Source organism: Olleya aquimaris (genome assembly GCF_003259525.1).
Taxonomy (GTDB): Bacteria; Bacteroidota; Bacteroidia; order Flavobacteriales; family Flavobacteriaceae; genus Olleya; species Olleya aquimaris.
Window position 1 is genome coordinate 748 of record NZ_QLLO01000003.1, and the last position, 115343, is coordinate 116090.

The following is a 115343-nucleotide window of genomic DNA, read 5'->3' on the forward strand; positions in this document are numbered from 1 at the left end:
TGAGTTAGTATCATCACAATCAAAACATTGGGTAACACCATCTCCATCAGCATCTACCACAGTCTCATCTATATTACCATCACAGTTATTATCGATACCATCACAAGGTATATCTATAGCTCCAGGATTAATAGTTGCATCATTATCATTACAGTCGACACATTCATCAAATCCATCACCATCAGCATCCACTCTAGTTTCATCTATATTTCCATCACAATTGTTGTCTATATTATCACAGGGTAATTCTATTGCACCTGGATTTATAGCTGCATTAAAATCATCACAATCTACACATTCGTCATATCCATCTCCATCTGCATCTTTTCTATTTTCATCAATTCCACCATTACAATTATTATCAATTCCATCACAAGGTAGCTCTACAGCTCCTGGATTAACATTTGCATTTGTATCATCACAATCGGTATTATCTAAAACGTAACCGTTTGGTTGATTAACAGAAAAAGTTGTGTTATTAGGATCTCCATAACCATCTCCATCTGTATCAGCATACCAAGTCATACCTCTTTCTACTCTAATATTGGCTTTAAAATTATTCCCAAAATTACTTACATAATAAGTATAACTCCCTCCAGGATAAGTAATATAGGCTGAGCTAAACACTTCAAAAATGTAAAAACCGTTAGGCAAACCTTGGATAATGTCTATATTTTGGTTATTTATTAACCAAAGCGTATCATTTCCACCTATATAAGAATCGTTTGGACCATTTACATTTAATGAAATCTCATTAAACGCAGGAGGCGAAGGATCGTCTTGCAAATACACTCTGTAGTGTAATTTTACATCTTGTACTTCATCTCCATTAGTTTGGAAAGTTTTGTTTTCAAATCCTTTTAAAACAAGGCTCTCAGAATTACTAAAAATTAGAAAGAGTTTGTTTTGAAAATTGGGTGTTGAAGAATCTGAATTATTTAATAGTTTGTAAAATGAATTACCTGTATTGTCCTCATCGACAATCACATAACTACTAAAAATACCAGAATTTTGTGCCTGAATTTTTGTTGACATGAGACAACAAAAGGCCACGACAAACACTTGAAAAATGGTTGATTTTTTCATAATTGGTTGGTTTGATTAATAAAAAATTATTGACTATAACAAGAGGTAGGCATAAATAACTACTTAATAGCGCATAGTTATTTTATGTTTTTTAAATAAATAATAGAATGGTTACTTAAATGTATGAAAAAGAATTGAATAAAGTTGAATTAATTAATATCTTTTCTATGAAACGAAAATAACATCGATTATCTATTTGAGATTTAAAGCCTTATCAATATGTTAAGCGGTATTATATTTTTAACTTAATTAAGTAATATTGATTTTTTATTGCAAAAGTGAAATTCCTCCTAAAATTTTCAAAAAAAGAATAGATTTCCAATTCATTTTAATTATCTTTAAGAGAACATAAATATGAAAAGACTATGGATATCAATTTTGAATACGACAATGTAAAAGCAAGTACAGATTTAGAACAATTTACTTCAGAAAAAGTACAGAAATTAGCTAATAAATATGAATTTATTGTACGTGCTGATGTTTTTTTTAAGGTAGAACAAACTGGAAATAACACCGGGAAAATCGCTGGTATCCGTTTAAGCGCACCTGGTCCTAGATTGTTTGCAGAAGATAATAATGAATCTTTACACAAAAGCGTTAGTGAAGTTGTTAATCAATTAGAACGACAGTTAGCAAAGCGTAAAGGCAAAATGAAAACGCATTAGCTATTTTTAATACCATGATATACTAAAAAACGACTCATAATTGAGTCGTTTTTTTTATTTTGAATGGAAATATTACCAAGGATTATAAATAATATTAAACAGTAATCTGTTTCATCTTAATTCCTAGAGTAGTTTCTACTTTTTTAAGTTCATTATATTCATTAGGTAAAATTAGTGCAATAGACTCTCCTTTTTTTCCTGCTCTAGCAGTACGACCACTTCTATGTGTGTAGTACTCTATATGTTCTGGTAATTGATGATGAATCACAAATGCTAAATCACTAACATCAATACCTCTTGCTGAAACATCTGTAGAGATTAATAATTGTAAGGTTGTGTTTTTAAAAGCACGCATCACTTTGTCGCGTTCTTTTTGTTGCATATCGCCTTCTAAAGCACCAACATTAAATCCTTCTTGTTCTAATTGATGCTTTAATGCTTGAGCACCAGCTTTTGTACGCGTAAAAATAATCCCTCTATCGTCTTCTCTAGCTTCTAAAAGCTGCATCAATGCGTGCGCTTTATTGTGTAAAGTAGTTTCTACGTAGTAGTGAGAAATGTTAGAATTAACAATACTACTTCTGTCAATTTCAAGTCTAATGGCTTGATCAGAAATGTAACGTTTAACAATATCTTTTAAATCGTCTGACATTGTAGCACTAAACAACCAAGTGTTTTTCTTGCCAGTAACAGCTTTTAAAATAGTAGTTAGATCGTTTTTAAAGCCCATACTTAGCATTTCGTCTGCTTCATCTAAAACAATGGTTTTAACGTCAGATAAGTTAACAGCACCACGATTCATTAAATCGACTAATCGTCCAGGAGTGGCAATTATAATATGCGTAGTTCTAGCTACATTTTTAAGCTGGATATCAATCTTTTCACCACCATAAACACCTTCTAAAAATATTTTAGAATTGTTATACTTGGTATATTTAAACAGTTGCTTTTTTATTTGCTGAACCAATTCGCGTGTTGGTGCAATAATTAATGCTTGAACAGCATTATTTTTAGGATTAATTTTGTGTAGTAAAGGTAATCCAAAAGCAGCAGTTTTACCAGTTCCTGTTTGAGCTAACCCAACAAAATCTGTTGAGGCATTTAACAACATAGGTATAGCTTGTGCTTGAATTTCAGTAGGTGTTTTTATACCTATTTCTTTCAGTGATTTAACGTAGTTTTTATCTAGACCTAGTTCTTTAAAAGTCATGTTTAAGTATTAAGTAATTAGTAAATAGTATTTAGTAGTAAGTTGTTAGTGCAACTGTCAGTTTGAGTAAATACTGCAAGTTGCTGCTGAAAACTTAATACTAAACTTTAATCTTCAGGAGGAAATCCATTAATATCCTCAAAAATCTCATCGAAATTAGCGCGCAAATAGGCGTTTAACTTTTTACGGTAATCGTCCTTAAGCCATTCGACAAAATTGAAAGTACTTTTACTAATACACTTTGTGTAGCGACTAATTCTATAATCTATATCGTCACCTAATAATTTTGCTAATGCTAAAGCGTCCCAAAGGTCTTCGCTATTTTCTGTACAAATATGGGCATGATGTTTTATAGAGCGTTCTAAAACCACTTTAGAGCTCTCACCTGCTCTAATACTATCAATATAACATTTTTTAATATCAAAATAGACTTGCTCAGACTTTTTAAACTGCTCACGCAAATCGTCTGGCATTTCATATCTAAAGTTATTTTCAAGCTCTTCATCACTTAAAATACCATCTAAATAATAGTTAGGAGAACGGAAAATTTTATGCCAATCTAAATCACTTCCCCATGGTCCAAATCGGTGAAGGTTATTTCCTAAATCAACAACTGTAAACGTGTTTTTGTTTTTTAATATACGCGATCCGCGTCCAATCATTTGGTAGTATAAAGTCAATGATTTTGTAGCTCTGTTAAGCATAATACAATCTACAGTAGGCTCATCAAAACCTGTTGTTAAAATACTAACTGAGGTTAATATAGCATCAGGTGTTTCTTTAAACCATTTTAAAATAGCTTTACGCTCTTTTTTTGTATTGTTATTATCCAAATGCGCTACTGGGTAACCTGCACGTCTAAACGTGTCATATACATGTAACGATGTATTAATACCATTATTAAATATTAGCGTTTTTTTACCTTTACAGCGTTCTTCGTAAGCTTGAATTAGCTTAGTTAACATGTCAGTATTGGTATATAAATCTTCAGAAGACTTTACAGTATAATCACCATTAGCACCTACTACTAATGAGGTTAATCCAACATTGTAGCTAAATATCTCTGCACGTGCTAAAAACTCATTTTCTATTAACGATTGGATGGTTTCTCCAACAATTAATTCGTTATAATTATCCTTCATTGGAAGGTTAATATTACTACTTAAAGGCGTTGCGGTTACACCAAGTATAAAAGACTTTTCAAAAAACTTAAAAAGTTTTGTAAAACTATTGTAATGTGCTTCATCAATAATAACTAACCCAATATCAGAAATATCTAACTTATCATCATTTAAACGGTTATTAAGTGTTTCAACCATTGCCACAAAGCAATTATAATCGCCTTGATCACTTAAGTCTGCTTTACTATCAACAATCTTATTTGTCACACCAAACTCAGACAACATGTTAGACGTTTGTTTACACAACTCTATACGATGTGTCATAACTAGCACTTGCTTTTTGTGATGCTTTAAATATTGTCTAACTATTTCAGAAAATATTACTGTTTTTCCTCCACCAGTTGGTAGTTGATATAACAAATGATAATCTTCAGGCGCTTCTTCAAAACATTTAAAAATCTTATCAATTGCTCCTTTTTGGTAGCTATAAAGACTTTTTCCTTCTGTGCGCTCTTGTAATTCTAGGGTTTTAACAGACATTAACTAATTGTAATTTTAAAAATTTTGAGATGTGCAAAAATACAACGAATTAAAGGGTTATGACGAATAATCTTAAAAAAATATTTTAATCCTTATTTTTACATTATAATATGACTAAAAAAACAGAAGATTTTCAAGCCCAATTTAGAGGGTTTTACAACACACCACATCTCTTTCAATCTCCTGTGTTTGGGATGAACCCTTTTACAGAATTATTAGACCACCCCTTTACTTTTAATAATGCAATCAAACCAAACACTAGACTTGGATTACGTGTCGAGCAGTTTGTTTTTGAAGAATTAAAGCAATTTAAAAATATTAAGCTATTAGCAGAAAATATTCAAATTCAAGAAACGGTTAATCATACTATTGGTGAGTTGGATTGTTTGTTCTTGGACGATGGACAACCAACACATTTAGAAATTCAGTTTAAGTATTATTTATTTGATGCATCTTTGGGCAACTCTGAGGTTGACTGTTTAATTGGCCCTATGCGAAAAGACTCGTTATTAGAAAAATTAAATAAACTAAAAACAAAACAGCTACCATTACTCTATGCTGATGCTACACAACCACTATTAGATCGTTTACAGCTTAAAGCCGAAAACTTTAAACAACAACTTTACTTTAAAGCACAAATCTTTGTGCCTTTTGGTGAAACCATAGAGTTTAAATCATTAAATAACGCCTGTGTTTATGGGTTTTATTTTAAATATCACCAATTAGACCTATTTAAAGACTGTAAATTTTATATCCCTAAAAAAATAGATTGGTTATTGGATTTGGACACCAATGTTAATTGGTCCACTTTTAAACAAATACAACCACAATTAGCTGTTTTTGAAACTGAAAACTATTCACCTTTATTATGGTTAAAATTTAAAAATGGAGAAATGTCAAAGTGTTTTGTTGTGGCTTGGTAATTTGACTATGTCGTTTATTTCAACTAATTTTAAACAAATCAATCAAAACATCATTCTTTATGAAAACTAAAATTTTAGGATTAGCCATTATTACACTTCTTTTTGCTTGTAAAAAAGAAGATAAAATTGCTCAAAAAGAAGTCAAGCAATACACTATTGAACAGTTTATGGATAATGAAGCTGTTGGTGGTGGAAGCTTTTCACCAGATAATAGTAATTTATTAATATCAAGTAATCGTTCGGGTATTTATAATGTTTATACAGTCCCTGTAACAGGTGGAGAAATGACACCAATTACTCAATCAGACAGTACGTCTTATTTTGCTAATGCTTATTTTCCAAAAGATAACAGAATGCTGATTAGTGCAGATGGTAATGGTGATGAAATCGATCATTTATTTGTAAGAGAAACAGATGGAAGCATTAAGGATATTACTCCTGTAGATGGAGCTAAAGCCAATTTTTACGGTTGGTCTAAAGACGATAATTATTTGTATTATGGCTCTAATAAAAGAGATCCAAGGTTTTTTGATGTTTATAAAATGTCTACAGAAGATTATTCTTCAGAGATGCTATATCAAAATAATGATGGTATGGATTTTAGTGGTATGTCTGAAGACGAAAACTATTTTGCGCTTTCAAAAACTGTTAATACCAATGATAGTGACTTGTTTATTTACAAAGTCAACACTAAAGAAACCATTAAAATTAATGATAATTTAAGTGCTAATTCGGCACAGGACTTTTCAAAAGACAACACTACATTTTATTATACTACAGATGATGGCTCAGAATTTTCGTATTTAATGTCCTATAATCTAAACACGAAAGAGAAAACCAAAGAAATTGAAAAATCTTGGGATATAATGGGAAGCGGTTTAACCTCCAACGGAATGTACATGGTAGTCTATGTTAATGAAGATGGTAAAAACGCTATTGAAGTACTAGACACTAAAACTATGAAACCTATAGATTTGCCTGATTTTGAAAACAAAAGTATAACTAGTGTAGGCTTTAGCGATGACGAACAATGGATGCGAATGTATGTTGGTGGTTCCAATACGCCTTCAGATTTATACACTTACAATTTAAAAACAAAAAAACAGCATAAACTAACCCATGTTTTGAATAATGAAATTGATGTTGAAGATTTAGTTACTGCAAAGGTGGTACGCTATAAATCGTTTGATGGTGTAGAGGTTCCTGCAATTTACTATTTGCCAAAGCAAGCTTCAGTAGACAACAAAGTACCAGCAATGGTTTGGGTACATGGTGGTCCAGGAGGTCAAACACGTCAAAACTTTAGTTCATTAATACAGTATGTTGTTAATAATGGTTATGCAGTTTTAGCAGTAAATAATCGTGGTAGTAGTGGTTACGGTAAGACCTTTTACAAAATGGATGACAAAAACCATGGTGAAAAAGATTTACAAGATTGTATTGAGGGTAAAAACTGGTTAGCAAATCAAGCAGAAATTGATGGTAATAAAATTGGTATTATTGGTGGTTCTTATGGTGGTTATATGACTATGGCTGCATTAACCTATGCTCCAGAAGAATTTGATGTTGGTGTAAACATATTTGGAGTTACCAATTGGATGCGTACTTTAAAAAGTATTCCTCCGTATTGGGAATCGTTTAGAGAGGCGTTATATAAAGAAATAGGCGACCCTTATTCTGCAGATTCTACGCGTTTAAAGCGTATTTCGCCATTATTTCATACTGATAAAGTAACAAAGCCATTAATTGTTTTACAAGGTGCTAAAGACCCTAGAGTGTTGCAAGTAGAATCTGATGAAATTGTTGCAGGTGTTAGAAAAAACAATGTGCCAGTAGAATATGTTTTATTTGAAGATGAAGGACATGGTTTTGTTAAAAAAGAAAATCAAATTGAAGCTTATAGCAGAATAGTTAAGTTTTTAGACGAATATCTTAAGAAAGAAAAAATGCCTGTAGATGGCGACATTCCTAAAACTAAAATACCTGCTGAAGAATAATTAATGTAATATCTAATTGATAATTATAGTTAATAACTCCTAACAAATCCCTTTCCAAAAGGTAACTAATTTACTTATTTTGCACGTCTAAATTTGTATTAACTAGTGAAAGTCTGTATTGCCGAAAAACCATCTGTAGCAAGAGAAATTGCGCAAGTCTTAGGAGCTAAAACCAAACGTGATGGCTACTTTGAAGGCAATGGGTATGCAGTTACTTATACTTTTGGTCACCTGTGTACTCTAAAAGAGCCAAACGATTATAAACCGTATTGGAAAAGTTGGGATTTAAACAACTTGCCCATGCTTCCTGAAAAATTTGAGACTAAAGTCAACAAAGATTCTGGAATCCAAAAACAATTTAAAATTGTTAAAAGCTTATTTGACCAAGCAGAAGTGGTTATAAACTGTGGTGATGCTGGTCAAGAAGGAGAATTAATACAACGTTGGGTGTTGGATCAAGCCAACTATAAAGGTGAAGTGAAGCGTTTGTGGATTAGCTCTTTAACCACAGAAGCGATTAAAGAAGGCTTTGAAAAACTAGAATCTAGTTCTAAATATGATAATTTATATTACGCAGGATTTTCAAGAGCTATTGGCGATTGGTTGTTAGGGATGAATGCCACACGTTTATATACCGTAAAACATGGTGGATACAAACAAGTATTAAGTGTTGGTCGTGTACAAACGCCTACTCTTGCAATGGTGGTTAACCGTTGGAAAGAGATTGAAAACTTCAAGCCTCAACCCTATTGGGAGTTGCAAACAATGTATCGAGATACCTTATTTAGCTACGAAGAGGGTCGTTTTTTAAATATGGAAGATGGCGAAAAACTTGCAAACATTGTAAAAGCACACGATTTTGAAATTGTATCCATCACCAAAAAGAAAGGGAACGAATATGCTCCAAAACTGTTTGATTTAACTGGGTTGCAAGTCTATTGTAATACTAAATTTGGGTTTTCTGCAGACGAAACTTTAAAGATCGTACAGAAACTTTATGAAATGAAAGTGGTGACTTATCCTAGAGTAGATACCACATTTTTACCTAACGATATTTATCCTAAAGTACCTGGAATACTTAAAAACTTGACAAATTACAGTACGCTAATTCAACCTCTTTTAAGTAAGAAGATTAAAAAATCTAAGAAAGTGTTTGATGACGCTAAAGTTACAGATCACCATGCTATAATACCAACTGGTGTGCAAAGTAATTTGCAGTATAACCAACAACAAGTTTATGACATAATTACAAGACGTTTTATAGCAGTGTTTTATAACGATTGTAAAGTGGCAAACACCACAGTTATTGGAAAAGCAGAAAGCGTTAATTTTAAGACTACTGGAAAAGAAATATTAGAAAAAGGTTGGCGTGTTGTATTTGAAACTTCGACTGCGCTCAGTGGGACAACTACAACTAAAAGTAAAGAACCAGGTTTGTTACCCACTTTTATTAAAGGTGAAAAAGGTCCGCACGAACCCTCGTTTTTAGAAAAACAAACCAAACCACCCAATCAGTTTACAGAAGCCTCACTCCTACGTGCTATGGAAACTGCAGGAAAGCAAGTGGATGACGACGAGCTACGAGATTTAATGAAAGAAAACGGTATTGGTCGTCCCTCTACACGTGCAAATATTATTGAAACCTTGTTTAGACGCAAGTATATTAAACGTAATAAAAAACAGGTATTACCAACCGTTACTGGTATTCAGCTAATAGATATTATTAAAAATGATTTATTAAAATCTGCCGAGTTAACTGGACTTTGGGAAAAACAATTAAAGGATATTGAAAAAGGCGACTATTCCGCATCAGCGTTTATAAAAAACATGAAGCAAATGGTAGATCAACTGGTCTACGAAGTACGAAGTGAAACAGTAGAAGCTAAAATTAGTTACACTAATAATAAAACTGAAAAAGGCTCAAAAACTAAAACCAAAACTTCTAAAAAAGGAATTGTTGGAAAAGCCTGTCCTAAATGTAAAAACGGACAAATTTTAAAAGGAAAAAAAGCCTATGGTTGTAGTTTGTATGGTAAATCTTGCGACTTTGTGCTTCCTTTTAGTTTTGCAAATAAGTCAATTTCAGAAAACCAATACAAACGTTTAATAGAAAAAGGGTCTACTGTAAATCTTAAGGGATTTAAGGCGGAAGGAACATCTGTTGAAGGCTTATTACGATTTGATGACCATTTTAAATTAAAATTAGAGCCAAAGCAAACGGTTTCCGCTAAAGCGAAAACTGATACTAATGAGAAAAAGTGTCCGAAATGCAATAAAGGAACCATCATAAAAGGAAAAACAGCTTACGGTTGTAGCAATTATAAAATGGGTTGTGATTTTAGATTTGATTTTGAAGCTATCAGACAAAAAGCCAATGGACAACAATTAACTAAAGAGTTGGTGTATTCCATATTAAATGGAAACTAATTAAATGTTACACTTAGTACAGTCTAAGTGTTATTAAAAAATCTATTCTTTTGGAAACCCAAAAACACAAACATTTTAAAATTTATAAACCTTACGGAATGCTCAGTCAATTCTCGAGCAATGCTGCCAAAGAACAAAACAAACGTTTTTTAGCAGAATTAGGGAGCTTTCCTGATGGGATAATGCCAATAGGTCGTTTGGATGAGAAAAGTGAAGGTCTGCTCCTACTAACTACAGATGGAAAATTAAGTGACCATGTCAACCAATCCGGAATTGAGAAGGAATACTATGCGTTAGTAGATGGTGATATTTCCGCGAAAGCGATACAACAATTAAGCGATGGTGTGGACATTGGTTTTAATGGTAAAAAGTACAGGACCAAGCCCTGCAAAGTTTTTAAATTAGAATCAATACCAGATTTACCAACACGATCCAAAAAAATTAGAGATGCAAGACATGGACCAACCACTTGGATATCCATTACTTTAACCGAAGGAAAATTTAGACAAGTCCGTAAAATGACTAGTGCTGTTAATTGTCCAACCTTAAGATTGGTACGTGTTAGGGTTGGAAATATTAATATTAATGATTTACATGTTGGTGCTGTTTTATCCCTAGAAAATCCAAACCAAATACTTTAACGTATCTTTAATTTTTTAAGTAATAGGAATGATTAAAATTCGTGTTACTTTTGTTTAAAATTAGAGTATACATGATAAAATACGCACACTATTTTTACAATCAATTTAGAGATTTAGGATTAAGTAGAGATACTTCAAAATATTTAAACATGCTAGTTTTATTAATCATAACTATTATAGTTATAGCATTAATAGACTTAGGTTTAAGAAAGATTTTACGTGTTGTTTCTGCAAAAATTGCAACTAGAACAAAGTCTAATTTTGACGATTTACTTATTACTAATCGTGTACCAAGAAATGTAGCACATATACCTGCTTTATATTTTGCATTATATAGTATTCCTATTGTTTTTAAAGATTTTAAAAACTTGCATACTTTTTTTGAAAAAAGTATTCAAATAGCAGGAATTATATTAGGATTATGGATAGTTAGAAGCTTATTAAACACATTAAAAAATTATTTTAAAACTTTACCGCGTTTAAGAGATAAACCAATAGATAGTTACATTCAGGTGTTTATGATATTTGCTTGGATTTTAGGTGCTTTTCTGGCAATAGCAGTAGTTGTTGGAGGTGCTTCTATTTGGGAGTTTATAACTGGTTTTGGTGCAGCAACAGCAATTATCTTGTTAATTTTTAAAGACACTATTTTAGGCTTTGTAGCTAGTATACAAGTGTCTATTAACGATATGGTGCGAATTGGTGACTGGATTACCTTTGACAAATATGGTGCAGATGGAGATGTAATAGAGATTAATTTAGCAACCGTAAAAGTGCAAAACTGGGATAATACCATTACTACAATCCCAACTTATGCGTTGATTTCCGATTCGTTTAAAAACTGGAGAGGAATGACAAATTCTGATGGACGACGTATCAAACGACACATGCTTATTAAACAAACTTCTATTAAATATTTAACAACAGAGGATATTGAGCGATTAAAAAAGATTGAAATTATTTCAACCTATTTAACCACTATGCAAGACAAAATAACTCAATATAACACGACACATAATGTTGATAAATCGTTATTGGTTAATGGTCGTAATATGACTAATATTGGTGTGTTTAGAAAATTTATCCAAACTTATTTAGAGCAACATTCTGCAATAAACAAAGACATGTTGTTAATGGCTAGACAATTACAGCCAACCTCTCAAGGAATTCCGTTAGAAGTATATTGCTTTAGTAAGGACAAACGTTGGGAAAACTACGAGTATGTGATGAGTGATTTATTTGACCACTTTTTAGCTGCAGTTCCTTATTTTGAATTAGAGTTATTCGAGCTACCAACAGATACTGTTTTCAAGCAATCTTAAGTTAGAAAAAAACGATTATGTTAATGTATAGTTAATTTGATTACAATTATGATAGTATTACTGTTATATTTGCAATTAAATTTTATAATATGCATACTTTACTATCAAATTTAAAGATTAATATAAACGAAAAAATATTTCTGAAAGACCCAGAATCCTCAGATTTAGGAAAACGTATTATTGAAAATAGCATTCTATTAATAGATGATATTGGTTTTGATGCTTTTACTTTTAAGAAATTAGGTGCCAAAATAGGTTCTAATGAGAGTAGTATATATCGTTATTTTGAGAGTAAGCATAAGTTACTTATCTACTTAACTTCATGGTATTGGAGTTGGTTAGAATATCAGCTGGTATTTGCTACAAACAGCATAGCAGACCCAAAAGAAAAAATTGAAAAAGCGATTACTATTTTTACTCAAACTGCAACAATAGACTCTAATTTTACTCATATTGATGAAGTTGTTTTAAAACGAATTGTAATTAACGAGTATTCCAAATCTTATTTAACTAAAGAAGTAGATAAAGAAAATAAGGATGGCTATTTTTTAATTTACAAACGATTAGTAACTCGTTTACATGACATGATATTATCAGTAGATAATACCTATAAATTTCCTTTTAGTTTAGCCAGCACAGTCATTGATGGTGCATTGCATCAACACTTCTTAAAGGATCATTTTACAACTATTTCAGATTTAAAAAAATCAGATACTCCAATAAGTTATTTTAAAGATTTGGTTTTTAAAGCCTTAAACATTTCTAACCATGAGTAAAAAAATACTAACTACTTGGCAGCGTTTTGTTGGGCTACTACAGTTAGACAAAAAGGACGTTAAACAGGTGTTTTTCTATGCAATTTTTGCTGGTATAGTTAACTTATCCTTGCCTCTTGGGATTCAAGCTATAATTAATTTATTACAAGCTGCACAAATTAGCACGTCTTGGATTGTGTTAGTTGTATTAGTTACCATAGGTGTGGTTTTTGTTGGAATATTACAACTCATGCAAATCAGAATTATAGAAAACATTCAACAAAAAATATTTACTAGAGCTTCTTTTGAGTTTGCCTATCGTTTTCCTAAAATGAAAATGGATGAATTAAGAGGCTATTATCCACCAGAATTAGCCAATCGTTTTTTTGACACCATTAACGTACAAAAGGGAATTGCCAAGGTTTTAATAGACTTTCCAGCTGCTATTCTTCAAATTATTTTTGGATTAATATTATTATCATTTTATCATCCCTTTTTTATTATTTATGGTGCGTTGCTGTTAATTCTTATTTATATTGTATTCAAATTTACTGCAGAAAAAGGCTTAAATACTAGTATTGATGAGTCAAATCATAAGTATAAAGTAGCTCATTGGTTACAAGAGATAGCTAGATCTATAGTTAGTTTTAAATTATCAGGTAAAACAAGCTTAGCGCTAAATAAAAATGATAAACAAGTTACTGACTATTTAGAAGCTAGAGAAAGTCATTTTAAGATACTAATCTTACAATTTATTCAACTTATCGGTTTTAAAGTTTTAGTAACTGCTGGATTATTAATTATTGGTGGTGCTTTGGTATTAAATCAACAAATGAATATTGGTCAGTTTGTTGCTGCAGAGATTATTATCCTATTAGTTATTAATTCTGTAGAAAAGCTCATTTTGGGTTTAGAAACGTTTTATGATGTTTTAACTTCTATTGAAAAACTTGGTGTTGTGGTAGACAAAGAGTTAGAACCACAAGGTGGAGAAATATTAGATGTTAACACAACTGATTTTAGAGTAGAATTAGAAAATATTACGTTAGCGGTAAAAGGTAAAGAAACACCTGTTTTAAAAAATGTTTCATTTAAAATAAATCCAAAAGACAGAATCTTAATTCAAGGTCACAGTGGTTCTGGTAAAACCAGTTTATTAAAGCTAATTGCTGGTGTAATAAGTCCTACAACTGGTAGTGTTTATGTTAACGATAAATCACTGACCAGTATAAATATAAACAGTTACAGATCAAATATAGGGCAAACGTTAGTAGAGGAAAGTCCTTTTGAAGGTACTTTGCTTCAAAATTTAACATTTGGAGACCCTTCAATTACCATTAAGCAAATTGATTGGGCTATTAAAAATGTTGGTTTAAAGGACTTTGTAAAGCAATTACCTAATGGGTTAGAAACCATGCTATATCCAGAAGGTAAAGGGACTTCTTTTACTGTTATTAAAAAAATTATGCTGGCTAGATGTATTATTAAACAACCTAAATTATTGATATTAAAAGAACCTTTAGACCAGTTTGAGCCAAAAGACACTCAACATATTATTGACTTTTTAAGTCAACCAGATCATCCTTGGGCATTAATTGTAGTTAGCCAGAATAATCTATGGAAAACCAAGATTAATAAAGTAATCACTTTAAGTAACGGTCAAATAATTAACACAAAATAGCATGTTAAATATTTCAACAAATAGCGTCAATAAAAATGTAGATATAAGTCACTTTAACTCGGTTAAAAAAGCCTTTAATAAAAAACATTACAAGCATTTTAATCGGTTTTTAGTAACCTTTGGTATCATAGGAATTATAATATTGTTTTTACCATGGACACAAAATATAACTTCTAATGGGTTGGTAACCACTTTAACACCAGATCAACGTCCTCAAACCATACAATCTCCTATTCCTGGACGTATTGAAAAATGGTATGTCAAAGAAGGAGACTTTGTTAAAAAAGGTGATACTATATTATTTATTTCTGAAATAAAAAATGAATATTTTGACCCAAATCTAGTTCAAAGAACAGGAGAGCAAATAAAAGCCAAAACATCTTCTGTACAATCGTATGCTAGTAAAGTTAAAGCTCTAGACAATCAAATTTCAGCATTATTAAATGAAAGAAAATTAAAACTACAACAAGCAGAAAATAAAGTGCTACAATCTAAACTAAAAGTAAAAAGTGACAGTATAGATTTTGAAGCAGCAAAAACTAATTTAGGAATAGCCGAAAAACAATTTAATCGTACGCAACAATTGCAGTCTGAAGGATTAAAAGCTATTACAGATGTTGAAGAAAAACGCTTAAAACTTCAGGAAACTCAGGCTAAACTAATTTCTCAAGAAAATAAATATTTAGCTGCTAAAAATGAAGTTATAAATGCTAAAGTCGAGTTAAACCGAATTAATGCTGAATATACTGACAAAATATCTAAAGCCCAAAGTGACAAGTTTACAGCGCAATCCAGTGGATTTGATGCAGAAGCACAAGTGACTAAGCTTGAAAATGATTTTACTAATTACTCCATGCGTAATGACATGTATTACATTAAAGCACCTCAAGATGGTTACATAAATAAAGCTATAAAAGGTGGTATTGGTGAAACGTTTAAAGAAGGTGAACAATTAGTTGGAATTATGCCTGCAAAATATGATGTAGCTATCGAAACTTTTGTAGATCCCATAGATTTACCATTAGTACATCTTGGTGAAGAGTTTAGAGTACAATTTGATGGTTGGCCAGCAATAATATTTAGTGGTTGGCCTAACGTATCTTACGGTACATATGGTGCAAAAGTTGTAGCTATTGAGCGCTTTATTAGCCCAAATGGTAAATTCAGAATTTTATTAGCACCAATAGAAAATGATTACGAGTGGCCAGAAGCAGTACGCGTCGGCTCTGGAGCCAAAACAATTGGTTTATTAGAAGATGTTCCTATTTGGTTTGAATTGTGGCGAAAACTTAATGGCTTCCCTCCTAACTACTACGTACCTGAGGGTGCAAAAACAGCTAATGTAGAAAAGAAATAAGATGAAAAGAATAAGTGTACTTTTACTAATTTTATTACCTGCAATTGCAAATGCTCAAACCATAGATAGCTTAAGTTACACAGAGTATTTAGGCTATGTTAAGCAGTTTCATCCTATTGCAAAACAAGCAGATTTAAGATTAGAAACTGGACAAGCTAATTTAATGAAAGCACGTGGTGGCTTTGATCCAAAAATAGATGTGGATTTTAATGAAAAAGATTTTAAAAACAAAGAGTATTACGAACGGTTAAATGCAACATTTAAAGTCCCAACCTGGTATGGAATAGAGCTTAAAGCTAATTTTGAAGAAAATTCTGGATTGTTTTTAAATCCGGAAAACAATGTGCCACAAGATGGATTGTTTAGTGCTGGTGTAGGATTTTCATTAGGTCAAGGTTTGTTAATTAATCAAAGAATGGCTGCCTTAAAAAAGGCAAAGTTTTTTAGAGAACAAACAAAAGCTGAGCGTGAATTATTAATTAACGACGTTTTATATAACGCTTCTTTAGCTTATTTTGATTGGCTTCAAGCTTATAATGAGACTAAAATTTACGAACGCTTTTTAAATAATGCTAAAATTAGGTTTAATGGTGTGCGTTCTAGTGTATTAGCTGGAGATAAAGCAGGTATAGATAGTTTAGAAGCTGGTATAATAGTAAAGACCAGAACTTTAGAGTTAGAACAAGCCAAAGTAAAATTAGTTAAAGCTAGACTTGAAGCTTCAAATTTTGTATGGTTAGATAAAACACCAGTTGATATTAGTGAAACAGTTAAGCCATTATTAGTTTTAGAGGATGAAATTGATTTGGCTTTATCACTAAATGAGGCTATAAATTTTAATATTAATAGTCACCCTAAGTTATTAGCTTTAGGTAGTAAAATAGATGGTTTAGATGTAGATAGACAATTATATGCTAATAAGCTATTACCAGTTGTAGATGCCCAATATAATTTTTTAACAGAAACACCCGAATTAGCTAATACTTTTAATGCTTCAGCTTATAAGGCGACTGTTAATGTTACTTTTCCTTTATTTTTAAGAAAAGAACGTGGTGATTTAAAACTTTCAAAATTAAAAATTCAAGATGCTCAATTTGACTTTTCAGACACTCAACTTCAAATAAAAAATAAAGTGGATGCTATAAATAGAGAATTAACGTCTTTTGAAGTTCAGAATATGTTAATTGAAAATATAGTAGCGGATTATGATACCCTGCTAAAAGCAGAAGAGCGTAAATTTAGTTTTGGAGAAAGCTCAGTGTTCTTAATTAATAGTAGAGAAAATAAGTTAATAGAGTCTCAAGTAAAAGCCATACAATTACAAAATAAGTTTTTTGCAACCAAAGCAAAGTTATTTAATAGTTTAGGTATTGTCCCAAACTAAAATTACTCATCATTCTTAGGATTTGGGTCAGCTTCAGATTTATCTTCTTCTTGAGATTTAAGTCTTAGTCCAGAATCTTTTTCTTTTATAATTACAATAGATGCTTTTACACCTGTTGCTAAATTCCACTGGTTTGAAGTGATAACATTCCCTTCTTCATCTAAAACTTGAAACTCTGCTGTATTAGGACCAGAAGTACCTTGGTTTAAAGCCTGAAAATCTATTTTGTTTATACCTTCATCTAAACTTAATAATATACCACCAAATCCACTTCTAAGGGTTACACTTGGCACCATAATATCATCATTTAATAAAACTCTAATAACATCTCCATCTGGATATTGATGATCTCTGTATATAATATTAACTGCTTTGGCTTTAGTTTTATATTCACCTAAAAACTGATTGACTAAGCTTCCGTTATTAGATTTCTCATTATCTTCTTTAAACTTTAATTGCTTTTTTAATTGCTTGTTAAACAATTCTGCAGGATTCCTAAAATTATTGTCTTCTTCAATCATAGAAAACTCCTTTTTAGGTTTAACAGTGGTTTTAACTTCTTTAGGTGCTATAACTTCATCTTCCTTAGTGTCATCTGGTTTTACTTCTTCAGCTTCAATGGAAGGTTCTGTAATTAACTCTGGGTCATCTTTTGGATCTTCACTTTCAATTGCTGGTATAGCTATAGACCGATTCTCACTATCTATTTGAGCAAAAGAGGATAATGAAACTGTAAAAAGCAATAAAAAAGAAATATAAAATTTCATGTGTTTATTTTTATACATGCCGAAAATAAAACAAAAACCATACCTAAATGCTAAAATTTTATTAATCTCTTCAAATTTACAACATTTGTTCGTGAAGTACCACTACTACTCTATTTTTCATCTTCTTAAATAATTATAAGTGTTAAAAATATATTAAATATGTACTTTGTTATACATAGTACTGTAACAATTTAGACAGGTTGTCGTCTTTTAAGTATAAACCAATAATTATCAATCAATTAAAACTTAAAATTATGAGAACTTTAAACAACAATCAATTAACAGGAACATTAAAAGGTACAAAAAGTCAAACGTGGAATTCTAAAAGACGCTACAGATAAAAGCTTAGCAAATCAAGTATTTATCAATCAAAACAATCAATGGTTATGAAAGCAATAATTAATTATTTAAAAAAATCCAACCGGTTTACCAACGAGCATGAATTTGCTAACAGAGAAGTTTTTAGATGTAGTAATACTAAAGACGGACTTTGGAAAGGTGTGACACGTTACGCACACTAAATATTGCAAATACTGTAATTAAAAAAGCCTGAAAACATTAGTTTTCAGGCTTTTTTTTATTAAACATTATGTTACGAAATTTTAATTGTTTTAGGAGGTTTTTTCTTTGCCTCTTCTCGTTTTGGTAAATGCACTTCTAAAATTCCATCGTGGTATTTGGCATTTATTTTTTCTGTCTCAACTGTTTCTGGTAAAGTAAACGTTCTTTTAAATGAAGAGTAACCAAATTCTCTTCTAGTAAAATTTTGATGTTCTTCTTCATTTTGGTTTTGCGTTTCTGCTGAAATAGTTAATACTTTTTCATCTAAATTAATATCAAAATCAGATTTTTTTAAACCAGGTACAGCCATTTCAACAATAAACTCATCATTAGAATTTTTAATATTGACTGCTGGTAATGTCATACCTGTATTAAAATTTGACATAAATTCGTTTCCTAAATTTCTTGAGAATAAATCATCCATCCAGGACGACAAACTTGTAAATGTGTTTAATTTAGAATCTTTGGAGTTATCTACTCCAGAATTAGTTGGAATTAAATTACTCATGATTTTAAAATTTTAAGTTAAACATTATTTTATGTGTATAATGCAAAATGAATACCAACTTAAAAAAACTGAATATTTTTCAGGAAATATGACATTTTTTCACAACTAGACTACTAGAAGTCAAGTAGTTTAAGTAATTCTCCCTCAAATTTATCGCGAGATAAATATTGATCTTCTAGCTGATTAATAAACGGAATTGGCGTGTCTAAACTAGCTACACGTTTAACAGGTGCATCTAAATACTGAAAGCAATGCTCCATAATTAATGCAGAAATATCGCTAGCAATGCCACCAAACAGCGAATCTTCTTGCAGTATGATAGCTTTTCCTGTTTTTTTAACAGATGCAAAAATAGTTTCTGTGTCTAAAGGTTGTAATGTTCTTAAATCGATGACTTCTGCACTAATATTAGGGTGTTTCTCTAAAGTTGCTAAAGCCCAATGTACTGCTGCTCCATAGGCAATAACAGTAATGTCAGATCCGGTTTTTAATGTAGCAGCTTGACCAAATGGAATGGTAAAATAGTCTGTTGGTACGTCTTGTCTAATACTTCTATACAGGGCTTTATGCTCAAAAAACAAAACAGGGTTTGGGTCGTTTATTGCTGTAGCTAATAATCCTTTAGCATCATAGGGAAATGCTGGATAAACTACTTTTAAACCTGGTGTTTTAGTAAACCAAGCTTCGTTTGTTTGGCTATGAAACGGTCCTGCTGCAACTCCTGCTCCACATGGCATTCTAAGTACCACATCCGCATTTTGGTTCCAGCGGTAATGTGATTTTGCTAAATAATTAACTACAGGATTAAAACCTGAAGTGATAAAGTCACTAAACTGAAGCTCTACAACACTTTTTATTCCTGAAATACTTAAGCCCATTGCGGTTTCAATAATAGCAGATTCGCAGATTGGTGTATTACGTACTCGTTCTTTTCCAAATTGATCAACAAAACCATCAGTGATTTTAAAAACGCCTCCATATTCTGCAACATCTTGACCCATAATTACCAGATCTTCATGGCGTTGCATGGATTGTTTTAAACCTTCAGAAATAGCATCTATCAAACGCAACTCTTTTGTTTCGTTGTTTGGCTTAACTTCTTGATATACAAATTCTTGATACACATCGTTTAACTCGTTAGTTTCAGATGGAGTAATATCTATTTCCGCGTAAGCGATATCTAAATGCTCATTAATTTCGTGTACTATAGCTTCTTTAATTTGGAGTTCTTCTTCTTCAGTTAAAAGACCTTCATTTTTTAAAAATTCCTGATAATTTTCAATAGGGTCTTTTTTAGCCCAAGTGTCCATTAATTCTTGCGGTACATATTTTGTACCACTTGCCTCCTCATGACCACGCATTCTAAAGGTTTTAAATTCAATTAAAACTGGACGCGGATTTTTACGCATATTATCAGTAATTTCTAATAGTTTAGTGTAAACTTCCAATATGTTATTTCCGTCAATAATATGGCTTTCCATGCCATAACCTAAAGCACGATCTGCTAAATCCTTACAATTATATTGCTCTGAGGTTGGTGTAGATAATCCGTAGCCATTATTTTCTATACAAAACAGCACAGGGAGTTGCCAGACGGACGCTACATTTAAGGCTTCGTGTATATCTCCTTCACTAGTTCCACCCTCACCTGTAAATACTGCAGTTACTTGATTGTTGTTATTAAGTTTTGAGGCTAATGCTATACCATCTGCCACTCCAAATTGTGGTCCTAAATGGCTAATCATACCTACTATTTTATACTCTTGGGTTCCAAAATGAAAACTTCTATCACGTCCTTTAGTAAATCCATTAGCTTTTCCTTGCCACTGCGAAAACAAACGATGTAATGGTATTTGTCTGGTAGTAAATACACCAAGATTTCTGTGCATAGGCAAGATGTACTCCTCATCCAACATAACAGAGGTCACACCTACAGATATTGCTTCTTGACCAATACCAGAAAACCATTTACTTACTTTACCTTGACGCAATAAAATAAGCATTTTCTCTTCTATTAATCTAGGTTTAAGCATGCGCTTGTATAAGTCTAAAAGAATAGTATTATCTAGGGATTTTTTATCAAAAGTCATATAAGTGGACGTCTTTATAAAATGGGTTTGTCAAATATAGAATTTTTGCTGAAACAAAAATGAGCGCTTTATTAAAAATATGCGTGTCATTTTTCCAATGTTTTCGCTACATTTGTATATATAAGAATTATAAAATTTTAAAGATGAATAGCATACCTAGCGTTAATTTGAAGGATTTTACCTCTGGAGATCCTGTTAGAAAACAAAAATTTGTTGATGAAATAGGAAAAGCCTATGAAGAAATAGGATTTGTGGCCTTAAAAGGTCATTTTTTAGACGACACCCTTGTTGACGATTTATATAAAGAAATTAAAAACTTTTTTGCATTACCACTAGAAACCAAACGTAAATACGAAATCCCTGAAATAGCTGGACAACGTGGTTATGTGTCTTTTGGAAAAGAAAGCGCAAAAGGTAAGAAAGAAGGTGATTTAAAAGAGTTTTGGCACTTTGGTCAATATGTAGAAGATGATCCAGAACGCGCAAAAGAATATCCTGAAAATGTCATAGTTGAAGAGTTGCCTGCATTTAATGAAGTTGGTAAAAAAACTTATCAAACATTAGAAAAAACAGCAAAATATGTTTTGCGTGCTTTAGCTTTACATTTAGGATTAGAAGAAACGTATTTTGATCATTACATCCATAACGGAAATTCAATTTTACGTCCTATCCACTACCCTCCAATTACACAAGAACCTGATAATGCTGTTCGTGCTGCTGCACATGGTGATATTAACTTAATCACCTTGTTAATGGGAGCTCAAGGACGTGGATTGCAAGTACAAAACCATAAAGGTGAATGGATTGATGCTATTGCAGAACCAGATGAATTAATGATTAATGTTGGTGACATGTTATCACGTCATACTAATAACAAACTTAAATCAACAATTCACAGAGTAATAAATCCACCAAGAGAACTTTGGGGAACGTCACGTTATTCAATTCCTTTTTTCATGCATCCAATTAGTGAAATGAAATTAGATGTATTAGATAGTTGTATTGATGAAAATAATCCGAAACAGTTTGATGATATTACTGCTGGAGAGTTTTTAGACGAGCGTTTAAGAGAACTTGGTTTGAAAAAATAGTTAATAGTTTATAGTCTCAGTCACAGTTATTATTGGTTGTGTGCTGAGGCTAAAAAACTGTAACTGTAAACTAAATACAATGGATTTACAAGACCAACTTAAAAACCTGTTTCCAGAACATGTTCCTGAAGATATTGAAGATACCTCAGAAAACAGCGAAAATAGCATTTGGTTACAAGATGATCCCATTATCTGTAAGTACGAAAAACGTAAAGGTAAACCCATTACCATTTTAGAGGGTTACACAGGTGCTACAGAAGACTTTAAACAGCTAGCCAAAGAATTGAAACAACAATTAAGTGTTGGCGGAAGTTATAAAGATGATAAGATTATTATTCAAGGTGATTATCGTGATAAAATCATGGCAATACTTAAAGACAAGGGATTTAACGTAAAACGAGTTGGAGGCTAATCAAATGAGTCATCAAATACTTCATATCACCAATGGTTCTAGTTTAACCAATTATCTTAATTCACTACATATTGAAGGCGATAAGTTGACTTGGCATGATATGTTATGTGAAGGTCCTACTATTAAGGAGATGGATAATCCTAAGTTTTTTAAAATCAGAAAAAAGTTTTTAGAAAAAGCTTATGACGTAGAATATGATGTAGATACTATTAAAAACGAGTTTAATAAATTAAACGACGTCACTAGTTATTCCGAAATTGTGTTGTGGTTTGAATACGATTTGTTTTGCCATATCAATTTAGTAGCAGCCATCAGTTTAATTAAACAAAAAGGGATTAATTTACCCTTATACCTTGTATGTAGTGGTCGTGTTGAAGGAGAAAAAGAACTAAAAGGGTTACCTCAATTAACAGAAGCACAGCTAAGACAACATTACCAAGACAAAGTTAAACTTAATATTGACGATATTGCTACAGCCCAAAAAGCTTGGCGAATTTATTGCGAATCGGATCATAATTTATTTAAAGAGTTAATTACTAGACCATCCAGTTTTAAATATTTAAGCAATTGTCTTAAAGCACATTTAAGACGATTTCCAGATACTAGAAGTGGCTTAAACACTCTAGAATACAATACTCTAAAGTTAATTAAAGAACATGATGTGAAATCTAGACATCATTTATTAGGTTATTGCTTGCATTATCAAGGCTATTATGGTTTTGGAGACTTACAATTACAACGTATGATTGATAGATTAGAGTTGTTTTATAATGAAACTGAAGACACTTTAACCTTAAACCGAAATGGTTATTTAGCATTAGAGCATCAGAAAAACTTCTTTAAATTAATAGATACAAATTTTCAATTTGGAGGTATTAATAAATCAGACTTTCAATACGATAAAAAAGAAAATAAATTAATAGAAACCATTTAAATGGCTATAAAAGAATCAGAACTTATATTAAATCCAGATGGTAGTGTGTACCATCTAAACTTAAAACCAGAACATATTGCTGACACAATTATAACTGTAGGAGACCCAGATCGTGTGTCTAATGTTACTCAGTATTTTGATTCGGTAGATTTTAAAACACATAAAAGAGAATTTCATACCCAAACAGGAACCTTTAAGGGTAAGAAAATCACAGTTATTTCAACAGGAATTGGAACAGATAACATCGATATTGTATTTAATGAATTAGATGCATTAATAAATATTGATTTAAGCACTAGAACGATAAATAAGACTTTAAAATCTTTAGATATAATTAGAATAGGTACTTCAGGATCTATTCAAAAAAATATACCTATTGATGCCTTTTTAATTAGTGAAAAAGCTGTTGGATTTGATAGTTTACTTCATTTTTATGATAGCAAGTCTATACAAGATTTTAATACATCAGAAGCCTTAGTAAAACATACACAATGGTTTAGTTCTAAATCAAAACCATATGTTGTAGATGCAGATAGGACGCTAGTTTCTAAAATGCAATCTAATAAAACGGTTACAGGGTTTACAGCAACAAACGTAGGTTTTTATGGACCACAAGGACGTATATTACGTTTACCTATTCAGGATAACGACTTAAATGACAAACTTGCATCCTTTGACTATGCCAATCAACCCATTACTAATTTAGAAATGGAAACTGCTGGTATTTATGGGTTGTCAAAGCTTTTAGGACATCGCGCAGTATCTATGAATGCAATAATTGCTAACAGAGCTACAGGCGAATTTAGTAAAAACCCTAAACAGATTGTTGACGACTTAATCCAATACACTCTGAACAAAATAGTAGAATAGCATGAAGCAGATTAATATTGGTGGTGTACCAGAACATTTCAATTTAGCTTGGTATTTAGGTTTAAAAAATGGCGAATACAAAGAGGAAGGTATTAACTTACGTTGGAAAGACTATTTTGGAGGCACAGGTGCTATGTGTAAAGGGTTGCGTAATGGAGATATCGATATGGCTGTTATTTTAACAGAAGGTATTGTTAAAGATATTATTGCAGGTAATAAATCTAAAATTGTTCAAATATTTGTTGAAACTCCTCTAATTTGGGGAATACACGTCGCAGCAAAATCTTCTTACCAAACCATTAACGACTTAAAAGGAACCAAAGCAGCTATTAGTAGATATGGTTCTGGATCTCATTTAATGGCTTATATTAATGCTGAAAATAATGGTTGGGATATTAAAAAAGATTTAGTTTTTGAAGTTATTAAAAACTTAGATGGTGCTGTAGAAGGTTTGACCGAAGGAAAAGCCGATTATTTCATGTGGGAAAAGTTTACCACAAAGCCTTTAGTTGATAATGGTACGTTTAGACGTGTTGGTAATTGTCCTTCCGCTTGGCCTTGCTTTGTAATTGCTGTAAGAGAAGAATTTTTAAAAACCAATAAAGAGGATGTAAAAACTATTTTAAACATAGTTAATAGCACTACTGCTGAGTTTAAAGATATTCCAAGTATAGATCGTATGATTGCAAATCGTTACGAGCAAGAAATTGAAGATGTACAAGAGTGGTTAAGTTTAACAGAATGGTCGCAAGAAAACATCTCTAAACAAACCATAAAAAAAGTGCAAGACGAGTTGTTTGCACTTAATATTATACCAGAAAAATGGGAGTATAAAGATTTGGTTTTTGATTTGTAAACAAACTCCTCTTTCTTCCAAATTTTGCAAATTTGAATTTCATTCTCCTCTTTAACCAAAGAGGAGAGCACTAAAAATCAAATGTCTTACTAAACTTTTAAAATTTAACTAAAATCAACCTCGCAAATGCTCCTCTCTTTAGCTAAAGAGAGGTGGGTTTTTCGAAGAAAAAGTCGGAGAGTTTGACCTAAAACACATAGTTGTTTTAATTAGTAACTACCAATCAACCCCTTTCAACCCATTGTCCTCCAATAATTTATTAGTTTGACTAAAATGCCTATTCCCAAACCAATACCCACGATTTGCGCTTAAAGGCGAAGGATGTCCAGATTCCAAAATATGATGTTTAGTGCCATCAATCAACTTTGCTTTTTTCTTAGCAAATCCTCCCCAAAGTAAAAACACAACATTGTCTTTTTGTTCACTTATTGTTTTAATAACAGAATCAGTAAAGGTTTCCCAACCTTTTTTTTGATGACTACCAGCTTCATGAGCTCTAACGGTTAATGTCGCATTTAATAAAAATACACCTTGTGTTGCCCAACGCTCTAAATTTCCGCTTGACGGATAAGATATGCCTAAATCGGTTTCTATCTCTTTAAAAATATTAATTAAAGATGGTGGGTGTGCAACTCCATCATTTACACTAAAACACAACCCATTGGCTTGGTCGTAGTTATGATAAGGATCTTGACCAATAATGACCACTTTTAAATCGTCTAATGGACATTTTTCAAAAGCATTAAAAATTAAATGTTCTGGCGGAAAGTATTGGTGTTGTTTGTATTCTGAGGTAACAAATTGCCTAAGACTTTTAAAATAAGGTGTATCAATTTCAGCTTGTAAATGGGTTTTCCAGCTGTTATTGATATTGATGTTCATAAGTTATCCAATTATTTAAAAGAGTACTTAGCCAAGTGTTTTCTGGTATAAAAATAATACTATCTTTAAGAAATCAAATCCATTAATTTAATAAATGACCATCCTAAATTCGACTTCTAAAGATATTGAAGCCATTTTTAAGCTGTACAAAATAGCTTCCAATTATCAAAAAGCAAAGAAAACAGTAGTGGTTTGGCCAGATTTTGAACGCCAATTAGTAGAATCCGAAATCAATGAAAACAGGCAATACAAGCTTATTATTGACAATCAAATTGCATGTGTTTGGGCAATTACTTTTAAAGATGAACAAATTTGGGAAGGCAGCCAAAATGACAATGCTGTTTACATCCATCGTATTGCAACCAATCCTGACTTTAGAGGACAAAATTTTGTGTCGATAATTGTTGATTGGGCTAAACAATATGCTTTAAAAAATAAAATAGATTACATACGTTTAGACACTTTGGGTAATAATACTAAGTTAATCGATTACTATCAACAATCTGGTTTTGATTTTCTTGGCTTTTTTAATTTAAAGAACACTAAAGGCTTGCCAGACCATTACCATAACGAAACTGCTTGTTTATTTCAAATTAAACTAAACTAATCATGAAAAACCTAAAATTCCCTTCGGCACAAACCATTTTATTAATTATTGCTGGTTTAGTCACCCTACTTACCTGGTTAATTCCTGCTGGAAAATATGACACCTTAGGTTACGATAAAGAAGCGAATAGCTTCACTAGAATTGGAATGGATAACACAGAAACGCTTTCTGCAACCCAAGAGTCTTTAGATGCCTTAGCTATCAATATTCCTCTAGAAAAATTCACCAATGGAGACATTTACAAACCCATTAATATTCCAAATACGTACAAGCAACTGGAAGCCAAACCACAGGGTTTTTTTGATTTTGTAAAATCGCCAGTAAAAGGAATCATTGAAGCAGCAGATATTATTTTTCTAGTCTTAATTATAGGTGGATTAATAGGAGTTATTAATAGTACAGGTGCTTTTGATGCAGGTATTAGTTGGTTGGCAGATGTGCTAAAAGGACGTGAATTCATTTTAATTATACTAGTCACCACCTTAGTTGCTGCAGGTGGAACCACCTTTGGTTTTGCAGAAGAAACCATTGCCTTTTTCCCTATTCTTATTCCAGTGTTTTTAGCAGCAAAATATGATGCTATGGTTGGCATAGCTTGTATCTTTTTGGGCAGTTCTATTGGTACCATGTGCTCGACTATTAATCCGTTTAGTACTATTATTGCTAGTGATGCAGCAGGTATTAGTTGGACTACTGGTGTTTGGGGTCGTTTTTTCATGCTAGTAGCTTGCACTACTATAGCTATTATTTATATTATAAGATATGGTAAACGCGTTCAAAACGATCCAACCAAATCTGTAATTTACGACCAACAACAGCAAATAGTAGCTTTATTCACGCAATCAACAACCAAAATTGTAACATTCACAACGCGTTTACGCTTATCGCTATTTGTATTTACACTCTGTTTTATTGTGATGATTTATGGTGTAGTTTCACTAGAATGGTGGTTTGTAGAAATGACAGCAACCTTTTTAGTTGGAGCTATACTTATAGGTGTTATCGCAAACATAAAAGAATCTGACTTTATTGACACCTTTGTTAAAGGTGCTGGAGATTTATTAGGTGTTGCCTTAATAATTGGAATTGCACGAGGTGTAACCGTTATTATGGCAGACGGTTTAATTAGTGATACGCTACTCTATTACGCAAGTTCTGTAACCGAAGGGATGAATAAAGGTCTATTTGCAACGGTTATGACTACCCTTTACGCAGGACTCTCCTTTTTTATACCAAGTAGTTCTGGTATGGCTGTATTAACCATGCCAATTATGTCGCCTTTAGCAGATAGCGTTGGTGTTGGTAGAGAGATTGTAGTTAATGCCTATCAATATGGAATGGGATTATTCTACTTTATCAATCCAACAGGTTTAATTTTAGCATCATTAGCAGTCGTAAAAGTTGGGTTTAACAAATGGTTAAAATTTGTCATGCCATTATTTATTATTTTAATTGTTTTTACATTGGTAGTGATGACAGTTTTAAGTTATATGTAATTATCTGTTGCTAAGCAGATATTATTAATTATCGGCTTATAAGCAGATTTATTTGGATATCGTCTTTAAAACCGATATATTTATCAAAATTAAAAGACAATGGTAGCAGTTTTAACAGGAGACATTATAAATTCTAGAGAAGGAAATGTTCTGCAATGGTTAGACAAATTAAAGGCAACGCTAAACAAATACGGTCAAGCACCTCAAGAATGGGACATGTTTAGAGGTGACAGCTTTCAGTTAGTTACAGTTCCAGAAAATGCTTTAAAAGCTGCAATACATATCAAAGCAGCAATTAAAGAAAGTAAGGATTATGATGTTAGAATTGCAATAGGAATAGGTGAAGAAACCTATAAAGCTAAAAAAATAGCAGAATCTAATGGTCCAGCGTACGTCAATTCTGGTGAAGCGTTTGAGACATTAAAAAAACAAACACTTGCTATAAAATCTGGTAATCCAGAGTGGGACGAGCAGCTAAACATCATGCTAAATTTAGCTTTATTAACTGCTAATTCATGGAGTAGCACAGTTGCAAACGTAATATTAACAGTATTAGAAAACCCAACAAAAAACCAAAAGGATATCGCCAAACTATTAGGTAAATCGCAAAGCACCATTAGTGAAGCCTTAAAACGTGGAGGATACGAAGAGATGATGCAGTTAAATGCATACTATCAAAAACAAATACACAAACTATGATGTTATTGGTATTAAAATTAGTATTAGCACACGCTATTGGCGATTTTGTGTTACAACCAGACAAATGGGTTAAAGACAAAGCAGAAAAAAAGCATAGGTCAAAATATTTATACTTTCATATTTTAATTCATGCACTAGCCTTACTGGTGGTCTTGCAATTTAATGTTAGCTATTGGATAGGTATTGTTAGTATTGTCGTCTCTCATTACGTTATCGATCTTATTAAAATGAATCTTACTAAAAAAATAAACGCTAGACATTTATTTTTAATGGATCAAATGGCTCATTTACTTATTATTTTAGGGGTTACTAAATACTACACTTCCTTTACTTTGGATATGTCCATATTGTTTGGTAAAAATTCTGTTGCATTGTTTTTAGCTATAATAATGTTAACCTCAATCTCTGCAGTAATAATGCGATTAATTATGAGTCAATGGGTTATTGAAGATGAAAATGAAGACCACTCGTTAGAAAAAGCAGGAAAATACATTGGTATCCTAGAACGCTTATTTGTTTTTGGTTTTATTGTATTAAACCAGTGGAGTGCTATAGGATTATTAATTACTGCAAAATCGGTGTTTAGATTTGGTGATTTATCAAAGTCTAAAAACCGTAAACTAACCGAATATGTTTTAATAGGCACACTACTTAGCTTTGGTATTGCAATAGCTGTAGGGTTAGGATATAATTATGTTGTTAATTAACTTCATTGCTTTTGCTTAAACAAAGCCTTAATCAAACAATATTTATTGCAAATGAAACACTTTTTATTACCATTAATAATCACCTTCTTATTGCTAAATTGTGCATCTAAAAAAGAAACAAAGATTACTAATTATGATAAACATATTTATACAAGTACAATAAGTGATAGTACTAGAAATCAACTATACCTTGCGTTAAATAAATATTCCAAAGTAAAAGCTACAGATAATGTTAGGTCTCAATTAAATTTAGTTTTAAAACAATATTCAAATAAAAATAAAAAAGACACTCTTTTTATTACCTACAGATATAATAATGGAAATTGCTGGAAATTACTAGATCAAAAAAGTAATGAGCATATCAATAAAATTGTAACTAACAATTATGAAAGGATAATAAATTTTTCAAATCAATATCCTGATAGGACCTATTTAATGTTTAAACAACAAGGAACAAGACATAATAAATTAGTTAATTATAACAAATATGTCATTGAAGACACGGATAACTCGATATTTAAATTACTGTTTGAAGATAAGAAAACATGCGGAAACTCAATAATACTGTTACCAGATAATCGCTTCATATTTTTAAAAAGCGATCCTCATTTAGATATTTTAAATTTTGATAAAAACAAAATAGTTAAAATACTTAATAGTGCTAACAACTAAAATTCCGCAATCCAACCCAATTCCGTAAATTTGCTTTGCTAAGAAAAAGTAATAATTAACGCGATTGAGTTTCCTGTTAAAACAGGAATAAAAAACATGATAAATATTCACCAAAAAACATTACAAGATTTAGAATTTGCTACCGTTTTACAGCAAGTTAGCGAGTATTGTGTCACGCATTTGGGTAATTTAAAAGTACAAGAGATTACTCCTTTTAAAGACAAAGATACCTTACTAGAAGCCTTGCAATTAACTAATGAGTATGTATCGTCGTTTTATAACGATAATCGTATACCAAACCACGGATTTGACACTATTACCAAAGAGTTACAACTCCTTAAGATAGAAAACACCTATTTAGACACACATAGTCTTAAAAAAATTGTCTCTATATCTTTAACCGCAAACGAGATTGTTAAGTTTTTAAACAAGTTTGAAGAGTATTACCCAAACCTGACTTTGTTTTCTAAACGTGTAGAAGTAACTACTGCTATTATAGAAAAGATAGATGCTGTTGTGGACCGTTTTGGAGATGTTAAAGATAACGCTTCACCATTATTACAAGATTTAAGACAACAAATAAATAAGCTAAAAGGAAAGATTAACTCTAGCTTTACCTCTGCATTAAATATGTATCATAATCTAGAGTATTTGGATGATATTAGAGAATCTGTGGTCGACAATAAACGTGTATTGGCAGTAAAAGCCATGTACAGGCGAAAGGTTAAAGGTGCCATTATGGGTGGAAGTAAAACAGGAAGCATCGTGTACATCGAGCCTGAAACCACCTTACAACACAGTAGAGAACTTAATAATTTACAATACGAAGAAGGCGAAGAAGTAGTTAGAATTTTAAAAGAAGTCACTAACTTTTTACGTCAGTTTAATCCGTTAATCGAGCAATATCAGTTGTTTTTAACCGAAATGGATGTCATTTCAGCGAAAGCGAAATACGCCAAATCCATGAATGCGATATTACCAGAAATTAGTGATGATAAACGTGTGTATTTACGCGATGCTTACCATCCACTACTCTATTTAACAAATTTAGAAAAGAAAGAAAAAACCTTTCCGCAAACTATCGAGTTACATAAAGGAAGCAGAATTATAGTTATTTCGGGACCCAATGCAGGAGGGAAAAGTATTACCCTAAAAACCGTTGGCTTATTACAATTGATGCTGCAAAGTGGACTACTAATTCCTGTGCATGAACGTAGTGAGGTAAGTATTTTTGACCGTATTTTAACAGATATTGGAGACAACCAATCCATAGAAAATCATTTAAGCACCTACAGTTACCGACTGAAGCAAATGAATTATTTTTTAAAGAAGTGTAATAAAAATACGCTGTTTTTAATAGATGAATTTGGTACAGGTAGTGACCCAGAATTAGGTGGTGCTTTAGCAGAAACGTTTTTAGAAGAATTTTATGCTCGTGATGCCTATGGAATTATCACCACACATTATGCTAACTTAAAAATGCTAGCTAATGAAAAAGACGATATGATTAATGCCAATATGATGTTTGACGAGCGTACGTTAGAGCCTATGTATAAATTAGCTTTAGGTCAAGCTGGTAGTAGTTTTACGTTTGAAGTCGCACAAAAAAACGGAATTCCGTATAGCTTAATTAACAGAGCAAAAAAGAAAATAGAACGTAGCAAAGTCCGTTTTGATGCTACCATTGCTAAGCTTCAGAAGCAACGTGCTAAGTTGGAAAAAACAAGCGAGTCTTTAAAAGTCAACGAAAAGAAAAAACAATCTGAAGCTGATAAATTAGAAGAAATCAATGTAAAAATTCAGAAAAAACTGGAAAGCTATCAAGAGTTGTATGATAATAATCAACGTCTAATTTATTTAGGGCAAAAAGTTAATGATATAGCCGAAAAATACTTCAATGACAAGAAAAAACGCGAGTTGATGGCTGAGCTATTTAAATTGGTACAAATAGAAAACTCTAAACGAAAAAAGGTATCTGCAAAGCAGGCGAAAGCACAAAAAAATAAAGAAAAACAAATTAAACAAGAAGCCGAAAAAAAGGTTGAAGTTATACGTAAAAAGAAAAAAGCTGCCAAGCAAAATCCTAAAGCACCAGAACAACCAAAACCTGTACTTAAAGTCGGAGACCGAGTAAGAATGAATGATGGTCGTGCAGTTGGAAGCATTGATAAATTTGAAAAAGGCAAAGCAATTGTTAATTATGGTATGTTTACGACTAATGTAAATGTGGATTTGTTGGAGTTAGTTGAGGCAGTAAAGAAGTAAGCAGTATTCAGTATTCAGTTTGCAATCATAGTAATCAGTCACTCGTACTTATAAATAAAAATCATAGCTTAAAACATTATGCTTCTTGGAATTCCGATACAATCGGAATCATCAAAATTCAGAAATAATGAACGAAGGAATGTAGATGCGAAGCGTAGCTTCAAGCACGAAATTCCGATAGTGAATGGTGCTTCAGCAATTTCCTATATTTTGATTTGATTTTTTGGTTCGTTTTGTATCAAGACAAAATGAACATAAACCATTTTAATTTTTTGCGCACTCTTTATGTTTTAACTTTAATTTAGCAATCAAAATCGTATTTTTGTAACGTGATAAAACAACTTCCAAAAGATAAACAACTCATCCTTTTTGATGGTGTCTGCAACCTTTGCAACAGCTCTATACAATATGTTATTAAACGTGATAAAAAAAACGTTTTTATGTTTGCACCATTACAAAGTAAAGTTGGACAGCAAATCATAAATCACTACAATTTAGAAACTTCTAAAACGGATTCAATTTTATTATATTCTGAAAATAAAGGGCTAAAAATTAAATCTACTGCTGCTTTACATATTGCAAAACATCTAAGCTTTCCTAACAATATGCTTACTGTCTTTTTTATTATTCCACCATTTATCAGAAATTGGGTGTACGACTTTGTTGCTAAAAACCGTTATAAATGGTATGGAAAACAAGATGCTTGTATGATACCAACTCCAGATTTAAAAGCTAAATTTATAGATTAGTTTTACTCATTCAAAAGCTGCTTTTACTTAATGATTGGATTAGTTTACTAAATACTTGTTTTATTAACGATATAGGTACACTAATTTTAAATATGAGGTTGATATAAGCCTCAAAGTATTTAGGTTAGCTTGAGCCATACTTCTGTTAGTATGGAACAGATCAAGTTTTAGTATAAGGCATTGTCTACCCTTCTATTAACGTAGTATTTTGCTAATGGACCACATAATTACTTTGAGGCTTTCTTATTTTAAACTTTTTAAAATAAAATCGAAGTTTTTATTGGTATTATCATTGTTTAGGTAAGCATCTGTATAATATTTAGAAGGTACTGCTAAACCTAATTCTTGCATTTTTAAGATGGCATCTTTGTACTCTAAAGTAACTTTACCAGTTAATAAGACATTTAAATCTTCTCCAGATTTAGCATAATCATACACTTTTTTTAATCCGGTTAAATACAAATGATCTTTAGTAAAACCACCACCACGATGCACACGAAGTGTAATGACAAATGCTTTGTCTCGATTTAATTTGTATTGGTTATGAAGCAAATCAAAGGTTGCAGAAAAACTGTATCCTTTAGCTAAACTATTTACTGCAATTACACGATACGCCAATTCTTTTAAGCGTGTAATAGTTAAACATCCTGACATGTATTCTGAATACACAGCTAATCCTTCTTGTGTTTCGACATTATTAGGAAACCCATTAGAAAACACTTTTAATGGTTGTGCTAAGCCATTAAAGGTTGTTACCATATGCACACCAATTTCATGATTAGCTAAGACAGCTAATTGGTTTTTACTAAACTTATGATTTTTACTTAAAACTAAAGTCTGTGTGTTGTTTTGCACCATAGCTGCTGCAGAAATATTGGTGGATTTTTTGATATTGAATTTAAAATCATAACGCTTAGAATAGTCTTCAAAATAAGCAATTGCATCATCAACATTGTATAGCGGAAGCATCGTTTCTTCAAAATCGCTATCATCAAATCTTAATATAAATTTAGCGTTTTCAATATCTTTTTCAGTTGGTGTACCAAAACTTTTTAAGCTGTTAAAGTAGAATTTTCGTCCTTTACCAATGGTTTCGATACATTCTATTAAACCAGAATATTCGTAGATAATATCTTTGTATAGGGCTCTAATCTCTTCGTTTTTGATGCGTTCTAAACGTTGTGAGAAAAATAATCTATGCAACTTATATCCATTAAAACGCTGTTTAGGATACTTAAAATTTGGTTCGTAATTATATTTTGAGGCGTAAAATTGCTTTTTTTCGCTTTCAATATTTAACGGATTGATATAATTGAGTAGTTCTATTTTTTTAACCAAACGGTTTAAATTAGAATCTATATCAAATAGGTTTTGGTATTTTTTTTCTAACGTTTCTGTCATTATCTATGTGCTTTATAAAAAGCATTAGCATGTGTTACTAATCGTGTTTTTAATTGTTCCTCTACTGCTGCAACAACTTCTGGATACATATTGTAATCGTACTCATCACAATAGATTTTAGCAATTTCGGTTGCCAAAACTAAGGTATTTTTAAAGTTTTGAGTAATGAATTTTAAAAAATAACCATTCCCCTGAAAGGTGTCATTAATTTTTGAAGTACTTTGTATTCCGTGTGGTAATTCAAGCTCGCTTAAACTTTGTCGCCAGGTTTCAATATCAAGTCCAAATCGTTCATTATCAACGTTTGCAGTGCCTAAATTCCAGGTTGGCACTTCCCTATCCCAACGTTTCCAATTATAACTGTGCATATCATAAACCACACAAACACCAAATTTGGTTTCAATTGTATGTATTAGGGCTTTCACCACTTTATAAAAGTTAGCATGTTTGTCTAACGATTTTTGTTTTTGGGCTTCTGGTAAGGGGTTTTTCCAAAGTTGTTTTCCCCAAGCATCAATATAAATAGCAGTTTCTGGAGCGCGATTTAAATCATACTCAAAACGTGAATCTAATCCAGCAATTACAATAGGATGTGAAGCCACCATGTTTTTGGTTTCTGGATCTTCCTCGTACCAACGTTCATATTCGGTATGCAGACAGTTGTCCCATAGCTCTTTTCTAAACTGATGTCCATCATGCACTGCACCACAAACATAATGCACATAACTATCAATTTTTAAAGTAAACGAGTAATCATCCGATACAGCATGAAATGTTTCTTCCGCTTTTATTTTATTGATTATTTGATTGATACTTAAGCGTTGCATATTACTTTAAAATCTTCTTTAATAAGATGTAAGCCATATTTTCCATAATATCCATTTCTCCATCTGCAAAAGCCATAAGCTTTATGTCTGCAAACAAATCGGCTAAATCGTTACGATAATAATCATGGGTTTTGACCCCTTCAATTATATTTTGAATACTTTGGTAGTCATTATCCGCTTCAAACCGTTCATGTACACGTTGGTATACCTTTTTATCCACTCTAGATAAGATATAATCTTTTTCTTTTCTAGTTTCATCTAAATCTGAATGTGCTACAAATAGTAAAATGTAAGCTAATAATTCGTCTTTAGTCCATGTATTAGGTTTGTCCATAGTTGCTGTTGTTAATGTTCCGTATTCTGTCCACGATCCATCGTAAACACTATTATTATATCCTGCAATAGTTGCTGCTAAACTTAATATACAAGCAGTTATACCAGAACCACAACTAAATACTAATTGTTGATTTGGTGTAGCTAATTGATTAAAAACTACTTTTATCTCATCAGGAGATTTAAACTTATTATCATTTAAAACAGTTTCAAAAGGTAAGTTTTCAGAATTTGGTATAGTTCCAGACCGCAAGCCTTCTCTAGGTTCTGATACCAATCCATTAAATCGGTCGCTAGAACGTGCATCAATAATTTTAAAATTAGGGTCTTGAACAATCATATCTAAAGATTCAAAATAGACCACGTTATTAGGATTGTAAGTTGCTTTAAAATCTCCTTTAATATATGGTTTAGATATTATATTTTCAGTGGTGTAGCCACGTTTGGTCCATTCTGGTAGTCCACCATCTAAAACAGCAACTTGTTGATGACCAAATGTTTTAAATAACCACCAAGCACGTGGGCTAGAATACATTCCCACATTGTCATAAACAACAATAATACTATTGTTATTTAAGCCTAAATCCTGTGATGCTTGTTCAAATTGTATTTCTGAAGGAATGGTATTAGGAAATTCTGAAGACGTATTGCTAAACGTATTTTTAATGTCGAAAAAACGCGCTTTAGGAATTTGCTTATCTAATAATTTTGAAGCACTGCCAGTAACTTTTGGCAAACTTGCATCTAAAATTATGATGCGCTCATCATTTAAATGATTTTTCAGCCAATCAACTGAAACTAATTCTCCAAATCCTTCAATTGCTTTTGACATTTATTAATATTTATTTACTAGATAAGTTATCAGGCTTCATCTACTGTTTTTCGTAAACGAGAACGTCTGTTAAACGCTTCTAAATTGTCCAATACTTTACTTTCTAAAAAGTCTATAACTTTTTCTTCAACTTTATATTTGTTTTTGTAGACTTTGTTTATGTACGTAATTCCGCCTGGAGACATCACATTTACTTCCACTAATTTACCACCAATAACATCAATACCAACAAAATAGAGTCCGTCTTTAACTAGTTTAGGACCAATTTGTTTACATAATGCTTTCTCAGCTTTAGTCAATGTATGTTTTTGTACACTTCCACCAGCAGATACATTAGAACGATGATCGTCTGTTCCAGGAACACGCTTCATAGCACCTACAGGCTCGCCATTTAGTAATAAAATTCTAACATCACCTTGATCTGCTCCTTCAATATAATCTTGTAAAATCACATAATTAGAACTTCCGTCGCCAGAACTATTGATATAAAAATCTAATAATGAGTTAACGTTGCTCATTGCAGATTTTTCTATTAATATAACACCAGAACCTCCAAAACCATTTAATGGTTTTAAAATCATTTTGTCGGATTTACTTTCTTTAATTTGCTGAATTAAATACTTTTTATTTTTAGATACATGTGTATTAGGAATAATATTGCTGTGTGCATCACCAAAAGCTGCTGTATATAGTTTATTATTAGCTTCACGCATACCTTGAAGCGAATTGACAATAAACACATCATCTTTAACCGAATCTAAAAAGTTAAGCATAATTGGGTCTAAAGGCGGATTGGCTCTAAAAAATATAGCATCAAAACCAGCCAATGGAAGCATTTCTTCTCTTAACTCTGCTTTTTTATAAAACGCTTTTAAGGATGATGGTGTTTTATCCATTCTTTTAACAACAGTGCAAAATGCATTGGTTACACTATCTCTAATGGTTAAATTAGCAGGTGTGCATGTCGCAACTCCATGGTTACGTTTAACACACTCTTTTATAAGCGCTAAACTAGTATCGTTTTCTGGGTCTATATCTTCCCAAGGATACATGATAAAGCAAATATTCATAAAATTATGGTTTTGGTGGTTAGTTAATAAAGTTAGCTATTTTTTGATAAAATAGAAATGAGATTTATAAAATTAATAATAAAAGGCGTTTTACTTTTTGCACTTCGACTACGTTGAGTGTGACACTCTGTATAAGCGATTCACTTCATTTTTTATTTAAAAATGTGTTCTCTGCTTACTTAACGTTTTCATAATGATCATCCCATTCTTTAGGTTTTGGGTCGTGTAATTTGTCTAAAGACTTGGCAACAAGCATGGATACAGTAGCGTCACCAGTGACATTTACAACAGTTCTACACATGTCTAAGGGTCTATCTACTGCAAAAATAAGCGCTAAACCTATTGGCAATAATTCTGCTGGGAAACCTATTGCTTCCAATACAATTACCAACATGACCATTCCTGCACTTGGTACAGCAGCACTACCAATAGAGGCTAATAATGCAGTACCAACAATTACTAATTGATTAGTAAATGTTAAACCTTCTGGCCAAATGACTTGCATAATAAATACAGCTGCAATCCCTTGATATAAGCTGGTTCCATCCATATTTACAGTTGCACCAACAGGTAAAACAAAACCAGAAACTTCCTTATCTACACCTAAATGCTCTTCAACGCGTTCCATAGTAACTGGTAATGTTGCAGCACTACTAGAAGTAGAAAAAGCTAATAATTGAGCTGGACTAAATTGTTTTAAAAACCACAATGGTGATTTTTTAGTTACTACTTTAACTAACATTAAATAGAAACAAATCATTAAAAATAAACCTAAAACAACACAACCTGCATAGCCTAAAAGTTTAACAAGTATGGTTGTATCGTCAAAAGCAATAATCACATTTGCCATTAAAGCTAACACTGCATAAGGAGCAAATAACATAATTAAATCGACCATCTTCATGACGACTTCATTTAAAGAATCAAAGAAATCGACTAAAGGTTTTGCTTTTTTCTCTGGGATTAATAGCAAACAAATTCCGACAAACAAAGCAAAGAATATTACTTGAAGCATTGCAGGTTCTGCAAAAGACTCAAAAATATTACTCGGAAAAATATCTACTAGTGGTTGTAATGGTCCTGCTTCTTGAGTGGCTTTGGCTTCACCAATCATAACATCTGCATTACCTTGATACGTCTCTTTAATTTTTTCTATGGTTTCTTGTGGCATTCCTGCACCTGGTTTAACTATATTAACAATACTTAAACCTATAACAATAGCAACTACAGTGGTACCAATATATATACTAATGGTACGTAAACCCATAGATTTAATTTTAGAAATATCTTTTAAATCGGAGATTCCTTTAATTAAAGACGCTAAAATTAAAGGTACAGCAATAAGTTTTAAAAGGTTGATAAAAATGGTCCCAAAAGGTGCAATCCAGTCGGTTACAAAGCCTCTACCACCATCAATGGTATTCATTATAAATCCAAAGATAATTCCTAGGATCATTCCAATTATTATTTTCCAGTGTAATGCTAGTTTCATATTGTTTAATGTTTGTTTCCGCTAAAGCGAAAACACTTGTTTTAGTTAGTTTATTAATATAATTATAATTGCAAGTATGCCATAAAATAAATACCCAAAAATGCGAGCAGTTTCAGATTGTTTAAGTTTTTTGTCAAACCCAAACTTTTCAAACCTAAATTCCTCTTTCTTATTGAATTTGTTTGTATTCATTAAATTCAATGAATTTATGTTATTAAAAGGAAAAAAGAAAAATGTCAACCACTCTGAATTTGTTAATGGTTCATTTTTTCGTTTTATTTTATTTTTCTCTTCTAAATTCAAACTAATACTTAAGAGGTTTCTGCTTTCGCAGGAATTCGTTAATACATTTTATTTAACAACCAAAAATCGGCTAAAACCAATGCAGCCATAGCTTCAACAATAGGTACTGCTCTTGGTACAACACAAGGATCATGTCTTCCTTTTCCTTGCATTTCTACTTTTTCTCCTTCTTTATTTATGGTTTCGTATTTCTGAATTAGTGTAGCAACAGGTTTAAAAGCGACTCTAAAATAAATATCCATTCCATTACTTATTCCACCTTGTATACCACCAGATAAATTGGTTTTTGTAGTGCCATCAGAGTTATACTGGTCGTTATGTTCGCTGCCTTTCATTTTTGCACCACAAAATCCGCTACCATATTCAAAACCTTTTACAGCGTTAATAGACAACATAGCTTTTCCTAATTCGGCGTGAAGTTTATCAAAAACAGGTTCGCCTAAACCTATTGGTACGTTTTGTAGCACACAAGTAATGGTTCCTCCAATTGTATCACCTTCTTTACGGATTTGTTTGATGCGTTTTATCATTTTTTCAGCAGTAGCTGAATCTGGACAACGCACATCATTACTTTCAATATTAGAAAAATCTAAATCTTGATAGGGTTTATCAATAAAAATATCGCCAACCGAAGAGGTAAACGCATGAATTTTAATATCTTTTAAAACTTGCTTAGCAATTGCACCAGCAACTACACGACTTGCGGTTTCGCGAGCAGAACTACGACCTCCACCTCTGTAATCTCTAAAGCCATACTTTTTGTCGTATACATAATCTGCATGACTTGGACGATAACTGTCTTTGATGTGCGAATAATCGTGTGATTTTTGATTGGCATTTTCAATAACAAAACCAATAGGAGTACCAGTAGTTTTACCTTCAAAAATTCCAGATAAAAATTTGACTTCATCAGGCTCTTTACGCTGTGTAACAATAGCTGACTGACCAGGTTTACGTCTATTCATCTCCTTTTGAATAGCTTCAAAATCTAGCGTAATTCCTGGAGGACATCCATCGATAATTCCACCTATTGCAACTCCATGTGATTCTCCAAAAGTGGTTAATTTAAATAAGTTTCCGTAGCTATTTCCAGCCATAAAATAATTTGTTTACGCTAAAGTAAACATAAAATAAAGCTTAACAAAACTGAATTATTCTAATGAGCAATTATTTTATTAAAGCTTGCTTTAATATTGAAATAGGATGTAATGCCACACGTTGAGTGCCATCTTTGATTTGATGTCTGCAACTGGTACCATTTGCAGCTATAACAGTGGTTTCTGGAGCTTTTCTAACTGCAGGAAATAAAGTTTGTTCACCTACTTGCATACTTACCTTGTAATGTTCTTTTTCGTAACCAAAACTTCCAGCCATACCACAACAGCCACTTGGGATTAGTGTTACTTTATAATTTTTAGGAAGATTTAATACGTTAAAGCTATGTATTTGATTGCTTTGCGCCTTTTGATGACAGTGACCATGGAATTTAATGGTTTTTTCTTGTAATGTGAATTGCTCAGGCTTGATGTTTCCTATTGCAATTTCATTAGAAATAAATTCTTCAATTAAAAAGGTGTGTTTTGCTATAGCTTTCGCTGAAACTTTGTCGTTACACAATCTTGGATACTCATCTTTAAACGTTAGTATTGCTGAAGGTTCTATACCTATTAAAGGCGTTTCTTCAGAAATTAAATCTTTATAAATATTAACGTTTTGATTTGCGACTTTTTGAGCTTGTTCAAGCAGTCCTTTTGAAATAAAAGCACGACCTGACTCTTCACTTTTAATTAGTTCTAGTTTATAATTTAAAGCAGTTAAAAGTTGAATAGCATCTTGACCAATCTCTGAATCTAGTTGGTTGGTAAATTCATCATTAAACAAATATACCGTTTTAATAAAATCATTATTAACTAATTGATTTTTAATACTTTTATAATAGTTATTTAAACTAATACTTGACAATAAAGGTAAACTTCGTTTTGGTGCTACACCTAAGCTTTTTTTGATTAAAGCTGAAGTTAATCCGTTAGAAAACATAAAATTTGAAACCCCTTTAAATTGTCTTCCTAATTGATTTAATTTATTGTTATAAGCAAATAATTTTGTTCTAATTGAAACTCCGTTTTCTTTTTGATATTGGTATAAAAATTCTGCTTTTAAACTAGCAACATCAACACTACTTGGACACTCGCTAGCGCAAGCTTTACAGCTTAAACATAAATCAAAAACGTCTTTAAGTTCTTTGTGATTAAATTTATTTGCCTTTTCTGATTGAGTCAAATACTCACGTAACGCGTTGGCGCGTGCTCTTGTGGTGTCTTTCTCGTTTCTAGTGGCTCTGTAACTTGGACACATAGTACCACCAAATTCTGGAAGCTTTCGGCAATCACCAGAACCGTTACATTTTTCCGCCTCACGCAAAATACCTTGTGATGCAGAAAAGTCAAGTAAAGTGTTAACTTCAGGCTCTACTCTATTTGGTAGATAACGCAAGTTTTTATCCATTGGGAAGGCACCCACAATTTTTCTTGGATTAAAAATATTATCAGGATCAAACGTGTGTTTAATTCGTTTTAATAATTGATAGTTTTTACTACCTATCATTAATTCTATAAACTCTGCTCTTACAATTCCATCACCATGTTCGCCACTAAAAGACCCATTATATTTTTTGACTAAATGCGCAACATCTGAAGTTATTTTTCTAAACAACACAACATCTTCAGCAGTTTTTAAATCTAAAATTGGTCGTAAATGAATTTCTCCAGCTCCAGCGTGTGCATAATAGACTGCATCTTGGTTATAGCTAGTCATTAAAGCAGTAAACTCGTTAATATAATTGGCTAAATCTGGTAAAGCTACAGCAGTATCTTCTATACAAGCAACCGCTTTTTTGTCTCCAATAATATTACCCAATAAACCTAATCCAGCACTACGTAAGTTGTTAGCTTTATCAATGTTTTCTTCAATTAGAACAGGGTTTGCATAACTAAGTTTAGTTTTTTCTATTGCTGTAATTAATTGATTGGCTTTGTGTTTTGCTTCCTCAATAGAATTAGAGCGTACTTCGCACATTAAAATAGCTTGAGGATCACCTTGGATAAAATATCTGTTTTCTTCTTGAGTTTTATTATGTTTTGTGCAGTCCAAAATGGTTTTGTCCATCATCTCACAGGTGAACAAATCGTGCTTCATTGCTGGAATGACTGCCTTTAAGCACTCTTCAATTGATGAAAAATGCATAGCAACCATCACACGATGCTCTGGAGGTAAATCGTCTAATTGTAAGGTGATTTGAGTTGTAAAAGCTAAAGTTCCTTCGCTTCCTGCTAATAATTTTGATACATTAAATCCGTCCTCTTTTAAAAGATCATCAACTGCGTAACCTGTGTTTCTTCTATGAATTTCTGGTTTTGGGAAATGCGTTTTTATTTCATTTACAATATCTTTTGATGATAAATCTGTATGTAACTGCTTGTAAATTTGTCCTTCTAAATCATCTTGATTTAGCTTGTTTTGTAATTCTTCAGTAGTTAAAGATTTAAAAACCGCTTCATTTCCATCGCTTAAAATGGTGTGCAACTGGATCACTTTATCTCTAGTAACACCATATTTTATAGATGTGGTTCCAGACGAGTTATTACCAACCATTCCACCAATCATACAGCGATTAGAGGTAGAGGTATTTGGTCCAAAAAACAATCCATGAGGTTTTAAATAGTTGTTTAATTGGTCCCTAACTACTCCAGGCTCTACAACTACTCTTTTATTTTCTATATCTAAATCTATTATTTTAGTAAAATACTTAGATACATCAACTACTATTCCTGTTCCAACACATTGTCCAGCAAGAGATGTTCCAGCAGTACGCGGAATTAATGAGGTGTTATTAGCTTTAGCAAACGCAATTAACTTTTTAATATCTGTTTTGTTTTTTGGGTAAGCTACTGCTAATGGTAACATCCTATACACAGATGCATCTGTTGCATACAACGTTTTTAATAAATCGTCATAATGTAACGAACCATCTAGTGAGGCCTCTAAATTTTGAAGTAATGATGTGGAAATATTAGTCATATAATTTAAGACTTCAAATTTATAATAAGTTAATATATTATTACATCTATTTAGCGTTATATTTCGTATATTAATTTTACTAAACTTAAAACAATAAATTATGAAAAAATTATTTTTGTTTGCTATTGCAATTTTCGGATTTGCAACATGTACTTATGCACAAGACATATCGGATAACGCTATTGGACTGCGTTTTGGTGATAGTGATGGTTTTGGAGCGGAAATCTCTTATCAACGTGCCTTAGGGTCCAATAACCGATTGGAAGCTGATTTAGGTTGGCGATCTGGAAATAGTTATGATGGATTTAAGCTTACAGGAATCTACCAATGGGTCTGGGTTTTAGATGGTGATTTTAATTGGTACGCTGGAGTTGGTGGTGGAGTTGGTTCTTACAGCTTTGACAACAAAAACTTTGATGACGAAACGTTTATTTTTGCAGCTGGAGACATTGGTATTGAGTATAATTTTGATATTCCGTTACAGTTATCTTTAGACTTTAGACCTGAATTAGGTTTTGGAGATTTTAGAGACGACTTAGATTTTGATATTGCATTAGGAGTAAGATTTAGATTTTAATAATATTTTAGATATAGAAAAAGCCACCTGATCAGGTGGCTTTTTTTTATGTGTTTAATTTAAAACTTGACATTTATTTAATGTGTCTTGATAAATCGCTTCGTATTTGGGAACAATTTGATGAATATCAAAGTTTTTAGCTTGTAGTTTAGCATTAGTCTTAAACTGCTTTAAGACCGCTTCGCTTTTTAATATATGAAGCGCATTTTTGCTCATAGCTTCTACATCTCCAACATTACTTAAAAACCCTGAAAACCCTTCTTTATTAACTTCTGGTATTCCTCCTGTATTACTTGATATTACAGGAACTCCAGACGCCATAGCTTCTAAAGCAGATAGTCCAAAACTTTCTGTTTTACTTGGTAATAAAAACAAATCTGAAAAGCATAAAATACGGTCAATCTCGTTACTATTACCAAAAAACACCACCTTATCGCTTATTCCTAATTTTTGACATAATCGTTCTGCTGGTTCACGTTCTGGACCTTCACCTACCATCATGAGTTTTGCAGGAATTTCTTTTTGAATATTATAAAAAATATTAATTACATCAGGTATGCGTTTAACCTCTCTCATGTTACTGATGTGCGTGATAATTTTTTCATCATCTGTTGCCATCATTGCGCGTTGGCAATCTGTAAAATCATGATTAAATTTATTGATATCTATAAAATTGGTCACCACATTAATGTCATTTTTAATATCAAATAAGCGTAGTGTATCATCCTTTAAACTTTGTGATACAGCAGTTACAGCATCAGATTTATTAATACTAAAAGTTACTGCTGGCTTGTAAAATGGATGACTACCAACTAAAGTAATATCTGTACCATGTAATGTAGTTACTATTGGAACATAAATATTATCTTCTCTTAACATTTTTTGAGCCATATAAGCAGCGTAAGCATGCGGTATAGCATAGTGTACGTGCAACACTTCAATATTATGAAGTTTTACCATGTCTACTAATTTACTTGATAAAGCTAACTCGTAAGGTTGATAGTGAAATAATGGATATTCTGGTACGTTAACTTCATGAAAATGTACATTATTACCCAATAATTCTAATCTAACAGGTTGATTATAGGTTATAAAATGGATTTCGTGTCCACGTTTAGAGAGTTCTAATCCCAGTTCTGTAGCGACTACTCCACTTCCTCCAAAAGTTGGATAACAAACAATGCCTATTTTCATTTTAAATAATTAGTAGTTAGTTGTAAGTTGTATGCAGTTAAAATTGCCATAACAAACTCTGTAAATATATTTTATAGTCTAATAAATTCTTGATTCATTACATTTTAGCAAAAATAAAATACTGTTGTAATTAATCAATAATAGCTTCATAAATAGCTGCTTGTATATTAGTTCTAATATCTTCTCTTAGTAATTGGTTAGGACCTTTGGACGTTGGATAGGTTCTGTTAGCCATAAACACGTAAACAATTTCTTGTTCTGGATCTGCCCAAGCATAGGTTCCTGTAAATCCAGAATGCCCAAAACTTGTCATGCTAACACAACCACAGGTTGGTCCAGCATCACCCAATTGTGGTTTGTCAAATCCAACTCCTCTTCTATTATCACTTTCGCAATAATAACAAGTATTAAACTTGTCTAATGTTTCACTTTTAAAATAGCGTTTACCTCCATAAAATCCCTTTTGCAAAAATAATTGCATGATTTTGGCAATATCATTAGCATTACTAAATACACCTGCATGACCACCTACACCACCTTGCATGGCTGCTCCCATATCATGCACATAACCTTGTACTTTTTGATAACGATAATAATCGTCGTTTTCTGAGGGTACAATTCTGGTATTACTAATTTTTTCTGCAGGATTGTACATGGTGTTATTAGCACCTAACGATTTATAAAAATGGTCTTCTGTTAGCTCGTCTAATGGCTTATTGTAGTGCGATTCTATGTATTGTTTTAAGATATAGTATGGTAAATCGCTATATCTATATCTAAGTCTAGATAGTAAATCTGTGTCTTTAATTATAGTATTAATAGAGTCTTTATAATCGTCTCTTAAATACAAATCTGGCATAACCTTTATAGAAAATCCTTTAGTTTTATTTTTTCTGTAATATTTAGCAGAAGGTCTGCTGGTAGTAGTATCTAAAGTTTTATAATAAAAAGGAATCCAAGGTTTTAGTTGTGCATAATGCGACAACATTTTTTTTAAGGTTACATCCTTTTTATTAGACTTTTTGTACTGCGGAATAATTTCTGAAAGCTTAGTATCCAATGAAACTATACCTTGCTCTTCCAATTCCATTAATAAAGGTAATGTCGCAACAATTTTAGTTAATGATGCGACGTCGTACACATCATCAAACTTGACATATTGGTTTCCTTCGTAGGTGTGTTTGCCAAAATTTTTATTATAAATTACTTTTCCTTTTCTTGCTATAATCAGTTGGATACCTGGTGTCATTTTAGCATTAACAGCGTGATTAGCAATAGAGTCTACTTTTTGTAAAGCATAACTAGACATACCTACGCGTTCTGGGATGGTATACCCTAAACGGTCTAAACTATTGGCTTGTTTACCGTCTCCAACTGTAAAGAATTGGCCAGCAGATACAGGTAAAGTTCCACGAGCAGGAATAGCTCCAAATAATAATTGAGCCGATTTCTCTTGAGCTATTTTACTGTTTTGATAACTTACTACAACACTTTCTATATTAGCAACTGTCTTTAGGTCTAAAAGTGCATAGGGTTTAGCAAATACATTGAGGATAACATTGTTATTTCTAGCAATTTCTTGAAGCCAAACTAGTTCTTGGTTTGAAAATTTATAATCTTTCCATGGACTATCATTAGATTTATGGAAACCAATTATAACCGTATTATACGCTTGAAGCTTTGTGATTAATTGGTCTAAAGTTGAAGCAGAAATCTCATGCACTTTAGTGTATTTTTTTAATTCTTCTACAAAGTAAGAACCATCATCATCACCCAATTTAACATAAGCGATTTTTTTAGTTTCCAGATTTCTAAATGGCAATTGGTTTGTAGTGTCCCTAGCTATGGTAATAGCATTTTCTATTAACATTTCATATAAGGCATCATCTTTAATTCTGTTTAAATCTGAAATTAAATTAGAGGTTCCTATCGGTTTATAATTATGTAATCCAACTTTGTACTTAGCCATTAAAATCTTTTTAACCGAATGTGCTAAACGTTGTTCTGATATAATTCCGTTTTCAAAAGCTACTTTCATTTTTGCTATTGCAGCAGGAACATCTTCAGACATTAACATGACATCATTACCCGCTAAAAAAGCAGCTAAATCTATGCCTCCTCCAGTAGTTGAATTGCCAGATTTGTTTCCATCAATGTTAGGTTCTACAAAATCTGCAGCACCTTTCATGGTTAAGGCATCAGTAAAAATTAAACCTTTAAACTGTAATCGTTCTTTTAAAATATCTGTTACAATATTTTTTGATAATGTCGAAGGAAAGCCCTCTCTTAAAGCTAAACTTGGAATGTTTAAATGGGCTACCATTACACTAGACAAACCTTCTTTAATTAATTTCTTGTAAGGATATAATTCTACTGAATCTATTCGTTTTTCATCAAAATTAACGGTTGGTAAGGTTTTATGAGAATCTGCATCTGTGTCTCCATGACCAGGAAAATGTTTTGCATTTGCCAAAACGCCTGCACTTTGCATACCTTTCATAAAAGCTAAAGCTTTGTCTGTAACGTTATCTCTATCTTCTCCAAAAGATCGATTACCTATAATAGGATTGTTTGGATTTGTATTAATGTCTACAACTGGTGCAAAATTAAAATGCACGCCAAGACGTTTGCAATGCTCACCTAATTGACGACCTGTTTGTTCTATTAACTGGTTGTTTTTAATTGCTCCAAGGGTCATATTCCAAGGAAACGCATACGTTGAGTCTAGTCTCATACTTAAACCCCATTCTGCATCCATACCTATAAGTAATGGTGTTTTTGCAGCTGCTTGTAGCTCGTTATTTAATTTAGCTTGTCTTACAGGTCCACCTTTAGAATAGATTAATCCTCCAATTTTATAATCTCTAATAAGATTAACTATATTAAGTTTTTCTTGTTGAGATTGATTAGAAAACACCTGAACCATGTATAATTGTCCAATTTTCTCATCCAAAGACATTGCATTATAGACACTATCCACCCATTTTTGTTGCATTTTAGGGTTTTTGTCTAATAAAGGATTTGGAGTATCTTGAGCTTGAATAAAGCTAACACATACTAAAAATAAGATGAGGGCGTGTAATTTTTGCATATACTAAATAGGCTTTTTGTGGTGTACTTAACTATACAACTAAAAACTATGCCAAATTAGTACATTTATAAGTATTATTAAAGGACTTTAAGATAGAATTATAAAGGTTGTTGTAAACACATTAGTTTAAAAAACGATTGTGCCAACTCTCGCTAGCTGGTACTTCCCAACTTTCATTTAACTCACTAATATTAGTCACTAAATTATTAAAAACAATAGTGTTTTTAGAGACTGCTTTGTCTTTAGCCATTTTTCTGAAATCAGTTAAAGTTTTATGTGCTACAAATTCACCTTGCTTATAGGACACATTCATCTTATCTAATAAATCTACATTATAATCTTTCTCTAATTGCTGAATAAATGTTACAGAAGCATCTATGCTACACCCTGTTGCCACATTAAGTTCTTGGTCCAGTGCGATAATTATAAATCGTTTGTACCTAATATCATAACCAGCTTTTAAATTACTTCCATGAGCTGTCCATCCTTCGATAAAAGTATCTAGTTTGCTTTTAATCTCTACTAATTCTGCATCAGAAAACGAGCGATTAGCTTGATAAATCCACACTCTGGAAGTTTCTGGTAAGGTGTTAAAATCTACTAACATGTGTTTTGTTTTATTCTAATAAATCTATGTGTCTGTCGTGATAACCCAACAAATATAACACACCATCTAAACCAATACTTGAGATAGAACTTTGCGCATTATCTTTTACCTTTGGTTTGGCATGAAATGCAATACCTAATCCTGCTAAATTAAGCATTGGTAAATCATTAGCACCATCTCCTACAGCTATTGTTTGACTAATATTGATACCTTCTTTTTTTGCGATTTCTTTTAAGTATTCTGCTTTTTTGTTTCCATCTACGATGTCGCCGATATAGCCACCTGTTAGCACTCCATCTTTAATTTCTAATTGATTGGCATAGACATAATCCATACCTAATTCTTCTTTAAGATAATTACCAAAATAGGTAAAACCACCAGATAAAATCGCGGTTTTAAAGCCATAACTTTTTAGGGTATCTATTAGTCGTCTTGCCCCTTTAGTTATTGGCAAATTAACTGCAACATCATGTAAAACATCTTCGCTTAAACCTTTTAAAAGTTTCATACGTCTTATAAAACTTTCATTAAAATCAATTTCACCTTGCATTGCAGACTCTGTAATTGCTTTAACTTCATCACCAACACCTGCTAATTCTGCTAATTTATCTATAACTTCTGCTTGAATTAATGTAGAATCCATATCAAAACAAACCAAGCGTCTGTTTCTACGATAAATATTATCTTCTTGAAAGGCGATATCTACATCTAAATCATGCGATATCTGCATGAACTTTTCTGTAAATTCTGCTTTATTTTCAATTTTTCCTCTAATGGATAATTGTATGGACGCTCTAGGATATTCTTCTTCTTTAATTAATGAAGTACGTCCGGTTAAACGCTTAATAGCATCAATATTTAAGTTTTTTTCTGAAATTACTTTAGTGACTTCAGATATTTGTTCAGCTGTTAAACGCTCGCCAAGAATAGTGACAATGTAGCGGTCTTTACCTTGTAAACCTACCCATTTCTCGTAATCTTCAGAGGAAATAGGAGTGAATTTTGCTTTAACACCTAATTCGTAAGCCTTGAATAATAAATCTTTTAAAACTGCAGCAGAATTGTTGCTAGAATCAATTTCAAATAAAAACCCTAACGATAAGGTGTCATGTATATTAGCTTGACCTATATCTAATACTTTGGCTCCATAATGTGCCAAAACATTGGTTAATGTAGAGGTTAGTCCTGGTTTATCTGGTCCAGATATGTTTAAAAGATAAATTTCGTTGGTCATTTTAATGGTTTGCTTTTACAATTGAAAATTACATTTCTTGTAAGCTAGAAATTACTTTAAAATTTCTGTATTCTTCAATTTTTGGGTCGTAAAGCTCTAGTTCTTCAAATTCTACTTTAACGTTTTTACCTTTTAACTTTTTAGGGTTGTTTAATAAATCTGAACCTTCAAAATAAGTTAACCAAATCAGTTTAAGTTCTCTGTTAGTATCAGAATCTTTGATAGTAATAGTATTAAACTCGTTTGTAGTCATACTTACAAACTTACCAGTAACCTCTTCAATACTATAAGCATTGTCATTTTCAAGTTCTTCTTCAATAAATACTGAAAACACATTAGGACAATAGCTTACCATTTGCATACCAACCAATTCTGCAATACCTTCTACTGAACTTTCGTCTAATAAAGACACTTCAAAATGCTTATCTGCTTCTTTTTTATTTTTATTGTAGGATTCAATTAGACATAAACCAAATTCCATTTCTATTTTGGTTTTGTTTTCCTTAGACATATCTATGCCTTTAGCGTCAATACATTGACAGGTTTCTTGTGCTATTTTATCTATAACATCTTCTTTAGATTGAGCGCTTAATGTTGTAACGAAACCTACTGTAGCGACTAGTGTAATTAGTGTTTTATTCATTTTTATTAAATTTTATAAATCTTGTGCATTAGCTATTAATTCTGCAATATCCATTACTTCTACTTCACCTTCTTTTTCTTTACCTTTAATTCCGTCTGTCATCATTGTATTGCAAAATGGACAACCAGCAGCTATAATTTGAGGTTTTGTATCTAACGCTTGTTCTGTACGCTCTATGTTAATGTCTTTATTACCTTTTTCAGGCTCTTTAAACATTTGCGCACCACCAGCTCCACAACATAAACCACGAGATTTGCAGGATTTCATTTCTACTAATTCTGCATCTAATTTTCTAATTAAATCTCTTGGTGCTTCATACACATTATTTGCACGACCTAGATAACAAGGGTCGTGAAAAGTAATACGTTTTCCTTTAAATTGACCTCCTTCTATAGTCATACGACCATCATCCAATAAACCTTTTAAAAATTGTGTGTGGTGAACCACATCATAATTTCCGCCCAATCCAGGATATTCATTTTTTAATGTGTTAAAGCAATGCGGACACGCTGTAACTATTTTTTTAACCTCGTAAGCATTTAATACTTCTATATTGGTTACTGCTTGCATTTGGAATAAAAACTCGTTTCCAGAACGCTTTGCAGGATCACCTGTACAGCTTTCTTCTGCACCTAACACTGCAAAATCTATATTTGCTTTGTTAAGAATACGTACAAATGCTTTTGTTATTTTTTTTGCTCTATCATCAAAGCTTCCAGCACATCCAACCCAAAATAATACTTCTGGTTGTTTGCCTTGAGCCATAAATTCTGCCATAGTTGGCACTGTAAGTTGTTCGCTCATATAATTAGAGTTTAATCATTTATAGCTTTAAAATCTTTTTTTGAAAGCCTGATATAAATGGATAATAATTTGATTCCGTTGTTTTTTATGTTATTTGGATTGTCCTGCTCTAAAGCTGCTAATTTTAAAGCTTGTAATCCTAATTGTTCTGTTTGTTTTTCTGTACAATAATCGCAAAGCACTTTTTTAAGACTGATACTTTCTACTTGACTAGACTTATACTTAATTTGTGTAATAATCTTAAATTGTAATGAGTCTTTTTTATAATCTTGCGCCTTTAGTGTATTGAAACTAAAAATTGAAATTAATAATATTAAAGCGTAGTATTTCAATTAATTAATTAATTATTCGTTTTTCCAATTTAGTCTGTCCATTTGGTTGTAAGGCCAAGGTGCACCATTGTTTTCTATATTGGTCATCATATTATTTAATTCTGTTGGTGCAGCACTTTGTTCCATGACTAAATAACGACGCATTTCCATGATAATATTTAATGGGTCTATGCTAACTGGACAAGCCTCTACACAAGCATTACAACTAGTACAAGCCCAAAGCTCTTCTCTAGTAATATAATTGTCTAATAGTTGTTTTCCATCATCTACAAAGGTTCCTTTATTTGCATCAATGTTTTTACCAACCTCTTCTAAACGGTCTCTGGTATCCATCATGATTTTACGAGGCGATAACTTTTTACCTGTTTGGTTAGCTGGACACTCGCTAGTACAACGTCCACATTCTGTACAAGTGTAAGCATTTAGTAAGTTGACCCATGATAAATCTTGGACATCACTAGCTCCAAACTTTTCTGGCATTGCAGCTTCTGCACCTTCTGGAGGAGCTGCAAACGGATCGACGTTAGGATCCATCATAAGCTTCACCTCTTTGGTTACTGCTTCGTTATTAGTAAACTGTCCTTGAGGAGTTAATTTTCCATAATACGTATTTGGAAAAGCTAATAAAATATGTAAATGCTTAGAAAAGTATAAATAATTTAAAAACACTAAAATTCCTATAATATGTAACCACCATGCTGTACGCTCTATAGTGTGTAATGTAGCTTCAGAGAAACCATCAAACCATGGTGCTATAAATTGGCTTATAATATTACCAGAATTATACCCTTGAAAAACGGTATCTGTAGCATTCATTACTAAAAACAAACACATTAATACTACTTCAAAATATAAAATTATATTACCATCGGATTTTGGCCAACCCTTCATCTCGTCCTTCATGAAGCGTTTTAATTTTATAACATTTCGTCTTAACCAGAAAATAATTACTGCGACTAAAACTAATACCGCTAAAATCTCAAAACTACCAATTAAGAAACCATAAATAGATTCTGGTAATACTTGATGACCAATTCTGTGTGTACCAAATAGACCATCTATAATTATTTCTAAAACCTCAATATTGATAATTACAAATCCAATGTAAACAATGACGTGTAAAAAACCAGCAATAGGACGTTTGACCATTTTACTTTGGCCTAATGCAATATATGCCATGTTTTTCCAACGTTGTGGCTTGTTGTCTGAAACATCTACATCTTTTCCAAGTTTTATGTTTCTAATTAGTTTTCTAACATTATTTGCAAAATAGCCAATCCCTAAAACGAGTGCTATGGCGAATAGTATATTTGGTAAGTATTCCATTTGGTGGTTATATTTTGGTCTTAATCTTCTTCAATTTCGTTTCCGTCTGCATCATAACGTTTTGCTTTTTTTCCGAATAAAGAAAAATGCACATATCGTTTAGGATTTAACTTCATATCTTCTAAAAGTTGCTCCATTTGTAAGGCAGCTCCTTCTAAATTTGAATACAGTTTATCATCGGTCATAAGTTTACCCAGTGAGCCTTCACCATTTTTAACATTAGCAAGCAGGCTGTTAACGTTATTTAAGGTAGCTTCTAAATTAGCAACGGTTTTGTAAATATCAACTTTATCTAACTTTTCGGTCATTGAGTTAAGATTAGCGCTTGTTTGATTAAAATTATCTACCATAGTGGTGATATTTTCATCATTTTTTTTCACTAAATCATTGATATTGTAAGCTAAGCCTCTGTAGGATTTTAATGTAGAATTAAGTTCTGCTAAGGTGTTTTTTAAACCAGATTCAGAATCGTCTGCAACTAGTACATTTAAATTACCCATTAAGGTATCTACTGTTTTTAATGTTCCGTCTAAATTATTACTTAGTTGCGAAAAATCGTTGGTCAGACTATTGACTAAGCCCTGTTTTACCTCAGACTTAATAAAATCGCCATCTTGGGCAATCTGGTTATCGTTTGCAGGAATTATTGCTAATGCATTTCCACCCATTAATCCTGTTTGAAATAATCTAATGGTACTATTTTTAGAAAATTCTAGATTGTTATCTACAGAAAATGCCACTCTGGTTTTTCCAGATTCAAAATCGTATTTAATCTCTTTAACCTTACCTACGGTGTTTCCTTTAATAGAAACAGGTGCTGAAATAGATAATGCATTATAATCAAACTCTGTATAATACGTATTGTTTGAATCAAATATGTTATTCCCTTTTAAATAACTAAATCCAAAAATGAAAAATATGATTCCAAGTATGACAAGTATGGCGGTTTTAACTTCTAGTGATAATTTCAAAATGCTAAATTTAGGTTGCGTAACAAAATTAGAAATAAATTACAAAAGAATGGGTCTAATTAACTTCGCTTTTTAAAGCTTCTGACAGTTTAATTGGTTTTCCGTCTTTATAAGCTACAATAAAAGCATCTTTATAGCCTTTATTTTTAGCTTCAATTTGAAGTTTTTGAGCTTTGTTATAATCTGAGGTATACCCAAAATAATATTTGTACAAACTTCCGGATTTTTCTCTAGAAATATCTTTAAGCCCTTTAAAATTGTATGCTTTAGGCTCTAATGCTTTAGAACTTGCTGCTATCTGAATTTTAAAAACGGTATTTTTTATTGGCTTTTCTTCATCAGAAATGGTGTCTTTTATAGAATCTTCAATAACCAAACTTCCTACATTTTTATCAACTTCAGATTTATAATTTAAAATAGCTTCAGAAATAGATTTTGATAACTCTTTTTGTCCTTTTGCAGAATTTAAATAGGCTCCTTCAGCTTTATTAGTCACAAAACCAGTCTCTACTAGCACACTAGGCATCACTGTTTGATGTAAAACAATAAACCCTGCTTGCTTTACGCCTCTGTTTTTTCTTTTTAATTTATTGGTAAAAGAGGCTTGTATTAAACTAGCTAGTTTGATGCTTTGGTCTAAATAAGCTTCTTGCATTAATGACAAACCAATAAACGACTCTGGAGAATTTGGGTCAAACCCTTTATAGTTTTCTTGATAGTTATCTTCTAGAAAAACCACTTCGTTTTCCGCTTTAGCGACTTCAAAATTGGTTTTATTTCTGTGAATTCCTAACACATAAGTTTCAGAACCAGATGCTTGTGTATCATGAGCATTACAATGGATAGAGACAAATAAATCGGCATTAGCCTCATTTGCTATTTTACCTCGTTTAAATAAATCTATAAACACATCTGTTTTACGAGTGTAAACTACTTTTATGTCAGGGTTTTTCTCTAATAGTTTACCAACACCCAAAACAATTTTTAATGCAATCTCACTTTCTTTTATACCAGATTTAGTGTTTTTGCCAGGATCTTTACCTCCATGTCCTGCATCTAAAACCACAACAAATTTATCGTTGTTAGTTTGTGCATTTACTGTTTTAGTCCAACTAAATGTTAATACTATTATAAAGGATACGAAAAGTTTAAATAGGTGCGTTTGCATAGATATTATAACCAATTTTTATTACGTTTAGTATGATATATAAATTTTAACGAATATTAAAACATTCATAAAATAATATATGTAGTTTTGTCAATTCAAAAACCAAGCCATACTTTTACAAAAATACATTTAAAAGCATTGCGTACACATAGTCTTAACATACTTTTTACCTTGAGTTTTACAGTGTTTATTAACACTTTTAGCTTTGCGCAAGGCGATATTCCCAAAGAAGGCACAAAATTACCAGCTGTTGATGTTAAAGAGGAACCTGTTACCCAAGAGGTAGACTCTACCTCTATAAGTATTAATGAATTGGTTGGCACTAAACAAGAAGTGGATAGCGTCAAAACAGACACTATTAAACCAAAACCTTTACTAAATAGCACAGTATCTTATAAAGCTGCAGATTATATGGCTTATAAGAAAAAAGAATCTAAAATGTATCTATATAATGAAGCACAAGTGCTTTATGAAGATATGGATATTACTGCTGGTCATATTATTATAGATTTTAATAAAGATTTGGTATATGCTAAAGGTATTGTTGATACTTCTGGTGTGTATACGCAACGTCCAGTTTTTAAACAAGGAGAAAATGTAGTTGAACCAGATTCTATTGTATTTAATACTCAAACTAAACAAGGATTAATATATAATTCTGTGACGGAACAAAGCGGAATGAATATTAAATCTGAAGTAACAAAAAAGGTAAACGATTCTGTATACTATCTTAAAAATGCCAAAGCGACTACTGCTGAAGATTTAGACGATCCTGAATATTACTTTTTAATTAGAACTGGTAAACTAGTTCCAGGAAGCAAAGTTATCACTGGGTTAACTAATTTATTTATCTATGATGTGCCAACACCAATTGGTTTACCATTTGCATTTTTTCCGTTAACAAAAAAACGAACTTCTGGAGTCATTTTTCCTAGTTTTGGAGAAGATGGTACTAGAGGATATTTTTTACAAAATGGTGGTTATTATTTTCCTATTAGCGACTATGTAGATTTAGCAGTATTAGGAGATTATTACACCAATGGAAGTTATGGTTTACGTTTAGAAAGTAAATATGCAAAACGTTATAAGTTTAACGGAAACGTTGGTTTTAGATATGAAAATTTAATTACTAGTGAGCGTGGTTTTCCTGATTATGCAAAAACGACTATTTATAATATTAGGTGGTCGCATGCTCAAGATGGAAAAGCTAATCCAACATCAAGATTTTCTGCTTCAGTTAACTTAGGAAGCAGTAATTATTACCAGCAATCTATAAATCAGATTAACTTACCAAGTACTCAAAATAATACGTTAGCGTCTTCTATTTCCTATTCAAAATCGTTTCAGGGAGAACCTCAAGTTAATTTAAATCTTACAGCTTCTCATTCTCAAAACACGCAAACAGGTACAGTAAATATGACTTTACCAACATTACAAGGTAGTGTTAGTCGTATTTTTCCTTTTGCTCCAGAAGGTGGTTCTAAAAAGGGAATTATTCAAAACATAAACTTACAATATAACCTTAGAGCAGAAAATAGAATAGCAACCACAGAAGAGTTTTTTTTCAAAAGCGAAATGTTTGACGATGCTAAAATTGGAGCTCAACATACCATTCCACTAACTACCAACTTTAAAATATTTAAGCATTTTAGTATGAGTGCTAATGCTAACTTTAATGAAGTTTGGACACTAAATACTGTTAACAAATATTTTGATCCAGAAACAGAAACTATAGTTTCTGAAGACGTAACTGGTTTTGATGCGTTTAGAACTTATAATTTTTCTACCAGTATTGGTACTACTATTTATGGTATGTTTAATTTGGATAAAAACAAGGAAAACAAAAAAATTCAAGCCATTAGACATGTTATTAGACCTACTATAAGTTATAATATTAATCCTGCTTTTGATAATTATTATGACACCGTAGAAGTTATAGATGCAGATGGTACTACTATATCTGAGTATACACGTTTTGAAAACAACCTATTTGGAACCCCTAATAACACCTTTTCAAGTTCTATAGGAATTGGTGTTTCTAATAACTTTGAAGCTAAAGTTAGAGATAAAGACTCCACTAAAGTAGAGCCTAAAAAAATCATATTACTTAATAATTTAAATTTTTCTACATCTTACAATGTTGCAGGAGACTCGTTAAACTGGAGCCCATTAAGGGTAACTGGTGGTACGCAGCTTTTTAATAATAAAATGAATATTAATTTTGGTGCAACTTTAGATCCGTATGCATTAGATAGTAATAACAACAAAATAGACACCTATAATATTAATAATGGTGGAAGTTTATTTAGAATGACTAGCGCTAACTTTACTTTGGGTTATAGCTTTGATAGTAAAGGATTAGGTGCTAAAGATGAAAATGAAAACGCTAAAAAAGAACGACTGTTAAGTGGTGGTCGAGATGATGATTTATTTGGTGTGTCTGAAGATTTTGCAGATTCGCGGTTTTTAGATGATAATAAAAATAAAGATGAAGAGGAAGAAAAACCAGGCGAATTATATAATTATAAAATACCTTGGAATTTTAGAATAGCTTACGCTTTAAACTATTCTAATAATCAACGTCAAAACGAAATCTCATCACACTCGTTAATGTTTTCTGGAGATATTGAAATCTCTCCAAAATGGTCTATTGGAGGATCTTCTAGCTACGATTTTAAAAACAAAGGGTTTGGATTAACTCAATTGCGTTTTCAACGTGACTTGTTAAGTTGGCGCATGAATTTTAGTTGGGTACCTTTTGGTACGTATAACCGTTGGAATTTTTTCATAGGAATTAAATCTAACATCTTAAAAGACTTAAAATACGAGCAACGTCGTAAACCAGATGAGCAATTATAATATAAATTAGTTATTTTGCTTTAGCTTTAAAAAATACATTTAAATAATGAAAAAAATAATTAGCACTACAAAAGCTCCTGCTCCTATTGGACCATATAATCAAGCAGTTCTAACAGGAAATACCTTATATACTTCTGGTCAAATTGCATTACACCCTGAAACAGGTGAATTGGTTTTAGATGATATTAAAACAGAAACCAAGCAAGTGATGGAAAATATGAAAGCGGTTTTAGAAGCAGCAAATATGACGTTTGAAAACGTCATTAAAACATCCATATTTATTAGTGATATGAATAATTTTTCACAAATAAATGAGGTATATGGTCAATATTTTAATGACGACACAGCTCCTGCAAGAGAAACTGTAGAAGTGGCTAATTTACCTAAATTTGTTAATGTAGAAATTAGTATGATTGCTGTTAAATAGCTTTTATTAATAGTTCTGCAGTTGCTAAATTTGTAGCAAGTGGTACATCATGTACATCACAAAGTCTCATCAACATTAACACATCAGGTTCATGAGGGTGTTTTTCTAAGGGATCTCTAAAAAATATCACCATATTACATTTTCCTTCTGCAACACGTGCAGCAATTTGTGCATCACCACCTAAAGGTCCCGACAACATTCTTAGCACCTCAAAACCTGCTTTTTTGACTTTTTTTCCAGTGGTTCCTGTAGATACTAATGAGATTCTTTTTTGCAGTAAAATGTCTTTATGTTCATTTAAAAACTGAACCATTTCTGCTTTTTTACCATCATGTGCAATAATTGCTATTTCCATTTAATCTATAGCTTTAGTATGAAAGGCTACCAAACCTTCAATAGGTCGTCTTTCAAAATTTCCAACTTGAAATCCTAATTCTTTAGCGACTGCTTTGATTTCATCTTGACAGAAAAATGCAATTGAACCAGCAAAATGTACAGGTACTGTTTTTAACTCTTCTTTATATTGTAAAATCATGTTTTTAGCAAAGCGTCTTATACCAGATTTTATGAGCTCTACAATATATTTAGAGTCCTTATTTAATATCATAAACTCTGCAAATTGAGCTAAATACGCATTTGGGTTAGGTTGCTTGTAGAGGTTGTATTTTATGTAATCTGCTTCTAAATTATACTTATCTGCAAAAGCAATTTTTATTTCTTCTGGCATGTGATTAAAATAGTAATCACGTAATAATTCCTTACCATAGTAGTTACCAGAAGCATCATCCATGATTGTGTATCCTAAAGATTTAACACGTTGATGTAGTTGTTTACCATCAAAATAACTACAATTAGATCCTGTACCCATAATACAGACTACAGCAGCTTCATCTGGAGTATTTATTGTGGCATAGACTGCTGCCATAGTGTCTTCATCAACTAACACATCTGCATTTGGAAAAAACTCCTGTAAAACAACTTTTAGCATTAAGCGCGGGTTTTCTGTACCACAACCAGCTCCATAGAAAAAAACATGAGTAACTATATCCTTATTTTCTTTTAATGGTTTACTCTTTTTTAAAATCTTTTTTATTTTCTTTTCAGAAATTATTGCAGGATTTAATCCTTTGGTACGGATTTTTTCAAGCAATTGGTTACCATTTTTATCTACTGCAATCCAATCGCATTTTGTAGAACCACTATCAACAACTAAAATCATTTTATAAATATTTATGGAAAGATAAAAAAAAGCACAGTAAAATGAATTAAAATATGCATTTTACTGTGCTAAATATTATAATATAAAGTATAGCTTATAAAGCATTTACTTTTTGAGCTAAATCCACTAATTTGTTAGAGTAACCAAACTCGTTATCATACCAAGATACTAACTTGAAGAAGGTCGAGTTTAACTCGATAGCAGAATCTGCATCAAATACACTAGTTCTAACTTCGCTAACAAAATCTTGAGATACTACTGCATCCTCTGTATACCCTAAAACCCCTTTCATGCTTCCATCAGCTGCTTTTTTCATTGCTGCTTTAATTTCTGCTAAAGACGTTTCTTTTTTAGTTTTAACTGTTAAATCTACAACAGATACATCTACAGTTGGTACTCTAAATGCCATTCCTGTTAATTTTCCGTCTAATTCAGGAATAACTTTACCTACTGCTTTTGCAGCACCTGTAGACGTTGGAATAATATTATTTAAAGCACTACGACCTAAACGGTAATTTTTACGTGAAGGAGCATCTACAGTAAACTGTGTTGAAGTTGCTGCGTGGATAGTTGTCATTAACGCTTCTTCAATTCCAAAGTTATCTTCAATAACTTTTGCTAAAGGCGCTAAACAGTTAGTTGTACAAGAGGCATTAGATACTATAGTATCTGATGCTGTTAATTTATCATCATTCACACCCATTACAAACATTGGTGCATCTTTACTAGGTGCAGAAATCACTACTTTTTTAGCACCACCTTCAATATGATAGTTAGCTGTTTCAAGAGTTGTAAAGATACCTGTACATTCTGCAACTACATCTACTCCTGCTTCATCCCATTTTAAGTTTTTAGGGTCTCTTTCTGCAGTAATTCTAATAGTTTTACCATCGACTACAAGATTACCATCTTTTACTTCGATAGTTCCGTCAAATCTTCCATGGACAGAATCGTATTCTAATAAATACGCTAAATGCTCTACATCTAACAAATCGTTAATTGCAACCACATCTACGTCGTTACGTTTTACTGTCGCTCTAAACACGATACGACCAATTCTACCAAATCCGTTAATTCCTAATTTTAATGTTGACATATTTTTATTTTAGTTAATTCTATTGATATTATGTGGTCATGATATCTGACACACGGATTAATTCTTCGTTTATTTTTGATTTACCTTTAACTGCTTGTTCTAAAGGAGTTAAATCTATTTTATCATTAAGTAATCCAACCATATAGTTAGATTTACCTTCTAATAAGCTTTCTACTGCTTTTACTCCCATTCTACTAGCTAACACACGATCAAAACAAGATGGAGAACCACCACGTTGCATATGTCCAAGTACAGAAACACGAACTTCGTATTCGGTCATGTTTTCTTCAACGTAATCCTTAAGTTCGAAAACGTTTTTACCAATCTTATCGCCTTCAGCAACAACTACAATACTTGATGATTTACCTGATTTTTTACTTCGTCTTAACGATTCTAATAATCGGTCTAACCCTAGATCTTCCTCAGGAATTAAAATTTCTTCAGCTCCAGCTCCGACACCAACATTTAAAGCAATATGTCCGACATCACGTCCCATTACTTCAACAAAAAACAATCGGTTATGAGAACTAGCAGTATCTCTAATTTTATCAATTGCTTCAACTACAGTATTTAAAGCAGTATCGTAACCTAAAGTGTGAGAAGTACCAAAAATATCATTATCGATAGTACCTGGAATACCCATTACTGGGAAGTTAAATTCTTGATTAAAAATTAAGGCTCCTGTAAACGTACCATCTCCACCAATAGTGACTAATGCATCAACATTTGCTGCTTTTAACGCATCATATGCTTTTTGACGACCTTCTTTAGTACGAAACTCTTTAGATCTTGCAGATTTTAAAACCGTTCCGCCTTTATTAATAATACCTTTTACATTACGTGCGGTAAGCTCGATAAAGTCTCCTTCTATCATTCCTTCATAACCTCTATATATACCTACACATTCAATATTATAGTAGGCACATGTTCTGGCTACAGAACGGATTGCAGCATTCATTCCTGGTGCATCTCCACCAGAAGTCATTACTGCTATTTTCTTTATATTTTTTGACATGTATTTTTACTTAATAAAGTAAAACTACTAAAGAAAATTTAGATTTAACAAGGCTTTTGCTAAAATTTAACGACATGCAAAAAACTATAACGTTTTCGTTAATAACTTAATAAAAAACAGGGTATTAAATGGTATAAAACGATAAATTATAAGTTAGAATTTACTCTTTTTTAAAACTCATATCGTCAGGAAAAGGAGAGTTATTTTCTGTGTTAGAATTAGGGTTTTCATCTTCCTGAATTTCTTGGCTTTCGTTATCTTTTTCTGGATTGAATATTTTACGTAACAGCTCACCAAACGTGTCAAAGGATACACTATATGACAAACCAACACCTTGTGTGTAACCAATTTCTTCACCGAAGTTTCTAATATTGTTTTCTCTATTAAATACTTTTGCAGTAAGTGTACCTTCTTCATTTAATAAAAAATCTACCTGAACATCTCCAGCTATAACCGAATCTCCTAAACCGCCAACCGGAACACCAACTTTTCCGTTTATTAAAACACGGTCTGAAATCTTGGTTTGTAGTGTTAATCCAACACGGTTATCTGTTTGGAAATCTGGTCGGTTTTGACCAGCTTCAAAATTTACACCAATATTAAACTTACCATCACCACTAGATAGTAGATTATTTACTAAGCCATTTAAACGCTCGGTTAATGTTCCAGTAAAGTTAATATCGTTAAGTCCACTACTAAAAGCACCAGTAGCAATTAGAAATAAAGCTTGACTTTCTTTTTCTTCTTTAGAATCTAAACGATAATCTATCTCTGATCTAATGGTCGAGCTGGTGTTAGGAAAATTAAACTCGTAATTAATTTCTGGTCTTTCTAATCGGTCTGACAACTCTAAGGTTAATTCTACAGGAATACTTCTGTTTATTGAATTGTCTAATAAAGGTGATGGATTTGCACGAGTAACGTACTTAGCCTTAATGTCAATAATAGCATCCATTGGAGGACCATTCCATGCTAAATTACTAACATAAGGTTCTACAATAAATTTTTTCTGGATAACGCCACCATATAAAAAGTTATAAACGCCTTCATACACCACAAAATCACCATACATATCAAATTTATTATTGGTGTTTATTTCAATTAACAAACCACCTACTCCTCTACCTTTAATGGTACTTCCAGAAGTTTTATCTATTAATATTTCTATTTCTGCATCTTGGGTAACATCTAATTCAAAATTTAAATCTAAACCAGTTTCAACTTCAGTCTCTAGTTCTACACCATCCTCTTGCGCTTGTTTTTCTTCTGGACTTAAAAAGTATATAATAGAATTATCACCAAAAGATTCGTTATCATTTAAAGGGATTTTAAAAATGGTTCCTTTTTTAGTTTCGCCAATAACATTAATACTTAAACTTTCTGAAGGTCCATAAATAGATGCAGATCCACCGACAAAACCGGTTCCGTAGTATAATGATTCTTCTGTTTCTTGTGTATCTAAAACTAATAAGCGTGGCGTTTCTAAATTTAAATCTAATTTCCATTTAGAAAAATTTGTATGGCTAATACTTCCATCTAACACACCTTTAGAGTTTTCTTTAGTATCTGTTATATTAATTGTATTAAAAATAAAGGATTGATTTTTTAGTGTTACAGAAGCCTTATCCTGGAAGGCATAATCAACATTTAAATAAGGAACACCCAAACCACCATTATTTATATTTAATTGGCCATTAAAGTTTGGTTTATCTAGATTGCCTATTACTTTGGCTGTTCCGTACACATCACCTCTAATATTGCTTAAAACTCCATCTAAAAAGGGATTTAATATTTGTAAACTAAAATTATTAAAGGCTAAATCTACATCAATTAAGGCATTACCATTATTGGTATTAATATTTCCTTTAGCTGTGAAAGAATTAGTGCTATCATCCTTAATTTTTGCATCTACAATGTAATTAGATAGTGTCGCGTTTCCTGTAATTTTTGCATCAAAAGACCCAAGAAACGTCTGGTTAACTTCTAAATTATCTATAGTAATTGAAGAGTTTGGTAAATAGTTACCATTTTGCTGAAGGATATCAAGTTTACCGTTAATATTTCCTGCTAAGGTTAGTTTTTCTACATCAGGAACTATTTTATTTAAGTCAACATCTTTAAAGTTGAGTTTTAAATCTTTATAGGTTGAATCCCTGACCACTCCTGCTAGTTTAATTTCTTCATTTTCATGATTCATGACTAGCTCTTCAATTTTAAAGTCTTTAAAATCTCTATCAAAAATTATTTTATTTAACTTGTTTTTGTCTTCATTTACAAACCACTTATTGTTTTTAAAGGTAACATCACTCTTTTTAAAACCTACAACAGATAAATTGTCTTTATTTATAGTGTGGTAAAAACTTAAATTAAAAATATCATTATTGCTTTTACCACCTTTAAACTCTGAACGCATAAATAATGTATCATTAAGTGTTACATTAATTAAATTAAACTTAGAAATATTGTAATGTTTGGTGTACACACTATCAACTTCTACATAAGTATTAAATAATGGATTATTATTGTCTACTTGCAATTCTATAGTTTCTGCAAAATAATCTAGTAACTTTATTTTTGGGGACTTAAAAGTAAGCTTAAACGCCTTTTCATTACTCTCTACACGCCCTTTAATAAAGGTGTTAGTACCTAATTCTACTTCTGGTAAAAAGACTTCGACTATTTTATTATAAATTTTAAAATTAAATTCTAAGTATTGGTTATCAATTGTTTGGTTGGGCACATAATTAGTATACATGCTTTTTAACGAGTTTTCAAAAAGGACATCTATATCTTTAAACTTGAAGTTTCCGTTAATTTGTCCTTCTATAATGTCTGGAGAATTTACTTTAATAAGTCTTTCATTTTCAAAAAACTCAGAGCTTATAGCAAAATCTTTAAAGACATAAGTATCATTTTCGTTTTTGTAAATTGTATTTTTAAAACTAATACTTCCTATAGCATCATCAATATTAGTCGCTTGCATTTTCATGTCTACAATACCTGTAAATTCTGACTGCTCATCTCTATTATAAAAATTTAATGCTTTAAGATTGGCATAATTTACATTAGCTACAAAGTCAAAAGTATTTATGTTTTTGGACAAATCTGCTAAACCATTAAATTCTAGCTTTAGATTTTTATCGTTTGAGACTAATTTACCATTAAACTTACGTTGCTTATACTGCCCATTAACAGCTATATTTTGATAGTTATAATTATTATATTTAATATTATAAATATCCCCTTTTAATTGTGTTGAAAGGTTTTCTTTTTTAAATCCAACACCATCCACATCTACATTTAAAGAGGTTGTACCTAACTTAGGATCGTCTAACATTTTACCTAAATTAAACTCGTCTAAAATTAAATTACCTTTATAAGATGCATAATCTATGTTACCAACATTATACATGTCTAAATTAGATTTAATAAACCCTAAATTGGTGTTTATTTCTAAATCGGCTTTGATATTGCTTGGAGTGATGTTAGAGGTACCTGTAGCGCTAAAATCACCAAGTTTATCAAATATTGAAGGAATAGACTCGCCTAACACATTTGGTAACAACGCTTTAAGGTCTTTGTAATTAGAAGATAGTTTTTGAAAATTACCATGCATTGCAAAATTATTGTCTTGGCTATTAAATAAATTTTTAAAATTAATAGTCCCTCTAATGGTGGTATTTCTATTAGTTTGAAGATCTAGGTCTTGCGTAGTTAAGTTATTTAAAGTTCCAGATATTTTAGTGCTAAAATTGGCACGCTGATTGACACCAAATTCGTTATAAAATACATTTAATTCATCCAACAACACACTTCCTTCTGTAAAATTAGCAGAAACTAAAACCTTATCTTCAAACTCTTTAAAGTCTTCTCTTGTATAATCAAAAACCAAATCACCTGTTATAAAAGATTCTTTAGTTTTTAAACTTAAATTATCAAATCTCATTTGAGTTAAGGTGTACGAAAAGTCAGATATTAAATTTTCTAATTTTAATCCACGACTATCAACAAATTGTAGAGTATTTATACGGGAAGTAACATTGCTTCCATCTATAACAAAATTGGTTCCGTTTAGATTTATTTTGTCAAACCTAAGTATTTGTGGTGTTTCTTTATTTTTATCTATTAACCTAAAAGTTCCGTTATTAATAGTGACATCGCTGGAGGATAATAAAAATTCGCTTTTATTTGTTCTAGGGTTATCATCATTAAACCTTGCAACAAATACATCTAAATTGGTATCAGTTTCTCCTTGGTATTTAACTACATTAAACACCAAATCATCAAGATTAATATCTCCTAAATTAAGTTTGCCTTCATATATGTTTTTAAAGCTAATAATTGAAGTGTTTAATTCTGAAGCACTTATTAACGTATCTTTTTTATAATCTTTAATTAACACACCCTTTAACTCGACATCACCATTAAATTGAAGTCCAACCTTTTCAATGTTAATATTAGTTTTAAATTGTTGATTTAATTTAGTGGTAGCATATTTTCCTAGACTAGTTTGTACTGCAGGAATAGATAGAATCAATACCAAAATGATGAATAGCAATAGTAGTATTGCAATTAATTTGGCGATTATTTTAAGAAACTTTTTGATACTATTAAATGGCTTAAAAAATTATTAAGAATACCTTACTTTTGTAAATACGTTAACAAATGTAATTTAGTTGTTAATCTGTACATCAAAATTAACAATTATTATGCCCAAAATTAACTAATGTCAGCACAAAATATTTATATCTTAGGAATTGAAAGCTCTTGCGATGATACAGCAGCTTCTGTAATACATAACGGAAAAATATTAAGTAACGTTATAGCCAATCAAAAAATACATGAGGAATATGGTGGTGTTGTACCAGAACTAGCCTCTAGAGCGCATCAACAAAATATTGTTCCAGTAGTAGATCAAGCTTTAAAAAAAGCAGGAATTACAAAATCGCAATTAAGCGCCATAGCCTTTACCAAAGGACCTGGATTAATGGGTAGTTTATTGGTTGGTACTTCTTTTGCAAAATCTTTAGCATTTGGACTTAATATACCATTGATAGATGTCAATCATATGCAAGCCCATATTTTAGCACATTTTATTGATGAAGAAGGTTTTGACCAACCACCTTTTCCGTTTTTGGCAATGACCATTTCGGGTGGTCACACACAAATTGTAAAAGTCAACCATTATTTTGATATGGATGTTATAGGCGAAACTATAGATGATGCTGTTGGCGAAGCATTTGATAAAAGTGGAAAACTATTAGGATTAGGTTATCCTGCAGGTCCGCAAATTGATAAACTAGCCAAAATAGGAAATCCAAAAGCCTTCAAATTTACTAAACCTAAAGTTGATGGATTAAATTTTAGTTTTTCTGGTTTTAAAACTGCAGTCTTATATTTTATTCAAAAACAAGTTAAAGAAAATCCAAATTTTATAGAAGAACACCTAAATGATATTTGTGCCTCAATCCAATATACTATCATTGGGATTTTAACCGACAAGCTTAAACTAGCCTCCAAACAAACTGGTATTACACACATTGCAATTGGAGGTGGTGTGTCAGCAAATTCTGGTATAAGACAAGCCTTAAAAGATGGCGAAACTAAGCATGGATGGACCACGTATGTGCCTAAATTTGAATTTACTACAGACAATGCTGCTATGATAGCTATTGTTGGATATTTAAAGTTTTTAGAAGGTAATTTTGCAGAGCAAAATGTAATGGCTAATTCTAGGTTAAAAATTTAAATTATAAGATTGTTAAAACCCTTGTTAATAACCTTATTTAATTTAGTTTTTTAAACTCCTTTTTTTTGTTTTTTTGTTAAAACAAATTTATTTAAAATCATGAAAACCCTACTTAAACTTACTATTTGCTTGTTAACTGCAACAACTTTAGCCCAAACGTCTATTAAAAAAGAATTAGACACTATTACAACTGTTGAACAAGCTGAGAAATTGTTAGAAACAAAAAAGTCTAGAAAAAACAAGGTTTTAATTTTTAATGAAGAAAAGCATAAAACTAAATTAGCAACAGCACTTTTAAATACTAATGTTGGTAGTATTAAAACTGTAAAAACAGAATTTAACACCACACATTATAAAGTTATAACAAAATCCGACGAAAGACATTACCGTATTAGCTACATTTATTTTGATGGTAATACGTTGGAGGCGTCTAAAATTGTAGATTATAAAAATGACATTTTAAAATCTTATGAAGATGGAATCCGGTTTGATGATTTAGCTAAACGATATTCTATGGATAGAAATGCAAAACGTGGTGGAGACTCTGGATGGCTTAAAGAAGGATCAATGCCTACTGAAGTAGAAGAACAAGCCTTTAATTTAGATAATAAATTAAATACTATTTATACGGTTAGAATACCTGAAACCAATAGCTTTTATATTATTTTAAAAACTGAAAGGATAAAAACTATTAAAGAAATTAAAGTGCTAAAAATTGTAGACTAATAAGTAACCATTTATCGATTAAAAATGCAAATCACTGCTAATCAAAGACTTAAAGTGTATTTCAACTAAATTTTATTAGTTTATTACAATAAGGTGTTATTTTTAAGTAACCAAATTTAAAATCTTTTACTTATGAAATACGTACAAATACTATTATTTGCATTAGCCTCAACTTTATTTTCTACTAATGCAGATTCAAACAAAAAAGGAAACAACAACAATAACAAAATTACAATTTGTCATATACCACCAGGAAACCCTGCAAATATGCATCAAATTACAATTAGTGTTAATGCTTTACAAGCTCATTTAGATCATGGAGATATTATCTGTGGAACTCCAGATTAACTTCTAAAAAATTTATAATTATAAAGTGCTTTCTAATAAAATAGAAAGCACTTTTTTTTTAGTTTTGTTGTAACCTTATTTTTATGCAGCTATTTTATAATCCAGACGTATTATCTAACTCAAAGCAATTTACTTTTCCAAAAGAAGAAAGTAAGCACATTGTTAAAGTACTAAGAAAACAAGTTGGTGATTTTTTAAACATTACTAATGGTAAAGGTTACCTATTTAAAGCAAAAATAACTGTAGCAGAGCAAAAAAACTGTGTGGTTAATATTATAGAAGCTAGCTTGCAAAAACCTACTAATTACAAATTACATTTAGCAGTTGCACCTACTAAAATGAATGATCGCTACGAATGGTTTTTAGAAAAAGCAACAGAGATTGGTGTGACAAGCATTACACCTATTATCTGTGATCATTCAGAAAGAAAGGTAGTAAAAACAGAACGCTTCCAAAAAATCATTCAATCTGCAATGAAGCAATCCTTAAATTGCTACTACCCTATTTTAAACAATCCAATAGCTTATAAAGACTATATCAATCAAGATTTTTCAGGCCAACAATTTATTGCTCATTGTGAAGAATTAGACAAAAAATCATTAAAATCTCAATTACAGCCAAACAAAGAAGTCACCATTTTAATTGGACCAGAAGGCGATTTTTCTGTTAAAGAAATAGAAAAAGCGATTCAAAATAAATTTATTCCTGTAACTTTGGGAGATACACGATTACGTACCGAAACTGCTGCAATAGTAGCTTGTCATAGTGTGGCATTTGTAAATGAATAAATAATGAAAAAAGCCTTTTTACTTGTTACTTTTCTATTTTGTCTTGTTTTTGTTAAAGGACAAGATTTAGCTATTTTAAAATATAAAGGTGGTGGCGATTGGTATAGTAATCCAACAGCATTACCTAATCTAATTAGGTTTTGCAACAATAATATAGATACACAAATGAATGAAAAACCTGAAACCGTTGAAGCAGGTAGTGTGGATATATTTAGGTTTCCGTTATTACACATGACAGGTCATGGTAATGTTGTTTTTGAAGAAGATGAAGTAGAAAATTTAAGAAACTACCTAGAATCTGGAGGATTTTTACACATAGACGATAACTATGGTATGCAACCCTACATTACAAAAGAGCTGAAAAAAATATTTCCAAATCAAGAGCTGCAAGAACTAGCAAATACGCATCCTATATTTAGTAGTGCGTTTGACTTTAAAGATGGACTACCAAAAATTCATGAACACGATGGTAAACGTCCACAAGCATTTGGATTATATCATAAAGAACGATTAGTAGTTTTATTTACTTTCGAGTCCGATTTAGGTGATGGTTGGGAAGATCAAGAAGTACATAATGACCCAGAAGACATTCGTCTAAAAGCTTTAAAAATGGGTGCCAATATTGTAAAATATGCTTTCGAAAATTAAGGTAAATTAAAAATTTAAACTCAAGTGCAATTAAATTACTACAACACTAATTTTAAGCAACAAACATTTCCCATTCAAATTATTTGCGAAAATGTTAGCAATGCACCTAATATTGGAAGTTTATTTAGAACATGTGATGCATTTGGTGTTAAAAAACTGGTATTCTGTGGTAGTGATATTCCTTTAGGTCGTAAAATGACCAAAACCTCTCGTGCGACTGAAAAGATTGTAAATTATGAGGTCAGAGAATCATCTTTAGAGTTAATTAAAACTTTAAAATCAGAAGGCTATACTGTTATTTCTTTAGAAATAACAACAAACAGTCAAGCTCTACATGATTTTAAAATAGTAAATAATTCTCCTATAGCATTAGTTGTAGGTGACGAAAACTTCGGAGTCTCTGAAGAGGTTTTAAAATTAAGTCATCACATTATACATATTGATATGTTTGGACATAATAGTAGTATGAATGTTGTGCAAGCAACCAGCATTGCTCTTTATGAAATAACTAAGCAGTTATCAATTAAATAAAATTCAAAATTTTATATTTACATCATGACATCAAAAACGATCTCTAATGGAATCCTTCGTGCAGTATCAATAATTGTTGGTATAGCTATACTGTTATGGTTTTTGTATAAAATACAATCTGTAATAGTTTATTTAGTCATAGCTGGAATAATTTCGCTTTTGGGTAGACCTATTGTTGTGCTTTTAAAAAGTAAATTTAAATTTCCTGATACACTTGCGGTAGTTACTACTATGCTTGTATTTTTAATAATTATTTTTGGGATTATAAGCTTGTTTATCCCTTTAATTATTGAACAAGGTCAGAATTTATCATTATTAGATATTGATACTTTACAAGCCAATATTGAAAACTTATACAAAGAAGGTATTAGTCATTTTGGGTTAAATACCAATGAGGTGGAACAATCTATAAAAGATTCTAAATACATGTCAAAAATTAATTTTGGTATTATACCAGATTTTGTCAATGCAATAATTAGCGGATTTGGAAGCTTTAGTATAGGCTTGTTTTCTGTATTGTTTATCTCTTTTTTCTTTTTAAAAGATAGCAAAATCATGAGCTCTGGAATACTATCTATTTTACCTAAAAAACATGATAAGAGATTACGAAAATCTTTTGTTACTATTCGTGATTTGCTAACCAGATATTTTGGTGGTTTATTATTACAACTAACTATTTTATTTGTCATTTACACAGTAATTCTATTAATTTTTGGGATAGAAAACGCTGTTATTATAGCTACGCTTTGTGCATTATTAAATATTATTCCATACGTTGGACCAATAATTAGTGCATTTGTACTAATATTATTAAGCATGTCGAGTAATTTAGGACAAAGCTTTAGTGACGTCATATTACCTAAAACATTATATGTCATGTTTGGTTTTATGGTAGCGCAATTAGTAGACAATTTTTTTAGTCAACCATTAATATTTTCAAAAAGTGTAAAATCAGATCCATTAGAAATATTTTTAGTAATAATAATTGCTGGTTTATTATTTGGTATAGTGGGTATGATTGTAGCAATTCCTGCTTATACAGCATTAAAAGTTATAGCTAAAGAGTTTTTATCAGAGTATCGAGTTGTAAATAAATTGACGGAAGGATTAGATGATTAGTTTTAATAAAACTATATTAAATAAAGGCATACAACGCTTTATTGCTGAAAATTTAAACAATAACATTTCAGAATTAGTATTAAAAGGCATTCCTTTTCCTAAAGAAATTCAGCAAGACATTTTAAATCAAATCGAATCTAAAAATAAGTCTAAAAAAAAACTTCCAACATGGTTTAATACTCAAGGCATATATTTTCCTTCAAAACTTAATATAGAGCAAACCTCTTCAGAAACTACTGCAAAATATAAGTCTAACTTGATCTCTGGTCATTCATTAATAGACTTAACAGGTGGTTTTGGTGTAGATGCTTACTATTTTTCTAAACATTTCAAACAAGTTATTCATTGCGAGTTAAACCAAGAATTATCACAAATAGTAAAACATAATGCATCTATTTTAAATACCCCTAATCTGACGTTTTATCCAGAAAACGGTTTAGATATCTTAAAAAAATTAGACCAACCTTTTGACTGGATTTATATAGACCCATCCAGACGAAACGACGCAAAAGGAAAAGTTTTTCTTTTAAATGACTGTTTACCTAATGTTCCAGAACATTTGGATTTGTTGTTTAGTTATTCTAAAAATATAATGATTAAAACTTCGCCTTTATTAGATATTTCTTCAGGGTTAAATGAATTAAGCCATGTCAAAACCATCCACTGTGTAGCAGTAAATAATGAGGTTAAGGAGTTATTATGGATATTAGAGGCTAATTTTAATGGTCAAGTTACTATTAAAACGGTTGACATTAAAAGTGATAAGTACAATAGTTTTAAATTTATATACGAAGAAGAGAAAGTTACTGAAGCAGACTATAGTTTACCCTTAACCTATTTATACGAACCCAATAGTGCAATTTTAAAATCTGGAGCATTTGATACAATATCTAAAAAATTAGACATTTTTAAATTACATAAACACTCTCATTTATATACAAGTGATAAAAAAGTTGAATTTCCAGGAAGACATTTTAAAATAGAAACCGTTATACCCTACAATAAAAAATCTTACAATAAATATATAGCTTTAAAGCAAGCCAATATTACTACTAGAAATTTTCCAGAATCAGTTAATCAAATAAGAAACAAGCTTAAAATAAAAGAAGGTGGTAAAAACTATTTGTTTTTTACCACCAATCTTGATAATTTTAAAATTATTATATGTTGTACTAAAAATTAATTTACTGTCTGAACAATTGGAACTTCAACAGAATTTGAAGAGTTAACAATTATTTCTACCTCAGTACAAGTATTCATATCTAATACAACTTTACTATCAGATACACCTGTTGAAGCACTTTCAATACTAAAAGTAGTTTCTCCGTCATTAAAAGTCAACCAAGATGAGCTTCCACCAGGAATGATATCTTGTTCTTGAATAATGTTAGAATTAGAATCTATAATTTTAAATGTAAAATTTACCGAACCGTTATTTACTAGTTTTGATTGCGGATTTTGATTACTACAAGACTGATAGGCTTGAGCAACTTCTGGAGTTGTTGTGCTCTGATTATAAGAATCATCTAAAGATTCTGTAGTACAACTAGAAGCAATAAAAATTAGGCATAAAAATGCCGAGAATTTAAGTAGGTTATTCATTTTTTTAAAATTTAAAACTTGACGCGTCAAGCTATTTGGGATTGCAAAAGTAGTAATTTATTCCAAACCATCTACAAAAAGTTTATTTATTCGATGAAATGCACACTTTTTTAGTGTATTTTGAAGTAAATAGTTGATTATCAGCGTTTTTATTTAAATACAAAAAACAAAAAAGCTTCACTAAATAGTGAAGCTTTAAGTGAGCCCTGAAGGATTCGAACCTTCGACCGCCTCCTTAGAAGGGAGGTGCTCTATCCAGCTGAGCTAAGAGCCCTTAACTCTGTAAAGTCGGGGTGGCAGGATTCGAACCTGCGACCTCCGCGTCCCAAACGCGGCGCGATAACCGGGCTACGCTACACCCCGAAAAAGGTTATCAATTATAAAAAAATGATTAGCGGAGAGACAGGGATTCGAACCCTGGGTAAGTGTTTCCACCTACGACGATTTAGCAAACCGCTCCTTTCGGCCACTCAGGCACCTCTCCAATTATTATGAACATTGCAATAAATTGCGGATGCAAATGTAACATATCATCCTAAATAACACAACAAATTTATTTACTTTTTTAAATTTTTATTCTGGATATTCTATTCTTAAGTGGTAAATATTTGCAAGCTTGCGTTTTAGCACTTTTTTTATAGATTCAATTTCTTTAAATGTAATATTAGCATTCAAGAATTGTCCATCATCTTTTTGCTTATTAATGATATTTTCTACAAAATTATCAATTTTACTAGAGGTTGGTTCTTTTAAACTCTTAGAGGCTGCTTCAACACTATCGCACATCATTAATATTGCAGTTTCTTTACTAAAAGGTTTCGGTCCTGGGTAAGTAAAGTCGTTAATATCAACATCTTCATTATTAGCCTTTTCTTTCATATAGAAGTAATATACTTGGCTTGTACCATGATGTGTTCTAATAAAATCTACAACACGATCTGGTAAATTATTCTTTTTGGCTATTTCAATTCCATCAATAACATGATTAATTATAATTTTAGCGCTTTCTTTTGGAGATAATTCATCATGACTATTTAATCCAGACGATTGGTTTTCTGTAAAATAAGTTGGCGATTTCATTTTGCCAATATCATGATACAACGCTCCTACTCTAACTAACATAGCATTAGCATTAATTTCATTTGCAGATGCTTCAGCTAAATTAGCCACGTTTAAAGAATGATGAAACGTTCCTGGAGCTTTATTTGATAGCTCTTTAAGTAATTTTGAGTTTGTATCCGATAGTTCTAAGAGTGAGACATCAGAAACCAAACCAAAAAGTTTTTCATATATATATATTAATGGTTGCACAAACAATGTTGCTAAACCACATAATACAAACAACCCAAATGTTTCCCATTTTAAATTATCAATACTAGCTTCGTGTATTACAAAAAACGCGAAATAGGCAATAATGTAAACCAAGGTGATTTGACCAACAGAAATAAATAGGTTAGCACGTTTATATAGTTCTGATATGGTTAAAATGGTTACAATCCCAGCTATAATTTGTAAAAACATATACTCATAACTATTAGGTACAATAGAGCCTAATAATAAAACTGTTATAACGTGAGTAAATAAACCTAATCTTGCATCAAAAAATGCTTTTAATACTAATGGTAAAATAGCTATGGGTACTAAATACACATACTCGGAATTGTAATTAACTACCAACGATGTTAATAATACAATTACCAAAATATTGAAAAATATAAAAGTGACTTTAGTGTTGTTTTTATAGACATCTAACCTATATTTTCTTATAAATAATAATAACATTAATAGTGCTAATGCCACTAATACAGTGTAAGCTAAAACTATCCAGTTGTAATTAGATTTACTCCATACCTGCGACTCATACTCTTTAGAAAGAGAAGTAAGAATTTGATATTTTTCGTCATTAACTACCTCTCCTTTTGATATAATTAGCGTCCCTTTATCTACAACTCCTCGATTTTGAGATATTTTATCTAAAGCTTCTTTAAGCACATTTTCTGTTAACTGTTTATTATAGTTAAGATCAGATTTTATGATATCAAAAAAAAGTGTGGTTAAACTATTAGAATAACGCTCTAAATAAGTACTTTGAAGTTCTTTTTCTATCTTAATTTTAATAGTACCAAGTTTTTGTAAGTTTGAAAATTTTGTGGTCTTTTTCTCTACATTATCTACTAAAATAACAACCTTGTCATCTTCATTTAAATTTAAGTCTTCATTTAAGATTCCATATTGATACAATTCATTTAAAATGCTTAATCCTTTTGTTTTTAAATCATTATAGTTTTTTAAAGTATCTTTAAAAACTGTATTAAACGATTGTTCGTAATCAAATTTTACTTTTGCTTCTACTTCTTCATTTTTATTAAAAAAATGAGTGGTTTGAGACTCTATTAAAGCTTTTTCTTTGTCTAGCTCTGCATTAGATTTTTTAATAGCAAAATTAAAAGGTGCATACAGATTTTCGGTTTGCCAAAGCTTACCCTTTTCAAAATTCTTATACTTAAACCGTCCGCTTTTAGGAAAAATAAACACTATTAATAAAGTGGTTACTACAAATAGTAATATTTTATAAAATTGTGAATGATTTTTATAGATGGAGTTAATGTAGTCTTTCATGCTTAAAACTAGTGTTTTTCAAATGTAATAAATTATAATTCTACTATTTACTTATAAAGCTAAGTTTAGTCTAAATTTTGGTAAAAAATTAGTAATTTCGTGCTTTAATAAAATGACTTATAATTATGAGCAAAAAAGTGGTTATTGTCTCTGCTGCAAGAACACCAATTGGAAGCTTCTTAGGTGCTTTAAGCACCATTCCAGCTCCAAAACTAGGTGCTATTGCTATCAAAGGAGCCTTAGATAAAATAAATTTAAAACCTGAATTAGTACAAGAAGTATTAATGGGTAATGTTGTACAAGCAGGTACAGGACAAGCTCCTGCAAGGCAAGCAGCTATTTATGCTGGAATACCTAATACAGTCCCTTGTACAACAATAAATAAAGTTTGTGCTTCTGGTATGAAAACAGTAATGCAAGCTGCACAAAGTATTGCATTAGGAGATGCAGATATTATAGTTGCTGGAGGTATGGAAAACATGAGTATGATACCTCATTATTTGTATGCTAGAACAGGTACAAAATTTGGTCCAACTACATTAGTAGATGGAATGCAAAAAGATGGTCTAGTTGATGCTTATGACCAAAATGCAATGGGTGTTTGTGCAGATGCTTGTGCAACAGAGTATCAATTTTCTAGAGAAGATCAAGATGCATTTGCTATACAGTCTTATAACAGGTCTGCTGCAGCTTGGGAAGCGGGAAATTTTGATAATGAAGTTGTCCCAGTAGAAGTACCACAAAGACGTGGTGAACCAATAATTGTAAGTAAAGATGAAGAGTATACTAACGTTAAAATAGATAAAATACCAAACTTACGTCCTGCTTTTACTAAAGATGGAACTGTTACTGCAGCTAATGCATCAACTATTAACGATGGTGCTGGTGCTATGGTATTAATGAGTGAAGAAAAAGCTAAAGAGTTAGGATTAAAACCATTAGCTTACATTAAAAGTTATGCAGATGCTGCACAAGAACCAGAATGGTTTACTACTGCTCCTGCTAAAGCATTACCGCTAGCTCTAAATAAAGCTGGAATAAGTATTGAAGATGTTGATTATTTTGAATTTAACGAAGCCTTCTCTGTTGTTGGTTTAGCCAACATGAAAATTTTAGGGTTAAATGATTCTAATGTTAACGTCAATGGTGGTGCTGTATCCTTAGGACATCCACTAGGATGTTCTGGAGTAAGAATACTAATTACCTTACTTAATGTGCTAGAACAAAATAATGCAAATATAGGTGCAGCTGCTATCTGTAATGGTGGTGGTGGTGCATCTGCTGTAGTTATTGAACGTTACTAAATACAGCTAATGCGGTACGGAATCTGTAATTTAAGTATTGTCCCTTTAAGGCTTGAGACTTCGGATACTAGCGAGTTAATCTCGCAAGTTCTTTATGGTGATATATTTAAAATTTTAGAACAACGTAAACAATGGAGTAAAATTAGGCTAGCTTTTGATAAATATGAAGGCTGGATTGACAATAAACAATTTGTTGAAATTACAGAAGAAGATTATAAAGATTTAAAAAATAAATCGCCTTTATTGTCTTCGGATTTAGTAGAGTTTGTTCAAGACCAAAATAATCAATTATATACTGTTGTTTTAGGATCTACCCTAAATGGATTAGAATTATTAGGTCATGCTTTTGAAGGTGCAACTATTGAGGCTAAAACCAATAAAAACGAAATAATCTCTACAGCATTTAAATATCTAAACTCCCCTTATCTTTGGGGAGGTAAAACACCTTTTGGTATTGATTGTAGTGGGTTTACTCAAATGGTTTATAAACTGTGTGGATTTAAATTATTTAGAGATGCCTCACAACAGGCTACTCAAGGGGAAGCTTTAAGTTTTATTGAAGAAAGTGAACCTGGGGATTTAGCATTTTTTGATAATAATGAAGGACATATTATACATGTCGGTATAATTATGCAAGATAATTATATTATACATGCTCATGGAAAAGTTAGAATAGATCGACTAGACCATACAGGAATTTATAATGTCGATAAACGTTTACACACGCACAAACTTAGAGTTATTAAAAAAATTATTTAAAAAAAAAGCCTTCAAAAATTGAAGGCTTTTTTTTATGAAAGAATTTAATGTTTAATTAAACTTCTCTCTTAATGTTTTGGCTTTAGCATCTTCACCAATAGCACCATAAATATTAGCTAAGGTAATTCCTATTTCTTTATTAGGATCAATTTCTAAAACTCTCTCTAAATAAGGTATAGCTTCATTATAAATATCTAACCTTTTGTTTTTAAGTTCATCATACTTTCTATTATCTGCAGCAGAAGTACCTAATGCATTCATTTGGTCAATTATATTCTGCTCATCTGCAAGAATTAATGCTGCAAGATTAGTTAATGCGTTTGTGTTTTTAGGGTTAATTTCTAAAGATTTATTGTAATAGCTTTTTGCTTTTTTAGCATTTCCAGCACTGGCAGCTAACACAGCTAAATTATATAATAGATCTGGGTTGTTAGGATCTTTAGATAATGCTTCGTTAATCAACTCTTCATACTTAGCAGTATTACCTAACTTATATTGTAAATTAGCTTCTGTTACTAATAAATTAGAATCTTCTGGATTAGTTTCTCTTGCCTTTTTCATGTAAGCAAGTGCTTTATCTGTTTCACCTTTATTAGCATATATAATTACAATGTTTTTTGTAATTTCTGCTTCTCTAGATTCTGTCATTCTTTCACCAGGATTAGTATGTGTTTTTAATCTTACATAATTATCTCTAGTTGCTTTGTCCATAACTTCTTCTTCTCCTGTAGCAGAGTTAGTAGCAAAATATTCTTTTTCTACACCAGTATAATCTAAATCGTCAAGCATAATGTAATATTTTAATGCACCATCCATATCTTGTGCATTTATAGAACTTACTGCTGCATAATATAAATAAGAAGGATCTGATTTATTTACATTGTATAGGTTTTCAAAACCAACTGCTGCTTTGTCAAACTGCTTTGAAGTGTAAAATTCGTTAGCTTTTTTAAGTAAATCATTTTCGATTTCTCTTTTTAATTGACTAGCTACAGCAGAATTTCCAGAAACATTCCCAAGAGCTTCTACCGCTTTAGTGATATCACTATAATTAGCAGTACCATTTGCAAAATATGCGTTTGCTGCTCCTAAATAATATTTATCTTTTAATTTGTCATCCATTGAACCAACCATAGATTCAAGTTGAACTACTAAAGCTTTTGCTTCAGCATAATTGTTGCTTTTTACTGCTTTTTCTAGTGCTTTAATTTCTTTTTTTTGTGCAAAAGAAAATACTGTTACAAGTAATGCTATCGCAAGTATTAATTGTTTTTTCATTATTAGTTTTTTTTAAAGTTAATGTTATTCTTCTTCTGTATTATCAATAGTTGTGCCAGCTTCAGAATTGTTAGTGTTTTCAAGGTTTCCTACAATGTTGTCTATATCTTCTTCTTCATCGTCTTTCATTACTTTAGCGACAGCAGCTATAGAATCGTTTCCTTTTAAATTAATTAATTTTACTCCTTGAGTAGCTCTTCCCATGGTACGTAAACTCTCTACTGCCATACGAATTGCTATTCCAGACTTATTGATAATCATTAAATCATCTGTATCTGTTACAGATTTTATAGACACCAAATTACCTGTTTTTTCAGATATTGATATTGTTTTTACACCCTTACCACCTCTGTTGGTAATTCTGTAAACAGCTTCTCCATCTTCTGGATCGTCAATATAAGTACGTTTTCCATATCCATTTTCAGATACTACTAGAACCGTTTCTTCTTGAGGGTTTTCAATAGTAACCATTCCAATTACTTCATCTTTTGCATTGGCAAGTGTAATACCTCTTACACCAGATGCGTTTCTACCCATTGGTCTAGTTTTAGCTTCTTCAAATCTAATAGCTTTACCAGATTTAAGTGCTAACATTACTTGACTGTTTCCTGTAGTTAATTTAGCTTCAAGTAATTCGTCTCCATCTTTAATAGTAATAGCATTAATACCATTAGTTCTAGGTCTAGAATACTGTTCTAAAGATGTCTTTTTAACTTGACCTTTTTTGGTTGCCATAATGACATAGTGGCTATTGATGTAATCTTCATCTTTTAAATCTTGAGTACATATAAATGCCATCACTTTGTCATCCTGCTCAATATTAATAAGGTTTTGAATTGCTCTTCCTTTTGAAGTTTTGCTTCCTTCTGGGATTTCGTAAACACGCATCCAGAAACATTTTCCTTTTTGAGTAAAGAATAACATGTATTGGTGGTTTGTACCAACAAATAAATGTTCTAAGAAATCTTCATTTCTTGTAGTTGAAGCTTTTTGACCAACGCCTCCTCTATTTTGTGTTTTGTATTCTGTTAAAGAGGTACGTTTAATATAACCTGCATGCGAAATAGTAATTACTACTTGCTCATCCGGAATCATATCTTCTATACTCAAGTCGCCACCTGCATATTCTATTTGAGAACGACGCTCGTCACCATATTTGTCTTTTACAACTAAAAGCTCGTCCTTAATGATTTGCATTCTACGCTCCTTTTTGTCAAGAATATCTTTAAGGTCTTCAATAGTTTTCATGATTTCTTCATACTCACTACGTAGCTTATCTTGCTCTAATCCAGTAAGCTGTCTTAATCGCATTTCTACGATAGCTTTTGCTTGAATTTCGCTTAATTTAAATCTTTCGATTAAATTAGTACGTGCTTCATCTGCATTAGAAGAGGCTCTAATAATTTTAATTACTTCATCAATATTATCTGAAGCTATAATAAGTCCTTCTAAGATATGTGCACGTTCTTCTGCTTTACGTAACTCGTAAGTAGTTCGTCTAACAACTACATCATGTCTATGCTCTACAAAATAATGTATTAATTGCTTAACATTTAATAATTCTGGACGACCATTTACTAATGCAATATTATTAACACTAAAAGACGATTGTAAAGCGGTATACTTATACAATTTGTTAAGTACGATATTTGGAATAGCATCACGTTTTAGCACGTAAACAATTCGCATACCATTACGGTCAGATTCGTCTCGAATAGTAGATATACCCTCTAATTTTTTATCGTTAACCAAATCTGCAGTTTTCTTAATCATATCTGCTTTATTGACTTGATAAGGTATTTCTTCTACAATAATACACTCACGTCCTTGTACTTCTTCAATATTGGCTTTAGCACGCATAACAATACGCCCTCTTCCTGTATGAAAAGCTTCTTTTACACCATCATATCCATATATAGTTCCTCCAGTTGGAAAATCTGGAGCTTTAATATGTGTAATGATTTCGTCAATTTCGATATCAGGATTATCAATATACGCAATGGTTCCATCCACTACTTCAGATAAATTGTGAGGTGGCATATTAGTTGCCATACCTACTGCAATACCAGATGCACCATTAATTAATAAACCAGGAATACGTGTTGGTAACACTGTTGGTTCTTCTAAAGTATCATCAAAATTTAATTTGTGGTCTACAGTTTCTTTATCAATATCTGCCAACATGTCTTCAGATATTTTACGCATACGTGCTTCTGTATAACGCATTGCTGCAGGGCTATCACCATCTACAGATCCAAAGTTTCCTTGACCATCGACTAACATATAACGCAAACTCCACTCTTGAGCCATACGTACCATTGTATCATAAACTGAGGTATCACCATGTGGGTGATACTTACCTAAAACTTCTCCAACTATTCTTGCTGATTTTTTGTGTGCCGAATTTGCTCTAACACCCAGTTCATGCATACCATAAAGTACGCGTCTATGTACTGGTTTTAAACCATCTCTTACATCTGGTAAAGCACGTGACACAATGACTGACATAGAATAATCTATGTAAGCCGATTTCATTTCATCTTCAATGTTAATTGGAATGAGTTTTTCTCCTTCTGCCATATATAAATTTAATTAGTTTTATTCATTATTTCAAAACACGCTAATATAAAACTTTCATTAGTAACGGTAAGCCTTTTAAGTCTGTTTTTTGATGTTTTTTATTAACAATTTGCCCCCCTTTTTTAGTTAATAACTCTATTGCTAATTATTTTGAATTTATCATTACATTCAAACCGCAAATAATTAACATATTATTTAAGGTATAGTTTTTGCCATTACTAATAATGTTTACTATTTTTAAAGCTGAAAGGAATAAATATATGGATGATAATTTTTCACCAAGAGTAAAAGATGTTATAGCCTATAGTAAAGAGGAAGCGTTACGCTTAGGACACGACTTTATAGGTACAGAACACTTGATGCTTGGTTTATTAAGAGACGGAAACGGAAAAGCAATAAATATTTTAAATGCGTTGGATATTGATTTGAATCATTTAAGACGAAAGGTTGAAATATTAAGCCCTGCTAATCCTAATACTACTATAACTTCTAACGAAAAGAAAAACTTGCACTTAACGCGACAAGCAGAACGTGCTTTAAAAACAACTTTTTTAGAAGCTAAACTATTTCAAAGTACTTCAATAAATACTGCACATTTATTATTATGTATTTTAAGAAATGAAAACGACCCTACTACAAAACTTTTAAATAAGCTTAAAGTAGATTATGACAATGTTAAAGAACAATTTAAGTCTATGATAACAAACGACGATAATTTTGAAGATATTACAGGATCTCCTAAAGCAGAATCTTTTCAAGATGACCCTGCTTCTGAGGATTCCGGTTCTAAAGATATATTTAATACACCTGGATCTAAAGGCAACAAAAAATCTAAAACACCTGTTTTAGATAATTTTGGACGCGACTTAACAGCTATGGCTGAAGAAGGTAAACTAGATCCTGTGGTAGGACGTGAAAAAGAAATTGAGCGTGTCTCACAAGTCTTGTCTCGTCGTAAGAAAAACAATCCATTACTAATTGGAGAGCCTGGAGTTGGTAAATCTGCAATTGCAGAAGGGCTAGCAAATCGTATTGTTAGTAAAAAGGTATCACGTATTTTATTTAATAAACGTGTTGTGACTCTAGATTTAGCAAGTTTAGTAGCTGGTACTAAATATAGAGGACAGTTTGAAGAGCGTATGAAAGCTGTGATGAACGAACTAGAAAAAAATGATGATGTCATTTTATTTATAGACGAAATTCATACCATTGTTGGTGCTGGAGGAGCAACTGGTAGTTTAGATGCGTCCAATATGTTTAAACCTGCTCTAGCAAGAGGTGAAATACAATGTATTGGTGCCACTACATTAGATGAATACAGACAGTACATCGAAAAAGATGGCGCTTTAGAGCGTCGTTTCCAGAAAGTTATTGTAGAACCTACAACTGTAGAGGAAACAATAGAAATCTTAAACAATATTAAAGCTAAATACGAAGATCACCATAACGTAGAGTATACAGATGAAGCTATTGAAGCTTGTGTCAAGTTAACCAATCGTTACATGACGGAGCGTTTTCTTCCAGACAAAGCTATTGATGCATTAGATGAAGCTGGTTCTAGAGTACACATCACTAATATAGATGTTCCTAAACAAATTATAGAATTAGAGAAAAAACTTGAAGGTGTTCGCGAGACTAAAAACTCTGTAGTTAAAAAACAAAAATACGAAGAAGCTGCACGTTTACGCGATGATGAAAAACGTTTAGAAAAAGAATTAGCTATCGCACAAGAAAAGTGGGAAGAAGACACTAAACAACATAAAGAAACTGTAACTGAAGATAATGTTGCTGATGTGGTAAGTATGATGACAGGTGTCCCTGTTAACAGAATTGCACAAACAGAAAGTAACAAATTAGCACAATTACCAGAACTTATTAAAGGTAAAGTAATTGGTCAAGATGAAGCTGTAGCTAAAGTAGTAAAAGCCATACAACGTAATCGTGCTGGACTTAAAGATCCTAATAAGCCAATTGGGTCATTTATCTTTTTAGGGCAAACAGGAGTTGGTAAAACTCAGTTAGCTAAGGTGTTATCAAAACAATTGTTTGATAGCGAAGATTCTCTAGTGCGTATAGACATGAGTGAGTACATGGAGAAGTTTGCGATTTCTAGATTAGTTGGAGCACCTCCAGGATACGTTGGTTATGAAGAAGGTGGACAATTAACAGAAAAAGTACGTCGTAAACCTTATGCTGTAATCTTATTAGATGAGATTGAAAAAGCACATCCTGATGTATTTAATATGTTATTACAAGTTTTAGATGATGGCTTTTTAACAGATAGTCTAGGTCGTAAAATTGACTTTAGAAACACTATCATTATAATGACCTCAAATATTGGAGCACGTAAGCTTAAAGATTTTGGTACTGGAATTGGGTTTGGGACAGCATCTCAAAAATCTCAAGAAGATGCCAATGCAAGAAGTGTCATTGAAAATGCACTTAAAAAATCTTTTGCACCAGAATTTTTAAATAGAATTGATGATGTAATAGTTTTCAATGCTCTTGAAAAAGAAGATATCAATAAAATTATTGATATTGAATTAGATAAATTATTAGGTAGAATTGATGGCTTAGGTTATAAACTTAAATTGACAAAAGCTGCTAAAGATTTTATTGCAGAAAAAGGATTTGACAAACAATATGGTGCAAGACCATTAAAACGTGCTATTCAAAAATATATTGAAGATGCTTTAGCGGAAGAAATAATTACTTCTAAATTACAAGAAGGCGATAAAATAGTAATGGATTTAGATAAAAAAAATAGTGAAATTACTATTAAAATTGAAAAATCAGAAAAGCCAACAGAATCTTAGAACTTTTAATATTTTAAGATTTGTTAATTTAAAAAAGCTTCACTAAATTAAGTGAAGCTTTTTTATTTGAATTTAATAGATTGTATGTATACTAAAACAGAGCTTTCTTTTTGTACTCTTCTTGCAAAAGACCATATATTAATTGCAGAAATTAATGAAGGTGTCAATTTGGACAAAAAATTGTCTGATGAGATTATTTATTTTTCTTCTGTTGCTTTTAATAATAAACCATTTGTATATATAACCAATCGTATTAACTCTTATTCTGTAGATCCTACAATTTATAAAGACGTTTCAAAAATTGATCTACTAAAAGGGTTTGCAGTAGTTTCTAAAACACTTTCTGCTAGAAATGCAGAAATTGAGCGTCTATTTTTAAAAAAACCATTTGAAATTTTTAGAGAGTTGAATAAAGCAGAGTTATGGGCAAAATCCATTTTAGAGCGCTAAAACACTAAAAATAAGCACATTAACTCTTTATGTCGTAAAAAAATTACAACTTATCGATTAATAACATTTCCTAGTACGCTTCAGTTTTTTAACGAACTTTTTTATTTATTTTTGCAGAAAATTTCAAATAATTATAATGATAAAAACTCTTGAAACCTGCTCTTTAGAATTTTTTGAAAATTATGTAGTTTCAACAATTTATGAGGGTGTAATTTTCGGAAAAAAAGAAAGTCAAGTTCAAACCAAAGAAATTCTAGAAGTGTTTAAAAACAAGCCATTTGTTTACATTTCTAATAGGATAAACTCTTACTCAGTAGATCCAATTATCTATCTAAAAACTTCTAAAATTGCTAGCTTAGCTGGTTTTGCTATAGTCTCTAAATCGCTTTCTGCTAGAAATGCAGAAGTAGAAAGCTTGTTTTTAAATAAACCGTTTGAGATTTTTGACACCTTAGAAGAAGCCAAATCTTGGGCTAATTCATTATTAAATAGCTAAAACATTTCTTCAGTATCAACTTCAATAGTTTTAATAAATGCTATAGAAGCTTCAATATCATCATGTAAAATTTCATCTTCCTTAATAAAAGGTACAATTTGACGATAACTTGATAAAAATTGTTCTATAAAAGGACTAGATTTTAAAGGTGACCTAAAGGCTAACGCTTGTGAAGCATTAAACAATTCTATTGCTAAAACACGCTCTACATTATTAATTAATGTATAAGCTTGTGTTGCTGCATTGGCACCCATACTAACGTGATCTTCTTGCCCATTACTTGATACAATACTATCTATAGATGCAGGTGTAGCTAGTTGTTTGTTAGCACTTACTATACTTGCAGCTGTGTATTGCGGAATCATAAAACCAGAATTAAGTCCAGGATTATCTACTAAAAATGCTGGCAACCCTCTTAATCCAGATACTAATTGAAATACACGACGTTCAGAAATATTACCTAATTCTGCTATAGCAATTTTTAAATAGTCTAATGCTAAAGCTAAAGGTTGACCATGAAAATTTCCTCCAGAAATAATTTCATCCTCTTTTGCAAAAATATTTGGGTTATCAGTAACCGAATTAATTTCCGTTACAAAAGTCTTTCGTACAAATTCTATTGTGTCTTTTGTTGCACCATGAACTTGCGGAATACATCTAAAACTATACGGATCTTGTACGTGCTGTTTTTCTTGGTTTATAATTTCACTTCCTTCTAAAAACTCGCTTACACGTGCTGCAGTTTTTAACTGCCCATTGTGTGGTCTAACTAAATGAATTAATTGATTAAATGGCTCAATCCTACCATCAAATGCATCAATGGATACACTTCCAATTAAATCTGCCAAATAAGATAATTTATACGATTTTAATAGTAAAAAAGTACCATAAGCACTCATAAATTGAGTACCATTTAATAATGCCAACCCTTCTTTAGATTGTAATGTTATGGGTTGCCAATTAAAGTGCTTTAAAACATCTTCTGCATCTAAAACAGCGTCTTTAAAATACACTTTACCTTTTCCAATTAATGGTAAAGACAAATGTGCTAAAGGTGCTAAGTCTCCTGATGCTCCAAGCGACCCTTGTGTGTAAACCAAGGGTAAAATATCGTTATTATAAAAATCTATTAATCGTTGTACAGTTTGCAATTGCACACCAGAATGCCCATAACTTAAGGATTGAATTTTTAACAACAACATCAATTTAACAATCTCGTTTGGTACTAAATCTCCAGTCCCACAAGCATGAGACATCATTAAGTTTTCTTGTAGTTTTGTTAGGTTTTCTTTAGATATCTTAACATTATATAAAGATCCAAAACCAGTATTAATACCGTAAATAGGTCTTGTTTCTGCTTTTAGTTTTTCATCTAAATACAATCTACAGCTCTTAATTTTCTCAACAGATTCATCAGATAATTTTAATTGCTTCTGCTCTAAAATTATTGTATGGATAATTTCCAAATCTAATGGCTTTGTGGATATGATATGTGTAGAATTCATGTTGTTTTTTATCTCTTTTCAAAAATCAACATTACAAGAATAATATGCAAGGATTTGTTAATAATTAAACAAAATCTTTAAAACTAGTTTTATTCTCTATATTTTTGGGGAAAATTAAAACTAAAACAATGAAAAAACTATTAATTTGTCTAGCAACATTATCCATTATTGCTTGCAAAAAAGAAGCACCAAAAGATTATGCAACCTTTTCTGGTAAAATAGAAAACAAAAACAGTGATTCTTTAGTTGTTTATCAAGGAAGAACATTTAATAAAACTATTAAAGTTAATGAAGATGGTACTTTTAGTGACACTTTAAAGGTTAACCCAGGATTATATGGCGTATATGATGGGAAAAGCCAAACCTACGTTTTTTTAGAAAACGACATGGATGTTAAAATGACAATAGATGCTAAAGATTTTAAAGAATCTGCTTCATTTTCTGGTAAAGGTGCAGAAAAATCTAATTTTTTAATCGAAAAAAATAAATTTGAAGATAAGCTAGTAGATATTGAAGCTTTAAAAAGCTTAGATTCAGCTGGATTAGAAAGCAAAATAGAAGACATTAAAAAACAAATGTTAGCGTTTTATGATAAAAATAAAGCTGTAGATTCTACTATCATTGCTAATTCAATTAAACAAGTTGAACCTAATTTAAATGGTTTAAAAAGTTATGTTTTAGGAAGTATAAAACTTAAAGAGCAGTTTCCTGTTGGGTCACCATCTCCTACTTTTGAAAACTACGAAAACTTTAAAGGCGGAACAACATCTTTATCTGACTTAAAAGGTAAATATGTGTATATAGATGTTTGGGCTACTTGGTGTGGACCTTGTATTGGCGAAATCCCTGCTTTACAAGCATTAGAAAAAGATTACGAAGGAAAAAATATTGCTTTTGTAAGTATATCTACAGATAATGGAAGAGGTTACAGAGCTAACAGTAAAGAAGAATCTTTTGCATTAGCAAAAGAAGGTTGGAGAAAAATGATTGAAGACAAAGAGATGAGTGGTATTCAGTTATTTTCTGATAAAGCATTTGAATCTGATTTTGTAACGGGTTACAAAATTAACTCGATTCCAAGATTTATTTTAATCGATCCAAATGGTAATATAGCAGATGCAGATGCACCAAGACCATCGTATCCAAACATCAAAGCTTATTTTGATGCTTACGGAATCTAAAAAATAATATTACATAATACAAAAAGCGAACTTTTTAAGTTCGCTTTTTTTTATAAATAATACTACACTTTATAGAGGTTAATTTTCTTCCTCACCTGCCTCTTCCACTTGTGGTGGTTCTGGTTGTTTAAATAAATCTAAATAAGCTAATGGAATACCTTCAATAACATGACTGGCTATAAAACTTTGATAACCTAACTCTTCTACTAATAAATCTGCCGATTTACCATGTAAATACACTCCAAAAATAGTAGCAGCTAACGCATCATAACCTTGTGCTATTAACCCAGTTATCATTCCTGTTAACACATCTCCAGTTCCTGCAGTAGCTAGACTTGGATTTCCTGTAGCGTTTACATATAATTTATCACCATAAACAGTAATGGTATTAGCTCCTTTTATAACAACAATACATTTGTATTTTTTAGATAAAGCTTTTGTTTTTTTAAGCTTATCAAAATCGTCTGTCCACTTCCCTATTAAACCTTCCAACTCTTTTGGATGTGGTGTTAACACAGTGTTTTCAGGTAGTGATTTTAATAGTGCTTTCTTTTTAGCCAATATATTTATTCCATCTGCATCAATTACTAATGGTTTGGTGTTTGTTTTTAAAAAAGCTTCAAAAGCAGAAATTGTTTTGGCATCCGTTCCAGCTCCTACTCCAAATGCCACAGCATCAGGCGTTATATTAAAATCTATTTTAGTAATTTTTTCATCGTTTACATCACTTATAACCATTGCTTCGGGAAAGCTAGATTGTAAAGGAATGTAGCCACATTTAGGCATATAAGCGGTCACTTTTCCTGCTCCAATGGTTAAAACTCCTCGACTGGCAAGTGTGACTGCACCAATTTTTCCATAACTTCCGCCTATAACTAAGGCATGACCAAAATGACCTTTATGACTGTACTTTTCTCTTGGTTTGTAAATTGGTAAAACTTCGTTTTTACCTATTAAATCTGCTTCTGTTGGTGTAGTAAATAAATATTCTGGGTCTATACCAATATCTAAAACTTCCCATTGTACTGTATATTTAGCAGTTTCTGGTAAAAAGAAAACCAATTTTGGAGTCTGAAAACTTAACGTATAACCTGCATTAACTACACATTCTTCATCCTTGGGCACAGCATCTGTTTCTAATCCAGAGGGCACATCAATAGATAACACAAATGCTTTTGTAGCTCTAAAATGATTAAATAATTGCTTCACCCAAGTCACAATGGGTCTATTTAATCCAATACCAAAAATGGCATCAACAATGATATCTTTTTCGTCTATTTCTGGTAATTCCTTAGCATCATTAAGTAATATAGGCCAGTCTTTTGTTGTGCCTTTAATGCGCTCGTAATTAATTAAAAAGTCTTTAGATCTAGTTTTACTATAGTTAACTATATAAGTTTTTACATTATAACCATGAGTAATTAAATGCCTAGCAACTACTAATCCATCTCCACCATTGTTACCAATACCACAAAACACATGAATTGGTACTTGTGCACCTTGCATACGTAAATGCAACCAATTAAAAATTTGTGTACCTGCACGCTCCATCAACTCGGTAGAAGTAATTCCTTGTTTTTTAGCGGTTAACGCATCACCTTCATAAATTTGTTCTTTAGAAAATATTTTCATTTTTAATAAAATAATGGCTATTAATTATCAATCTCATAAAAATTGACCTTAGGTTTTTTTCATAAAAGTAAAAGTAATACATTTGGTAAGTATAGACGCATAAAATGAAAAAAACACATACTATTTTTACATCAATTATGACCATTACCCTTTTGGGTTAATCGCTATATATTCCTTCCGTTTGGGTAGTTATTAAACACTACAAGTCCCATAGTAAATATAAAAAAAATGAAAGTATTAAAATTTGGCGGAACCTCTGTAGGTTCAGCACAAAACATAAAAAGAGTTATCGATATTCTTCAAAAAGAAGCACTAACTAGTCCAATAGTTTGTGTAGTTTCTGCAATTGGAGGAATTACTGATAAATTGTTACAGGCTGGTGAATTAGCTAAACAAAAAAATGAAGAGTATTTGACAGTATTTGACACTATTAAATCCATTCATTTTAAAGCTATTGAAGAATTAGCGCCTAATGCTGAATCTATTCTAACAGATGTAGAGGCTAAATTTAACGATTTAAAGCAACTACTAAATGGTATTTATTTAATTAACGAATTATCGCCAAAAACCTCAGATAAGCTAGTCAGTTTTGGTGAGCTACTATCTTCTTTTATCATTGCTAAAACAATGGAAAAGATGGGTATAAATGCAGTTTTAAAAAACAGTCAAGAGTTAATTATTACCAATTCTAATTTCACAAAAGCAGAAGTTAACTACGAAGTGACTAATAAAAATATAACCGACTATTTTAATAAAGCAAATCAGCAAATTACTATACTTCCAGGTTTTGTGTCAAAATCACAATTGGGTGAAACTACAACTTTAGGTCGTGGTGGATCGGACTTTACTGCTGCTATAATTGCTGCTGCTTTAACAGTAGAGCAATTAGAAATCTGGACAGACGTTAGTGGTATGTACACTACCAATCCAAAATTAGTAAAGCAAGCCTATCCTATTGCCAATTTATCGTATCAAGAGGCAATGGAATTGTCTCATTTTGGAGCAAAAGTATTATACCCTCCAACAGTTCAACCTGTTTTAGATTTAGCTATTCCAATACATATTAAAAACACGTTACAACCAGAAGCAACTGGTACTATTATTTCTAATCAAAATAATGGTAGTAATCTAACGGTTAAAGGCATTAGCCATATAGATAACGTTGCTTTATTAACCTTAGAAGGTAGCGGAATGGTTGGTATTCCTGGGTTTTCAAAGCGCTTGTTTGAAACTATTGCTAACGAAAAAATCAATATTATATTTATAACTCAAGCGTCTTCAGAGCATTCGATTTGTTTTGGGATTGATGAAAGCAATGCAGAACAAGCAGAACAAGCCATAAATTCTACCTTTGAAAACGAAATCTCTTTACATAAAATTAATCCTATTACTGTAGAAAAAGGCTTATCCATTATAGCCTTAATTGGTGACAATATGAAAAGTCATCAAGGTATTAGTGGTAAATTATTTAGCACGCTTGGCAAAAACAATATTAATGTAAGAGCTATTGCGCAAGGTGCTTCAGAAAAAAACATCTCTGCTGTAATCAATGCAAGTGATGTAAAAAAAGCTTTAAATAGTGTTCACGAACGCTTTTTTGAAGTTAACACCAAACAGTTAAATGTATTTATTACTGGTATTGGTAATGTAGGCGAAAAACTAATCGATCAAATCCAACAACAGCATTCTTTTTTAAAGAAAAACTTAAAATTGGATGTCAAAATCGTAGGTATGGCCAATTCAAGAAAAATGATTTTCAATCCAAAGGGAATTGATTTAAACAATTGGGCTGCACAGTTTCATCATGCAGATCCATCTAGTATAGAAGGCTTTTATCAAAAGGTTATCGAGCTAAATTTAAGAAATAGCATTTTTGTAGATATTACTGCAAACCATGATGTTTCTAAAGTTTACGAAAACTATTTAAAGCAAAGTGTTGCTGTGGTTGCTTGTAATAAAATAGCCTGCTCTGGTAGTTATGCCGAGTATAAAAATTTACAAGATTTATCGCTTAAATACAATGCGCCATTTTTATACGAAACTAATGTTGGTGCAGGATTACCAATAATTAACACGCTAAATAATTTAGTTGCATCTGGTGATAAAGTTATAAGTATTCAGGCTGTATTGTCTGGAAGCTTAAATTTTGTGTTTAATAATTTTAGCGATAAAAAGAATTTTCATGATACCGTAAAGCAAGCACAATTTGAAGGGTACACAGAACCAGATCCTCGTATTGATTTAAGCGGAATTGATGTAGCTAGAAAAATATTAATATTAGCTCGTGAAAACGGAGTACCAATGGAAATAGAAGACATTGTGAATGAGTCGTTTTTAACTAAAGCCAATTTAGAAAGCGATTCTGTAGATGACTTTTATGAAACTTTAATTGCAGACGAGGCTCATTTTCAAAAGCTATACGCATCTGCAAAAGCAAATAATTGTCAGTTAAAATATGTTGCAGAATATAAAAATGGGAAAGCAAAAGTAGGCTTACAAGAAGTGCCAGAAGGTCATCCGTTTTACAATTTAAAAGGAAAGGACAATATTGTCATGTTTTACACACAACGCTACCCAGAACAACCATTAATTGTTAAAGGTGCTGGTGCTGGAGCAGATGTTACTGCATCTGGTTTGTTTGCAGATATTATCAGAATTGGAAATAAATAAAATAAGTTTACAGTGTTCAGTTACAGTAGGCAGTGACTCACTCAAATAAATACTTTTGTGAGGTTTTAAAAACCTAGTAGATATTAAAAATAAAAATAACGCTTTCGCGGAAATTATCATTCGTGAATTCGTGGTAATAAAAAATGAATCAAATTAAAATATTTTCACCTGCAACAGTAGCTAACGTCTCTTGTGGCTTTGATGTCTTAGGCTTTTGCTTAGACACTATTGGTGACGACATGGTGATTAGAAAAACGACTGAAAAAGGGATTAGAATCTCTAAAATTGTTGGAGCTGATTTACCTTTTGAAGCTGATAAGAATGTTGCAAGTGTGTCGGCTTTAGCCTTATATAATGATGCGCAACCAGATTGTGGTTTTGAGATTGATATCTACAAAAACATAAAACCTGGAAGCGGAATTGGAAGCAGTTCTGCGAGTGCTTCTGGTAGTGTATTTGCTATTAATGAGTTATTAGGACGACCATATAATAAGACACAACTCACCCAATTTGCTATGAAAGGTGAAGCTATTGCTAGTGGTTGTGAGCATGCAGATAATATTGCACCAGGAATTTTTGGTGGTTTCACTTTAGTTAAAAGCACAACACCTTTACAAGTGTTACAATTACCAACACCTGACAATTTATATGCAACTATCATTCATCCGCAAATAGAAATAAAAACGTCTGAAGCACGTGCTATTTTACCTAAAAACATTCCGTTACAAAATGCCATAACCCAATGGTCTAATGTTGGAAGTTTGGTACACGCGTTACACACCAATGATTACAAACTTTTAAGCGATTCGCTTAATGATGTGGTAGTAGAACCTTACAGAAGTCAATTGATTCCGCATTTTGATGTGGTTAAAGCTGAAGCCATAAAAGTTGGAGCATTAGGCGCAGGAATTTCGGGTTCTGGCCCTTCCATTTTCGCCTTATCTAAAAGTAAAATAACTGCTGAAGCTGTTGCTGAAGCCATGCAAAATATATATTCTAAAACAGATATTAGTTTTAATACTTATGTGTCTAAAATTAATACAGAAGGGATTAGAGTAATGAAAAACGAATAATTTATAATGAATTTGTCAATCTGAACGTAATGAAGAGCAAAAAAATCTTCGACAAGCTCAGACTGACAACAGGGTTAAATTTGTCTTTTAATAATTGTTTATCATGTCATTTATAAATACAATTTTGAAAACTTATGTCACACTGAGCTTGTCGAAGTGTTGACAAATCAATTAAACTGAATTAACAAAAACTCAAGTAATGAATTACTACAGTCTCAACCATAAAGCACCAAACACCACGTTTAAAGATGCAGTCGTCAAAGGATTAGCACCAGATAAAGGCTTATATTTTCCTGAACGTATTACACCTTTACCTGCTTCATTTTTTGAAAATATTGATGATTTATGTTATAACGAGATTGCTTTTGAAGCCTTACAACAATTTGTCTCACCAGATATCCCAAAGGACGTATTAAAAACCATTATTGAAGAAACCTTGTCGTTTGATTTTCCTGTGGTAAAATTAAACGATACTATTTCTACTTTAGAGTTGTTTCATGGACCAACTATGGCGTTTAAAGATGTTGGCGCACGATTTATGGCAAGATGTTTAGGCTATTTTAATCAAAATAACACTAACGAAGTAACTGTTTTAGTAGCCACTTCTGGAGATACAGGTGGTGCAGTAGCCAATGGTTTTTTGGGAGTTAAAGGTGTTAATGTTGTTATCCTCTACCCTTCTGGAAAAGTCAGTGAGATACAAGAAAAACAACTCACTACTTTAGGTCAAAACATAAAAGCATTAGAAGTCGATGGTGTTTTTGACGATTGTCAAGACATGGTTAAACGTGCGTTTTTAGATGAAGAATTAACTAGCATAATGCAATTAACCTCTGCAAATTCTATAAATGTAGCACGTTGGTTACCACAACTGCTTTACTTTATGTTTGCATACAAGCAGTTACATAAATCTCATAAAGATATTGTATTTTCTGTACCAAGCGGAAATTTTGGAAACGTTTGCGCAGGTATGATGGCACAACAATTAGGCTTACCTATCAAACATTTTATTGCGTCTAATAACCAAAATAACGTTGTAACTAATTATCTAAAAACAGAAATTTATAATCCTAAACCATCTGTTCAAACCATTAGTAATGCTATGGATGTTGGTAATCCTAGTAATTTTATCCGTATACAGGAAATCTATAACAACAACTTTAATAATTTAAAGGACAATTTATCCTCATATAGTTTTACAGACAACGAAACTAAGGTTGCTTTAAAAGAGATATACAACAACTACAATTACGTAGCAGATCCACATGGAGCAGTTGGATATTTAGGATGTAAAGCCTATTTAAAATCTAATCCTAATGCACATTGTGTGTTTTTAGAAACTGCACACCCAACTAAGTTTTTAGATGTCGTTGAAGACGTTATTACAGAAAAACAACCGTTACCAAAGCAAATACAATCGGTTATGGGTAAAGAGAAAGTGGCGACTAAAATTAGTAGTTACAACCATTTAAAAGCATTATTATTAAAGTAATTAACCACTATGACTTTTAGTTTAAATCATATAGCACTTTCTGTACAAGATGTCAATCAGTCTATAGATTTTTATAAAAAGGTGTTTCAACTACAAGAGATTGAAAATACAGCTTCAAATTCAAAAACTAGATGGTTATCGTTTGAAGATGGTAGTCAATTACACCTTATACCAAGACCAGAATTAAAGGTTAAAACCAATAAAGCAGTTCATTTTGCGTTGTCAACGCCTTATTTTGAAGCATTCATAATACATCTTAACAATCTAGAAGTAGCCTATTCAGATTGGAAAAACACACCCAATAAAGATTATATTAGAAACGATGGTGTATTACAAGTGTATTTTCAAGATCCAGATGGTTATTGGATAGAGGTTAATAATGCTGTTTAACTTTTTATTATTTGAACTTATGGATATGATTAACAGACTTCGAGATTATACTCAAATTAATAACCTCCTCTTCTCCTACACATTTTAAGCCAAAACAGCTTTAACTTAATTGTAAATAGTTATCCCCAAATTACAAGATCACAATTTGTATTATCACTCACACATTCACTCATCAAATCACGCATTAATTGATTGTAACAATCTCTAAGACTAGCACCTTCCATTCCCAAGCATTCATCAACTCTATCATTTATATTTTCTTCAGTCATGGTAAATACATTACTAACTTTTTGGCTTTCTGCTCCAGCATAAACAGCAGAAACTTTACCGTCACCTTTTACAACTAATAACCAGCGTATTTCTATAACCTTACCTGTTTTATCAGCAAAATTCTCTTTTCCTTTATAGGTTTTTAATTTTGTTAAATTCTTTTCAGATGTTGTAGTAGTCGTAAAATTCATTTCACCAAAATGTTTTTTTACTTCTTGTGATACACTACCTAAATTTTTTGTACCTCCACATCCTATAAATAAGATACTTAAGAATAATAATGCATAGACGTAAATTGAATTTTTTATTGAATTTTTCATTTTTATTATTTTTAATATGATTTACTTTATAGAGTAACTCGGATAAATTAATAGAAAGTAAAATTACAGCAATTGATTTTTATAAAAGATGAATAAAACAGACTTAATAGGACACAATTAGACTAATCCAGTATTATTGCGTATATTAATTTTATTATGATATCTAATATTTTCCTTGTATATCAAATTATAGCATAATTGATTAATTAATTCAATTTATAGATTTATTAATAATCTATATTTAAATCTAGAGTAGTTATGCAGTATAATCAAGTTAAAACCAGACAACAAATTGCAATTGAATATGGCATTTCACCTCGTACACTTAGAAGGTGGCTAAAGCAAAATAATATTATTTTACCATGCAGATTACTTTGTCCTAAAGAACAAAGCATTATCTATAAAACATTTGGTTATCCAGGTTTGACACTTTAAGACAAAAAAATATATAATGCTTTCAAAAAGTTTTACTTACTTCTTTTATTTGTTAATTTCAAATACAAAAAAACTTTAACGTCTTATTAAATTGATTCCTAAATACAACTCAATATTTTTCAATACTTTTGTTTGACTAAATTTTACAATATTTCCGCTTGACGGTAAAACAAAAATATATTTAATGAAAAATACAGCCTTAACAGCTACTCACGAAGCACTTGGTGCAAAAATGGTTCCTTTTGCAGGTTACAATATGCCTGTACAATATGATGGTGTAAACATAGAACACGAAGCAGTTAGAACAGATTGTGGTGTCTTTGACGTATCACATATGGGAGAGTTTTTAATCTCTGGACCACATGCGTTAGATTTAATACAAAGTGTATCAAGTAACGATGCCTCAAAACTAACCGTTGGTAAAGCACAGTATAGTTGTTTGCCTAATGATACTGGAGGAATTGTAGACGACTTAATTATCTATAAAATTAAAGAAGAGCAATACTTACTAGTAGTTAATGCTAGTAATATCGAAAAGGATTGGAACTGGATTAGCTCTAAAAACACGGTTGGTGCAGAGATGCGCGATTTGTCCGAAGATTACTCCTTACTTGCTATTCAAGGTCCAAATGCAGTACAAAAAATGCAAGCTTTATCCAGCTTAGATTTGTCAGCCATTAAATTTTATAACTTTGAAGTAGGTGATTTTGCAGGTATCGAGCATGTTATAATATCTGCAACTGGATATACTGGAAGTGGTGGTTTTGAAATCTATTGTAAAAACAACGAAGTCAAACAAATTTGGGATAAAGTGGTAGACGCTGGAGCAAAACCAATCGGTTTGGCTGCACGTGATACCTTACGTTTAGAAATGGGTTATTGCTTGTATGGTAATGATATTGACGAAACCACTTCGCCTCTAGAAGCTGGTTTAGGTTGGGTAACTAAGTTTACTAAAAAGTTTACAAATAGCGAAGCTTTAGAAGACCAAAAACGTCGTGGTGTTGACCGTAAGTTAGTCGCTTTTGAGTTAGACGAACGTGGTATCCCAAGACAAGGTTATGATATTGTAGATGGACAAGGAAAAAAAATTGGAGAGGTAACATCAGGTACCATGTCACCAATGCTAAATAAAGGTATAGGCTTAGGGTATGTACCAACTGTTTTTGCAGATGTTAACAGTAAAATCAATATCCAGATTCGTAAAAACGCAGTTCCAGCAACGGTTGTAAAATTGCCATTTTATAAAGGGTAAAATTATAATTTAAAAGATTTGTCAGTTTGAGCCTGTCGAAAACTAAACAGTATTACATAAATGTAAAAGACTTCGACACGCTCAGTCTGACATTTTACGTTTATTTGACGTTATAGTTATTAATGAGGAAGAAAAAAGATAACAAACATCGTATACTAATTCTTGGAGCCAGTGGGTTTTTAGGTCAAGCCATCTATAAAGAACTCTGTGGTTATTTTAGAACGTTTGGTACCTATTGTAGAGATAATCGTGCGTTTAGTAAAAACCAACATTACTTTCAATATAACATTGAAGAAGACGATATTTTTGAAATCTTAGATATTGTAAACCCTACCATCATTATTTCTGCTATTCGTGGTAATTTTTCGGCACAAGTGATTGCGCATTATCATATTGCAGAATATATCTTAGCAACCAATAGTAAATTAATTTTCTTGTCGTCTGCTAATGTGTTTGATGCGTATAGTAAATTCCCGAGTTACGAGGATGATAAAACATTAAGTCATAGCATGTATGGGCATTTTAAAATTAAAATAGAAAACATGCTGTTACGCTTGCCAAAAGCACATGTAGCCATTATTAGACTTCCCATGGTTTTTGGAGCACATTCACCAAGATTACAAGAAATAAAGCTTCATTTAAGAGAAAAACTGCCTATTGAGGTGTTTCCTAATTTGATAATGAATGTGACTACAGACTCTAAAGTCACACAGCAAATTCATTATATGATTAACAGAAATAAATCTGGTATTTTTCATTTAGGTAGTCAAGATTTGGTACATCACGACGATTTTATAAGAGAAATAATTTTATCTCTTGGTATAAAAAACCCTTTATTTAAACAAGTATTTACCACTAACGACGATAGATATTTAGCTGTTTTACCAAAATTAAATAAGCTTCCTAAACATTTGCAATTATTAAGTCAAGATATTTTAAACGAATTAGAAGTTTAAATTTCTTATTTTTAAATAAAAAAACATGTCAGTACTTACACAAACAGAAATTGAACAACGCTTATTAGGATTGCCAGAATGGGAATACTATGATAATGCGATACACGCCGAATTTGAATTCGAAAATTTTAAAGATTGCTTTAGCGCAATGAGCAGAATGGCTTTTGAGTGTGAAGCTCTAAACCATCATCCTGAATGGACTAACGAGTATAATGTGCTTAAAATTACACTTACAACACATGATGCTGGAGGTGTCACAGATAAAGATTTTAAACTTGCGTTAGCAATAGAACATATTGTTGAAGAGGACGAAGAATAGCTAATTACATTCACTTATTTTTTTAAATTTGTGACACAAATAAAAATATAACAAACTAATTATGGGAAGAGCTTTTGAGTTTAGAAAAGCACGTAAAATGAAGCGTTGGTCAGCAATGAGCAAAGCCTTTACACGAATTGGAAAAGATATTGTAATGGCAGTTAAAGAAGGTGGACCAGATCCAGCTAGTAACTCGCGTTTAAGAGCTGTCATACAAAATGCCAAAGCAGTAAATATGCCTAAGGATAATGTAGAGCGTGCTATAAAAAAAGCAAGCGATAAAAGTCAAGGCGATTTTAAAGAAGTAATTTTTGAAGGCTATGCTCCACATGGTATTGCAGTATTAGTAGAAACTGCTACAGATAACAACACACGTACTGTTGCTAATGTAAGAAGCTATTTTAATAAATGTGATGGAAGTTTAGGGACTTCAGGTTCTGTGGTTTTTATGTTTGATCATACCTGTAATTTTAGAGTTAATGCAGAAGGATTAGATGCAGAAGAATTAGAATTAGAATTTATTGATTTTGGTGCTGAAGAAGTATTTGTAGATGATGATGGCATTTTAATCTATGCGCCTTTTGAGAGTTTTGGTGCTATTCAAGCAGAATTAGAGCGTCGTGAGATAGAAATATTATCTTCTGGTTTTGAGCGTATACCGCAAGTTACTAAACCATTAACTCCAGAACAAGCTGCAGATGTAGAAAAACTTCTAGAAAAATTAGAAGAAGATGATGATGTTCAAAACGTCTATCATACCATGGAAGAAACTGAGTAATCTCCATTATATCATATTAAAAAAGCGACCCAATGGGTCGCTTTTTTAATGTTATAGTGTATTAAGATTAGAATGTAAATTCATAACCTAAACTAACAGAATTATATTGTACATCAGAATTTAAATCTGTGTATGTTACATTTATACCAGAACAATCTGAGATTTGAAAACCTAATTTTGGTCTGTAAATAAAACCACCATCTCCTAAACCGTAAGCATATCCTAAATCACTTCCAAAATAAAACTTTCCAGTATCATTATATATTCTAAAAGTACCACATAAAGAGACATACCCTTTAGTAAAATTAGTACTTATGGTTTTATTATCGTTAGTAGATATTTTTGTTAATCCTAAGTCTAGTCCAACTTTAAAATTATTAGCAATTGGAGTTAAATACGTGAAGTCAAAAGAATAATTTGTAGCAAAACGCTCTCTAGACATATCGTCTCCAGCAGTTGTCCCAATGCTTAATCTTAATTTAACATCATCAGTCTTTGGCGACTCTTGTTCTGTCATGTCCTCTTGTGCAAAAGCATTTACAGATAAAAAAGCTATAAATACTAGCGAAATAATTTTTTTCATATTTAAGGGTTAATTTAGTTTAGTTCACGCTAATTTAAACTTTTTTAATTACTATTAAAATTTAATTAAACATTAAAGCGCTAAAATTTGTGCTGCATGATCTTTAGTTTTCACCTTATCAATCACATGAGCTACTACTCCATTTTCATCGATTAAAAATGTTTTACGATGGATACCATCGTATTCTCTGCCCATAAACTTTTTTAAACCCCAAACACCAAAAGCATTAATAACTTCTTTGTTTTCATCTGCTAAAAGTGGAAAAGGAAAATTGTATTTAGTTTTAAAATTAGCTTGACGCTTTTCAGAATCTGCACTTACACCCAAAATTTCATACCCTTTATCTTGTAAAGCTTTATAGTTATCTGTTAAGTTACAAGCTTCAGCAGTACAACCTGGTGTACTAGCTTTAGGGTAGAAAAAAACCACTAATTTTTTTCCTTTATAATCTGATAATGACACTGGATTTCCGTCTTGATCATTAACTGTAAAATTTGGTACTGTGTCTCCTTGCTTTAATGTATTCATTTTTAATTCTTATTTATTAAATAGTTTAGATGGAATTTGCTTAACAATAATATGTATTACAATAAAAAACTATTGTTATGCTCATTTCATAGTCGTAATTTTGGTTTTAATTGTTATCTCTCAAAAATACAACTAATGACTAAGCAAGAAAAGGTAGATTTTGTTATAAATACGTTAAATCGTTTATACCCAGAAATCCCAATACCCTTAGACCATAAAGATCCTTATACGTTATTAGTTGCTGTGTTATTATCTGCGCAATGTACAGATGTACGTGTTAATCAAATTACACCTTTATTGTTTGCAAAAGCTGATAATCCGTATGATATGATTAAAATGAGTCAGGAGGAAATTAAAGAGATTATCAAACCCTGTGGATTGTCACCCATGAAAAGTAAAGGTATTTATGGCTTGTCTCATATTTTAATTGATAAGTATGATGGCAAAGTCCCACAATCTTTTGAAGCTTTAGAAGCCTTACCAGCTGTAGGACATAAAACTGCAAGTGTTGTTATGAGTCAAGCTTTTGGTGTACCTGCTTTTCCTGTAGATACACATATACATAGATTAATGTATCGTTGGAATTTAAGCAATGGAAAAAACGTACAACAAACAGAAAAAGATGCTAAACGCTTATTTCCAAAAGAATTATGGAATGATCTTCATCTTCAAATTATTTGGTATGGTCGTGAGTATTCTCCTGCTAGAGGTTGGGATTTAGAAAAAGATATTATTACTAAAACTATTGGCAGAGCTTCTGTTTTAAAAGCCTATTATAAATAAAAACGTCCTAATTTTTATTAGGACGTTTTCAAAGTTTAGTTTTGAAGTGCTTCAAACTTCAAATTTTTATAATTTATAACACTTAAAGCCTTAGAGTAATTAAGAATAAAACTTACCGTTTCTTCTTTTGGATTCAATTTTAAATCTTGTTTTTTAGGGGTTTCCGAATGTTTAGAGTAAAGTTTTGCCATTATTTGTGTTTAAGGTTCAAACAGATAACGAGCTAACTTTTACTTTATTGTATTTTTAATTTGTTAATACAATATTGTGTTTTTCAATCACCTTTCTCATATTAATTAAAGCATAACGCATTCGTCCTAAAGCTGTATTAATACTAACTCCAGTACGCTCTGAGATTTCTTTAAAACTCATATCGTTATACATACGCATCATTAATACTTCTTTTTGATCCTCGGGTAATTCTTCTATCAATCTACGTACATCTGCTTCAACTTGTTCTTTAACCATTGTTCTTTCTGCATTTAAAGAACTATCACTAATCACAGAAAAAATATTAAACTCGCCAGAATTATCAAATTTGGGCATTCTTTTATTTTTTCTAAAATGGTCAATAACTAAATTATGTGCTATACGCATAACCCAAGGTAAAAATTTACCTTCTTCGTTATATTTTCCTCGTTTTAAGGTACGAATAACCTTGATAAAAGTGTCCTGAAAAACATCTTCAGTAACATCTCTGTCGTATACTTTGGAATAAATAAAACTGTAAATACGTTGTTTGTGTCTAGTAATTAAAACTTCTAAAGCAGCTTCATCTCCTTTAATATAGTTGCTAACAAGAACAGCGTCTGTGATTGTTTCTTTTTGCATAATCATTACTTTTAAGGCGCCAAAAACAGGTATTGGCTTGGGGTTTATAAATTAAAAAGTAATGTTTTACTATAGGCAAAAAGCTTAATTAGGTTATTGATATGCTCCAAATATAACAACAATCATTCCGAAAAAACAAAAAAAATCTAAAGTTTTAACATTTTATTGCACAATAATCTGTTTTAATAGGTCCTCAAGTTATGTTATCTTTGCATACTTATTCCTAAAAACAACTATGAGTACTACGCTTTCCGAAGTAAATCCCAAAGAAAACATCATCATTAAAGGTGCTAAATTGCATAATCTTAAAAATATAGATGTTGTTATTCCTAGAAGAAAACTAGTTGTCATTACAGGTTTATCTGGTTCTGGAAAGTCAAGCTTAGCTTTTGATACGTTATATGCTGAAGGACAGAGACGTTACGTAGAAAGCTTATCTAGCTACGCTAGACAGTTTTTAGGACGATTAAACAAACCCAAAGTAGATTACATTAAAGGTATTGCTCCTGCTATTGCTATAGAGCAAAAAGTAAATAGCACTAATCCAAGGTCTACGGTTGGTACCACTACAGAAATATATGATTATTTAAAACTATTATTTGCTAGAATTGGACATACCTACTCTCCTATTTCTGGTCAAGAGGTAAAAAAAGATACCGTTACCGATGTTTTAAATTATATTAAAACCTTACCTGAAGGCGAAAAATTATTACTGTTATCTCCTATAATTTTAGAGGAAGGTCGGGAATTGCAAGACAAACTTAAAGCCTTAAATGCTCAAGGTTACGCAAGGATAAAAGCTAATAACAAAGTTTTCCGTCTAGATGAAGCTAACAGTTTAAAACATGCTAAAGATTTATTTTTAGTTGTGGATAGAATTGTCACTAAAAATGATGAAGATTTTTATAATAGACTTGCAGATGCTGTACAAACTGCTTTTTTTGAAGGCAAAGGTAATTGTTACATAGAAACATTAGCTGATAATACCATTAGACATTTTAGCAATAAATTTGAATTGGATGGTATCGACTTCTTAGAGCCCAATGTGCATTTATTTAGTTTTAATAATCCCTATGGAGCTTGTCCTAAATGTGAAGGTTATGGCGATGTTATTGGTATTGATGACGATTTAGTGGTTCCTAATACTGCACTTTCAGTTTATGAAAATGCTATTTTTCCTTGGCGAGGAGAAAGCATGAGTTGGTACAAAGACCAATTGGTGAATAATTCGCATAAATTTGATTTCCCTATACATAAACCCTATTTTGAGTTAAGTGAAAAACACAAAAACCTAATTTGGGAAGGTAACCAATACTTTGAGGGATTAAATAGCTTTTTTGCTGAGCTTGAAAGCAAAGCGTATAAAATACAAAACCGTGTGATGCTATCGCGTTACAGAGGAAAAACCAAGTGTAAAACTTGTAATGGTAAACGATTACGCAAAGAAGCAAATTACGTAAAAATTGGAAATGCAACTATAACAGATTTAGTTGAGCTTCCATTAAATAAGTTAGCTAACTTTTTTAATCAATTAGAACTAAACGATTACGACACTAAAATTGCTGAGCGTTTATTAGTTGAAATCAAAAACCGATTAAGCTTCTTACATAATGTAGGGTTGGATTATTTAACCCTAAACAGAAAATCTAATACTTTATCTGGTGGTGAGAGTCAGCGTATAAATTTAGCAACATCCTTAGGAAGTAGCTTAGTAGGCTCTATGTACATATTAGATGAACCTAGTATTGGATTACACCCTAAAGACACTGAGCGTTTAATACTAGTTTTAAAATCCTTGCGCGATTTAGGCAATACGGTTATTGTAGTGGAGCATGATGAGGACATCATGAAAGAAGCCGACCAAATTATTGATATTGGTCCAGAAGCAGGAACATTTGGTGGCGAAGTAGTTGCAACAGGAACGTATAAAGATATTTTAAAATCTAAGTCTTTAACTGCCCAATACTTAAATGAAACTCTAAAAATAGAAGTCCCTAAACAACGTCGAACTAGTAAATATAGTGTTGATGTTATTGGTGCTAGAGAAAATAACTTAAAAAATATTAATGTTAGTTTTCCTTTAGAAATGCTAACCGTTATTACTGGTGTTTCTGGAAGTGGTAAAAGTACTTTAGTTAAAAAAATATTGTATCCTGCAATACAAAAGCAACTTACTGGTTTTAGTGACAAAGCTGGGCAGTTTACAGAATTGCAAGGTAACTATAGCAATATTCAAAATATCGAGTTTATTGATCAAAACCCAATTGGACGATCATCACGCTCAAACCCTGTAACTTATGTTAAAGCTTATGACGATATTAGAGCGTTATATGCTAAACAAAAACTAAGCACAATCCGTAATTATGCTGCTAAGCACTTTAGTTTTAATGTGGATGGTGGACGATGTGAGACCTGTAAAGGTGAAGGCGAAGTCACTATCGAGATGCAATTTATGGCAGATGTCCATTTAGAATGCGAGACTTGTAAAGGCAAGCGTTTTAAAAAGGATGTTTTAGAAGTTACTTTTGCTGATAAAAACATTGATGATATTTTAAACCTTACTATCGATGATGCGATTGCTTTTTTTGACATTAATGGAGCAAGCAAAATTAAGAATAAACTACAACCGCTTCAAGATGTTGGTTTAGGTTATGTAACTTTAGGACAAAGCTCTTCTACCCTGTCTGGTGGTGAAGCACAGCGTATTAAGTTAGCTACCTTTTTAGGTAAAGGAAATACTAAAGCCAAAACATTATTTATTTTTGATGAGCCTACAACTGGGTTACATTTTCATGATATTCAAAAATTATTAAAATCCTTTTATGCATTAATAGCCAAAGGACATTCTATTATTGTTGTAGAGCATAATTTAGAGCTTATTAAATGCGCAGATCATATTATTGATTTAGGTCCTGAAGGTGGTGAAAATGGTGGGCATTTAGTTGCTTTTGGTACTCCGGAAGAAGTGATTAAAGTTAAAGCTAGTGTGACAGGTCAATATTTAAAAGAAAAGTTGTAACAAATTTATTTAATCTTCTACTTATTATTGTTAAGTATCTAAAATGAAAGACTTTAGTATTGAAGATATAAAAAACAATGTGTCAACCAAACCTTTAAGAAGTCTTGGCTCTAATATTGTTACGCATCGATTACAAAAAGTAAAAGACGGTTATGCCTATAAACCTACTTTCCTATTAGTTTCAGCTTATTTATTAATGTTTTTGATTGGTTTAGTATTAGTTGGTTATGCCATTTTTAAAATGGTAACTACCAATTCCTTTTCAATTTTAGAAGAAAGCTATATTATGACTGGAATTGGAATTCTATTTTTTATAATTGGTATCTATATTGTTTACTCTTTATTTATCCCAATAAAATTTGATACTTCCATTAATAGATTTTACAGAAGTTTTAATACCAATCACAAAAAAAAGAGTGCTCATTTTAAAGATATTGTTGCCCTACAAATTTTAGGCGAGCTAGTCCCAAATGGAGAATCTAATGAAAACGAATATAAAAGTTACGAAGTCAATTTAGTTTTACAGGATGGATCTAGAATCAACTTAATTGATTATACTAACTTAGATAGCATAACAAAAGACACTAATACATTAAGTACTTTTTTAAATGTTCCTATTTGGAAAGTATAAATTATTAGACTACTCTACACCCTTCAAACCACCAACAAAATCAACGCTTTTCAAGTTTGGCACAGCTATTGAAACTAATTAGTCAAAATAGCGATAGCCGAAACGCTTAATTAGTAGGCAAAATCTAAATCCTTAATACTATGAAAAAATTAGTACTATTATTTACAGGTTTGTTAATGGGATTAACAACCGTAACAGCAGAAGTTAAATCTGCATCGCAAGGTGAAGATTTAGTATCAAACAGAAATCATTTTGTACAACCAATCTTGTTTGTAGAACGTGGTGTTGAATTTTTAATCTTTCCAGACGGAAGCTTTGATTTTAATACGCAACTAGATTACACTCAAGGTGATAATTATTACAGAAGAAATACTACAAGACGTAGATCTGTAAATGCAACCTTTGGTGCACCAGGAACACGTGTAACCTTTTCTAATCCAAGAGATAGAGGAATGATTATTTTACATGACAGAAGCGGAAAAGTTAGACGTATTGGTAATGTGTTTTTAAATTATAACAGATTTGATCAAATTAAACGTGTTGGTTCTGTATACATAGGTTATAACAAAAGAGGTCTTGTCAATCAAATTGGTGGCATGCAATTAAAATACAACAAACGTGGTAAATTAATTAAAGTAAAAGGTCATGTTAACAGATATAATGCAAATTGTGGCTTTTGCGGAATTACTGGATGTGATGCAGATCATATAGGTGGTCATAACCATAATGATTTTGATGACGACTTTGATTTTGATTACAATGATAATGATGATTATTACTATTACAGAAATGGTAAAAAAATGAAGAAGCCAAAAATTAAAAATTACAATAAAAAGAAGTAATCTTCAATAGCTTCATAAAACCCAATAAATATAAGTTTATTGGGTTTTTTTTATGATAAAAAAATAAAGCCTTTCAAAAGCCTTGCTACTACACAGTTTTTGTTTTTGGCACGATGCTTGTAATTAAGTAATTGTTCAATCTTAAAACATTTAGTTATGAAACATTTATTCCTTTTATTATCAGCAATGCTCCTAAGTGGGTTTTCTGTTAATGCAGACACAAATACTACTCTAGACGATGGTATCATTAATAACTCTTACATTAGAGGGTATGGCAATACTTTTATTTTTGTAGAAGATGGTATTGAGTTTTCTGTCTTTCCAGATGGACAATTTGATTTTTACATGCCAAACTATGGACCTAATGTAAACGTAGAAATTAGAAACCGAAACACAAGCATAAGCTTTAACACAGGTTATGATTATGGTGCTTATGTACAGTATGATGAGTTTGGTGCTGTTATTCAGGTAGAAAACACTCCTATTTACTATGACTATTATGGTCGTGTTAATCAAGTAGGTAATGTTTTTATAAACTATAATACTAGAGGTTATGTTAGTCGTGTTGGTGGACTATATGTACACTACAACCGTTATAACCGTTTTTCTCACTGTACAGGATTTATAAACATTTACAACAGAGCTTATGTATTTAGACCTTGGCACTCGTATTATGTAATTCCTCCAGCAAACTATTGTGTATTATATACTACACCTTACAGACAATATTATACACCTATTAGATATAGATATGATAGACCATATACAAACAACTACAGACGTAGAACTGCAGTTGCTAGTAGAAGAGGAAACACTATAAAAAGAAACAGAGCTTTAGCATCAAGAACCGAAGGTAGAAAACCAAGAGTTAACAGTACGCCTCGTACTAGAGGAAATAGTACTACTGCTGCAAAACCTAGAAAAAGAGGTGCTACAGCAACTAACTCTACGCCAAGAACTAGAGGTAATAATGCTGAAACCAGTAAACCGAGAACAAGAAATAATAGTGGTGTTAACAGTACTCCAAGAACTAGAGGTAATAATACTGTAAAACCTAAAACTAGAAACAACGGAACTATTAATAGTACTCCAAGAACTAGAGGAAATAGTACGACTATTAGTAAATTTAGAACTAGAGGTAATAGTAATGCTAATACCAAACCTAGAACACGAAGTAACAGAACTGTTAACAGTGCGCCTAGAACCAGTAGAAATAATCAAGCTACTACATCTAAGCCTAGAACTAGAAGCACAGTAAGTAATAGATCAAATAGAACAAATAGCAAGCCTCAGGTTAGCAGATCTAGAACAACAAAATCTAAAGTATCTAAATCTAGATCATCATCTTCTAATTCAAGAAGTACAAGATCTAGAAGACAATAAATATCAATTTTAGTTGATTAGTCAAAACCTACAACGGTTGTTTGCCCCAAAACAATTGTCTGTAGGTTTTTTTATGGAATAAATCGTTTTAGTATTGTAGTAATGTCTTCAGATAACTCAAATTTATAAACAGACCATACATAAAGAAGTGTTAAGACTATACTTTTTAAAACAATGTTTATTATGGGATGAAACGGGAATTCCCAAAAAAATAATAACAGCCCACAACTAACTATAAGAAATAAGGTTTTAACTGTAGAAACCGTAAATGGTTGTATGTTAAATTTGCTATAGACAAACAGTAGCTTAATAGTATTGTACACAAATATGGTAATACAACTTGCATAGGCTGCTCCATTTATACCAAATTCCGGAATTAAAACTAAGTTAAGCACAATGGTTAATACAGCTAGTACGACTCCAAATACCAAAATCACCCTATAATAATCGCTATTAAACAGGATAGCATTATTATTCCCTAAAAGATTATCAAAAAGCTTAGCAAAGCCAATAACTAATACAACCATAAATCCATCACTGTAATTTTCTGGTATCAATAAGTATAATTGGTTGATATTAATTATGATTCCTAAAAATATAAATCCGCTTATGATAAATAAGTTAAGCGAGCTTTTTTGGTACAAAGATTTTAATCCAACGTTATCTTTATCGTTTAATAGTTTAGCAGTTAAAGGATGTGTTATTAAATGCATCGATCTAGCAGGAACACCAATAACTGTAGCTATATAAATAGCAACTCCATAGTAGGCAACATTATTAAGTGCCTCAAATTGCCCTAACATAAACTTATCAATTTCTAATATAATATTAGCAATAGAGCCTGCAATAATGATTAAAGCAGAATATTTTAAAACTGATTTTAGATTAGGTATTTTAGACCACTTTAATACTGGAAACCTCAAACTAAATGCATAAAGTTTCATTAGCAAGGTTCTAAAAATATAAACGATAACAATTCCATAAATAAGTTGATCTACATTTAAATATCCAAAATGAAGTAATAGTAATAAAATGGTGATACAAATTCTATGAAATACCTCTTTCATAAAATTACCAAATACACTTTGTAACTGCACTCTACTCCATGCATAAAACACTTCAAAGTAGGCAAACATTATAGCACAAACGTAGATTAACCAAGTGTAATCCTTTATAATAATGTTTTCTTTTGAAAGCCAATTAGAAATAGAATCGTAAGCTACGTGTGTAATTAAACCTGCAGGAATAATAATTATAAGTGGCAATATTAACATTAAGGTTAAAAACCCATTTTGTGATTGCCTAGTTTTAAACGAAGAATAAAATTTTACAATAGTATTATGTGTACCAAATGCCATTAATGGCATTAATATATTAGCAGTAGATAAAATAAAAGTGATTAATCCAAAATAAGCCTCGCTTAAAAATTTGGTATATAAAAAAATGACGTTAATAGCTCCAATAGCAAATCCAATGTAAGTAATTACAGTGTTTTTGATAGATTGGTTAATTACTATTCCCATAACTTTTAAATGGCGTTTAATAAACTAATTTAGGAAGGATTTATTAATTCTACTAAAAATTTTGTCAATTGCTTTCTAGAATACTTTTGCAAACCTATAGGATTGGTTTTTAAATTACCTTGGTTAAAACTATTAAAATGAAGTTTAATAGTTTGTTTTAATGCTTCATAATCATCATAATTAAAAAACTGTCCAGTGTTAGTTTCTTTTATTATTGAAGCAACATCTGCACCTTTAGGACCAATTGCAATTATAGGTCTATTGGAAACCATATATTCAAATAATTTTCCTGGTATGATTGCTTTGGTGTCTTCAGAATCTATTTCAATTAACAATAATAATTGTGATTTTTTTTGAAATTTAACCGCCTCATTATGTGAAATATAACCTACATTGTTTAAATAATTAGTTAAATTATGGGTTTTTATAGATTGGATAATCTCTTCACCTACTTCACCTACTAAGTTCAACTGAAACTTTGCAGCAAAACCCTCTTCATTTTCAACTAAATCTTGTAAAACTTTCCAAAGTACTTCTGGGTTTCTTTTAGATAATAAAGACCCAATATGTGACAATGTAAATTGTTCATCTAATTTATTTACAACTACAGTTTCGGTATCATAACCATTAGTAATCACTTGGATAGGTGTATTGGTAATTTGTTCAAATTCAGACTTAGTACTAGGACTGGTAACAATTAATTGATCTGCGTTATTTAGTACTTGCTCTTCTAAATGTTTATGTTTTGCTCTAGATGCTTTAGTCAGTTTTAATTGTTCATGGTAGCCAATACTTGTCCAAGGATCTCTAAAATCTGCAATCCAAGTCACACCTAATTTTTCTTTTAATTTTAGCCCAATTAAATGCATACTGTGTGGTGGACCAGTAGTTATAATTGTATCTATATTAAAATCGGACATATAGGTAGATAAATACCTAGCCGATGGTTTTACCCATTTTTTCCTGGCATCTGGTATAAAAAAATTACCTCTAACATATAACATTAAGCGTTCAATTAAATTTTGCTTTTCTTTTTGCGCAATAATTCCTTTACTAATGGTTTTGCTTTTTTTGGAAAACAATTGTGCTAATTTATAAGGCTCAGTTATGGGTTGTTTAATTATGGTTACAGATGGTACTTCGTCTAATAAAGATTGATCTACAATAGGGTAATTTGCATTTGATGGACAATAAACAATTGGTTCGATATTATACTCTGGAAGGTATTTAGTAAATTTTAGCCAACGTTGTACTCCTGGACCTCCTGCTGGTGGCCAATAATAAGTAATAATGAGTACTTTTTTTTTATCCATTACATAACGCTTACGCGGAAATTAAGCCTATAAATACTACTCTTTATGGCTTTGTTTTACACTTTTAAAAGCAAAAAATAAACCACTTAACACTAGTAGTCCAAGAAGAACAGAACTTGCTAAAGCAATTGTGCTTCCTGTTTTGATCACTTCAGGCTCAAATTTAAACTCGATGGTATGCTTACCTTTTGGGACTTCCATTCCTCTTAAAGCATAATTGACTTTTATATGAGGTTTTAAATCGCCATCAATATAAGCATTCCATCCACTACCATAATACATCTCAGAAAACACTGCAAAACCATCGTTTGGATTTTCAGATTCGTATTTTATGTAGTTTGGTTTGTAATCAACAACTTTTATAGATGAAAGTGAATCCTTTTTAAAAGTATTAGGAAGATTCATCTTGGTTTTAGCTGATTTTGAATATACCGCAACCTTTTTATTAGCTAATGTATCTAATGACTTAATTTCTTCGTCTGCAGAATCAACACTTAATAAGTTTTCAATAAACCAAGCATTTCCATTGGCATCGTTATTAACGTATGGAAAGGGTTGACCATCTTCACCTTCTCCAATAATGTATTTTGCGTTAAGCATATTTAATATATTAATATTATTTCTAGAGATATAAAACTCGTATAAATCCTGAAAACGCTTAGGTTTTGCTGCATGGTAACCACCTAAAGCATTATGGTAATAACTTGCTTTTGCACCTCCAGTTGTCAAGTCGTAAACTCTAAAATTAGAATTGTCCTTTAGAATTTGTAGATCGGCTTGATTAGGCTGATACGGTTTTTGCATGGTTAATTTAGATACAAAATCATCATTATTAACATAACGTCTGTCTACGCTAACTAAATCAATAACTATAAGCAATCCTATGATTACAATAACTTTAGTTTCGGATAATTTTTTCTTTAAAAAGAAATAAATCACACTTGCAGCTAACAGAACAAAAAACAATGTTCTTAAAGTATCGTTTGTAAATAAGCTAGCTCTATCAGCTCTTAAAGCATCCAGAAAGGGTTGACCATAATTGTTTCTAATTATTCCATCGGTACCTCCAACAAAATCAATAATTCCAACAAATCTGCCTAATAAAAACAAAATTGCCAATCCACCTGTTATGGCAACTGTATATTTTAATGCTATAAGTTTTTCTTCGTTTTTTACAACTTCATTAAATAATCTAACTAAAGCAAATACAGCTAATACAGGAATACATAGCTCTAAAATGACTTGTATGGAACTGACTGCTCTAAACTTGTTGTAAAGTGGAATGTAATTAATAAAGAAATCGGTTAAAAACTCTAAATTTTTTCCGTAGGATAATAATAAAGATAAAATGGTTCCTCCAACTAACCACCATTTTAGACGTCCTTTAACTAAAAACAACCCTAAAACAAATAAGAAAATCACTACTGCACCAATATAAGCTGGTGCTTCTACTATGGTTTGATTTCCCCAATAGGTTGGCAATCCTTTTGTATACTCTCTAGCATCAACAGGTGATACACCTTGCTTTACAAAAAAGTCATACATAGCAGAATTTTCTCCTACATCTTCTCCACTTCCACCACCTAAAAACCTAGGAATATATAAATTAAAGGTTTCTAATAACCCGTAACTGTATTCTGTAATATAATCTTTACTTAGTCCATCTGTATTTTCTCGTGGACTACCATCTGCATTAATGGTTAATTCGCTTTTACCACGCGTACTCTCTTTTACATAGTCTTGAGTGGCTAAAATATTAGTCGCATTTAAACCAATAGCCAAGAGTACTGCTGCACTTAAAATTCCTACCGATTTAAAAAAATGTGGTAACATTTTTTTTCTGTAAGCATCAATCAAATAAGCAACGCCTAACACCATTACAAGTAACATTAAATAGTAGGTCATTTGATAGTGATTAGCAACCAACTCTAATCCCATAGCAACTGCTGTTAGTAAAAATCCAGCAATGTATTTTCCTCTAAAGGTGAGTAAAATACCGCTTAACACTAAAGGCATATAAGCAATAGCATGTGCTTTACTGTTATGTCCCACACCAAGTATAATAATGAGATAGGTAGAAAAACCAAACGCTAAAGCACCTAATCCTGCTAGTTTCCAATCTACTTTAAGCACTAATAGCAGTACATAAAATCCTAAAAAATAAAGAAATAAATAATCTGCTGGTCTTGGTAAAAACCGAAGCGTTACATCTAATTTTTTAATATAGTTATGTGGATATTTAGCACCTAATTGATACGTAGGCATACCGCCAAACGCACTATTGGTCCAATACGTTTCTTCTCCTGTATTAGCTTTAAAATCTTTTTGTTGTTTAGCCATTCCAGTGTAGTGAACAATATCACTCTGAAAAATAACTTTACCTTGTAAAACTGGGCTAAAATAAGCTAGAGAGCAGATTATAAATCCTACCAATATAATAAGATGTGATACGATTTTTTTAAAAGAAAATTGCATAAATGTCTTTAAAAACTGTGAGGTTGAAAATTACTCAATTTCTTCGTAATCTACATACTCACCTACATTTTTATTTGAAGATTTATTTTCAGGCATTTTATCTATAGAGATTTCACCTTCTTTTTGGATAGGTTCCTGTCTGTGCTGGTTAAATGCTCCACCAAAGCGTTCTTCTGCTTTTTTGGCTGCATACTTAAAAAGCATTGGAGCAAACAAACGAGATAATATTTTTATACCGTAATAAATTAAGGCAATTATAAGTATGGTTCTTAATAAACCCATATATTAATTTTAATTATATATTTAACTGTATAACAAAAATACAATACTTGATTTTTAAATTAAGTTTTAAATACTTAAAAAAAATATAAAATCTTATATTTGACTACAAACATTAAATTATGCTTAACCCAAAATCAATATTACTATACCTCCTACTTTTAGTCGGTTTTACAGCTACTGCTCAATACACAGAAGTTATCAATTCTAATAGACCTGGTGTTTCTAGAAGCGCCTTTTCTGTTGGAAAAAATGTAGTGCAGTTTGAAGCTGGTCCATATATTGTTAAAGAAGAACATACACCATTAAAAAATGAAGCATCAGGATTTGGAGTTGATTTTGCGGTGAGATATGGTTTAGTTTGGGAACAATTAGAGTTAAATGTTGAAGGAACTTATCAAAACGATACGTTTACAGATAATCGTTCTGCTTCTTTCCCATCTGAGACAGATCGTGCCAATTTTAGATATTTAACTATAGGTGCTAAGTACTTAGTCTATGATCCATACAAGAATCGCGGAGAAGAAAAGCCTAATTTATATAGTTACCATGCCAATAGAAAATTTAAATGGAGTTATTTAATTCCTGCTGTAGCAGTTTATGTTGGCGCTCATTATGATGCAGAAAACAATACTTATATTCCTTATACCAACCCATTTACAAGACCTAGTTATGAAGGCGGTTTTACTCCAAAAGTAATGGTTGCAACGCAGCACAATTTTAATAGCGGTTGGGTTTTGGTTATGAATTTTGCTAAAGACAGAATAGGGTCTGATTATTCAGATTTTCAATACATAGTTACTTTAACCAAAGCTATTAACACACAATGGGTATTGTTTGGAGAAACTCAAGGTATCAAAAGCGATTATTACGCAGATAATCTATTTAGAT

99 protein-coding genes and 3 tRNA genes (1 of these 102 running past the window's edge) are annotated in these 115343 nt (G+C 31.5%); 55 read left to right on the top strand and 47 right to left on the bottom strand.

Going from position 1 to position 115343, the window contains the following annotated elements; genetic code table 11:
* The coding region (locus tag LY08_RS13605; RefSeq protein WP_211305919.1) for a putative metal-binding motif-containing protein at positions 1-1086 on the bottom strand (1086 nt) is incomplete at its 3' end.
* 365 nt (positions 1087-1451) lie between these two features.
* Between LY08_RS13605 and hpf the strand changes: the two genes are divergently transcribed.
* Positions 1452-1751, top strand: a complete 300-nt coding sequence (gene hpf, locus LY08_RS04955; RefSeq protein WP_111659346.1) for a ribosome hibernation-promoting factor, HPF/YfiA family — start codon at positions 1452-1454, stop codon at positions 1749-1751.
* Positions 1752-1845: 94 nt separating this feature from the next.
* Here the strand turns inward: hpf and LY08_RS04960 are convergent, their stop codons facing one another.
* A complete protein-coding gene (locus tag LY08_RS04960; protein ID WP_111659347.1) occupies positions 1846-2961 on the bottom strand; it encodes a DEAD/DEAH box helicase in 1116 nt (371 codons plus the stop codon).
* A gap of 107 nt (positions 2962-3068) precedes the next feature.
* The gene (locus LY08_RS04965) at positions 3069-4622 is read right to left on the bottom strand and encodes a DEAD/DEAH box helicase (RefSeq protein ID WP_111659348.1); all 1554 of its coding nucleotides are present in this window, start codon (positions 4620-4622) and stop codon (positions 3069-3071) included.
* 110 nt (positions 4623-4732) lie between these two features.
* Here LY08_RS04965 and LY08_RS04970 point away from each other — a divergent pair, with 110 nt between their 5' ends.
* The 9 genes from LY08_RS04970 to LY08_RS05010 all read left to right on the top strand — a co-directional run bounded on the left by LY08_RS04970 (position 4733) and on the right by LY08_RS05010 (position 17109).
* On the top strand, positions 4733-5545 hold the full coding sequence (locus tag LY08_RS04970; protein ID WP_111659349.1) for a DUF1853 family protein: 813 nt from the start codon (positions 4733-4735) through the stop codon (positions 5543-5545).
* A 59-nt stretch (positions 5546-5604) separates the two neighbouring features.
* The gene (locus LY08_RS04975) at positions 5605-7542 is read left to right on the top strand and encodes a S9 family peptidase (protein WP_111659350.1); all 1938 of its coding nucleotides are present in this window, start codon (positions 5605-5607) and stop codon (positions 7540-7542) included.
* A gap of 105 nt (positions 7543-7647) precedes the next feature.
* Entirely contained in the window at positions 7648-9969 is a 2322-nt protein-coding gene (locus LY08_RS04980) for a type IA DNA topoisomerase (protein ID WP_111659351.1), read from the top strand.
* Positions 9970-10019: 50 nt separating this feature from the next.
* A complete protein-coding gene (locus LY08_RS04985) occupies positions 10020-10610 on the top strand; it encodes a pseudouridine synthase (protein ID WP_111659352.1) in 591 nt (196 codons plus the stop codon).
* Positions 10611-10681: 71 nt separating this feature from the next.
* Positions 10682-11932 (top strand): mechanosensitive ion channel family protein, encoded by a 1251-nt coding sequence (locus LY08_RS04990; protein WP_111659353.1) that lies wholly within the window; start codon positions 10682-10684, stop codon positions 11930-11932.
* An 89-nt stretch (positions 11933-12021) separates the two neighbouring features.
* Positions 12022-12708, top strand: a complete 687-nt coding sequence (locus LY08_RS04995) for a TetR/AcrR family transcriptional regulator (RefSeq protein WP_111659354.1) — start codon at positions 12022-12024, stop codon at positions 12706-12708.
* Positions 12701-14368: a peptidase domain-containing ABC transporter gene (locus LY08_RS05000; RefSeq protein ID WP_111659355.1), complete on the top strand. Its 1668-nt coding sequence runs from the start codon at positions 12701-12703 to the stop codon at positions 14366-14368. The genes LY08_RS04995 and LY08_RS05000 overlap by 8 nt, the downstream gene beginning before the upstream one ends.
* A gap of 1 nt (position 14369) precedes the next feature.
* Positions 14370-15725: an HlyD family secretion protein gene (locus LY08_RS05005; RefSeq protein ID WP_111659356.1), complete on the top strand. Its 1356-nt coding sequence runs from the start codon at positions 14370-14372 to the stop codon at positions 15723-15725.
* Between the two features lies 1 nt (position 15726).
* Complete coding sequence (locus LY08_RS05010; protein WP_111659357.1) at positions 15727-17109, top strand: TolC family protein; 1383 nt, start codon at positions 15727-15729, stop codon at positions 17107-17109.
* Between the two features lie 2 nt (positions 17110-17111).
* Here LY08_RS05010 and LY08_RS05015 read toward each other — a convergent pair whose 3' ends face one another.
* Complete coding sequence (locus LY08_RS05015; RefSeq protein ID WP_111659358.1) at positions 17112-17876, bottom strand: hypothetical protein; 765 nt, start codon at positions 17874-17876, stop codon at positions 17112-17114.
* A 386-nt stretch (positions 17877-18262) separates the two neighbouring features.
* On the opposite strand from LY08_RS05015, the gene LY08_RS13660 reads away from it, so the two are divergent.
* On the top strand, positions 18263-18397 hold the full coding sequence (locus LY08_RS13660; RefSeq protein WP_262510023.1) for a hypothetical protein: 135 nt from the start codon (positions 18263-18265) through the stop codon (positions 18395-18397).
* 71 nt (positions 18398-18468) lie between these two features.
* Here the strand turns inward: LY08_RS13660 and LY08_RS05020 are convergent, their stop codons facing one another.
* Positions 18469-18945 (bottom strand): Hsp20/alpha crystallin family protein, encoded by a 477-nt coding sequence (locus LY08_RS05020; protein WP_111659359.1) that lies wholly within the window; start codon positions 18943-18945, stop codon positions 18469-18471.
* Positions 18946-19058: 113 nt separating this feature from the next.
* Positions 19059-21035 carry an alpha-ketoacid dehydrogenase subunit alpha/beta gene (locus tag LY08_RS05025; RefSeq protein ID WP_111659360.1) on the bottom strand — a complete coding sequence of 659 codons (1977 nt, stop codon included), beginning with the start codon at positions 21033-21035 and terminating at the stop codon, positions 19059-19061.
* A 143-nt stretch (positions 21036-21178) separates the two neighbouring features.
* Here LY08_RS05025 and LY08_RS05030 point away from each other — a divergent pair, with 143 nt between their 5' ends.
* From LY08_RS05030 to LY08_RS05050, 5 genes are all read left to right on the top strand, one after another.
* Positions 21179-22126, top strand: coding sequence for an isopenicillin N synthase family dioxygenase (locus LY08_RS05030; RefSeq protein WP_111659361.1), 948 nt, complete (start codon positions 21179-21181; stop codon positions 22124-22126).
* A gap of 79 nt (positions 22127-22205) precedes the next feature.
* Positions 22206-22538 carry a translation initiation factor gene (locus tag LY08_RS05035; RefSeq protein ID WP_111659362.1) on the top strand — a complete coding sequence of 111 codons (333 nt, stop codon included), beginning with the start codon at positions 22206-22208 and terminating at the stop codon, positions 22536-22538.
* A gap of 4 nt (positions 22539-22542) precedes the next feature.
* On the top strand, positions 22543-23472 hold the full coding sequence (locus LY08_RS05040) for a DUF1835 domain-containing protein (protein WP_111659363.1): 930 nt from the start codon (positions 22543-22545) through the stop codon (positions 23470-23472).
* Positions 23473-24342 carry a nucleoside phosphorylase gene (locus tag LY08_RS05045; protein WP_111659364.1) on the top strand — a complete coding sequence of 290 codons (870 nt, stop codon included), beginning with the start codon at positions 23473-23475 and terminating at the stop codon, positions 24340-24342. It begins immediately after the preceding gene.
* 1 nt (position 24343) lies between these two features.
* Positions 24344-25198: a substrate-binding domain-containing protein gene (locus tag LY08_RS05050; RefSeq protein WP_111659365.1), complete on the top strand. Its 855-nt coding sequence runs from the start codon at positions 24344-24346 to the stop codon at positions 25196-25198.
* Between the two features lie 216 nt (positions 25199-25414).
* Here the strand turns inward: LY08_RS05050 and ung are convergent, their stop codons facing one another.
* Positions 25415-26080: a uracil-DNA glycosylase gene (ung, locus tag LY08_RS05055; RefSeq protein WP_111659366.1), complete on the bottom strand. Its 666-nt coding sequence runs from the start codon at positions 26078-26080 to the stop codon at positions 25415-25417.
* 94 nt (positions 26081-26174) lie between these two features.
* Between ung and LY08_RS05060 the strand changes: the two genes are divergently transcribed.
* The 7 genes from LY08_RS05060 (at position 26175) to LY08_RS05090 (ending at position 33275) form a co-directional block, all read left to right on the top strand.
* Positions 26175-26687 carry a GNAT family N-acetyltransferase gene (locus tag LY08_RS05060; protein WP_111659367.1) on the top strand — a complete coding sequence of 171 codons (513 nt, stop codon included), beginning with the start codon at positions 26175-26177 and terminating at the stop codon, positions 26685-26687.
* 2 nt (positions 26688-26689) lie between these two features.
* The gene (locus LY08_RS05065) at positions 26690-28183 is read left to right on the top strand and encodes a YfcC family protein (protein WP_111659368.1); all 1494 of its coding nucleotides are present in this window, start codon (positions 26690-26692) and stop codon (positions 28181-28183) included.
* A gap of 99 nt (positions 28184-28282) precedes the next feature.
* Positions 28283-28882, top strand: a complete 600-nt coding sequence (locus LY08_RS05070; protein ID WP_111659369.1) for a SatD family protein — start codon at positions 28283-28285, stop codon at positions 28880-28882.
* Complete coding sequence (locus LY08_RS05075; protein ID WP_111659370.1) at positions 28879-29589, top strand: DUF3307 domain-containing protein; 711 nt, start codon at positions 28879-28881, stop codon at positions 29587-29589. Before LY08_RS05070 ends, LY08_RS05075 begins: the two co-directional genes overlap by 4 nt.
* A gap of 51 nt (positions 29590-29640) precedes the next feature.
* On the top strand, positions 29641-30261 hold the full coding sequence (locus tag LY08_RS05080) for a hypothetical protein (RefSeq protein ID WP_146603198.1): 621 nt from the start codon (positions 29641-29643) through the stop codon (positions 30259-30261).
* A gap of 96 nt (positions 30262-30357) precedes the next feature.
* Positions 30358-32526: an endonuclease MutS2 gene (locus tag LY08_RS05085; RefSeq protein WP_111659372.1), complete on the top strand. Its 2169-nt coding sequence runs from the start codon at positions 30358-30360 to the stop codon at positions 32524-32526.
* A gap of 329 nt (positions 32527-32855) precedes the next feature.
* Positions 32856-33275, top strand: coding sequence for a thiol-disulfide oxidoreductase DCC family protein (locus LY08_RS05090; protein WP_111659373.1), 420 nt, complete (start codon positions 32856-32858; stop codon positions 33273-33275).
* Positions 33276-33518: 243 nt separating this feature from the next.
* Here the strand turns inward: LY08_RS05090 and LY08_RS05095 are convergent, their stop codons facing one another.
* The 7 genes from LY08_RS05095 to LY08_RS05130 form a co-directional block, all read right to left on the bottom strand.
* Positions 33519-34676 (bottom strand): flavohemoglobin expression-modulating QEGLA motif protein, encoded by a 1158-nt coding sequence (locus tag LY08_RS05095; protein WP_111659374.1) that lies wholly within the window; start codon positions 34674-34676, stop codon positions 33519-33521.
* Positions 34676-35503 (bottom strand): N-formylglutamate amidohydrolase, encoded by an 828-nt coding sequence (locus LY08_RS05100; protein ID WP_111659375.1) that lies wholly within the window; start codon positions 35501-35503, stop codon positions 34676-34678. Before LY08_RS05100 ends, LY08_RS05095 begins: the two co-directional genes overlap by 1 nt.
* A gap of 1 nt (position 35504) precedes the next feature.
* Entirely contained in the window at positions 35505-36668 is a 1164-nt protein-coding gene (locus tag LY08_RS05105) for a sulfurtransferase (RefSeq protein WP_111659376.1), read from the bottom strand.
* A gap of 29 nt (positions 36669-36697) precedes the next feature.
* Positions 36698-37738 (bottom strand): glutathione synthase, encoded by a 1041-nt coding sequence (gshB, locus tag LY08_RS05110; protein ID WP_111659377.1) that lies wholly within the window; start codon positions 37736-37738, stop codon positions 36698-36700.
* A gap of 175 nt (positions 37739-37913) precedes the next feature.
* A complete protein-coding gene (locus tag LY08_RS05115) occupies positions 37914-39230 on the bottom strand; it encodes a dicarboxylate/amino acid:cation symporter (protein ID WP_111659378.1) in 1317 nt (438 codons plus the stop codon).
* A gap of 341 nt (positions 39231-39571) precedes the next feature.
* On the bottom strand, positions 39572-40630 hold the full coding sequence (aroC, locus tag LY08_RS05125) for a chorismate synthase (protein WP_111659380.1): 1059 nt from the start codon (positions 40628-40630) through the stop codon (positions 39572-39574).
* Positions 40631-40700: 70 nt separating this feature from the next.
* A complete protein-coding gene (locus tag LY08_RS05130; RefSeq protein ID WP_111659381.1) occupies positions 40701-43610 on the bottom strand; it encodes an FAD-binding and (Fe-S)-binding domain-containing protein in 2910 nt (969 codons plus the stop codon).
* Positions 43611-43710: 100 nt separating this feature from the next.
* Between LY08_RS05130 and LY08_RS05135 the strand changes: the two genes are divergently transcribed.
* A complete protein-coding gene (locus LY08_RS05135) occupies positions 43711-44187 on the top strand; it encodes a hypothetical protein (protein ID WP_111659382.1) in 477 nt (158 codons plus the stop codon).
* Between the two features lie 54 nt (positions 44188-44241).
* On the opposite strand, the gene bshA is transcribed toward LY08_RS05135, so the two are convergent.
* The 10 genes from bshA to LY08_RS05185 form a co-directional block, all read right to left on the bottom strand.
* Entirely contained in the window at positions 44242-45381 is a 1140-nt protein-coding gene (gene bshA, locus LY08_RS05140) for an N-acetyl-alpha-D-glucosaminyl L-malate synthase BshA (protein WP_111659383.1), read from the bottom strand.
* Between the two features lie 130 nt (positions 45382-45511).
* Positions 45512-48472 carry a glycoside hydrolase family 3 N-terminal domain-containing protein gene (locus LY08_RS05145; RefSeq protein WP_111659384.1) on the bottom strand — a complete coding sequence of 987 codons (2961 nt, stop codon included), beginning with the start codon at positions 48470-48472 and terminating at the stop codon, positions 45512-45514.
* A gap of 121 nt (positions 48473-48593) precedes the next feature.
* Positions 48594-49079, bottom strand: a complete 486-nt coding sequence (locus tag LY08_RS05150; RefSeq protein WP_111659385.1) for an ABC transporter ATPase — start codon at positions 49077-49079, stop codon at positions 48594-48596.
* Between the two features lie 10 nt (positions 49080-49089).
* Positions 49090-50313, bottom strand: coding sequence for a phosphoserine phosphatase SerB (gene serB, locus LY08_RS05155; protein WP_111659386.1), 1224 nt, complete (start codon positions 50311-50313; stop codon positions 49090-49092).
* A 28-nt stretch (positions 50314-50341) separates the two neighbouring features.
* Positions 50342-50956, bottom strand: a complete 615-nt coding sequence (locus LY08_RS05160; protein WP_111659387.1) for a hypothetical protein — start codon at positions 50954-50956, stop codon at positions 50342-50344.
* 12 nt (positions 50957-50968) lie between these two features.
* Positions 50969-51760 carry a (Fe-S)-binding protein gene (locus LY08_RS05165; RefSeq protein ID WP_111659388.1) on the bottom strand — a complete coding sequence of 264 codons (792 nt, stop codon included), beginning with the start codon at positions 51758-51760 and terminating at the stop codon, positions 50969-50971.
* Positions 51761-51771: 11 nt separating this feature from the next.
* A complete protein-coding gene (locus LY08_RS05170; RefSeq protein WP_245907556.1) occupies positions 51772-52092 on the bottom strand; it encodes a hypothetical protein in 321 nt (106 codons plus the stop codon).
* Between the two features lie 12 nt (positions 52093-52104).
* Positions 52105-53418 carry a (Fe-S)-binding protein gene (locus LY08_RS05175; RefSeq protein WP_111659389.1) on the bottom strand — a complete coding sequence of 438 codons (1314 nt, stop codon included), beginning with the start codon at positions 53416-53418 and terminating at the stop codon, positions 52105-52107.
* A gap of 20 nt (positions 53419-53438) precedes the next feature.
* Positions 53439-54389, bottom strand: coding sequence for an MlaD family protein (locus LY08_RS05180; protein WP_111659390.1), 951 nt, complete (start codon positions 54387-54389; stop codon positions 53439-53441).
* A gap of 55 nt (positions 54390-54444) precedes the next feature.
* The gene (locus LY08_RS05185; RefSeq protein ID WP_111659391.1) at positions 54445-55557 is read right to left on the bottom strand and encodes an N-acetylmuramoyl-L-alanine amidase family protein; all 1113 of its coding nucleotides are present in this window, start codon (positions 55555-55557) and stop codon (positions 54445-54447) included.
* A gap of 87 nt (positions 55558-55644) precedes the next feature.
* Here LY08_RS05185 and LY08_RS05190 point away from each other — a divergent pair, with 87 nt between their 5' ends.
* The gene (locus LY08_RS05190; protein ID WP_111659392.1) at positions 55645-58416 is read left to right on the top strand and encodes a putative LPS assembly protein LptD; all 2772 of its coding nucleotides are present in this window, start codon (positions 55645-55647) and stop codon (positions 58414-58416) included.
* Positions 58417-58462: 46 nt separating this feature from the next.
* A complete protein-coding gene (locus LY08_RS05195; RefSeq protein ID WP_111659393.1) occupies positions 58463-58843 on the top strand; it encodes a RidA family protein in 381 nt (126 codons plus the stop codon).
* On the opposite strand, the gene LY08_RS05200 is transcribed toward LY08_RS05195, so the two are convergent.
* The 5 genes from LY08_RS05200 to LY08_RS05220 form a co-directional block, all read right to left on the bottom strand.
* A complete protein-coding gene (locus LY08_RS05200; protein WP_111659394.1) occupies positions 58836-59198 on the bottom strand; it encodes a methylglyoxal synthase in 363 nt (120 codons plus the stop codon). The genes LY08_RS05195 and LY08_RS05200 overlap by 8 nt on opposite strands.
* Positions 59199-60062: an N-acetylglucosamine kinase gene (locus LY08_RS05205; RefSeq protein ID WP_111659395.1), complete on the bottom strand. Its 864-nt coding sequence runs from the start codon at positions 60060-60062 to the stop codon at positions 59199-59201.
* A gap of 94 nt (positions 60063-60156) precedes the next feature.
* Entirely contained in the window at positions 60157-61158 is a 1002-nt protein-coding gene (gene gap / locus LY08_RS05210; protein WP_111659396.1) for a type I glyceraldehyde-3-phosphate dehydrogenase, read from the bottom strand.
* Positions 61159-61186: 28 nt separating this feature from the next.
* Positions 61187-62173 (bottom strand): 6-phosphofructokinase, encoded by a 987-nt coding sequence (gene pfkA, locus LY08_RS05215; RefSeq protein WP_111659397.1) that lies wholly within the window; start codon positions 62171-62173, stop codon positions 61187-61189.
* Between the two features lie 160 nt (positions 62174-62333).
* Entirely contained in the window at positions 62334-66731 is a 4398-nt protein-coding gene (locus tag LY08_RS05220; protein WP_111659398.1) for a translocation/assembly module TamB domain-containing protein, read from the bottom strand.
* Positions 66732-66899: 168 nt separating this feature from the next.
* Here LY08_RS05220 and tsaD point away from each other — a divergent pair, with 168 nt between their 5' ends.
* The 8 genes from tsaD (at position 66900) to LY08_RS05260 (ending at position 73265) form a co-directional block, all read left to right on the top strand.
* Complete coding sequence (gene tsaD / locus LY08_RS05225) at positions 66900-67922, top strand: tRNA (adenosine(37)-N6)-threonylcarbamoyltransferase complex transferase subunit TsaD (protein WP_111659399.1); 1023 nt, start codon at positions 66900-66902, stop codon at positions 67920-67922.
* 99 nt (positions 67923-68021) lie between these two features.
* Positions 68022-68648 carry a peptidylprolyl isomerase gene (locus tag LY08_RS05230; RefSeq protein ID WP_111659400.1) on the top strand — a complete coding sequence of 209 codons (627 nt, stop codon included), beginning with the start codon at positions 68022-68024 and terminating at the stop codon, positions 68646-68648.
* 132 nt (positions 68649-68780) lie between these two features.
* The gene (locus LY08_RS05235) at positions 68781-68996 is read left to right on the top strand and encodes a hypothetical protein (RefSeq protein WP_111659401.1); all 216 of its coding nucleotides are present in this window, start codon (positions 68781-68783) and stop codon (positions 68994-68996) included.
* Positions 68997-69079: 83 nt separating this feature from the next.
* On the top strand, positions 69080-69784 hold the full coding sequence (locus tag LY08_RS05240; RefSeq protein WP_111659402.1) for a 16S rRNA (uracil(1498)-N(3))-methyltransferase: 705 nt from the start codon (positions 69080-69082) through the stop codon (positions 69782-69784).
* 3 nt (positions 69785-69787) lie between these two features.
* Positions 69788-70432, top strand: coding sequence for a DUF4159 domain-containing protein (locus LY08_RS05245; protein ID WP_111659403.1), 645 nt, complete (start codon positions 69788-69790; stop codon positions 70430-70432).
* 24 nt (positions 70433-70456) lie between these two features.
* On the top strand, positions 70457-70963 hold the full coding sequence (locus tag LY08_RS05250; protein WP_111659404.1) for a TrmH family RNA methyltransferase: 507 nt from the start codon (positions 70457-70459) through the stop codon (positions 70961-70963).
* A 24-nt stretch (positions 70964-70987) separates the two neighbouring features.
* Positions 70988-72082, top strand: a complete 1095-nt coding sequence (locus LY08_RS05255) for an AI-2E family transporter (RefSeq protein WP_111659405.1) — start codon at positions 70988-70990, stop codon at positions 72080-72082.
* Positions 72075-73265: a class I SAM-dependent methyltransferase gene (locus tag LY08_RS05260; protein WP_111659406.1), complete on the top strand. Its 1191-nt coding sequence runs from the start codon at positions 72075-72077 to the stop codon at positions 73263-73265. The genes LY08_RS05255 and LY08_RS05260 overlap by 8 nt, the downstream gene beginning before the upstream one ends.
* On the opposite strand, the gene LY08_RS05265 is transcribed toward LY08_RS05260, so the two are convergent.
* The 5 genes from LY08_RS05265 to LY08_RS05285 form a co-directional block, all read right to left on the bottom strand.
* Positions 73262-73684, bottom strand: a complete 423-nt coding sequence (locus LY08_RS05265; RefSeq protein WP_146603199.1) for a hypothetical protein — start codon at positions 73682-73684, stop codon at positions 73262-73264. The genes LY08_RS05260 and LY08_RS05265 overlap by 4 nt on opposite strands.
* A gap of 200 nt (positions 73685-73884) precedes the next feature.
* Positions 73885-73958, bottom strand: a tRNA-Arg gene (locus LY08_RS05270).
* Positions 73959-73972: 14 nt separating this feature from the next.
* A tRNA-Pro gene (locus LY08_RS05275) sits at positions 73973-74047 on the bottom strand.
* A 32-nt stretch (positions 74048-74079) separates the two neighbouring features.
* A tRNA-Ser gene (locus LY08_RS05280) sits at positions 74080-74168 on the bottom strand.
* An 89-nt stretch (positions 74169-74257) separates the two neighbouring features.
* Positions 74258-76303, bottom strand: a complete 2046-nt coding sequence (locus LY08_RS05285) for an HD family phosphohydrolase (RefSeq protein WP_111659408.1) — start codon at positions 76301-76303, stop codon at positions 74258-74260.
* Between the two features lie 125 nt (positions 76304-76428).
* On the opposite strand from LY08_RS05285, the gene LY08_RS05290 reads away from it, so the two are divergent.
* Together LY08_RS05290 and LY08_RS05295 are read left to right on the top strand one after the other, a co-directional pair.
* Positions 76429-77607, top strand: a complete 1179-nt coding sequence (locus LY08_RS05290) for an acetyl-CoA C-acyltransferase (protein WP_111659409.1) — start codon at positions 76429-76431, stop codon at positions 77605-77607.
* A 9-nt stretch (positions 77608-77616) separates the two neighbouring features.
* Positions 77617-78366 (top strand): C40 family peptidase, encoded by a 750-nt coding sequence (locus LY08_RS05295; protein ID WP_111659410.1) that lies wholly within the window; start codon positions 77617-77619, stop codon positions 78364-78366.
* A 51-nt stretch (positions 78367-78417) separates the two neighbouring features.
* On the opposite strand, the gene LY08_RS05300 is transcribed toward LY08_RS05295, so the two are convergent.
* Positions 78418-79644, bottom strand: a complete 1227-nt coding sequence (locus tag LY08_RS05300; protein ID WP_111659411.1) for a tetratricopeptide repeat protein — start codon at positions 79642-79644, stop codon at positions 78418-78420.
* A gap of 24 nt (positions 79645-79668) precedes the next feature.
* Positions 79669-82224: a DNA gyrase subunit A gene (gyrA, locus tag LY08_RS05305; protein ID WP_111659412.1), complete on the bottom strand. Its 2556-nt coding sequence runs from the start codon at positions 82222-82224 to the stop codon at positions 79669-79671.
* A 260-nt stretch (positions 82225-82484) separates the two neighbouring features.
* On the opposite strand from gyrA, the gene LY08_RS05310 reads away from it, so the two are divergent.
* The 3 genes from LY08_RS05310 to LY08_RS05320 all read left to right on the top strand — a co-directional run bounded on the left by LY08_RS05310 (position 82485) and on the right by LY08_RS05320 (position 85986).
* Entirely contained in the window at positions 82485-85040 is a 2556-nt protein-coding gene (locus LY08_RS05310) for an ATP-dependent Clp protease ATP-binding subunit (protein ID WP_111659617.1), read from the top strand.
* Between the two features lie 84 nt (positions 85041-85124).
* The gene (locus tag LY08_RS05315; RefSeq protein WP_111659413.1) at positions 85125-85490 is read left to right on the top strand and encodes a hypothetical protein; all 366 of its coding nucleotides are present in this window, start codon (positions 85125-85127) and stop codon (positions 85488-85490) included.
* Between the two features lie 136 nt (positions 85491-85626).
* Complete coding sequence (locus LY08_RS05320; RefSeq protein WP_111659414.1) at positions 85627-85986, top strand: hypothetical protein; 360 nt, start codon at positions 85627-85629, stop codon at positions 85984-85986.
* Here the strand turns inward: LY08_RS05320 and hutH are convergent.
* A complete protein-coding gene (gene hutH / locus LY08_RS05325) occupies positions 85983-87491 on the bottom strand; it encodes a histidine ammonia-lyase (RefSeq protein ID WP_111659415.1) in 1509 nt (502 codons plus the stop codon). The two genes, LY08_RS05320 and hutH, sit on opposite strands and share 4 nt — an antisense overlap.
* Before the next feature lie 128 nt (positions 87492-87619).
* On the opposite strand from hutH, the gene LY08_RS05330 reads away from it, so the two are divergent.
* Positions 87620-88672, top strand: coding sequence for a TlpA family protein disulfide reductase (locus tag LY08_RS05330; protein WP_111659416.1), 1053 nt, complete (start codon positions 87620-87622; stop codon positions 88670-88672).
* Between the two features lie 78 nt (positions 88673-88750).
* Here LY08_RS05330 and LY08_RS05335 read toward each other — a convergent pair whose 3' ends face one another.
* On the bottom strand, positions 88751-90304 hold the full coding sequence (locus LY08_RS05335) for an NAD(P)H-hydrate dehydratase (protein WP_111659417.1): 1554 nt from the start codon (positions 90302-90304) through the stop codon (positions 88751-88753).
* A gap of 228 nt (positions 90305-90532) precedes the next feature.
* On the opposite strand from LY08_RS05335, the gene thrA reads away from it, so the two are divergent.
* The 4 genes from thrA (at position 90533) to LY08_RS05355 (ending at position 95929) form a co-directional block, all read left to right on the top strand.
* Positions 90533-92974, top strand: a complete 2442-nt coding sequence (gene thrA, locus LY08_RS05340) for a bifunctional aspartate kinase/homoserine dehydrogenase I (protein ID WP_111659418.1) — start codon at positions 90533-90535, stop codon at positions 92972-92974.
* 143 nt (positions 92975-93117) lie between these two features.
* On the top strand, positions 93118-94047 hold the full coding sequence (locus LY08_RS05345; protein ID WP_111659419.1) for a homoserine kinase: 930 nt from the start codon (positions 93118-93120) through the stop codon (positions 94045-94047).
* Positions 94048-94246: 199 nt separating this feature from the next.
* Complete coding sequence (gene thrC / locus LY08_RS05350) at positions 94247-95539, top strand: threonine synthase (protein WP_111659420.1); 1293 nt, start codon at positions 94247-94249, stop codon at positions 95537-95539.
* Between the two features lie 9 nt (positions 95540-95548).
* Positions 95549-95929: a VOC family protein gene (locus LY08_RS05355; protein ID WP_111659421.1), complete on the top strand. Its 381-nt coding sequence runs from the start codon at positions 95549-95551 to the stop codon at positions 95927-95929.
* Positions 95930-96048: 119 nt separating this feature from the next.
* Here LY08_RS05355 and LY08_RS05360 read toward each other — a convergent pair whose 3' ends face one another.
* The gene (locus tag LY08_RS05360) at positions 96049-96519 is read right to left on the bottom strand and encodes a hypothetical protein (RefSeq protein WP_111659422.1); all 471 of its coding nucleotides are present in this window, start codon (positions 96517-96519) and stop codon (positions 96049-96051) included.
* A gap of 237 nt (positions 96520-96756) precedes the next feature.
* On the opposite strand from LY08_RS05360, the gene LY08_RS13670 reads away from it, so the two are divergent.
* From LY08_RS13670 to LY08_RS05385, 5 genes are all read left to right on the top strand, one after another.
* Positions 96757-96954, top strand: a complete 198-nt coding sequence (locus LY08_RS13670; protein ID WP_394341192.1) for a transposase — start codon at positions 96757-96759, stop codon at positions 96952-96954.
* 184 nt (positions 96955-97138) lie between these two features.
* Positions 97139-98209 (top strand): glycine cleavage system aminomethyltransferase GcvT, encoded by a 1071-nt coding sequence (gcvT, locus tag LY08_RS05370; RefSeq protein ID WP_111659424.1) that lies wholly within the window; start codon positions 97139-97141, stop codon positions 98207-98209.
* A 122-nt stretch (positions 98210-98331) separates the two neighbouring features.
* Positions 98332-99165, top strand: coding sequence for a sugar nucleotide-binding protein (locus LY08_RS05375; protein ID WP_111659425.1), 834 nt, complete (start codon positions 98332-98334; stop codon positions 99163-99165).
* Positions 99166-99190: 25 nt separating this feature from the next.
* Complete coding sequence (locus LY08_RS05380) at positions 99191-99484, top strand: 4a-hydroxytetrahydrobiopterin dehydratase (protein WP_111659426.1); 294 nt, start codon at positions 99191-99193, stop codon at positions 99482-99484.
* Between the two features lie 61 nt (positions 99485-99545).
* Positions 99546-100262 carry a YebC/PmpR family DNA-binding transcriptional regulator gene (locus LY08_RS05385; RefSeq protein WP_111659427.1) on the top strand — a complete coding sequence of 239 codons (717 nt, stop codon included), beginning with the start codon at positions 99546-99548 and terminating at the stop codon, positions 100260-100262.
* A 67-nt stretch (positions 100263-100329) separates the two neighbouring features.
* Here the strand turns inward: LY08_RS05385 and LY08_RS05390 are convergent, their stop codons facing one another.
* On the bottom strand, positions 100330-100845 hold the full coding sequence (locus LY08_RS05390; RefSeq protein ID WP_111659428.1) for a hypothetical protein: 516 nt from the start codon (positions 100843-100845) through the stop codon (positions 100330-100332).
* Positions 100846-100917: 72 nt separating this feature from the next.
* The gene (bcp, locus tag LY08_RS05395) at positions 100918-101373 is read right to left on the bottom strand and encodes a thioredoxin-dependent thiol peroxidase (protein ID WP_111659429.1); all 456 of its coding nucleotides are present in this window, start codon (positions 101371-101373) and stop codon (positions 100918-100920) included.
* A gap of 135 nt (positions 101374-101508) precedes the next feature.
* Between bcp and LY08_RS05400 the strand changes: the two genes are divergently transcribed.
* On the top strand, positions 101509-102156 hold the full coding sequence (locus LY08_RS05400; RefSeq protein ID WP_111659430.1) for an endonuclease III domain-containing protein: 648 nt from the start codon (positions 101509-101511) through the stop codon (positions 102154-102156).
* 35 nt (positions 102157-102191) lie between these two features.
* Here LY08_RS05400 and LY08_RS13555 read toward each other — a convergent pair whose 3' ends face one another.
* Together LY08_RS13555 and LY08_RS05405 are read right to left on the bottom strand one after the other, a co-directional pair.
* Entirely contained in the window at positions 102192-102347 is a 156-nt protein-coding gene (locus tag LY08_RS13555) for a hypothetical protein (RefSeq protein WP_170120601.1), read from the bottom strand.
* 55 nt (positions 102348-102402) lie between these two features.
* Entirely contained in the window at positions 102403-102987 is a 585-nt protein-coding gene (locus LY08_RS05405) for an RNA polymerase sigma factor (RefSeq protein WP_111659618.1), read from the bottom strand.
* Positions 102988-103222: 235 nt separating this feature from the next.
* Between LY08_RS05405 and uvrA the strand changes: the two genes are divergently transcribed.
* From uvrA to LY08_RS05425, 4 genes are all read left to right on the top strand, one after another.
* Positions 103223-106006, top strand: a complete 2784-nt coding sequence (gene uvrA, locus LY08_RS05410) for an excinuclease ABC subunit UvrA (RefSeq protein WP_111659431.1) — start codon at positions 103223-103225, stop codon at positions 106004-106006.
* 43 nt (positions 106007-106049) lie between these two features.
* A complete protein-coding gene (locus LY08_RS05415; RefSeq protein ID WP_111659432.1) occupies positions 106050-106637 on the top strand; it encodes a hypothetical protein in 588 nt (195 codons plus the stop codon).
* 140 nt (positions 106638-106777) lie between these two features.
* Complete coding sequence (locus LY08_RS05420; protein WP_111659433.1) at positions 106778-107479, top strand: hypothetical protein; 702 nt, start codon at positions 106778-106780, stop codon at positions 107477-107479.
* Between the two features lie 156 nt (positions 107480-107635).
* Positions 107636-108862, top strand: coding sequence for a hypothetical protein (locus tag LY08_RS05425; protein WP_146603200.1), 1227 nt, complete (start codon positions 107636-107638; stop codon positions 108860-108862).
* A 71-nt stretch (positions 108863-108933) separates the two neighbouring features.
* Here the strand turns inward: LY08_RS05425 and LY08_RS05430 are convergent, their stop codons facing one another.
* The 4 genes from LY08_RS05430 to LY08_RS05445 are packed head-to-tail and all read right to left on the bottom strand — an operon-like array spanning position 108934 to position 114455.
* Positions 108934-110385 (bottom strand): lipopolysaccharide biosynthesis protein, encoded by a 1452-nt coding sequence (locus tag LY08_RS05430; RefSeq protein WP_111659435.1) that lies wholly within the window; start codon positions 110383-110385, stop codon positions 108934-108936.
* A 29-nt stretch (positions 110386-110414) separates the two neighbouring features.
* Complete coding sequence (locus tag LY08_RS05435; RefSeq protein WP_111659436.1) at positions 110415-111698, bottom strand: glycosyltransferase family 4 protein; 1284 nt, start codon at positions 111696-111698, stop codon at positions 110415-110417.
* A 36-nt stretch (positions 111699-111734) separates the two neighbouring features.
* Positions 111735-114173 (bottom strand): YfhO family protein, encoded by a 2439-nt coding sequence (locus LY08_RS05440; RefSeq protein WP_111659437.1) that lies wholly within the window; start codon positions 114171-114173, stop codon positions 111735-111737.
* Positions 114174-114203: 30 nt separating this feature from the next.
* On the bottom strand, positions 114204-114455 hold the full coding sequence (locus tag LY08_RS05445; RefSeq protein ID WP_111659438.1) for a DUF4834 family protein: 252 nt from the start codon (positions 114453-114455) through the stop codon (positions 114204-114206).
* Between the two features lie 119 nt (positions 114456-114574).
* Here LY08_RS05445 and LY08_RS05450 point away from each other — a divergent pair, with 119 nt between their 5' ends.
* A protein-coding gene (locus tag LY08_RS05450; RefSeq protein WP_111659439.1) for a transporter crosses the window boundary here: on the top strand, positions 114575-115343 show its 5' portion. Its footprint extends 299 nt past the window's final position; 769 of the gene's 1068 nt are visible here — the first part of the coding sequence; it begins with the start codon at positions 114575-114577; its stop codon lies beyond the right edge, outside the window.

What these genes read in the sequence shown, in the direction of transcription:
- hpf (WP_111659346.1), top strand. Translation starts at nt 1,452, where the DNA reads ATGGATATCAATTTTGAATACGACAATGTAAAAGCAAGTACAGATTTA.
- LY08_RS04960 (WP_111659347.1), bottom strand. Translation starts at nt 2,961, where the DNA reads ATGACTTTTAAAGAACTAGGTCTAGATAAAAACTACGTTAAATCACTG.
- LY08_RS04965 (WP_111659348.1), bottom strand. Translation starts at nt 4,622, where the DNA reads ATGTCTGTTAAAACCCTAGAATTACAAGAGCGCACAGAAGGAAAAAGT.
- LY08_RS04970 (WP_111659349.1), top strand. Translation starts at nt 4,733, where the DNA reads ATGACTAAAAAAACAGAAGATTTTCAAGCCCAATTTAGAGGGTTTTAC.
- LY08_RS04975 (WP_111659350.1), top strand. Translation starts at nt 5,605, where the DNA reads ATGAAAACTAAAATTTTAGGATTAGCCATTATTACACTTCTTTTTGCT.
- LY08_RS04990 (WP_111659353.1), top strand. Translation starts at nt 10,682, where the DNA reads ATGATAAAATACGCACACTATTTTTACAATCAATTTAGAGATTTAGGA.
- LY08_RS04995 (WP_111659354.1), top strand. Translation starts at nt 12,022, where the DNA reads ATGCATACTTTACTATCAAATTTAAAGATTAATATAAACGAAAAAATA.
- LY08_RS05000 (WP_111659355.1), top strand. Translation starts at nt 12,701, where the DNA reads ATGAGTAAAAAAATACTAACTACTTGGCAGCGTTTTGTTGGGCTACTA.
- LY08_RS05005 (WP_111659356.1), top strand. Translation starts at nt 14,370, where the DNA reads ATGTTAAATATTTCAACAAATAGCGTCAATAAAAATGTAGATATAAGT.
- LY08_RS05010 (WP_111659357.1), top strand. Translation starts at nt 15,727, where the DNA reads ATGAAAAGAATAAGTGTACTTTTACTAATTTTATTACCTGCAATTGCA.
- LY08_RS05015 (WP_111659358.1), bottom strand. Translation starts at nt 17,876, where the DNA reads ATGAAATTTTATATTTCTTTTTTATTGCTTTTTACAGTTTCATTATCC.
- LY08_RS13660 (WP_262510023.1), top strand. Translation starts at nt 18,263, where the DNA reads ATGAAAGCAATAATTAATTATTTAAAAAAATCCAACCGGTTTACCAAC.
- LY08_RS05020 (WP_111659359.1), bottom strand. Translation starts at nt 18,945, where the DNA reads ATGAGTAATTTAATTCCAACTAATTCTGGAGTAGATAACTCCAAAGAT.
- LY08_RS05025 (WP_111659360.1), bottom strand. Translation starts at nt 21,035, where the DNA reads ATGACTTTTGATAAAAAATCCCTAGATAATACTATTCTTTTAGACTTA.
- LY08_RS05030 (WP_111659361.1), top strand. Translation starts at nt 21,179, where the DNA reads ATGAATAGCATACCTAGCGTTAATTTGAAGGATTTTACCTCTGGAGAT.
- LY08_RS05035 (WP_111659362.1), top strand. Translation starts at nt 22,206, where the DNA reads ATGGATTTACAAGACCAACTTAAAAACCTGTTTCCAGAACATGTTCCT.
- LY08_RS05040 (WP_111659363.1), top strand. Translation starts at nt 22,543, where the DNA reads ATGAGTCATCAAATACTTCATATCACCAATGGTTCTAGTTTAACCAAT.
- LY08_RS05045 (WP_111659364.1), top strand. Translation starts at nt 23,473, where the DNA reads ATGGCTATAAAAGAATCAGAACTTATATTAAATCCAGATGGTAGTGTG.
- LY08_RS05050 (WP_111659365.1), top strand. Translation starts at nt 24,344, where the DNA reads ATGAAGCAGATTAATATTGGTGGTGTACCAGAACATTTCAATTTAGCT.
- ung (WP_111659366.1), bottom strand. Translation starts at nt 26,080, where the DNA reads ATGAACATCAATATCAATAACAGCTGGAAAACCCATTTACAAGCTGAA.
- LY08_RS05060 (WP_111659367.1), top strand. Translation starts at nt 26,175, where the DNA reads ATGACCATCCTAAATTCGACTTCTAAAGATATTGAAGCCATTTTTAAG.
- LY08_RS05065 (WP_111659368.1), top strand. Translation starts at nt 26,690, where the DNA reads ATGAAAAACCTAAAATTCCCTTCGGCACAAACCATTTTATTAATTATT.
- LY08_RS05070 (WP_111659369.1), top strand. Translation starts at nt 28,283, where the DNA reads ATGGTAGCAGTTTTAACAGGAGACATTATAAATTCTAGAGAAGGAAAT.
- LY08_RS05075 (WP_111659370.1), top strand. Translation starts at nt 28,879, where the DNA reads ATGATGTTATTGGTATTAAAATTAGTATTAGCACACGCTATTGGCGAT.
- LY08_RS05080 (WP_146603198.1), top strand. Translation starts at nt 29,641, where the DNA reads ATGAAACACTTTTTATTACCATTAATAATCACCTTCTTATTGCTAAAT.
- LY08_RS05085 (WP_111659372.1), top strand. Translation starts at nt 30,358, where the DNA reads ATGATAAATATTCACCAAAAAACATTACAAGATTTAGAATTTGCTACC.
- LY08_RS05095 (WP_111659374.1), bottom strand. Translation starts at nt 34,676, where the DNA reads ATGACAGAAACGTTAGAAAAAAAATACCAAAACCTATTTGATATAGAT.
- LY08_RS05100 (WP_111659375.1), bottom strand. Translation starts at nt 35,503, where the DNA reads ATGCAACGCTTAAGTATCAATCAAATAATCAATAAAATAAAAGCGGAA.
- LY08_RS05105 (WP_111659376.1), bottom strand. Translation starts at nt 36,668, where the DNA reads ATGTCAAAAGCAATTGAAGGATTTGGAGAATTAGTTTCAGTTGATTGG.
- gshB (WP_111659377.1), bottom strand. Translation starts at nt 37,738, where the DNA reads ATGAATATTTGCTTTATCATGTATCCTTGGGAAGATATAGACCCAGAA.
- LY08_RS05115 (WP_111659378.1), bottom strand. Translation starts at nt 39,230, where the DNA reads ATGAAACTAGCATTACACTGGAAAATAATAATTGGAATGATCCTAGGA.
- aroC (WP_111659380.1), bottom strand. Translation starts at nt 40,630, where the DNA reads ATGGCTGGAAATAGCTACGGAAACTTATTTAAATTAACCACTTTTGGA.
- LY08_RS05130 (WP_111659381.1), bottom strand. Translation starts at nt 43,610, where the DNA reads ATGACTAATATTTCCACATCATTACTTCAAAATTTAGAGGCCTCACTA.
- LY08_RS05135 (WP_111659382.1), top strand. Translation starts at nt 43,711, where the DNA reads ATGAAAAAATTATTTTTGTTTGCTATTGCAATTTTCGGATTTGCAACA.
- bshA (WP_111659383.1), bottom strand. Translation starts at nt 45,381, where the DNA reads ATGAAAATAGGCATTGTTTGTTATCCAACTTTTGGAGGAAGTGGAGTA.
- LY08_RS05145 (WP_111659384.1), bottom strand. Translation starts at nt 48,472, where the DNA reads ATGCAAAAATTACACGCCCTCATCTTATTTTTAGTATGTGTTAGCTTT.
- LY08_RS05150 (WP_111659385.1), bottom strand. Translation starts at nt 49,079, where the DNA reads ATGTTAGTAGATTTTAACACCTTACCAGAAACTTCCAGAGTGTGGATT.
- serB (WP_111659386.1), bottom strand. Translation starts at nt 50,313, where the DNA reads ATGACCAACGAAATTTATCTTTTAAACATATCTGGACCAGATAAACCA.
- LY08_RS05160 (WP_111659387.1), bottom strand. Translation starts at nt 50,956, where the DNA reads ATGAATAAAACACTAATTACACTAGTCGCTACAGTAGGTTTCGTTACA.
- LY08_RS05165 (WP_111659388.1), bottom strand. Translation starts at nt 51,760, where the DNA reads ATGAGCGAACAACTTACAGTGCCAACTATGGCAGAATTTATGGCTCAA.
- LY08_RS05175 (WP_111659389.1), bottom strand. Translation starts at nt 53,418, where the DNA reads ATGGAATACTTACCAAATATACTATTCGCCATAGCACTCGTTTTAGGG.
- LY08_RS05185 (WP_111659391.1), bottom strand. Translation starts at nt 55,557, where the DNA reads ATGCAAACGCACCTATTTAAACTTTTCGTATCCTTTATAATAGTATTA.
- LY08_RS05195 (WP_111659393.1), top strand. Translation starts at nt 58,463, where the DNA reads ATGAAAAAAATAATTAGCACTACAAAAGCTCCTGCTCCTATTGGACCA.
- LY08_RS05200 (WP_111659394.1), bottom strand. Translation starts at nt 59,198, where the DNA reads ATGGAAATAGCAATTATTGCACATGATGGTAAAAAAGCAGAAATGGTT.
- LY08_RS05205 (WP_111659395.1), bottom strand. Translation starts at nt 60,062, where the DNA reads ATGATTTTAGTTGTTGATAGTGGTTCTACAAAATGCGATTGGATTGCA.
- gap (WP_111659396.1), bottom strand. Translation starts at nt 61,158, where the DNA reads ATGTCAACATTAAAATTAGGAATTAACGGATTTGGTAGAATTGGTCGT.
- pfkA (WP_111659397.1), bottom strand. Translation starts at nt 62,173, where the DNA reads ATGTCAAAAAATATAAAGAAAATAGCAGTAATGACTTCTGGTGGAGAT.
- tsaD (WP_111659399.1), top strand. Translation starts at nt 66,900, where the DNA reads ATGTCAGCACAAAATATTTATATCTTAGGAATTGAAAGCTCTTGCGAT.
- LY08_RS05230 (WP_111659400.1), top strand. Translation starts at nt 68,022, where the DNA reads ATGAAAACCCTACTTAAACTTACTATTTGCTTGTTAACTGCAACAACT.
- LY08_RS05235 (WP_111659401.1), top strand. Translation starts at nt 68,781, where the DNA reads ATGAAATACGTACAAATACTATTATTTGCATTAGCCTCAACTTTATTT.
- LY08_RS05240 (WP_111659402.1), top strand. Translation starts at nt 69,080, where the DNA reads ATGCAGCTATTTTATAATCCAGACGTATTATCTAACTCAAAGCAATTT.
- LY08_RS05245 (WP_111659403.1), top strand. Translation starts at nt 69,788, where the DNA reads ATGAAAAAAGCCTTTTTACTTGTTACTTTTCTATTTTGTCTTGTTTTT.
- LY08_RS05255 (WP_111659405.1), top strand. Translation starts at nt 70,988, where the DNA reads ATGACATCAAAAACGATCTCTAATGGAATCCTTCGTGCAGTATCAATA.
- LY08_RS05260 (WP_111659406.1), top strand. Translation starts at nt 72,075, where the DNA reads ATGATTAGTTTTAATAAAACTATATTAAATAAAGGCATACAACGCTTT.
- LY08_RS05265 (WP_146603199.1), bottom strand. Translation starts at nt 73,684, where the DNA reads ATGAATAACCTACTTAAATTCTCGGCATTTTTATGCCTAATTTTTATT.
- LY08_RS05285 (WP_111659408.1), bottom strand. Translation starts at nt 76,303, where the DNA reads ATGAAAGACTACATTAACTCCATCTATAAAAATCATTCACAATTTTAT.
- LY08_RS05290 (WP_111659409.1), top strand. Translation starts at nt 76,429, where the DNA reads ATGAGCAAAAAAGTGGTTATTGTCTCTGCTGCAAGAACACCAATTGGA.
- LY08_RS05295 (WP_111659410.1), top strand. Translation starts at nt 77,617, where the DNA reads ATGCGGTACGGAATCTGTAATTTAAGTATTGTCCCTTTAAGGCTTGAG.
- LY08_RS05300 (WP_111659411.1), bottom strand. Translation starts at nt 79,644, where the DNA reads ATGAAAAAACAATTAATACTTGCGATAGCATTACTTGTAACAGTATTT.
- gyrA (WP_111659412.1), bottom strand. Translation starts at nt 82,224, where the DNA reads ATGGCAGAAGGAGAAAAACTCATTCCAATTAACATTGAAGATGAAATG.
- LY08_RS05310 (WP_111659617.1), top strand. Translation starts at nt 82,485, where the DNA reads ATGGATGATAATTTTTCACCAAGAGTAAAAGATGTTATAGCCTATAGT.
- LY08_RS05315 (WP_111659413.1), top strand. Translation starts at nt 85,125, where the DNA reads ATGTATACTAAAACAGAGCTTTCTTTTTGTACTCTTCTTGCAAAAGAC.
- LY08_RS05320 (WP_111659414.1), top strand. Translation starts at nt 85,627, where the DNA reads ATGATAAAAACTCTTGAAACCTGCTCTTTAGAATTTTTTGAAAATTAT.
- hutH (WP_111659415.1), bottom strand. Translation starts at nt 87,491, where the DNA reads ATGAATTCTACACATATCATATCCACAAAGCCATTAGATTTGGAAATT.
- LY08_RS05330 (WP_111659416.1), top strand. Translation starts at nt 87,620, where the DNA reads ATGAAAAAACTATTAATTTGTCTAGCAACATTATCCATTATTGCTTGC.
- LY08_RS05335 (WP_111659417.1), bottom strand. Translation starts at nt 90,304, where the DNA reads ATGAAAATATTTTCTAAAGAACAAATTTATGAAGGTGATGCGTTAACC.
- thrA (WP_111659418.1), top strand. Translation starts at nt 90,533, where the DNA reads ATGAAAGTATTAAAATTTGGCGGAACCTCTGTAGGTTCAGCACAAAAC.
- LY08_RS05345 (WP_111659419.1), top strand. Translation starts at nt 93,118, where the DNA reads ATGAATCAAATTAAAATATTTTCACCTGCAACAGTAGCTAACGTCTCT.
- thrC (WP_111659420.1), top strand. Translation starts at nt 94,247, where the DNA reads ATGAATTACTACAGTCTCAACCATAAAGCACCAAACACCACGTTTAAA.
- LY08_RS05355 (WP_111659421.1), top strand. Translation starts at nt 95,549, where the DNA reads ATGACTTTTAGTTTAAATCATATAGCACTTTCTGTACAAGATGTCAAT.
- LY08_RS05360 (WP_111659422.1), bottom strand. Translation starts at nt 96,519, where the DNA reads ATGAAAAATTCAATAAAAAATTCAATTTACGTCTATGCATTATTATTC.
- gcvT (WP_111659424.1), top strand. Translation starts at nt 97,139, where the DNA reads ATGAAAAATACAGCCTTAACAGCTACTCACGAAGCACTTGGTGCAAAA.
- LY08_RS05375 (WP_111659425.1), top strand. Translation starts at nt 98,332, where the DNA reads ATGAGGAAGAAAAAAGATAACAAACATCGTATACTAATTCTTGGAGCC.
- LY08_RS05380 (WP_111659426.1), top strand. Translation starts at nt 99,191, where the DNA reads ATGTCAGTACTTACACAAACAGAAATTGAACAACGCTTATTAGGATTG.
- LY08_RS05385 (WP_111659427.1), top strand. Translation starts at nt 99,546, where the DNA reads ATGGGAAGAGCTTTTGAGTTTAGAAAAGCACGTAAAATGAAGCGTTGG.
- LY08_RS05390 (WP_111659428.1), bottom strand. Translation starts at nt 100,845, where the DNA reads ATGAAAAAAATTATTTCGCTAGTATTTATAGCTTTTTTATCTGTAAAT.
- bcp (WP_111659429.1), bottom strand. Translation starts at nt 101,373, where the DNA reads ATGAATACATTAAAGCAAGGAGACACAGTACCAAATTTTACAGTTAAT.
- LY08_RS05400 (WP_111659430.1), top strand. Translation starts at nt 101,509, where the DNA reads ATGACTAAGCAAGAAAAGGTAGATTTTGTTATAAATACGTTAAATCGT.
- LY08_RS13555 (WP_170120601.1), bottom strand. Translation starts at nt 102,347, where the DNA reads ATGGCAAAACTTTACTCTAAACATTCGGAAACCCCTAAAAAACAAGAT.
- LY08_RS05405 (WP_111659618.1), bottom strand. Translation starts at nt 102,987, where the DNA reads ATGCAAAAAGAAACAATCACAGACGCTGTTCTTGTTAGCAACTATATT.
- uvrA (WP_111659431.1), top strand. Translation starts at nt 103,223, where the DNA reads ATGAGTACTACGCTTTCCGAAGTAAATCCCAAAGAAAACATCATCATT.
- LY08_RS05415 (WP_111659432.1), top strand. Translation starts at nt 106,050, where the DNA reads ATGAAAGACTTTAGTATTGAAGATATAAAAAACAATGTGTCAACCAAA.
- LY08_RS05420 (WP_111659433.1), top strand. Translation starts at nt 106,778, where the DNA reads ATGAAAAAATTAGTACTATTATTTACAGGTTTGTTAATGGGATTAACA.
- LY08_RS05425 (WP_146603200.1), top strand. Translation starts at nt 107,636, where the DNA reads ATGAAACATTTATTCCTTTTATTATCAGCAATGCTCCTAAGTGGGTTT.
- LY08_RS05430 (WP_111659435.1), bottom strand. Translation starts at nt 110,385, where the DNA reads ATGGGAATAGTAATTAACCAATCTATCAAAAACACTGTAATTACTTAC.
- LY08_RS05435 (WP_111659436.1), bottom strand. Translation starts at nt 111,698, where the DNA reads ATGGATAAAAAAAAAGTACTCATTATTACTTATTATTGGCCACCAGCA.
- LY08_RS05440 (WP_111659437.1), bottom strand. Translation starts at nt 114,173, where the DNA reads ATGCAATTTTCTTTTAAAAAAATCGTATCACATCTTATTATATTGGTA.
- LY08_RS05445 (WP_111659438.1), bottom strand. Translation starts at nt 114,455, where the DNA reads ATGGGTTTATTAAGAACCATACTTATAATTGCCTTAATTTATTACGGT.